Genomic DNA, 112,494 nt, shown 5'->3' on the forward strand with positions numbered 1-112,494 from the left:
TCGCAGCCGCCGGCGACGACGAGGTCCTCCGTGCCCGACATGATCGAGCTTGCGGCCATGTTGACGGCGGTGATGCCGGAGCCGCAGAAGCGGTCGAGCGTTACGGCACTCGCGCGCACGTCGTAGCCGGCGTCCAGCGCCGACATGCGGCCGAGATCGCCGCCTTGCGTTGCGACCTGCGCGCTGCAGCCCCAGATGACGTCGTCGACGTCGGCGGTGTCGATGCCGGTGCGCGTCGCGAGCGCGCGCAGCACGGTTGCTCCCAGCTGCTGCGGATGAATGCCCGAGAGCGCCCCCTTGCCGGCCTTGCCAACGCCCCGCGGGGTCCGGCAGGCATCGATGATGAGTGCGTCGATCATTGGCATTATCCTCTTGTTGAACGGTTGGAAGCGTTTTGAATCAGCGGGCGAAGGGAGTCAATGCGCGCTGGCGGAACCGCCTCACCCCGCCCTCTCAACGCGAGCCAAGCTCGTCGCCCTTCCGCAAGAGCGGGGCGAGGGAGAGCAATCAAACCCCCGCTGCGTTCTTCGCGATCACGTTGCGATAGAAGCTGGCGCTGAGTTTCGGCGTACGCACCTGCGTATCGAAATTGACGTGGTAGAGCCCAAAGCGCTTGTTGAGCCCAAATACCCATTCGAAATTGTCCATCAGGCTCCAGAGGAAATAGCCGCGCACCGGCACGCCTTCGGCGGTGGCGCGCTGGAGCTGGGCCAGGTAGTTGCGCAAATACATGATGCGGTCGGTGTCGTAGATCTTGCCGTCGGGCGTCACGACGTCGTCGCCGGAGGTGCCGTTCTCGCTGATATAAATCGCGTCCGTTTTCCAGATCTTTGCCGCCAGCTTGGGCACCCAGTAGATCGTCTCGGGGCCGACGCGCAGCCAGTCCGAATTCATGTGCGGGAAGGATTTCGGGATCGGCAGCGGCATGAAGCCCGCGCCCTGGTCGGAGGCCACCACATAGTTCTGCGGCGCGTAGATGTTGAGGCCGAGGAAATCGACCGGCGAGGAGATGATCTTCAGCTCCGCATCCGTGTATTTCGGCGCGTCGCGCCCGGCGAAATTCAGGAAGGCGTCGGTGTACTGGCCCGTCATGATGACGTTGAGATAGCCGGCGTTCATTTCGCGCAGCGCGATCTCTGCGGCGCGGACGTTCTCCGGCGTGTCGATCGCGGGGGCACAGGCATCGATGTTCTCCGCCGGCCCCACCCTGGTGCCACGGCGGCCATGGGCGCGTACCGCCTGCACCGCAAGCCCGTGCGCGAGCGCGCTGTTGTGCCTGATCTGGTTGACCTCGGCTTGTGGCAGCGTCACGCCGGGCGCGTCGATGCCGATGCCGTAGCCGAAATAGACGAAGCGACCGCTCTCGTTCAGTGTGAATACGTTCTTGACGCGATCGGTCAGGTGCTCGGCGACATAGGCCGCGTAATCACCGAAGATCTTGCAGGTCTCCGTCGACCGCCAGCCGCCAAACCGGTCCTGGAGCGATTGCGGCAGGTCCCAATGATAGAGCGTCAGCCACGGCTCGATGCCGTTCTTGAGGAGTTCGTCGACCAGGCGGTTGTAGAAATCGAGTCCCTTCGGGTTGGGCTTGCCGTCGCCGTCCGGAAACAGCCGCGGCCAGGCCACCGAGAAGCGATAGGCCTTGCAGCCGAGCTCCCTGATGAGCGCGATGTCCTCCTTGTAGCGGTGATAGTGCTCGTTGGCGCGGTCGCCGGTCGAGCCATCCTCGATCTTGCCGGGGATGCGGACGAACTTGTCCCAGATCGAGGCCCCTCGCCCGTCCTCGTTGACCGCGCCCTCGACCTGATAGGACGAGGTCGCCGTGCCCCAGACGAAGCCCGCGGGGAAACCGTCCACGTTTCGCGGCGGCGATGCGGGCTTGGCGTCCGCGACCTCGAGAGGATTGGCGATTCCGGCTGCGGACAATCCCGCCAGCGTGGCGAACTGGCGACGCGAGACCTTGTCCGACATTGATCGTGCTCCGGGGTGATGCTCTTTCGGTGGCACCATGGCGAATCGCGGGTCGTTTGAGAAGCGGGCGAGCCGAGGGCCGAGGATGCAGGATTGCGGAATGCGACAAAGTTGTCCGAAAGGGGCTAGGGCGATCGTCGGCAGAGCTACCCCAAAGCCGAAATACCAGCCCCACCGTCATTCGAATTCCAGCCCAATCCGGCAAGGAAGTTGTCAGTTCCCTCGATACGAGGGCCCGTAGGCTCACAGAATGCCATATACCGCTCGGAAATTACGACCAAACTTCGCAAATATGGCGTATGCTGCAGCCATCGCCGCTCCGCTCTGGGCGATTGTCTGTCTGCACCGGTCAAGCAAGAGAACGACTGACTTATGACGCGGTTTGACCGCATCAGACTGTGGTAACCTCTTCCGCTTGACCAAGCGCCTGTCCTGCCAGGGATACAATGACTGACCCGCGTCAGAGCCACCGTGAATTCGAGGTAGATATATGTCGTATGCCTACAAGCTGAATGAAGACGTTCGCCACCAGCCCCAAGGCCCACAAGGACGTGCCGCAACTGAGCCACCGATGATTTACACCATCGTCCAGCATATGCCCATCGAGTCCGATGGACGTCTCCGATACCGCATCAAGTGCAAGTCGGAGAAAATCGAGCGAGTCGTCACGGAAGATCAGCTTTCGTATTCGCAGTGATCGCTTGATGACGGCGGGAATCCAGCGCGGATGAATTGGCTCGGTGTTGCCATGACCAACGACGGGACCGTTCTCGTTGCTTGGCGAGCCTGGATTGCGGAATGTCTGCCTGGGTCGGGAGCAGACATGAGGTCCTTCCGCCGCGGTGGCGCGCGGGCTTCCGCGATCAGCGCGAGCGCTTCGGCAACTTTGGCAGCTTGTCGGGATTGAACGGCGGCATCTGCCCGGTTCGTTCAGGTGCGGGCGCCTGCTGTTCCGTCAGAATCAGCGTACCCTGGAGGATCATTCCCGGCGCTTGCGCTGCCGTCGCCGTGTAGGTCGCCACCTTGCCCGGGCAGTTTCCCTCGATGTCCAGCGTGAGCTCATCGTCGACGCCGAACACGGTTGCGCGTCCGTCGGTATGGCGCTTCGTCGACACGGTGGCGGTGAAGCGATCGCCGTCGACCTTGCAAGAGCCGTGATAGGTCATCAGGCTGTCGCAGCCCCAGATCTGTCCGTCTGCGATATGGACGATCCCGGTCCCCTGATCGAGCGGCGTCTTGTACCAGGCGGCGTAGGTGCCGTACTTCAACATGGGAGCAGTCTCCCCTGGTATTTCCTCGCGCATATCGACACGATCAGCGCTAACAAAGCGTTAATCGCGCGGCCCGAGCCAATCCGGGCTATTCCTGCGCAGCTCGGCCTCCAGGTCTTCAATGATGCTGTGAAGCAGACAGGCGGCAAGTGGATCGGTCACTTCGCGCTCCAAATGCCGGTACCGCGCGATCTGGAATTCCTGCTCTCTCAACTGGTGCTCTGTCATCGGACGGGCCCTCCGACGAACCGACGCAGAGACAGCCGAACAGTTTCGTTACAATTTTAGGATCATTCGCTATGGTTTCCAATCGGTAAAAACAACGCGACGCCAAGCTTCGCCGGCGGGCGGGATCATCGGAGATGTCAAAAGGTCGATACGCTGACACGCACCGCTGTCACGGCACGTCGCCGCCGCTGCGACTTCCACCGATGCTGTGCGGCTTATTGAGGAAGAACTCCCGGTTACCGAGAGCCGCCTCCGCGTACTGATCAATCGCAACCTGGATGGCCTCGATGTGCATGCGGCACCAACCCTCGAGGCAGGACAGGCGCCGCGCATGATGAAGCGCCTTCAGAAATTCCGGCGGCTCCTGCATGTCGGAGAAGTAGGTCGGCCTCTCCCCCTTCATGCTCGTGCCATCTTTCGCGGCGGAACAAGGCTGCGCTTCTCAACCCCGACGCGCGATGGCATCGGCCGACGGCGGGGAACGAACAGGCTGGCGACGACGATCGGGTCGGTGTCTCCGAGCGCGGCCCGCTCCTGAACGAGCCCGCTCATTACCGTGCGCATCTTCATGACTTCGCCTGCGACGAAGCTGCAGTCCTCGTCCCTGTTGATCTGCTCATGCATGATCGCCTCGGCCTCACGCATGCTGACGCGTAACGCCCTGATGATCCTGCGGATTTCGTTGATGCGGTTGTCCATGGCTCGCTCCCTTGGCTGGACGAGCAGCATAAGAACAAAACATGAACAATGAGTCAATCGGCTTGAGGTAGAGCAGAGCCGGCGTGACACGCCATGCCGGGCGGCGCCAACCCGGGCTTACCGAGCCAAGATCAGAACGTCACCCGCATCCCCGCATAGAACGCACGCGGCCTTGCCGGACTGAGCGAGCGCGGGTCGGTGAACTCGGCACCGCCATTGGTGAAGTTGGGCACGGCTTCGCGGTCGAAGAACTGTCCGTAGGTCGCGTAGCGCCTGTCGAAGATATTGTCGATCTTGCCGTAGAGCTGGACGTTCTTGGTCACCTGGTAGGACGTGTGCAAGTTGAACACGGTGTAGGACGGCAGCTTCGTATATTGGTTGGACTCGTCGCCGACCAGATATTGGCTGGAGACGAACAGCGCGTTGCCGCCAACCTTCCACACGTCGGTGACGGCATAGTCGATGCCGACCTTGACGCGATGGCGCGGGATCGCGGGGAGCTGGTTGCCGGGTAGCACCTGAATGGTCTCGGTGACAGTATCCCTGAACGGGCTTTCGGAACCGAGCGCGAAAGCGTCGAGATAGCGTGCGTCGACGAAAGCGTAGCTCGCCTGAAACTGAAGCGTGGGCGACTTGATGTTGACCTCAGCTTCGAGCCCCTGACGCCTGGTACGGCCGACGTTGGAGAAATAGCCGAAGCCGGTGCGGCCGACTGCGGGAACGGCGACGATGTCGTCGTAATTGGTGGCGCGGAAGCCGCCGATTTTCCAGCCGAGCGTGCCGATGTTCAGCTCCCTGCTGCCGCGCAGGCCCGCTTCCACGGTCTTGGACACGACCTGCTTCAATGGCGGATCGGAGACGAGAAACGCGGCAATCAGACAGGGACGGGCTGGATCCGAGCAGCCGAGCTCGAGCGGCGTCGGAACGCGGTTGGCCTCGGAATAGCCGGCGTAGGCCGTCAGCTCCGGCGTGATCTTGTAGGTGCCGCCGATTACCGGATTGAAGCGGGTGAAGGTGTGATCGCCGTTGAGATCGGTCCCGAGCTGATCCTCCAGCGTGATGCGCGCGACGTTGAACCGGCCGCCGCCGGTGACGGCGAAGGCGTCCGTGATATTGAACGTGTCCATTGCGTAGAGGCCGTTATATTGATTGACGGTCCGCAGCGAGACAGGGCCGGCAACGGTATCAGGTACGCCAGTCGGCCCCAGGAAGAGGCCGCCGCCGCTGACGACGTAGCTTTCTCCGATCGTGCCGATTTCGGCGGTGGCGTTATAGCGCGTGACACTGGCGTCATAGGTCGCGCCCATCACGAAGCGGTTGTCGTGGCCGAACAGCTGGTCGGTGTTGGTGGCCTGCCCCGACACGCCGAAGGTGGTCGAACGTATCGAGCTCCGGTCGATCTCGCCGAGGATGGTCCCGGACGCGAAAGGATTGGCAAGCGGCAGGCCGTTCACGCCGTTTGCCGGTGTGGCGCCGTCGCCGAAGCAAAGAAGCCCAGCGAGCCCCGGGTCAGTGCATTCCTGCGCGTCGGTCGGATTGCCGTCGACGAGCTTCTGCTCGTACCTGCGCACATGCGCGGTGCCTTCGAGTGTCCAGGTCGGCGTCGCATCGACCTTGCCCGTCAGGTTGAGATAGCCGACGCGGTTGGAAGTGGTCTGCGGGGTCGTGTAGGTCGCGCCCCAATATTTGTCGAGCAGCTCGGCGGGAACGGTGGCGTTGGCGCCGAAATCGTTCTTGGCGACGCCCATGTTGGCGTGGAATTCGCTGTCGCCCGCCTTGTAACCGACGTCGCCGTAGAAGCGCCGCACGTCCGATTGGGAGAAATTGCGGAAGCCGTTGTCGTGCAGGCCTTCGAGCGCGGCATAGACGCCGTAGTTCTTGTCGACCGTCTTGCCCCATTGCGCCGAGCCCTGAATGCGGCCGAACGAGCCGCCCATGAGATCAAGCTCCGCGCCCTGATAGGTAAAACCGTCCTTCATTTGCAAATTGATCGCGCCGCCCAGCGCGTTGAGGCCGAAGGCGGGATTGTTGGTCACGAGCGTCACCGACCGGATCGCCGCGGTCGGGATCAGGTCCCAGTTGACGGCGTCGGAGAAGGCCTCGTTGATGCGAACCCCGTTCTGATACACAGCGAGGCCTTGCGGCGTGCCCGTCACCGGCGAGGCAACGAAGCCGCGGAATTCGACATCCGGCTGAAATGGATTGCCGGTAACCTCGCTGATGTTGACGCCGGCGATGTTGTCGCGAAGCGCGTCGGTGATGTTCAGCGAGCCGGTGCGCTTGATCTGGCTGGCGTCGACGGCGTTGATCGCCGAGGGGACCTTGTCGACGTCAAGACCTCTGCCGGTACCCGGCGCGGTCGGATAGACGTAGAGGCGCGTCTTGGGGCTGGCGGATGACGGCGCTCCGATGTGCGCGACCGGACGCGATGACGCGGTGCGCCGCGCCGTTGACCGCGGCGGCGCCGTCACCTCGACCGGCGGCAGGTTCTGGACGTTGGTTTCCTCGTCCTGCGCGGCCCCCGCGGGGATCGCGAAGACGGAGAGCAGCCCGGTCGAAACCAAGGCGATCAACAAACGACGATTGAACCCAAGAGGCTTGAACCCAATAGGCTTGAACCGAAAACGCTTGAACCAAACACGATCGCCCATCCCAGCCTTCCCATCCGTGACCACCGACTGTTTTGATCTTCCCCCGGTTGGTCGAGACGAGTGTAATCGGCAGGAATGCGTGCGCCAGCCACAAAAGGTCGGGCCGTATCGCACCAAATTTCCCGACCAAATCGGGAATTTTTCCCGACGCGATCAGGCCGCTGCCGTCGGGACCAGGGCCTCTACGGTCAGACCACCGTCACCCGAGACGACGTTGAGCGTGCCGCCCAGCGCGAGAATCCGCTCGCGCATGCCGACGAGCCCGAAGCCGAGCTTTTGGCCGGGCTCCATGCCGCGGCCATTGTCGCTGACCCGCACCCGGGCACAGCTGCGGCCGTCGCTTGCCGCCTCCGCCACCGGCTCGATGACGACGTTAACCGAGGTCGCGCCGGCGTGGCGGAACACGTTGGTGAGCGCCTCCTGCACGATGCGGTAGATGGTGAGGTCGGCGGTCTCCCCGGTGACGCCAAGCGCCGGCGAGATCACGGTCTCGATGGTGACATCGGGATGCGACTCCCGCCACAGCCGCGACAGCGATTCCAGCGCCTGGCGCAGGCCGAACTCGGCCAGGCCGACTGGCCGGAGGCGCTCCAGCACGCGGCGATTGAACTGCTGAAGCGCGTTGATCTGCTCCAGCATGGCACTGCCGTGTTTTCGCACGGCCTCCGCATTCGGGGCGCGTCCGTCCGCCTGCTTCGCCAGCGCGCTGGCATGCGCGCGTAGCGAGAACAAGTATGGCCCGAACTCGTCATGGAGCTCGCGCGCGATCTCCTTGCGCTCGACGTCCTGGAGCGACACCGTTCGCTCGGCGAGGCGCCGCTTGTCCTCGATGGCGTCACTGAGCGTTGCCGCAAGATGGTTGAGCTTGGTGCAGATCGCGGCGAGTTCCGGCGCGCCGCCCGGCGCGACGCGCGCCTGATAACGCCCGTCTTCGAGCTCGGCCATCACGTCCGCAAGGGATTGGAGCGGCGCCAATGCCCGGCCGATCACATTCATCATCACCAGGAACAGCGCCAGCGCGATCACCGAGCCGACCTCGAGCTGGGTCACGATGGCGTCCCAGATCTCGGCGATCTCGTCATCGGGATGGGAGGTGATCAGCAGCGAACCCGGCTTGCCATGGATCGAGACGGGCACGCTCACCGCGGTCTGCTCGGGATGAACCAGGCTGACGAACCAGGCCGGCGGCGCGCGGGTGTCGTCATCGGCGTCGGTCCGGGGCTGCGTCAGCGGACGGCCGGCTTCGTCCCGAAGCGCGATGCTGACATGGCGCAGGCGGCTGAGGTCGCGTGCGATCTGGTTCAGCCTGGCATCCGGATCGGGCGCCTCGTTGAGATCCGCAACGATCATCTCGATGAATTCGCGCGCGAGCCGGATCACGCTCTGGTCCTCGGCCTGCACGCGCGGCCCGGCTTCCGCGACCTGGCGGCCGATATTGACGGCGAGTCCCAGCGCCAGCAGCAGCGCCAGCAGCAGGTTGATGCGCCCGCGCAAGGATAGATTTTGCCACATTGGTATCGCCCGTGCCCCCGCGAAGGATTGGCCTGCCCCTTGTCCGATAACGTTGACAGAGGCGAAGCGCCCGATATCTAATCGAAAGCGTACAGCAATCCCGGCCGGGCGCGAAACAGGCCAAGACGCTGTCGCGAGGAACGCCTATGCGCATTTTGATCGTCGACGATCATCCCATCGTCGCCTCCGGCTGCCGTGCCGTGCTGGCGGACGAGGGCGAGATCGAGATTTTGGAGGCCGCCGACGCCGAAGACGGCGAGTGCGTCTTCATCGTCGAGCGCCCCGACCTCTCGATCATCGACATCAACCTGCCGACCGTGTCCGGCTTCGAGCTCGCGCGCCGCATCCTCGAGCGCGCGCCCGAGGCCCGGATCATCATGTTCAGCATGAACGACGACCCTGCTTTTGCCGCGCGGGCGATCGAGTGCGGCGCCAAGGGCTATGTCTCCAAGACCGGTGACCCCGACGATCTCGTCGAGGCGATTCGCACCGTCGGCGGCGGCGGCACCTATCTGCCGAGCGCGATCGCGCGCAGCATCGCCTTTGCGGGACCCGCGCTGGCGCAAAGCCCGCTGTCGAAGCTGAACGCGCGCGAGATGGAGATTTTGCGGCTGCTCAGCGCCGGAAAGAGCCTATCCGAGATCGCCTGGCTGGTGCAGTCGTCCTACAAGACTGTCGCCAACACCTCGTCCATCATGCGCCAGAAGCTCGGGGTGAAAACCTCTGTCGAGCTGGTGCGGCTGGCGATCGACAGCGGCGTGGCCTGACGGCCGCCGCGAATTCGGTCACACAAGCGTTGCAATCCTGATGTGGTTTGATGCCACGGAGCATAACGGCATGACGATCCAGACTGTCTCGACCAATACATCCTATGGCGGCGTGCAGGGCGTGTATCGCCATGCCAGCCAGGCGACCGGAACCGACATGACGTTCTCGGTCTATGTTCCCCCGCACGCACAGGGCGCCAAGCTGCCTGTGGTCTGGTATCTCTCCGGCCTCACCTGCACGCACGCCAACGTCACCGAGAAGGGCGAATTCCGCAAAGCCTGCGCCGAGCTCGGCTTGATCTTCGTCGCGCCCGACACCAGCCCGCGAGGCCCCGACGTGCCCGGCGATGCCAATAATGCCTATGATTTCGGTCTTGGCGCCGGCTTCTATGTCGACGCGACGGAAGCGCCGTTTTCAAGCAATTATCGCATGTGGAGCTACGTCACCGACGAACTGCCGAAACTCGTGGCGGAAAATTTTCCGGTCGATGCGAAGCGCCAATCGGTGATGGGCCATTCGATGGGCGGCCATGGCGCGCTGACGGTCGCGCTGCGCAACCCGCACCGTTTTCGCGCGGCCAGCGCCTTTGCGCCGATCGTCGCGCCGTCGCTCGTGCCCTGGGGCATCAAGGCGTTGACCGGCTATCTCGGGCCGAACAAGGACATTTGGCGCAGCCACGACACGGTGGCGCTGATCGAGGACGGCGCGAAGTTTTCAGGCTTCCTCGTCGACGTCGGCGAGGCCGATAACTTTTTGAAAGAGCAGCTTCGTCCTGAATTGCTGCAGGCGGCCTGTGCCAAGGCCAACATTCCGCTGACGCTGCGGCGGCAGGCGGGCTACGACCACAGCTATTACTTCATCTCGACCTTCATGGGCGATCACCTGCACTGGCATGCGGAGCGATTGAAGGGGTAAATATCTCCCTCACGGCTTGCCGTAGTTCGGCGCCAGCAAGCGGTTGCGGATCAGATAGCTCATCGTGCGCGTCCAGGATTCATCGGTGTTGCCGCGCATATCGGCGCTGGCGGCCGTGATCATGTTGCCGGTCTTCACGTCGCGCAGGTAGATGTTCAGATTGATGATCAGGTTCGAGACCTTCTGCACCATGCCAGTGATTTCCAAATCGGCACCCAGCTGCCCGGCAAGCTTGAGGTCGCAGCCGCCGCAGGCCTGCAGATTGGCGTGACGGGCCGCATCCCGGACCGGCGCAATATCGATCAGCTGGAACCTGCCTGACTCAACCAGTGCCTTGCGCAACTGCTCGCTGATGAGGTCGAGCCGCGCTTCCTCGGGCTTGGAGCCGTAGAACTCGCCAGGCAGGCTGGTGTCGATCAGTTCGAAATCGAACACCGCGAGTTTCGGCGGATCGGCGAATGCGGCCGAGCCCGTCAACAGCAAAGCGGCGAAACATATCAGCGCTCGCATGATCGTGATTCCCGGCGTGGCGGCGTGAGGACGAAATGCGGGGTTGCATGCCCTGACAAATCGGTCATGCTTTAGCAGAGACAATTCTCCATCGGCGGTCAAGCCGGGGAGAACATCTGGAGGAAACATGATCCGATGGTTGGTCGGCCTGATCTGCCTGGGTTTTGCTGCGACGAGTGCGCTCGCAGCCGACCCTGTCATGATCGGCGTCGGCTATCTCGGAATCGCCGGCACCAGATCAACGCTGTCGCTGGTCGAGCAGCCCGCGGAGAATGACGGCGTCGCCGGCGCACGCCTGGCCATCGAGGACAACAACACTACCGGCAAATTCCTCAACCAGCGATTTGCGCTGGAGGAGCGTCGTATCAAGGAGGGCGAAGATGCCGTGCAGGCCGCGACAGAGCTCGCCGCACGCAACGGCTTCATCATCGCCGACCTGCCGGCCGACACGCTGCTGAAGGTCGCCGACGCCCTGCGCGAGCGCGGCACGTTGCTGTTCAACGCCGGCGCGATCGACGAGCGGCTGCGCGAGGCCGATTGCCGTGCCAACGTCATCCACACCGCGCCGACGCGCGCAATGCTGGCCGATGCGCTCGGTCAGTATCTGGTGTGGAAGCAATGGAAGCGCTGGCTGCTCGTGGTTGGCTCGCATGACGAGGACAGACTGTTCGCCGATGCGCTCCGGCGCACCGCGACGCGGTTCGGCGCCAAGATCGTGCAGGAGCGCAGCTTCGAAGACAAAGGCGGCGCGCGCCGCACGGACTCCGGCGTGACGCTGATCCAGCGGCAGATGCCGGTGTTCACGCAACAAGCTCCGGCCTATGATGTACTGGTCGCCGCTGACGAGAGCGAGGTGTTCGGCGCCTACCTGCCCTATCGCACCTGGGATCCACGGCCTGTCGCGGGCTCGGCCGGCCTCGTGCCGCGGAGCTGGGACGCTGCGCAGGACCAGTGGGGCGCGATCCAGATGCAGAACCGCTTCGTCAAGCTCAACGCGCGGCGGATGACTGCGCTCGACATGCAGGCGTGGACCGCCGTGCGCATGATCGGAGAGGCCACGTCGCGCACCAATTCCGGCGAGGTCAAGAAGGTCACCGATTTCATCAAGGGCCCGGAGTTCTCGGTCGCCGCCTTCAAGGGCACGAAGCTGACCTTGCGCGACTGGAACCTGCAGCTGCGCCAGCCGATCCTGCTGGTCGATGGCCGCATGGTGGTGTCGGTGTCGCCGCAAGAAGGTTTCCTGCACCAGGTCTCCGAGCTCGACACGCTCGGCTATGACCGCCCGGAGAGCAAATGCAAGCTGAAGTGAGGACATTAAAGTGAGGACTTGGACGTTCCGCGCGTGGCGTGTTGGGTTGCTGTCCGGATTGGCGCTGGCGGCAGCGCCGGCGCATGCGTTCATCGCCTATGTCTCGAACGAGAAGAGCAACACGGTGTCGGTGATCGATACCGAAAGCTGGACGGTGACCAAGACCATCAAGGTCGGCCAGCGCCCGCGTGGCATCGACTTCACGCGCGACGGAAAGTTCGTGATGGTCGCGGTCGGCGACGACGACACGATCCAGATGATCGACGCGAAGACGCAAACCGTGGTGGACAGCCTGCCCTCCGGTCCCGACCCTGAATTGTTCGCCCAGGATGCCGCCGGCAAGGTCCTCTATGTCGCCAACGAGAACGACAACACAGTGACCGTGATCGACCTCGAGAAGCGCGCTCGCCTTGGCGACATCCAGGTCGGCGTCGAGCCCGAGGGCATGACCATCAGCCCGGACGGCAAGACGCTGATCAACACGTCCGAGACCACCAACATGGCGCATTTCATCGACACGTCGTCGCGCCAGATCGTCGCCAACGTGCTGGTCGACGCGCGACCGCGCTTTGCCGAATTCAAGCACGACGCTTCCGAATTGTGGGTGTCCTCGGAGATCGGCGGCACCGTCTCGATCATCGACCCCGGAAAGCACGAGGTGACCGGCAAGATCAATTTCGAGATTCCGGGGTTGAGGAAAGAGGCGATCCAGCCCGTTGGCATCGGCATGACCCGGGACGACAAGACCGCCTTCATCGCGCTCGGTCCCGCCAATCGCGTCGCCGTGGTCGATACCGCCTCGCGCAAGGTGACGAAATATCTGCTGGTGGGACAGCGGGTCTGGCACATGGCATTCACCCCGGACGAAAAATTTCTGCTCACCACCAATGGCGTCTCGAACGACGTCTCCGTCATCGACGTCGCCGCGCAAAAGGTGATCAAGACCATTCAAGTGGGCGAACTGCCCTGGGGTATCACGATCGCGCCATGACCAGCCCTGTTCCCATCGCCGAACAACGCGAAACACCAAGGCCCGATCCGGCGACCGTGCCCGCGCTATCGATCGACGACGTCAGCCACGCCTATGGACCGCGCCGCGCGCTGATGGACGTGTCCTTCAACGTGCAGCCCGCGAGCTTCACGGCCCTGCTTGGCCTCAACGGGGCGGGCAAGAGCACGCTGTTCTCGCTGATCACGCGCCTGTTCGGCATCCAGTCCGGCCGCGTCGGCATTTTCGGCCATGACATCAGCAAGAGTCCCGGCGAGGCGCTGCGGTTGCTCGGCGTCGTGTTCCAGCCGCGCACGCTCGATCTCGATCTGTCGCTGACGCAGAACCTGCTCTATCACGCCGCACTCCACGGCATCAGCCGCCGCGAAGCCGGCGCTCGAGCCGCCGAGCTGCTCGGTCGCATCGGGCTTACCGAGCGCGCCGGCAGCAAGGTGCGCGATCTCTCGGGCGGGCAGATGCGGCGGCTGGAGATCGCCCGGGCGCTGCTGCACCGGCCGCGCCTGCTCTTGCTGGACGAGCCGACCGTCGGCCTCGACGTCAAGGCGCGCGCCGACATCATCAGCCATGTGCGCCAGCTCGTGAGCGAGCAAGGCATCGGCGTACTCTGGGCCACGCATCTGTTCGACGAAATCATGGCCGGTGACGATCTCGTGGTGCTGCATCAGGGCAAGGTGCTGGCGCAGGGACCGATGAGCCGCGTCGTCGCGGAAGCCGGCGCGCAGGACGTCAACACCGCCTTCATGCGCCTGACCGGCGCGCAGACCCTGCCGGGCGGCGGCGCATGAGCAGCATCACCACGCGCGAGGCGCAGCGCGGCTTCTCGGCCGCCGAATACATGACCTGCCTCACGGGCATTGTCTGGCGCGAGGGACTGCGCTTCCTGCACCAGCGCGAGCGGTTCGTCTCGGCGCTGGTGCGGCCGCTGGTCTGGCTGTTCATCTTCGCCGCCGGTTTCCGCCAGGTGCTCGGCATCTCCATCATCCCGCCCTACGAGACCTACATCCTCTACGAGGTCTTCATCGCGCCGGGGCTGATGGCCATGATCCAGCTCTTCAACGGCATGCAGTCCTCGCTCTCGATGGTCTATGACCGTGAGATGGGGAACATGCGCACGCTGCTGGTGAGCCCACTGCCGCGCGGCTACCTGTTGTTCTGCAAGCTGCTCGCGGGCACCGCGGTGTCGCTGCTCCAGGTCTACGCGTTCCTGCTGATAGCCTGGTTCTGGGACATCACCCCTCCCCTATCGGGCTATCTCACCGTGCTGCCGGCCCTGATCCTGTCCGGACTGATGCTGGGCTCGCTGGGCATGCTGATCTCCTCCGGCATCAAGCAGCTGGAGAACTTTGCCGGCGTGATGAATTTTGTCATTTTCCCGATGTTCTTCGCTTCATCGGCACTCTACCCGCTCTGGCGGGTGCAGGAGGGCAGCCCATATCTCTACTATGTTTGCGAGGCCAATCCGTTCACCCATGCGGTCGAGCTGATCCGCTTCGCGCTGTACGGACAGATCAACTGGATCTCGCTGGCGGTGGTCGCGACCTGCACAATCGTCTTCATGATCGGCGCGATTCTGGCCTATGATCCCTCGCGCGGGCTGGCGCGACGGGGGCCTGCGGGAGGCGAAGGATGACGGTTCGGGTTCTGGCCATGGCCGCTCTGATGCTCGCAGCCGCGAGCACGGCGGCACGCGCGGCCGATCCGCGCTATCCGGATTGGCCCTGCACGCAGGCCAAAGTGCCGGAAATTTCGCTCGCCGCCGTATGGGCCGGTCCTCCGCTCGACGACGTGCAGAACAAATGGAAGGACGACGCCAAGGTCAGCGCGCTGGTCGCCAAACTGTCGGCACGCAAGACGCCGCTGGACGAGGGCGAGAAGTTGGTGAAGGAGTTTTTGGCGGGCTCCGCGGCCGACAAGACCACGAACGCAAAACTGCTGTTCGCAGGCCTGTTCGACACGCTCAACGCTCAGCGCTCGCAGGTCATGAGCGGGCTGGAACGCGTCAGCCGCAAGCAGCGCGAAGCCGCCGACAAGATCCGCGAGGAGAGCGTCCAGCTTCAGGCGCTCCAAGGCGCCACGCCGCGCGACGAGGCTAAGGTCGATGCGCTCAGCAACGAGCTGATCTGGAAGACTCGCATTTTCGAGGACCGCCACAAGGTGGTGCGATTCGTCTGCGAGGTTCCCACCACCATCGACCAGCGGCTGTTTGCGCTTGGACGCGTGATCCAGCAGGAAATGGAATAGAGTCAGCCTCATTGACCGCTTGCGGCCGGTTCCCGCGCCTCCATGGCGATCATTAACCTGCCGCCGTGCTATATGCCGGAACCAAATCGGTCTAGGATGTCTTGTCGACGGGTAATCCAAGGCATCGGGAGGCCTCGATGGGAACCACGAAATTCATCCTCGCAGGCGCTGCAGCCATCAGCATGCTCGCAAGCAGCGCATTCGCTGACGATCTGACCGGAATGGTCACCCGGATAGATCGGCTCAACAGCACGATTTCGATCCAGCAGACGCAGAAGGGCACAGTCGGCGGCAGCGCAGGCGGCGCCGGCGCGCTCCAGGAGTATAAGGCCAAGGATGCCGCGATGCTCGACGCCGTCCACGCCGGCGACAGGGTGAGCTACTCTGCGACCGACAATAACGGGACGGGCACGCTGACGAAGTTGCAGAAGCAGTAAGCTTTTCCTCGCCTCTTCCCACGTGCGACAGGGCGTCATGGCCGGGCTTGTCCCGGCCATCCACGCACAGCCACGAGGCACCAAGAACGTGGATGCCCGGGCAAGCCCAGGCATGACGATCTCTTGCCTATTGCTCCGGCCGCGGCTCGGGCTGCGCCTCCTCAGTAGGAAGCTTTGCACGCTCCCAGCCGTCGGTGCCATCGGGATACCAGGCGATGTTGGAGTAGCCATACGCGAGCGCGCGCTTGGCGGCGTTCCAGGACATCCAGCAATCGGCCAGGCAATAGATCACGAGCAGCGCGTTCTTATCGCCGTGTGATGCACGCGCCAGGCCGCGCTGGAAATAGTCGTCCATGGCGGGCGGCAGCGTGCCGTAGCCGGTATCCGGCAGCCAGATGCTGCCCGGAATATTTTTGCGCGGCGCCTCGCGCCAAACGGTACCCGCGGGAAGGTTTTTCGGCTTCGGCGCGCGCGGCAGCACGTCGATGAAGGCGCCGCTCTTCGCGCGCCAAATCGCCTCGGCTTCTGACGTCGACAGCACGCGCGCGCCGCCGAGCGTCGGCGGCACGGGCGCGCGGTAGTTGTCGGTGCGATAGCCTTCGGGCTCGAACGGCTCCTGCTGCTGCGCAACGACCGGCGCCACCAGCACGGCGCCGACCAGCGCAGCCGCAAGGTGCCGCCTCATGGCGTCTGCCTCATGGTGCCTTCTTGGTCGTCTCCGCGCCAAGCGGCCGATCGTTCTCGTCCAGCAGCGGCACGCCGAAATCGAGCAGGATCTTGTTGATCTCGCCCTGGTTCTCCTGGATCAGCTTGTTGAGCTGCCGCTTCCAGTTCTGGTCGGCGCCACGCACGCCCATGCCGATGCGATAGACCAGTTTTGGCCCGGTGGTTTCCTTCACCAGCGGCGTGACATGAAGCGACCCCGCCTTCTTCGCGTAGAACCCTGCCATCGGTCCCCACAGCACGCCGGCGTCGATCTTGCCCGCCGTGAGATCATCGATCATTGCCTGCGCCGAATTGTCGTAGCGCGTGTCGATCATGAGCGGATAGGGCTTTGCATCACCCATCAGTCCCGCAATGGCCATGTTGGTCGCAGGCGGCGTGCCGGCGACGATGCCGACATGCTTGCCCTTGAGCCTGGCATCCTCCAGCGTGTCGACCTCCTCCAGCCCGCTACCTGCTTTCGCGACCAAGGCATAGCTCGTGCGGTAGTAGGGATTGGTGCCTTGCACGAGGTCATCGCCTTGGGGGAAGCCCATGATGACGTCGCAGCGATGCGAGCCGAGCGTCATGCGCACGAAGCCGGTGGCTTGCGGAAAAAAGACATAGTCGAGCTTCTTCTGGAGCTTGTCCGCAAACAGCTCGGCAAGCTTGTTCTCGAACCCCTCGCCCTTCTCATTCGAGAACGGCAGATTGCGCGGGTCGGAACAGACGCGTAGCACCTTGGGGTCGACCAGTTCGAACGAGAGGTCACCCGTCTCGTTGGTCTGCGCTATGGCGACGTCGCCGAACGCGCAAGACGCAACCAGGATACTCAGTGAAAGCAACCAGCGACGATGTCGTCCGGCCTCCGTCATCGCGCTTCCTCCTAGGCTTGTTTGAATGCTAGCCATGCAACGCATGACGCGCCATGTTTTGCCAGACTTTGTGCTGGCTTTCTTTGTTGCAGTGCAATGCGCGCAACCTTTGAACTGAGGCTGAAAAGTGTCTCGCATCGCTCTCGTGATCGCAGCCTTGTCCCTGGTAACAGCGACGCTAGCATGCGCCGCAGCGGCCGAATTGCCTGTGAGCGAAGTCGCGCCGGGAATCTTCGTACACTCCGGGACCATCGCCCTGATGACCCGCGAGAACGAGGGCGACATCGCCAATGTCGGCTTCATCGTGGGCGAAGATGCGGTGGCCGTGATTGATACCGGCGGTAGCGTTCGCGAGGGCGAGGCGCTGCTGGCGGCGGTGCGGGCCCGCACCAGCAAGCCGATCCGCTACGTCATCAATACCCACGGCCATCCCGACCATGTTTTCGGCAATGCGGCTTTCGTCGCCGGGGACACCATTTTCGTCGGTCACAGCCGATTGCCGCGGGCGCTCGCTGCCCGTGGGCCGTACTATCTCGACAATTTTAGGCGCATCATGGGCGACGAATTGATATCTCCCGTGAAAATCGTGCCGCCCACAATGCTCGTCACGGACACCCTGATGCTCGATCTCGGTGCGCGCCGCCTCAACCTGCGGGCTTGGCCGGCCGGGCACAGCGACAATGACCTGACCGTGTTCGATGAGATGACGAAGACGCTGTTCACTGGCGACCTCATCTTCCTCCGCCATATTCCGGTGATGGACGGCAGCATTCGCGGCTGGCTTCGCATCCTCGCGGAACTCGAGAGCATTCCGGCGCAGCGCGTCGTTCCCGGTCACGGACCTGTGAGTGAATGGCCTGCCGCGCTGACCGATGAACGGCGCTATCTGACGGCACTGCTGGCGGACATCCGGGCGTCGAACAAGAAGGGCGAGCCGATCCGAACCGCTGCAGACAGGGCCGCCGCCTCGGAACGGCCGCACTGGGAGCTGTTCGACGACTACAACGCCCGCAACGCAACCGCAGCATTTTCGGAAATTGAATGGGAGTAGCGGACGCGCTACGATGCGTGAAACGTTGCTTCGTCCGCGGGACCATGACCATGACGGGATGCACGCGCCGACTGCCTCTGATCGCCCTGCTCCTCGGCATTGCATTCGCCGTGCCGGCGCAGGCGGAAGAGGCTTACGATCCCTGGCCGGGCCTGGTGCAGGACATCTTCAGCAGCCGTCCGATGAATGACGGCGGCAATGTCATTGGAATCGAGATGCCGTATCGTGCCGAAGACGCGGCCATCGTGCCGGTGACCCTGCGCAGCAAGCTCTCGCCCGGCGATGCCCGCCGCATCCGTTCGATCACGCTGGTGATCGATCGTAATCCCGCGCCGATGGCGGCGAAGTTCGAGCTCGGACCGGATGCCAACGTCACTGAAATCTCGACCCGCGTGCGCGTCAACAATTACACCGACGTTCATGCGGTGGCCGAGCTCAGCGATGGCCAGCTCTATGTCTCGAAAGTCTACGTGAAGGCCTCCGGCGGCTGCTCGGCACCAGCAGGGAAGAATGCCGAGGAGGCCCAGAACCGGCTCGGCCAGATGCGCTACCGCCAATTCGCGCGCGAGGAGGCCCCGGCGAGCCGCATGCGGGAAGCGCAGATCATGATCGGCCATCCCAACAATTCCGGCCTGCAGATGGACCAGGTCACACAGCTCTACATTCCCGCCTTCTTCATCAACCAGCTCAAGCTGACGCAGGACGACAGCCCCGTGCTGTCGATGGAAGGCGGCATCTCGATCTCGGAAGATCCAAATCTGCGCTTCACCTATGTATCCAACGGCGCCAGGCGTTTTCGCGCGGAAGCCAAGGACACGGACGGACACGTGTTCCGGAACGAGTGGGACGTGGAGAAGCCGGGGACGTGAGGCTCCCGGTCGTCATGGCCGGGCTTGTCCCGGCCATCCACGATCTTAGGTGCCGCCAAGACGTGGATGCCCGGGGACAAGCCCGGGCATGACGAATACGGTGGTCGTACAACCAAGCGGTCAGAAACACCTCACCTCGGCTTCCGCCTGGGCACGCCTCAAATCATTCACGGCCGAGTTCGCCTGCTCCGAGGTGCGGAACTGGACGCCGAGATTGCCGCGGACCTGGGACATGCTGAGCGCGGTTTCTGCGGTAACGTAGCGCTCATAGGACACGATCGAGGCCACCACGTCGATCGAGCAGGAACATTGTTCGATCGCCTGCCGGCTCTCGCCATTCGCCTTCATGCAGCCATAGACATACTCGGCACGCGCCGACGTCGGATAATCATTGGCCTGTTCAGCCTGCGCGGCGAGCGCGGTCGCAGCCCACACCGCCAATGCGGCGACAATCGGTCGTAGCTGTCCGGCCAGATTCATGAGCGTCCTCCCGCTGGTTGCGACGGAAGCTATGCTATGCGTATTGTCCTGAAAAGCACTTCTGTCAGAGGAAACGGCTCACAACGTGATGAGAACATTTGGTGGATCATTGGCGCTCGCGGTGGCGCTGGCGCTGACGCTAACCGGGCCCGGCCGCGCCGCGGATACGATTCGCCTTGCGGTGCAGAAGACCGGAACATTCTCCTGGGAGCTGGCCGCGATCCGCGCCAACGGCCTCGACAAGGAGGCCGACCTGTCGCTCGACGTCGCCGAGCTTGCGAGCCCCGAGGCCGGCAAGATCGCGCTGCGCGCCGGCAATGCCGACATCATCCTCTCCGACTGGCTGTGGGTGTCTCGCGAGCGCACGCTTGGCGCCAAGCTCACCTTCTATCCCTATTCCAGCGCGCTCGGCGCGGTGATGGTGCCGGCCTCCTCGCCGATCAAGTCGCTCGCCGACTTGAAGGGCCGCAAGCTCGCCGTCGGCGGCGGTCCCATCGACAAGAGCTGGCTGCTGCTCCAGGCGCGCATGAAGCAGGACGGCATCGACCTGAAATCGGAGGCGACCATCGTCTATGGTGCTCCGCCTCTGCTCGCCGCCAAGGCGCTCGACGGCGAGATGGATGCGAGCCTCAATTTCTGGAATTTCTGCGCACAGCTGGAGGCCAAGGGTTTTAGACGCCTTGCCGGTATCGAGGACATATTGCCGAAACTCGGCGCCAAGGGCGCGGTCTCCGCGGTCGGCTATGTCTTCGACGAAACCTGGGCGGCAAGTCATCGCGATGCGGTGGCGCGCTTCATCGCGATGACCCGCAAGGCCAAGCAGCTGCTGGTGACCTCCGATGCCGCCTGGGACAAGATCGCACCGCTCACCGGCACGAGCGATGCCACCCTGCTCAAGACTTATCGCGAGCGCTATCGCGACGGCATTCCGCGCCGGAGCATCGATGACGAAGAAAGGGACGCGCGCGTGCTCTACCGCGTGCTGGCCGAGACCGGCGGCCGCGACCTCGTCGGCCCGGCTGCCGAGCTCGATCCCGGCACGTTCTTTCACGCAGTTGCCGGGGAGTGAGGTGCTGCGTCTTCTGTCGTTTGCCCTGTTGCTCGCGATCTGGTGGATCGCCGCCCTCTTCGTCGGCGCCGCGAAGCTGCCCTCCCCGCCCGCCGTGCTCGACGTCGTCGTCGCGGAAGCATCGAGCGGCGCGCTGTTCCTGCATCTCGGCGCAACGCTTGCCCGCGTAAGCCTCGCCTTCGTGCTGGCGATGTCGCTCGGCAGCGCCATCGGCTATCTGATGGGACGGGTGAAGCTCGCCGACCGGCTCGGCGATCCCTGGCTAATCCTGCTCCTGAACCTGCCCGCGCTGGTCGTGATCGTGCTGGCCTATATCTGGGCCGGGCTCACCGAAGCCGCAGCGATCGCGGCGATCGCCATCAACAAGTTGCCGACCGCCATCGTCACCCTGCGCGAGGGCGCGCGCGCGCTCGACCGCTCGCTCGACGAGATGGCGAGCGTGTTCGCGATGCCGCGCTGGCGCGCTTTCCGCCACGTCGTGCTGCCGCAACTGGCGCCCTATATCGCAGCCTCAGCCCGCTCCGGATTGTCGCTGGTGTGGAAGATCGTGCTGGTCGCCGAACTCCTGGGGCGACCCAACGGCGTCGGCTTCGAGATCGGCGTCGCCTTCCAGCTGTTCGACACGCCGCGGCTGCTGGCCTATTCGCTAACCTTCGCCGCCGTCGTGCTCGTGATCGAGACCGCGCTGGTGCAACCGTTCGAAGCCCGCGCAACACGATGGCGACCCCGTGCGGCTTGAGGTCGATATCACAGGCAAGAGGTTCAAGAGTGCCGCGGGCGGGACGCAGGAGGTGCTCGCGCCGGTCAGCTTCGCGCTTCAATCCGGCGAGGTCGGCGTGCTGATCGGACCGTCCGGCTGCGGCAAGAGCACGATGCTGCGCATTATCCTCGGCCTCGACCGCGATTTCGAGGGACGCGTCTCGCGCCCGCCGGAAGCGCGGATCGGTATGGTTTTCCAGGAGCCGCGGCTGCTGCCATGGCGCTCGGTCGAGCAGAATGTGCGGCTTGCGGCACCCGATGTCACCGACGCCAAGCTCGCCGAGCTGTTCAGGATCCTGGAGCTGGACGCGCATCGCAGTCATTTTCCAGGCGAGCTGTCGCTTGGCCTCGCCCGGCGCGTCGCGCTCGCTCGCGCCTTTGCCGTCGAGCCTGACCTGCTCGTGCTCGACGAGCCCCTCGCCTCGCTCGACGACGCACTCGCCGGCCGTTTGCGCGACGAGATCGCGACGCTGGTGGCGCGCCGTCCGGTGATGACGTTGCTCGTCACCCACAGTCTGGATGACGCGATCCGGCTCGGCGACCGCCTGTTCTTGCTGTCGCCGCGACCGGCGCGCATCGTGCGCGAGGTGCCGATTGCCATCCCGCGCGCGGAGCGCAGCGAGGCCGAACTCGGCAAGATCAGGGCCGAGCTCGCGGCGTTGCAGCTTGAATCGCAATGAGAACTCATGGTCAATTGGACCAACGACATCTTCGCGGGAGGGTCATCATGCGGCGTACGCTGATTGCGATCGGCATCCTGTTGGTTGCGATGCCGGGCGCGGCGCTCGCCCAGGCCAAGGGCAAGGGTATCCGGCTCTGGAATCTGACGACGGAGGCGATCTCCGGCTTCCAGCTCTCCCCGGCCGGGAAGACCGAGTGGGGGCCGAACCAGTGCCTGAACGACAAAGACAAGGAGGTCGACCACGACGAGCGGCTGCGCATCACCGGCGTCGAGCCCGGCCGCTACGACGCCAGGGTCAGCTATCCCAATGCGCGGCAATGCATCGTGCGCGACATCGAGATCAAGGCGGATGCGGTGTTCTCGATCGCCGACAAGGATCTGAAGGACTGCAGCAAGTAACGGGGGCTGCGTTACGAGCGTTATCCCCTCATGGTGAGGAGCGCGGAACGCGCGTCACGAACCATGCAGGCCCGTCTGTCGCCCTGCGGCCATCCTTCGAGACGCTTGCTTCGCAAGCTCCTCAGGATGAGGACCTAAGCCAGTCGCGACCGGCAACGCAGCTCAGGGCTTTACGCCTTGTCGTTCGGATGCGGATATTCGCAGCGCCACCGCACCGCCTGCCACTTCGGATGGTCACCAATCCATTGCGCGATATAGGGCGGCGCAGCCATCGCGCATTGCGTCGGCGACCCCGCATAGTTGAACACCAGATGTTGCTCCTCGCAGGTCGCTGGCGAGAGCAACGCACACACAGTCACCACCAGGTCGATCGGATTCATGCCGGGATCCTCGCAGAGGCGATGAAGTTAGCACAAAAGATTACGTTCCGATGAGCGGGAAGTTTCAATCCGGCCGCCCGAAATAAAGCGGGAATTGCCTGTCAACTCTCCCCGAGCGCTAGAAATTAACTCCAAAGACCAGCCTTGCCTGGTGGCGCTCGAAATTGACGAGGTCGAGATTGCCGCCCGATCCGGCCGGCCGGCCCCATGCCTGCATGCTCCAGCTCATGGTCAGGCGCGAGCGCTCGGAAAGCTGGAAATAAGCGGTCGGACCGACGAAGAGCGCCTGTCCTGCGAACTCGCCGAGGCCGATGCCTTCGTACTGCCGGAAGTAGCGCACCTCGCCGCCGAGCAGCACATCGGGCCGCACGCGCACCAGGCCGGCGAAGGCCGCGCCGATGGTCGAACTCTTTTCGGACAGTCCCGCCATTTCGAAACGCGCCCATTCGGGTTGATAGATCAGGTTGAGCGCCCCGATGGCGAAGTTCGGGATCAGCTCGCGATCGAAGGCGAGCGTGAAATCGGTACCGTACATCCGCCCTTTTGCTCCAGAAGTCTCGTCGATGCGGTCGCCATGGAGTTCGGCGGCGACGGTCAACCCGAATGGCGCGCGCTCGCGATCGAGCAGGCGATAGCGCAGGTCGAGCGAAGCGCCCTGAAAATTGAACTGGCGGCGGTCGCCGATGTCGGGGACGCCGGTGATGTCGTGCAGGGTGGCAGTGCCGCCGACCTCGATGCGAAAGTTCGGCAGCGGCACGATCTCGATCTCGACCTCCTGCGAGAGGGCGCGATAGGTCCCGCCTCCTTTGCCGAATCGGCCTGTCGTCTGAGTCTGGAATTCGCGCTCGCCGGGATTGCCGACATCGGTACCGATCATGAAGCCGAAGATGTGTTCGGTATCGAAGCCCTCTTCGGCGCGGACGCATGCCGGCGCGAGCGCGACGGTGCAGGCGGCTATGGTCCAGAATGTAAGGGCTCTCGCGCGCATCCCCGACACTACCACGGCTTCGACGGTGGTTGCCATCGAAGCCGCGGCAGGTCGTCAGTCTTACTTGTGGTCTTACTTGCGCAAAGCGCAGGCGTACATGTTGATTTCCATGCCGACCGGCACTTCCACGATCTTCGGAGCTTTCCAGGCCATTCGGGGACTCCCAAGGGATTGAGCGCGACATCGCGCCGGCGAAAACCTAGGGCTGCGTCAGCCACAGCGCAAGTCTGGAATCGCACCGTTGACACAGCGAACTGTCGCATCGCGCTTGCAAATTTCTCTCTCGGGCAACTCGCCTTCGCTCCCAGTCAAGCGGCGCGGTTCTCACCGCAACAAGCGCAGCAGCGCGCGACCGGCGCGCGAGTTCAGCTCCTTCGCATCCAGCGTTCCATCCTTGTCGGGATTCGCCGCGTTGAAGCGCTGCTCCACCACCGAGAGATATTCGTCGAGCGTGAGAGTCCCGTCGCGATCGGGATCGGCGGCGGCGAGTTCTTTCGCTGTTAACCGTCCGCGCAATTCGCGGGCGTCGAGCGTGCCGTCGTGATCGGGATCGAGCTTGGCGAACAACGCCGCCGCCGCCTTCTTCACCTCGGCAAGATCGAGGGTGCCGTCATTGTCGGTATCGAACGTCTTGACCGCGTTGCCGGAGGCCGACCATGCCGGACCGGACAGCAGTGCAATCGTGAGCGCAAGTGCAACAGAGCGACGCGATATCATGAAAACCTCCCTCACCAAGAGCTCCGATTCGAACCGGATCGAAACGACATAAGTCCACAAGCGAGCCTCGGTTCAAGTCCCGAATTGCAGCCTGCGCACCGCACAACTTGCAGAACCCGTCGGCGCGACCGCTGCCGTGGCGCACGCGCTCTGCTCCATGCCGCGGAATTTCTTCAGCGCCTGCGCACAAGTGAGAGTTGCTTTGTCAGGTCTCCGTCAGGTGACGGCATCCCGCGCCGCCTACCATATCGGCATCGCAATTACGACTTTCGTATTGACGCGTTTTGCATTCGGGCGGAGTGTTGCTGTCGCAGCGTCAATAGGCGCGCATATTGGGAGGGACGGATGAAACGCTTTGCGATGGCCGCGAGCCTCGTCATGCTTGCATCGACTTGTGCAAGTGCACAAACCAGCGAGCAGCTGGTCAAAGGCGCGACCGATACATCGAACGTTCTCAACTACGGGATGGGCTACAATCTTCAGCGTTTCTCGACGCTGAACCAGATCAACAAGGACAGCGTCAAGAACCTTGTCCCGGTCTGGAACTACTCTTTCAACGACGATCGCAGCGAGGAATCGCAGCCGCTGGTGTACCAGGGCGTGATCTACGTGACGTCGCACAACGCGACCATGGCGGTCGACGCCAAGACCGGCAAGCAGATCTGGAAATCCAAGGTCGAGTATCCTGCCGAAACGCCGCGCATCGTCTGCTGCGGCATCATCAATCGCGGCGCAGCACTCTATGAGGGCAAGGTGTTCCGCACCACGCTGGACGCCAACGTGATCGCGCTCGACGCCAAGGACGGCCAAGAGCTGTGGCGACAGAAGGCGGCCGATATCAAGGAAGGCTATTCGATGACGGTGGCGCCGCTGGTCGCCGACGGCGTCGTGATCACCGGCATCTCCGGCGCCGAGTTCGGCACCCGCGGCTTCATCGACGGCTGGGATCCCGCAACGGGCAAGCACCTGTGGCGCACCCATTCGATCCCCTCTCCGGATGAGCCCGGCGGCGACACCTGGAAGGGCGATACCTGGAAGCTCGGCGGTGGCTCGACCTGGATTACGGGCTCCTATGATCCCGAGCTGAACACGGTTTACTGGGGTATCGGCAATCCCGGACCGTTCAACTCGGCGGTACGCCCGGGCGACAACCTCTACACCTGCTCCGTGCTGGCGATGGATCCCAAGACCGGCAAGATCAAGTGGCACTACCAGTTCTCGCCCAACAATCCGTTCGACTATGACAGCGTGGCCGAGATGGTCCTCGCCGATATGAACGTCGAGGGCAAGCCGACCAAGGTGTTGATGGACGCCAACCGCAACGGCTTCTTCTACGTGCTCGACCGCACCAACGGAAAGCTGCTCGCGGCCAATCCTTACGTGAAGGTCAACTGGGCGACGGGAATCGACATGAAGACCGGACGTCCCATCGAGACCGACGTCTCGAAGGATGCGCGTGAGGGCAAGAAGGTGACCGTCTATCCGTCGATCCTCGGCGGCAAGAACTGGGAGCCGATGTCGTTCAATCCGCAGACCGGCCTCGCCTACGCCAACACGCTCGCCTTCGGCGGCAGGTACAAGACCGAACCCGCCACCTTCAAGCAGGGTGAATGGTATCTCGGCATGGACCTCACCGATCTCTGGGAATGGGGTGACGGCCCGCGCGGTCATCTGAAGGCGATCGATCCCATGACCGGCAAGGCGAAGTGGGAAGCACCCAGCGACATCCCGCGCTTCTCCGGCGTGCTGTCGACCGCGGGCGGTGTCGTGTTCTCGGGCGCGCTGACCGGCGAGTTCGAGGCCTTCGATGCCGATACCGGCAAGAAGCTCTGGCAGTTCCAGACCGGCTCGGGCATCGAGGGACAACCGGTGACCTGGCAGCAGGACGGCGTGCAGTATGTCGCCGTGACGAGCGGCTATGGCGGCGTCTACTCGCTGTTCTCCGGCGACGAACGGCTGGCCAAAGTCCCGCCCGGCGGCTCACTTTGGGTTTTTGCGGTCAAGCAATAACCACGGCACGATGCTGAGAAAGCTATCTCACAAGACGGTGGCGATCCTCGCCGCCGTCGCGGTGCTGACGGTCGCGCTTGCGGCGACCGTTCGTGCCGCGGATGATTCAACCGGCAATCCCGTGCAGGCACAGATCGACCACGGCAAGTCGACCTATGCCGAGAAATGCTCGCACTGCCACGGCCCCAACATGATGAACCCCGGCACCATCACGCCGGACCTGCGCGCCTTCCCCGACGACAAGACGCGCTTCGTCACCACCGTGAAGAACGGCAAGAACAACAAGATGCCGCCCTGGGCTGACATTCTCAGCGACGAGGAGATCGGGAATCTCTGGGCCTTCATCTCGAGCCGGAGAAAACCATGAGGCGCTGGCTGGCCGTTTGGAGCATTGCCGCGATTCTCGCGGCGGCGGCCGCAGCTGCACGCGCGGCCGACGATCCGCTCAAGATTTGTCTCGACGAGGTCAGGCCGCCGCTCTCCGTGCATCACAAGGGCAAGCCCGGCTCGGGTTTCGACGTGCTGCTGGCGCAGGCGATCGCCGACCGGCTCGGACGGCCGCTGACGATCCAGTGGTTCGAGAGCAAGCTGGACGAGGATTCGAGCCCGCAGCTCGAGGCCAATGCGCTGCTGTCCGATGGGCGTTGCTCGCTCGTCGGCGGCTACGCGCTGACGACGGACTCCCTCGTCAAGCCCGGCATGAAAACGGCGCGCTTGCCGGATTTTGCCGGCGCCACGCGCGACGACCGGCGCCGCCGCGTCGCGCTCGGCGTGCTCGCGCCGAGCCAGCCCTATGTCTACTCGCCGATGACGGTCGTGCTCGGGCCGAAGGCGCGGGGTCGCAACATCGGCGATATCGGAGATCTCGCCGGCCTGCGCCTCGTCATCGAGAGCGGCTCGCTCGGCGATGCGATCCTCATGACCTTCGACAAGGGGCGCCTGATCGACGACATCACGCATCTCGTCCCCGGCCGCGATGATCTCCTCGGCGCACTTGCCCGTGGCGATTATGACGCGACGCTGATCGACCTCGGCCGCTTCGACGCCCATCGCGCCGCGCACCCCGACACGGCGATCACCGCGTCCGGCTATTACTATCCGATCGGGGCCAATCGCGGCTATGTCGGGCTGGCCAGCGATCCCGCACTGCTCGACGCCGTCAACAAGGCGCTGACCGGGCTTGCTGCCGAGGGCAAGATCGCCGAATTCGGCACACAGGCGGGGCTGAGCTATCTGCCGCCGCGGGAGCCTGCGATCCTTGGCGACGTCTGGTTGAAGATCATTCAGCGCTAGTGGACAGCTGGCGCACCCAGCGCGGCCCTTCGAATGCGCCAATCTGTCTCGCCAGCCACCCATGGCAGAGGCGACCCGATGCAGTACCGTCGGCGACAACCCGGGAGAGAATCATGTCCGCAAAACTCGATCGCCGCCGCTTCATCGCCGCCGGCACCACCACACTCGCGATGCCTTTCGTCTCGCGTGGCGCCTCGGCGCAGGCTGCGTGGCCATCGCGGCAGATCCGCATGATTTGCAGCTATCCCGCCGGCGGACAGACCGATCTGCTCGCGCGCGCCTATGGTGAATTCATTGCCAAGCAGGTCGGAAAGACCGTCGTCGTCGAGAACAAGCCCGGTGCCGCCGGCGCGATCGGGACGGCGGAGGTCGCCCGCGCAGAGCCCGACGGCCACACAATCCTGTGCTCGATCTCGACCACCTACATCATGAACCGGGTGGTGATGAAGACTCCCGGCTACGACATGGACAAGGATTTGACGCTGGTCAGCGTCATTCCGGGCGCCGGCCTGTTGCTGGTGGCGAACCCGAAAACCGGCGTCAAGACGCTGGAGGATTTCGTCGCCTTTGCGCGCAAGAGCGGCAAAGTCAACTTCGGCACCTATAGCGCGGGCTCGGCCCCGCATATGACGGTCCACGAGCTCAACAAGCAGTATGGCCTTGCCATCGAGCCGATCCACTATCGCGGCGAAGCCCCGATGTGGACGGGCATGCTGGAAGGTACGCTCGATGTGGCCATGGGCAGCTACACCGCAGCGCAATCGGTCTTGCAAAGCGATCGCGGCACCGTGTTCGCGGTGCATTCGAAGAAGGTCGACGCCATCCCTGATATCAAGACCCTCCCCGAGCAGGGCGCGACGTCGAAATTCTTCACCGTCAGCGGCTTCTCCGGTTGGGCCGTGCCGAAAGCGACACCGCAGCCGGTCGTCGACCGCCTGGCGGAGCTTTGCGTCGCTGCCAACAGCGATCCGAAGGTGAAGGAGGTTCTCAACACGTTCGTGCTCGAACCCGCGATCGGCTTCAAGGAAACCAACGCCCTGTATCAGCGCGAGCTGCCGATCTGGATCGAGAGCGCGCGATCGCTCGGCCTCGAACCCGCCTGAACCGCGAGGCATGACGCCCTTCGCAGCGCGGCGTCCGACCAAAGCCTAGTGCCGGAAGCGCATTTTCCCGCTATGATTGTGCGACGCTGGCGGGAAGGTCTCGCCGGCGCGGACGAGAAAGGCCGATCCCATGACACCGGATGGCGTTGCCGTAGCCGTCATGATCATCCTACTCTTTCCGATGGGCTATTTCACCCTGGCGTCTCCGGCCTTCCTGCTGGTGAAGCTGGATATCCAGCCCGTCGCCCAGCTTTTGCGCGGAATGTTCAATGCGCATTTTCTGGTGATGCGCGTTGCCGGAATCATCGGAGCGGTCGCTTTCCTGCTCGACGGTCGTCTGGTCGCAGCGATGGGCGTTGGCCTCCTTGCAGCCTTGGCGATCTATGGGCGCCGCTGGTTCATGCAACAGATGGACGAACAGCTCAGCGCCAGGGACGCCGGCGATGCCGAGGCCCCGCGCCGGCTACGCCGACTGCATTGGAGTGGAATGCTGGGCAACGCGGTGTTGCTCGTCGCTCTCCTGACCAGCATTCCCTACATCGCCATATCGGCATGAGAGACATCGCGGGCGCGTGACGGTCAACCGTCGCGTCGACTCCGAACCTGGCGTTTGCCTAGTGCTCGTCCGCCGCAACCGCGCCCTGTTGCGCCTTGTGGATCGAGGACGGCACTACGCCGAAATATTTCCGGAACACCCGGCTGAAATGCGATGAGCTGGAGAAGCCCCAGGAGAACGCGACGTCGGTAATGGTCTTGCCGGCGTGGGCCTCGAGCTCCTGGCGGCAATTCTGAAGACGCGCCTGCCAGATGTAGTCGCTCACCGTGGTGCCGCGCTCCGAGAACAGCATGTGCAGATAACGCTTGGAGCAGCCCAGTTCGCCGGAGATCTGGTCGATGCACAGATCCGGATCGCGCAAATGCTCGCGGATGAAGAATTGCGCGCGCACATAGGTCGCTTCGGGTCCGACGCGATCGAGCATCGTGTCGGCCTCGCGCAGCGGCAGCAGCAAGAGGTCGATCAGCGAATCGGCGACGCCGACCGCACTGTTCGCCGACAGCTTGGCCGCCTCGTCGAAGGTCGCATGGACGAAATCATGGGCGATGCGCCCCGTCCCCGTGCGTGAGGTCAATTTGCAGGCGGGCATTCGCTGCGACGGGAATCCACGGTCGCGCAGCAGCGCCTTCGGCACGATCACCACGTCATGGCGCGTGAAAGCGGGACTGATGATCGAATGCGGACAGGAGACGTCATAGGCGATGATGTCGCCCGGGTTCAGCTCGATGTGGCGGCCTTCCTGCTCGAAATAGGACACGCCGTAAGTCTGGAAGTGGATCTTGATATACGGGTGTTCATTGGCCTTGGCGCGCGCCAGCGTGTGCGCGATGCGATGTTGGCTGACCTCGATCTGGCAGAGCTTCAGACGCGAGACGCTGGTGTAGTCGATGCGGCCTTCGAGCGAAGACGCTTCCAGCGGATCTACGTCGAAATGCCCACACAGGCTGGTCAGCCCGTCGATCCAGCTTTGGATCTGACGTTTCGGCGTCATGCCCGTCGTCGAGAGCGTGTGAATCGTGTCGGACATTAATCCAGCCACTGGTTTGATCCGGAGATTTGACGCGAATCGCGAGCCGCGCTGCCGGAGCCCTGAACCGTGATTGCGTGACGTTTACCTCGATTTTGAGCGATCTTCTAGAACGAGCGCCATCGTTCCATTGCCACCCTTGTAAGTTAATCCTCCGCCTTAGTTGCAGCGCCGTCAAGCGGAACCTGAGCGGTGAAGGCGCTGCCAAAGCGTTGCGGAAGCCGCTGAATTCGCTACTGCAAAATCAAAAACTTCCGACCCGTGCGCTGTCAAGCAAACCAGCTTCTCTCTTGGGCAAGTTTCCCGATGACGAAGTCGTTAGGGATTGTATCAGGAACAACAAGAACGGGCCGCTCCGCACGTGGACCCGTGGCTCTCATCAGGAGGAGGAAACACCACAGCATCGTTTCTGGTCCAATCGTGACCGCCCTGCACGAGCAGACGCCGGACGAAAAGCCCGGCGATTAAGCAATGCTTCGGAAACAATAAACGAGACCAATGGAGGAATGACTATGCGCAAGGTACTACTCGCGGCCTATCTTGGCTCCGCGGCGGCTCTCGCCGTCGGCAGCGCGTCGGCCAACGACGAAGTGCTCAAGATGTCGCAGAACCCGAAAGACTGGGTGATGCCGACCGGCGACTACGCCAACACCCGCTATTCCAAGCTGAACCAGATCAACGCACAAAACGTAGGCAAGCTCCAGGTCGCCTGGACCTTCTCGACCGGCGTGCTGCGCGGCCACGAAGGCGGCCCGCTGATCATCGGCAACATGATGTACGTCCACACGCCGTTCCCAAACAAGGTCTACGCTATTGACCTTTCCAATGAGAACAAGATCGTCTGGAAGTACGAGCCGAAGCAGGATCCGAACGTAATCCCAGTGATGTGCTGCGACACGGTCAACCGCGGCCTGGCCTATGGCGACGGCAAGATCTTCCTGCATCAGGCCGACACCACGCTCGTCGCGCTCGATGCCAAGAGCGGTCAGGTGGCATGGACCGCGAAGAACGGCGACGCCAGCAAGGGCGAGACCGGTACTTCGGCCCCCATGGTCGTCAAGGACAAGGTGCTGATCGGCATCTCCGGCGGCGAGTTCGGTGTTCAAGCCCATATGACCGCCTACGACATCAAGACGGGCAAGCTGGCTTGGCGCGGCTACTCTGAAGGACCGGACGATCAGATCCTGGTCGACGCAGAGAAGACCACCGCACTCGGCAAGCCGGTCGGCAAGGACTCGAGCCTGAAGACCTGGCAAGGCGATCAGTGGAAGATCGGCGGCGGCGCCACCTGGGGCTGGATCTCCTACGACCCCGAGCTGAACCTCGTCTATTACGGGTCGGGCAATCCCTCGACCTGGAATCCGAAGCAGCGTCCCGGCGACAACAAATGGTCGATGACGATCTGGGCTCGCAACCCTGACACCGGCCAGGCCAAGTGGGTTTATCAGATGACGCCCCACGACGAGTGGGACTATGACGGCGTCAACGAGATGATCCTCTCGGACCAGGCCATCAACGGCCAGCCGCGCAAGCTGCTGACGCATTTCGATCGTAACGGCCTCGGCTACACGCTCGATCGCGCCACCGGTGAGCTTCTGGTCGCCGAAAAGTACGATCCGAAGGTGAACTGGACCTCCGGCGTCGACATGGACAAGAACTCGCCGACCTACGGCCGCCCGAAGGTGCTCGATGCAGCTTCGACCGACAAGGCGGGCGAGGACCACAACGTGAAGGGCATCTGCCCGGCCGCGCTCGGCACCAAGGACGAGCAGCCGGCAGCCTACTCGCCGGACACGCAGCTGTTCTACGTTCCGACCAACCACGTCTGCATGGACTACGAACCGTTCAAGGTGAGCTACACCGCGGGTCAGCCCTACGTGGGCGCAACGCTCTCGATGTATCCGCCACAGGGTGAAACCCACATGGGCAACTTCATCGCCTGGGACGGCAAGACCGGCAAGATCGTCTGGTCGAACAAGGAGCAGTTCTCGGTCTGGTCGGGTGCGCTCGCAACCGCGGGCAACGTGGTGTTCTACGGAACGCTCGAAGGCTACCTGAAGGCAGTCGACGCCAAGACCGGCAAGGAGCTCTACAAGTTCAAGACTCCCTCCGGCATCATCGGCAACGTCACCACCTATGAGAACGGCGGCAAGCAGTATGTCGCAGTGCTCTCCGGCGTGGGCGGCTGGGCCGGCATCGGTCTGGCGGCAGGCCTGACCGATCCGACCGCCGGTCTCGGCGCCGTCGGTGGCTACGCGGCGCTCAGCAACTACACGGCACTCGGCGGTACGCTGACCGTGTTCTCGCTGCCCAACTAGGCCTCTCAGCATCGCTCCGGCGCGTGGATCAACTCCACGCGCCGGCTCGTCTCACCGAATGCCTTCCGAGGAAAATCTCTTGCGTAAAATCTGCTCTGCCATTGCTGCGATGTTCTTGGTCGCGTCCGGGGGAATTGCCGTCGCTGACGGATCAGGTGACCCGACTGCCGTCAAGCAGAACGAAACCGGCGAATGGTCCGACAAGGAAGGCAACCCAACCTACAAGATCACCGACGGATCCGTCGACTGGTACACCTATTCCGGATACCGCCGCTATCACTCGGATTGCCATGTGTGTCACGGCCCGGACGGCATGGGCTCGACCTACGCCCCGGCGTTGAAGGATTCGCTGAAGACGATGAGCTATGCCGATTTTCTCGGCGTCGTCGCCTCCGGCCGCAAGAACATCTCGACTGCTGCAGAGAACGTGATGCCGGCCTTCGGCGATAACCCGAACGTCGCCTGCTACATGGACGATCTCTACGTCTACCTGCGCGCCCGCTCCAACGAGGCCTGGGGCCGCACAAGACCCGGCAAGCACGAGGACAAGAACGACGCCTATACCAAGAACGAAGATTCGTGCATGGGCAAGAAATGAACGTGCGGAGCCCGACCAGGACCTGGATCTGGGCGCCCTGCTGGAATTTAAGGAGCTTAAGATGAAGACACGTGCCGCCGTCGCTTTCGAAGCCAAGAAGCCGCTCGAGATCGTCGAAGTCGATCTGGAAGGACCAAAGGTCGGCGAAGTCCTGGTCGAGATCAAGGCGACGGGCATCTGCCATACCGACGCCTACACGCTCGACGGCTTCGACAGCGAGGGAATTTTCCCGTCGATCCTGGGCCATGAGGGCGCGGGCATCATCCGCGAGATCGGTGCTGGCGTGACCTCGGTGAAGCCGGGCGACCATGTCATCCCGCTCTACACGCCGGAATGCCGGCAATGCAAAAGCTGCCTCAGCCAGAAGACCAACCTCTGCACCGCGATCCGCGCGACGCAGGGCAAAGGCGTGATGCCCGATGGTACCAGCCGATTCTCCTACAAAGGCAAGCCGATCTACCACTACATGGGCTGCTCGACCTTCTCGAACTTCACCGTGCTGCCGGAGATCGCGGTCGCCAAGATCCGCGAGGACGCGCCGTTCGACAAGAGCTGCTACATCGGCTGCGGCGTCACCACGGGCGTCGGCGCCGTCGTTAACACCGCCAAGGTCGAGCCGGGCTCCAACGTGGTCGTGTTCGGCCTCGGCGGCATCGGCCTGAACGTGATCCAGGGCGCCAAGATGGCTGGCGCGGACAAGATCATCGGCGTCGACATCAACGACTCCAAGGAGGAATGGGGACGCCGGTTCGGCATGACCGACTTCGTCAATCCCAAGAAGATCACCGGCGACATCGTCCCGCATCTCGTGACCCTGACCGACGGCGGCGCCGACTATACCTTCGACTGCACCGGCAACACCACAGTGATGCGCCAGGCGCTGGAAGCCTGCCATCGCGGCTGGGGCACCTCGATCATCATCGGCGTTGCCGAATCCGGCAAGGAGATCGCGACCCGCCCGTTCCAGCTCGTCACCGGGCGAAACTGGCGCGGCACCGCCTTCGGCGGCGCGCGGGGCCGCACCGACGTGCCGAAGATCGTCGACTGGTACATGAACGGAAAGATCCAGATCGACCCGATGATTACCCACACGCTCAAGCTCGAAGACATCAACAAAGGCTTCGACCTGATGCATGAGGGCAAGTCCATCCGTTCAGTCGTCGTGTTCTAGTTCGAAAAGCGTCACCCCAAGGAGGATCGACCCATGACTGTTGCACTCCATCCCTCGATCGATAACGGCATCAAACAGGGCAGCGGCAGCTTCGCCGGCGGCACGCTCGCATGCAAATGCAAGGACCATCAGGTCAAGGTCGCCGTCAAGGGCGACGTCGCGCATAATCACGCCTGTGGCTGCACCAAGTGCTGGAAACCGCAGGGGGCGAATTTCTCCGTCGTCGCCGTGGTACCCCGCCAGAACGTCACCGTGCTCGAGAACGGCGACAAGCTCCAGATCGTCGATCCATCGGCGACGATCCAGCGCTACGCCTGCAAGGCCTGCGGCACGCACATGTACGGCCGCATCGAGAACAAGGATCACCCGTTCTACGGCCTCGACTTCATCCACCCCGAACTGTTCCAGGAGCAGGGTTCGCAGGCGCCGCAATTCGCCGCCTTCGTCTCGTCGGTGATCGAATCGGGCGTGAAGCCGGAGCAGATGGGCGGAATACGGGCTCGGTTCAAGGAGCTTGGACTTGAGCCCTATGACTGCCTGTCACCGGCGCTGATGGACGCGATCGCGACCCACGTGGCGAAAGCCAAGGCCGCTTAAGCAAAGGCCGCCTGAGCAAAGGTCGCCTGACGTTTGCTGCGCCCCGTCCGCTCGCGTTCCACCACACCCAGCGAGCGGACGGAGCCGGCCCGGGACAATCGCGGCGATGCCGCCGCTTTTCAACTGCACTTGTGTGGGGACCGTCAACTCCCTCAGTCCTGGTCTCTGAATGACTGCGCAGGGCCGCCGGCTTCCGGCTTGAAGTCCGCGGCCTGCGTTTCTCCCTCCCTCGACTGAGGCATCCTGCTTCGTCCGCACAGGTCTTCTGGCGGACGAAGCTCTTTTTTTAGTGCGCCCATCTCGAGAGGCGCGCGGCGCGATGGGGCGCCCTGCTTTTGACAAACCTTCGTTGCAATCTTTTCCCGTCGAGAACAGCTGATTGGAAAACACTTGGCTGTGAACGCCAGACCGAAGCGATCCTGCTACGATCGCGTCGTGACGATGCCGCGCGAAATTCAATAATCAAGAACACGACGGGAGGTATCGAGCACATCCGGACATGACATTGGCATTCCTCTGAGTCCTGCCGGGATCTGCCCGCGCGGGAGGACGGCTGGAACGCGACGCCGCGCAGCGGGCGTTCCACCGACCGGCATCTGGAAAATCTGAAATCGGCAAGCTTATGAAGAGCGAGGGACGATCATGATCAAGGTGAAGATCAATGGCCAGGAACAGAGCTGGGACGGCGACCCGGATCTCCCGCTACTCTGGTTCCTGCGCGACGAGGCCGGGCTGACCGGCACCAAGTTCGGCTGTGGCCAGGCCCTGTGCGGCGCCTGCACCGTTATCGTCGACAAGGAAGCCGTGCGCGCCTGCATCACGTCGATCAACGACGTCGCCGGCCGCGAGATCACGACGATCGAGGGACTGCATCCGAACGGCGATCACCCGGTGCAGAAGGCCTGGCGTCAGGTCAACGTACCCCAGTGCGGCTTCTGCCAGGCGGGCCAGATCATGCAGGCGGCTGCGCTGCTGATGGACAACCCGAAGCCGTCGCACGACCAGATCCGCGAGGCGATGTCCGGCAACATCTGCCGCTGCGGCTGCTACCAGCGCATCGAGAATGCGGTCCATCTCGCATCGACGGGAGTGTGACATGAATTTCATCGACAACCCGAAGAAGCTTCGTGGCTTCGAGAAGAACATCAAGGTCGAGAAGGTTTCGCGCCGCAGCATCCTGAAGGGGCTCGGCATCACCGGCGGCTTTGTGCTCGCGGCGCCCGTGATGTCGCGCCAGGCGTTCGCCTACGAGACCGGCGCCGGCAAGATGCCGCACGGCGTCGTGGTCGATCCGCGCGTATTCGTCGCGGTCGCGCCCGACGGCACCGTCACCATCCTCGCCCACCGCGCCGAGATGGGAACGGGCGTGCGCACCAGCCTGCCGCTGATCGTGGCCGAGGAGATGGAAGCCGACTGGTCACGGGTCAAGGTGGAACAGGCCCATGGCGACGAGGTCAAGTTCGGCAACCAGGACACCGACGGCTCGCGCAGCACGCGGCATTATCTGATGCCGATGCGCCAGATCGGTGCCTCCGCCCGTACCATGCTTGAGCAGGCCGCCGCGAAACGCTGGGGTGTGCCGGCAACCGAGGTCAAGGCCGTCAATCACGAAGTCGTCCACAGCGCGACGAGCCGCAAGCTCGGGTTCGGCGCGCTCGCAGCCGACGCTGCCAAGGAGTCGGTCCCGAGCATCGAAGGGCTCAAGCTGAAGGACCCCAAGGACTTCCGCTATCTCGGCAAGGGCCAGATCGGCATCGTCGATCTCCATGACATCACCACCGGCAAAGCGCGTTACGGCGCCGACGTGCGGCTGCCTGGCATGAAGTATGCCGTGATCGCGCGCCCGCCGGTGACCGGCGGCAAGTTGGTCTCGTTCGATCCGGACGCGGCGTTGAAGGTCCCGGGCGTGGAGAAGGTGATGGAGGTGCGCGGCTGGCCGTGGCCGTCGAAATTCCAGCCGCTCGGCGGCGTTGCCGTGATCGCGCGCAATACCGGCGCGGCGATCAAGGGTCGCGACGCGCTGAAGCTGACCTGGGACGATGGCGCCAACGGCAAATACGATTCCGTCGCCTACCGCAAGGAGCTCGAGGAGGCCTCGCGCAAGCCGGGCCTTGTGGTGCGCCAGGAAGGCGATGCCGAGGCTGCTCTGAAGGGCGCCGACAAGGTCGTCGTCGGCGAATATTATCTGCCGCATCTTGCTCATGTCAGCATGGAGCCGCCGGTGGCGGTCGCCGACGTCAAGGGTGACAAGGCGGAGATCTGGGCGCCGGTGCAAAGCCCGGGCGGTACGCGCGAGGACGTCGCGAAGACGCTCGGCATTCCCGAGGGCAATGTCACGGTCAACGTCACGCTGCTCGGCGGCGGTTTCGGCCGCAAGTCGAAATGCGACTTTGCGCTCGAGGCCGCGTTGCTGTCGAAGGAGCTCGGCGTACCCGTCAAGGTGCAGTGGACGCGCGAGGACGACGTCCGCCACGATTTCCTGCACACGGTCTCCGTGGAACGGATCGAGGCGGGGCTCGACAAGAGCGGCAAGGTGATCGCTTGGCGCCATCGCAGCGTGGCCCCGAGCATCGCCTCGACGTTCGCGGCGGGTGCAAAGCATGAGGCGCCCTTCGAGCTCGGCATGGGCCTCGTCGACATGCCGTTCGAGATCGCTAACATCTCCTGCGAGAACCCGGAAGCCGCGGCGTTCACCCGCATCGGCTGGTTCCGCTCGGTCTCGAACATCCCGCGCGCCTTCGCGGTCCAGTCGATGGTGGGCGAGATCGCCCATGCGACCGGCCGCGACCAGAAGGAGACGCTGCTCGCGCTGATCGGGAGCCCGCGCATCGTCAAGCCCGCCGTGAAGGACATGTGGAACTACGGCGAGCCCTTGGACAGCTATCCGATCGACACCGCGCGCCTGCGCAAGGTGGTCGAGCTGGTCGCCGAGAAGGGCGAATGGGGCCGTCAAGTGCCGAAGGGCCATGGCCTCGGCATCGCCGTGCACCGCAGCTTCGTCAGCTATATCGCGACCATCGTCGAGGTGGCCGTCGACGACAAGGGCAAGCTGGCGGTGCCGCGGGTGGACACCGCCATCGACTGCGGCACCTATGTCAACCCCGAGCGCATCGCCTCCCAGATCGAGGGCGCGGCGATCATGGGGCTCAGTCTCGCCAAATACGGCGAGATCACCTTCAAGGACGGCAAGGTGCAGCAGAAGAACTTCGACGACTTCCAGGTCCTCAGGATCGACGAATCCCCTGCGGTGACCAACGTCTACATCGTGCCGCCAGGACCCGACACGCCGCCGAGCGGCGTGGGCGAGCCTGGCGTCCCGCCATTCGCGCCGGCGCTGATGAACGCCATCTTCGCCGCGACCGGAAAGCGCATCCGCAGCCTTCCGCTCGGCAAGCAATTGGAAGCGTAAAGGCGGGAACACAAGGCGGCCTCGCGCCGTTTGCATCGATCTGACAGGAGCAGATCGATGACCCATATCCCAAAGGCGCTCGCAGTCTCGTTGCTGTCGAGCGCCTTTCTTTTGACGGCCACTGGCGCATACGCCCAGAGCAACACCACGCCGCCGACAACGGCGACGCGCCCCAGCACGCCGGACCAGAACTCGCTGCCCAACGCCAATGCCACGCCGCCCTCGACCACCCAGACTACCGGACAGCACAATCCCGATCCCAAGGCTCGCGAGATGAACCAGAAGGAAAAGGACAAGGTCGAGCGCGAGGGGAAGTAGCGATCTGAGCATCGGCGTTTTGACATCGCGAATATCGGCTCTACTTCTTCGCCGAAGCGCATCGATGTGCCCTCTTTCCTTGCGGGAGAGGGCAGCGACGCCAGTTGCCACGATCACGCGTGGGTGGGGGGTATGCCTGCGCGGGTCCGCACATTGAGACGCGCGGATAGAACCCCTCATCCGGCGCTTCGCGCCACCTTCTCCCGCAGGGGAAGAAGGGACAACGCCCACGCAAAATGCGGCGGACGTTACCGTCCGCCGCATTTGCCCCCTGACACTCCGCTTCTTTCGATCCGCCAGCGGGGCCTATTTCTTCAGCGCGAACACCCAGATCACGCCGCCCTGCGGCACGTTGGCTTCGATGCCGATATTGTTGGTCACGAGGGCATCCTGGATGCGCTGCGCATCCACGCCCCATCCCGACTGGATCGCGATGTATTGCGTACCGTCGATCTCATAGGACACCGGCATGCCCATGATACCGGAATTGGTCTTCTGCTCCCACAGCAGCTCGCCACTCTTGGCGTTGAAGGCGCGGAAGTTGCGGTCGTTGGTGCCGCCCACGAAGACGAGATCGCCCGCGGTCGCCGTCACCGATCCGAACAGCTGCGATTTCGGGAAGTTGTGTTGCCACATCTTCTTGCCCGTAACGGGGTCCCAGGCCTGGAGCTCGCCGAAATGATCCGCCCCGGGCTTCGTCTTCAGCCCGATGTCCTCCGGCTTGGTGCCGAGCCAGAGTTCGCCGGGCTTGAGCGGAACCTTCTCGCCGGTGAACCCGCCGCAGAAATTCTCGTTGGCGGGCACGTAGACGAGGCCGGTCTTCTGGCTGTAGGCCGCCGAGGGCCAATCCTTGCCGCCCCACAGCGACGGACAGAACTCCACGCGCTTGCCGACCATCGGCTTGTGCGCGGGATCGACGATCGGCCTGCCACTCTCGGCGTCGATGCCCTTCCAGACGTCGGTGGAGACGAACGGCCAACCGGCGACGTAGTTGATCTTGGTCGGCGTGCGCTCGAGTATCCAGAAGATCGCATCGCGTCCCGGATGGACCAGACTCTTGATGTTGCGACCGTCGCGTTGCAGGTCGATCAACATCGGCGCTTCGACCTCATCCCAATCCCAGGAATCGTTCTGGTGATACTGATGATAGGTCTTGATCTTGCCGGTGTTCGGATCGAGCGCGAGCACCGACGAGGTATAGAGATTGTCGCCCGGATGCATCTCGCCGGGCCAGGGCGCGGCGTTGCCTACGCCCCAATAGATCGTCTTGGTGTCCTTGTCGTAATTGCCGGTCATCCAGGCCGAGCCGCCGCCGTTCTTCCAGTCCTCGCCCTGCCAGGTGTCGTGGCCGGGTTCGCCTTCGCCCGGAATCGTATAGGTCCGCCAGAGCTCCTTGCCGTCCTTGGCGTCATAGGCGGCGACATAGCCGCGCACGCCGAACTCGCCGCCGGAGCCGCCCACGATGACCTTGCCGTCGACGATCAGCGGCATCAGGGTCATGTACTGGCCCTTCTTGTAATCCTGAACCTTGGTGTCCCACACCACCTTGCCGGTCTTGGCGTCGAGCGCGACGACATGGTCGTCGGTAGTGGCCAGATAGAGCTTGTCCTCCCAGAGGCCGACGCCGCGACTGGTCGGATGCAACTGGAACAGGTCGTCGGGGAGCTGCCGCTTGTAGCGCCAATATTCGTCGCCGGTCTTGGCGTTCAGCGCGATCACCTGGCCCATCGGGGTCGCCACGAACATCACGCCGTTGTTGACGATCGGCGGCGCCTCGTGACCTTCGACCACGCCGGTCGCGAAAGTCCAGACCGGGGTGAGGTTCTTCACATTCGAGGTGTTGATCTGGTCGAGTGGGCTGTAGCCCTGCCCGTCATAGGTCCGCCGGTAAAGCATCCAGTTGGCGGGCTCCGGGTTTTCCAACCGCTGCGCGGTAACCGGCGCGTAGTTCTCGATCGGGCCTGACATGGCGGCGGTCGATGCAAGACACGTGAAGGCGACAAAGCCGGACAGTAACCATTGCTTCCTGGTCATGGACGTTCCCCTTTTATATCCGTTTGAATTCTTGTTTTGAATTCTTGTCGTTCGTCCCGTCGTCCGCCCATCGGCGGATGCGGCCTCTCGTGACGCGGGCACAACCCGCACGCCCATCATCCCGGCTGCGCGCCACCTACCTTTCCGATGAAGTTCCCGGCGACGCTGAGCGAGCCGTCAGCCAGCGCCAGCGGCAGCGCAGCGAGCCGTCGCGGCGCCGGCCCGAACACGACCTGCGCGCCCGCGCGAGGATCGTATTCGGAGTTGTGGCACATGCATTTGAGCACTTCCTTGTCGCCGACATCGCTCTTCACCCAGGCCGTGACAGGACAGCCGGCATGCGAGCAGATTGCCGAATAGGCGAGGATGCCGTCGACAGCGCGCGCTTTCGTCTGCTCGTCGAGCTCGGTGGGGTCAAGGCGGATGATCAGAATCTCATTGAGGCGCGAGGCGCTGCGCACGACCGATGTCTTCGGATCTTTCGGCCAGGCATGCACCGGCGGTCCGCCGGCCGACAGAGCGGCCGCGGTGACGGGCTTTCCCTCCTGATCGCCTTCGGAGAACACGAGCAGATCGCCCTTCTGAGGCCGTTCGTCGGAGCCGGGCGCATCCTCGCCCGCGTGGACCTGCGTGGAACAGGCGAGGCACGCCGTGGTGGCCAGCGCATTCATCAACAGCGCCCGCCGGGTTTGCTCCGTGCAGGCGTCAGCGTCGGATTCCGCTGTGTTGTCGGAGGATGAAGAGGATGTGTTGAACGATGCACGCGACATGCCCGCAAGCAGGCGCTGGAACTCTGCCGAAAAAAAGGCAAAGATTTTTTCCCGCAGTGCATCACATGGTTATGCTCGCACTGATTGAACGAGAACACGCGCATTTACGCGCATTTTTCTAATTGCAACGTCACGCTACGCGACCGGCATGATGATTTTGCAGATCAGATCAATGCTGCCGGTATTGGTGCAATGCGCCGACGCTCGGCGCCATCGTAGCGCCATCAGCGCGGCTGCGCATTTCTCAGGCAGGCGTTTTGTGTTCTAGGAGCGGAGCACGTGACGCGGCGCAGCGATGCGTCCGGCCAACGTTGCCGACGCCATCTCAAAACTGTCGGCGATGCGGCGCGCCCTGTCGATGAAGAGCGCGGCTGCCGGCGGCGGGCAGACCTCGCGTGCCGTCTGTTCGAACAAATCGAGCCAGCGGTCGAAATGATCCCCGATCAGGTTCAGTGGCATATGCGCCCGCATCGGTGAACCATGGTAGCGGCCGCTCATCAGCACGACCGACGACCAGAAATCCCGGAGCTTGGCCAGATGCTCGTCCCAATTCTGCACGTTCGCGAACACCGGCCCCAGCAGCTCATCCTCGCGGATGCGCCCGTAGAAGCGGGTCACGAGTTCCCCGATCATCTCTTCGGTGATCCCCGTGCGCTCGATTGCATCCTGGGTCAGCAAATTCCGCCGCGCGGTCGCAGCCTCGCGCTCGGCCTTCAGTCGATCCGACATGTCCCTTGTTATCCGTTCCGTTGTTCCCGCACGGCGCCCGTTCGACATTGTCGGGCCGATTGCGCGCGGCGTCTTTGTCGCAGCGCAAATCGCGGGGTCTGGCGGCGAGCACACTCAACGCCCGCCGCCCGCGCCGTTGTCAGGCGCTGTAGGTATAAAAGCCCTGCCCCGTCTTGCGGCCGAGATGGCCGGCATCGACCATTTCCTTGAGCAAGGGGGCCGGACGGTATTTGGGGTCGTTGAAGCCTTTGTAAAAGACCTCCATCACCGACAACATGGTGTCGAGCCCGACGAGATCGGCGAGCGCCAACGGGCCGATCGGATGGTTGCAGCCGAGCTTCATGCCGGCATCGATCTCTTCCGCCGTCGCAATCCCCTCCTGCAGCGCGAAGATCGCCTCGTTGATCATCGGACAAAGGATGCGGTTGACGGCAAAGCCCGGGCTGTTCTTGGCCGTGATCGCCACCTTGCCGACGCGCTTGGCCAAATCGAGCGCCTTGGCGTGGGTGTCGTCGGAGGTCTGCAAGCCGCGGATGAGCTCCAGCAGCGCCATAACTGGAACCGGATTGAAGAAGTGCATGCCGATGAATCGGTCGGGACGGTCGGTCGCCGCGGCGAGCTTCGTGATCGAGATCGACGAGGTGTTCGTGGCGAGCAGCGTGCGTGGCGACAGCGTCGCACAGAGATCCTTCAGGATCTTGACCTTGAGTTCCTCGTTCTCGGTCGCGGCCTCGATGACGAGATCGCAATCGACGAGCTTGGCGCGGTCGGTGGTGCCGGTGATGCGCTTGAGCGTGGCGTCGCGATCGCCCGCCGACATCTTCTCCTTCTTGACCAGGCGCTCGAGGCTGCCGCCAACCGTCGAAATCCCGCGGTTCACCGCCGCATCGGAAATATCGACCATCACGACCGAAAGCCCGGCCGCGGCACAGATCTGCGCGATGCCGTTCCCCATGGTGCCTGCCCCGATGATGCCAACGCTTTGGATCATTGCCTCAAATCCTTCATCCTTGCGGACGTGCCATGCCGGCCCGCCCCTTTGTTCCTGCATCAGGGTCTAGCACCGCCCCCGGGCGGGTGCGACCTGATCCTGTCCCTTCCTTAAAGCATCCAAGGCGGGAATAAAGCCGCCTTTCGGCCGCCACACGGCATGATTTGACGCCCCCGGCTGTTTGGCCCGGCCTATCCGCGGCATCCGTCTCCGTGAGCGCCGAGCGTTCGGGAGCACCGGGCTTGAGGTGGGCACAGCTCAACCGAGACGAAGCACCTTGCCCGGATTCATGATGTTCTTGGGATCGAGCGCCCGCTTGATCGTGCGCATGATGTCGAGCTCGGTCCGGGAACGGTAGTGCTGGAGCTCGTCGAGCTTTTCGATGCCGATGCCATGTTCCGCCGAGATCGAGCCGCCCATGAAGGTGACGAGGTCGTTGACGGCCCGTGTGATCGCCGCGGAATATTGGGAGAGCGTATCGCGGTCCATGCCCTTCGGGCCCATGAAGGAGAAGTGCACATTGCCGTCTCCGATGTGGCCGAGCGGATAGGGGCGGATCGCCGGCAGGATTGCGAGTACGGCCTCGAGACCGCTGTCGATGAACTCGGGAATCCTGGAGACCGCGACCGACACGTCGTAGCTCAAGCCCGGACCTTCGGTGCGCGATGCCTCGGCCACGCTCTCGCGAATCCGCCACATGTTGCGCGACTGCGCTTCGGTTTGCGCGATCACCGCATCCAGCACCCGGCCCGTCTCGAGTTGGTCGGCCAAGAACTGCTCCATCCTGTCCGACATGCCCGTGCCTCCGTCCTGCCGTGGCCGTGCCGATGACCATTCGAGAAGGAGATACCATTCCGTCTCAGCCTTGAGGGGATCCTGGGTGCCGGGAATGTGGCGCAGCACCATGTCGGTGCACGCACGGCTGATGAGCTCACAGGAGCCGACATTGTCATCGGAAGCGGCATGCGCCTCCGACAGAAGGTCGATGGCTGCCTTGGGATCGCGAATTGCGAGCCATGCCGTGCACACGTCTTTCGGCGCCGGCCAGAGTTTCAGCACCGCCTTGGTGATGATGCCGAGCGTCCCTTCGGCGCCCATGAACAGATGCTTGAGGTCATAGCCGGTGTTGTCCTTCTTGAGTGCGCGCAGGCCGTCCCAGATATCGCCGTTAGCCAGCACGACCTCGAGACCCAACACCAGATTTCGCGCATTGCCATAACGCAGCACCTGCACGCCGCCGGCATTGGTGGACAGATTACCTCCGATCATGCACGAGCCCTGAGCACCGAGGCTGAGCGGAAAGAGGCGGTCGTGGCGCGCGGCTGTGTCCTGAAGCGTCTCGAGGATGCAGCCCGCCTCCACAGTCATAGCATAGCCGACGGGATCGATATTCAGCACCTGGTTCATGCGACCAAGCGACAGCACGATGCCGCGGTGCATGGGCCACGGCGTGGCACCGCCCATCAGGCCGGTGTTGCCACCTTGCGGAACGATGGCAATGCCGTTGTCGTAGCAGAGCTTGACGACAGCGGAGACTTCCGCGGTGATGGCCGGACGCACGATCGCCGCGGCCTGCCCCGCCAGCGTGCCGCGCCAGTCGGTCACGAAGGGCAGCTTGTCCTGCTCGTCCACGATCAGGCCTTTGTCGCCGACGATGGCCCGCAAGCGGTCGAGAACGGCTGACGTCACCGGCGCGCTCGGAATCGAGGGGGCGGTGGGAAGGGCTGCACCCGGCATGTGTTCCTCTCTTTTCGGCCGTTGCGCGCCTTGGGGCGCGCCGGCCTTCGTTCTTTTTCATTCTGGGCGGTGGTGCAATGACCCTAGCATAGGGGTCGCGCTTGCGGGAACGTCTCCGGCAGTAAGCCTCGTGCGGATTTGCCTGCAATGCTGAACGCAGGCGCACTTCCACCGGGCTCCCGCATACCCTACTGTGCCCCGATCAAATTCGGATTGGAGCTCATGAGCCGTTTCTGGAGTCCAGTCGTCCACACGCTTTCGCCCTATGTCCCCGGCGAGCAGACCAAGCAGGACGGCATCGTCAAGCTCAATACCAACGAGAATCCCTACCCGCCCTCGCCGCGCGTGCTGGCGGCGATCGCATCGGCCGCGGAGCGGCTGCGCCTTTATCCCGATCCGCGCGCAACGCGCCTGCGCGAGGCCATCGCGGCCCATTGCGATGTGGCGCCCGAGCAAGTGTTCGTCGGCAACGGCTCCGACGAGGTGCTGGCCCACACCTTCCAGGCACTTCTGAAGCACGAACCACCGCTTCTATTCCCCGACGTCACCTACAGCTTCTACCCTGTCTATTGCGGCCTCTATGGAATAACGCATGACGAGGTGCCGCTCGATGCTGCGATGAGGATCGATATCTCCGACTACAGGCGACCATCGAGCGCCATCCTGCTCTGCAATCCGAACGCTCCAACCGGCATCGCCCTTCAGCGCGACGCCATCGCATGGCTGCTCGCCGAACAGCCGGACCGGCTGGTGGTGGTGGACGAGGCCTATGTCGATTTCGGCGCCGAGAGCGCCGTGCCGCTGGTTGCACGCCACGACAATCTGCTGGTTATCCAGACTTTCTCGAAGTCGCGCTCGCTCGCTGGCCTGCGGGTTGGTTTTGCCATCGGCCAACGACCGCTGATCGAAGCGCTGGAACGGGTGAAGGACAGCTTCAACTCCTATCCGCTCGATTGCCTCGCGATCGCCGGCGCCGTCGCCGCGATCGAGGACGACGGCTGGTTCCGAGACACCCGTGCCCGTATCATCGCAAGCCGCGAAACCTTGGCCCGCGATCTCAGACAACTCGGCTTCGATGTGCTGCCGTCGCTCGCCAACTTCGTTTTCGCGCGCCATCGAAGCCGGAGCGGAGCAGATCTCGCGGCAGCGCTTCGCCAGCGTGGCGTTCTGGTCCGGCATTTCGGAAAGCCGCGCATCGAGGACTTTCTGCGCATCACGATCGGAACGGAGGCCGAGTGTGCCCGGCTCGTTGAAGTGCTGCGCGGCTTGATCTGAGCCCCGACCGTCCCCGCATCGGGCAAAAGATGAGGCCGAACGCCACCTCGTACCCATGCCGCGCAAGGCTTTGATTTCCGGTCAAATTCGGGTTACCAAACCGCTCCGCCGCTGCCTTGCACGACGCTGCCCTCAGGGAAATATACGTGAATCACCCCCGCAGTCCCGAAATCGGCGCACCCGAGGCATCGTGGCGGGCGCCGAAGCTCGGGCACGGATGAACGACTTCGCGCGATCCATCGGCGCCGCATTCACACTGATCGGCGAGGCCGACGCAGAGCTTTTGGGCATCGTCGGGCTGTCGGTGCGCGTCAGCCTGACTGCCAGCATCCTCGCGCTTCTGATCGGGGCGCCGTTCGGGGCGCTGCTTGCGATCACCCGGTTCCGTGGGCGGCAGGTCATCATCGTCCTGACCAATGCCTTGCTTGGCCTTCCGCCGGTCGTGGTCGGGCTCGCGCTCTATCTTCTGCTGTCGCGCTCGGGCCCGCTCGGGGCCGCCGGCCTGTTGTTCACGCCGGCGGCCATGGTGGTCGCGCAGACGCTGCTCGCCACACCGATCGTGGTCGCACTGGTGCACCGGCCGGCGAGCCTGCTGTGGGCGGAGTATGGCGACCTCGCACGGATCGACGGGCTGTCAACGCTACGCAGCATCGGCTTGCTGTTCGCGCTGGGCCGGACCTCGCTGCTGACGGCCTTTCTCGCAGCCTTCGGGCGCGCGATCGCCGAGGTCGGCGCCATCCTCATCGTCGGTGGCAATATTCGCGGTTTCACGCGCACGATGACGACCGCGATCGCGCTGGAGACCAGCAAGGGCGACCTGCCGCTGGCGCTCGGGCTCGGGCTGATCCTGCTCGCACTCAGCGTCGCAGTGTCGACCGTCGCCTTCCTGCTAGTGGGACGCGTTGGGGAAAAATAGCTGCTCGCCCCCGACCTTGTAGCCCGCGATGGCCTCCTGCCCCCCAGGAGAGATCAGCCAGTCGACGAAGGCCTGCCCGTCCCGCGCCTTCACGTTCGAATGCTTGGCCGGATTGACCAGCATGACGCCGTACTGGTTGAACAGCCGCTTGTCGCCTTCGGTGAGGACGGCAAGGTCGCCGCGGTTCTTGAATGACAACCAGGTGCCGCGGTCCGACAGCAGATAGGCGTTCGACGACGACGCCATGTTCAGTGCTGGACCCATGCCCTGGCCAATCTCGCGATACCAGCCGTCCTTGGCGGCACCGAGGTCGATGCCTGCCTCCTTCCACAGCCGCAGTTCGGCCGCGTGCGTGCCGGACTTGTCGCCGCGCGAGATGAACGGCGCCTTCACGGCCGCGATCTTGCGCAGCGCCTCGGCCACATCCTTGCCGCCGGCGATCTTGGCGGGATCGCTCTTCGGCCCGACAATGACGAAGTCGTTGTACATGACGTCGAAGCGCTTCACGCCCTCGCCTTCGGACATGAACTTGTCTTCGGCAGGCCTGTCATGGACGAACACGACATCTGCATCGCCGCGCCGCCCGATGTCGAGCGCCTGACCCGTACCGACGGCAACGACCTTCACGTCAACGTCTCTGGCCTTCGAGAACAGCGGCAGCAAGTAACCGAACAGCCCCGACTGTTCCGTCGACGTCGTCGAGGCCACAGTAATGGTGCGCTCCTGTGCGAACGCGATGGTGGACCAGAGCAGAACCGCTCCGAGAGTCATTATCCTTTTCATGCCTCGTCCTTACACAAGATGCTCGATGTTCCAAACTTTACCGTCGATAGAGCTGTACAGGGAACCTCGACAGCGCCGCAATGCGCTTGGTCATGAGCCTCGCGGCGCTCCTAAGTGAGGAACGTCCGCTCCGCGCGCAAGTTGTCGTCAAGGCAACCCAGGAGGAAACCAGATGAAGAAGATCATTTTGGCATCCGCGTGCATCATGGCGCTGGCGACCGGCGGCGCCTTTGCGCAGACACAACCCGCCCCAGGCGCATCCGGCCAGGGCGACGTTGGCCCTTCGTCGCGGGGCCCCGCGACCAAGGGCATGACAACCGGCGCGTCGTCGAACATGCAGAACGAGGCCGCCGACAGCAAGGGCAAGCAGACCCCGTCGGCCGGCGGCAGCAACACCAATAACATGGGCAGCCAGGCCGGCGGCGGCGCTGGCTCCGGCTCCGGCGCCGGAAAGTAGGCCGGTATCGATCGAAAATCCTGGAGAGGGGCGATCGTCCCCTCTCCAGAACCTTTGTGCCGTCAAAGCTTGTCGATGTCATGTGCGAAGGTGTTGGTGTCGAACGAAGCGTATTGGCGGGGCTGCACCTTGGTTACAGTCACGCCGGCTAAATCGCAGCCGCGCGCCCTGAAGGCGTGGATGTTCTGCAATTGGTCCTACCTACATTGACATCAGTGTGACAGCCGGGGATTTTTACATTGCTGGCGAATCAGCGATGGCCTCAAGCCGAGTACCTCTTGGACAACTCCCAGTGCTTTCGAGACTGATATCGTTGCTGCGCCGCATCGCCGCGGTGAAATGGGCGTTCACCCGGCTTCGCCCCGCGCCGCACGGTGGCAGCATCGACGTCACGCCTGACGCAGTAGACGCCTCACCCGCCATTGTTGCAGAAATTGCAGATACGGCTCCGGCTCTCGACACCAGCATCAACGCGGATACGTCGCACTGCGACGTCCCGGTCGCGGCTTCAGCCGCCGAAGACAACACCTCCAGCCCTGTCATCGCGGAGAGCCCGTCGGAAACGCCAGCCGATGTCAGCGGCAGCGACGATTCATCCCAGGAGACGCCGACGGAAGTCGAGCCGATCGTCGTGGAAGTTTCGGTCGCGACTATCGACGTCGTGCGCGAAGCGGTCGACGTCCCCGAACTCATCATCAACAGCGATCCAACTTCCGAACTTTCGGCCGACGTTGAGCCCGTTGTGGCGGAGAAGGCCTCTTCTGTCGATGTCGAGGTCGTCACGGTTGACGCCATCGCTCTGGTCGTCGACGTGGATACTTCCTCGACTCTCGACGACACGTGTGTCGCGTTCGCCGATCGCGACATCTCGCCGGAGCATGTCCCTGAGGATAGCATCGAGAGCGATCCTTCCCCCGGCGCCGCGGAAGACTCCACCGAGACGCTCGGCGTCGTCACAACTATCGAGCCAGCTCCGGCCCTCGTGTCTCCGGCTCCGGAGATCCCGTATGCACCGAAAGCTCGCGTGAGAGCCGCAGAGCCCGCCGACCGCGCCGCGCTAATCCGGCAGCGCTGGGCGGAGACCGGGATCAGGATGTGGAATCCCCGCCTCCACGGCGCCGATGATGCCACGCTGAACATCCAGGGCAGCGTCGGGCTGCTGCCGCCCGCGCCCGGCGAGACGATGCCGCGCTACGACAAGCTGGAATTCCGGATGCTCGGCGGACAGATCGTCTGCGAAGGCGTGATTGTCGAAGCCCCCGCGCATGCAAGCCAGCGCAGTTTTACACGGCTCGCCGAGCCGGGGAAACCCGATCCGGTCCGCGAATTAATGCGGGAACGCCAGGCCGCTCTCGCCTGACCCTTTATTCCAGTGACGAGCAGCCCATATGCTAGGCTAACGCCCTGAATTTGGGAGATCGCATGCCCGCAAGATCGTTGCGACTGGTCGTGATTGTCGTCCTCTGCGTCTCGCAAGGAGCCTTCGCCGCATCCAGTAAACGCCATGCGCCCACGACCGATCAGGCCTCACCCTACAAGGCCGACCGCCTCTCCTTTTCGCGCGGAGAGACGATCCTCAACACGCCCGGCCAGACCACCGTGCTGACGCGAGAGGTCCTCGACGACAAGAACGCGACGAGCCTCAAGGACGCCATGCGCTCGACCGCCGGCGTGACGATCGGGCGCTAGGCTACTTTCGCTCAGGGGATAGGATAGCCCTTCCAGACCCACTCCAGCGCCGACGGCAGCGTCTGCGCGATCGTGGGACGGTCGACGTGCTTGGCGTTGCGGACGAACAGAAACTGATAGTGGTAGCCCTTCTCCGCGAGCACCTTGGCCATCAGCGCGTTGGAGAGGGTCCAGTCGTGCATGCCATCGGGAATGGTGGGGTTCGGATAGAACAGGTCCTGGTCGCCGCCGAAGAACCAGAACCGGATCGGCTTGGTCGGCGCGGCGACGATCAGCGGCAGGCCGGGCGGCTCGGCCGGCGTGAGCACGCCCGCCTTGGAGATGAGATGGGGTGTGGCTGGCCCCGTCCATGCGCTGTGATACTCCCAGGCACCGCCGCGCAGCGACGGGTCGTGCGGCCATTGCTGGTTGACCATGGTCGGCGAGAACGCCAGCACGCGGTGATAGAGATCCGGATAGAACCACGCCATGGTGAAGGCGGCCACACCGCTCGAACTCAGCCCCATGGTCGCACGCCCATCGGGATTTCTGGTCAGCTTGACATCGGCGTTCTTTTCGACCAGCGGCAGCACTTCACGCTCGACGAACTGCGCGTAGGCACCTGACACCGCGTCATATTCGCGGCCACGCTGACTGCCCTGCGCGTCCTGCCCGCCATTGCCGATCTGAATCGCGATCATCGGCGGCACGCGGCGCTGCGCGATCAGATTGTCGAGCGTGACGGCGAGGTCCTTGTAGGCGTTGGAGCCGCCGTCGCCGACCACGATGAACGGCGCCTCGCTGCCGCGCACATATTGCGCCGGCACATAGACGTCGATGGTGCGCGACCAGACGCCGGGATGGCTGGTGGTGACGATCATGTGCGACTTGTCGTCCGGCGCCGTGACGGTCGTCATGATCGAGGAATTGGTGCAGCCGGCGGCGTCATCGCGGATCAGGCCAGGATTGTAGATGGTGCTCTCCTTCGACGACAGCGTGAAGGACTTTGTCGTCCCACGCGGCACGCCCTCCTTCGCGATCGTCTCCGGCGCAGGATTGTGGGTGGGACCGATGATGAAATTGCCCTCGGCACCCGGTGGCGGCAGCGTTCCGTCAGGAAGCTCTGTGGCGCGTGGATAATTGGGATTGGATGGATCGCGCGTCGGAGGCGCCGTCTTGAAGTCAAGACCCGTCGTATCAATGAAGAACGGGCCCGCCTTGTCGGTGGTGTTGGCCCCAGGCGGCACGGCCATGTTCTGGGTGACGCAGGCCGGCTGCGAGAAGGCAATCGAAGTGAAGGAGACGACGGAAATCAGCGTCCCCGCAAGGACGGAGAATGATTTGGTCATTTCAGCTCCCGATACCGACGAGTCTTTCTGGCTCGCCTTGGCGCAAAGTATGACGAGCCGACTGTGCGCGGTCAAACCTCAGCCGGCCGCGTTGCGGCTATGGCCGCCATGCTCAAAACGGGCAGGCACGGTTACTCCAGGCCGGCTGGGATGCGACTTCATCCAGGGCTACTACTTCGCAAAGCCCATGCACGGCGACGCGATCGACGAGTATCTCGCAAAGGAACGCCAGCGCCTCGGCAGCGCCGAAGCCAGGGTCGTGGCCTAAGTCGCGCCTAGCGCAGGCTCGGCAGGTCGAGCCCTTTGTCGCGGGCGCAGTCGATCGCGGTGTCGTAGCCCGCGTCGGCGTGGCGCATGACGCCGCTGGCAGGGTCGTTCCAGAGCACGCGCGCGATCCGCTTCGCCGCTTCCGGCGTACCGTCGGCGACGATCACCATGCCGGCATGCTGGGAATAGCCGATGCCGACGCCGCCACCGTGATGCAGCGACACCCAGGTCGCGCCGCTGGCGCAATTGAGCAGGGCGTTGAGCAAGGGCCAGTCGGACACAGCGTCCGACCCGTCCTTCATCGCTTCGGTTTCGCGGTTGGGGCTCGCCACTGAACCGCTGTCGAGATGATCGCGGCCAATCACGATGGGTGCCTTCAATTCGCCGCGCGCCACCATCTCATTGAAGGCAAGGCCCAGGCGATCGCGATCGCCGAGCCCGACCCAGCAGATCCGCGCCGGCAGGCCCTGGAACTTGATGCGCTCCCTGGCCATGTCGAGCCAATTGTGCAGATGCTTGTCGTCAGGCATCAGCTCCTTGACCTTGGCGTCGGTCTTGAAGATGTCCTCGGGATCGCCCGACAGCGCGGCCCAGCGGAACGGCCCGACGCCGCGGCAGAACAAGGGACGGATATAGGCGGGAACGAAGCCGGGAAAATCGAAGGCATTCTTCAGGCCCATGTCCTGCGCCATCTGGCGAATATTGTTGCCATAGTCGAGGGTCGGAATGCCCAGTGCATGGAAATCCAGCATGGCCTGGACGTGCTCAACCATCGAGGTCTTCGAGGCGCGCTCCACGGCCTTGGGGTCGGCAGCGCGCTTGGCTTCCCACTCGGCGAGCGTCCAGCCCTTCGGCAAATAGCCGTTGATCGGATCGTGCGCGCTGGTCTGATCGGTGACGATGTCGGGCCTGACGCCACGGCGGACCAGCTCGGGAAAAATCTCCGCGGCATTGCCGAGCAGGCCGACCGAGACCGCCTTCTTCGTCTTCGCTGCGTCGGCCATGATCGCAAGCGCCTCGTCCAGCGTTGCGGCCTGGCGATCGAGATACCCGGTGCGCAGACGCATCTCGATGCGGCTCGGCTGGCATTCGACCGCCAGCATCGAGGCCCCGGCCATGGTCGCAGCCAGCGGCTGCGCGCCGCCCATGCCGCCGAGACCGGCCGTCAGAATCCATTTGCCGGCGAGGCTGCCGCCATAGTGGCGGCGGCCAACTTCAACGAAGGTTTCGTAGGTGCCCTGCACGATGCCCTGGCTGCCGATATAGATCCAGGAACCCGCCGTCATCTGGCCGTACATCATCAGGCCCTTGCGATCGAGCTCGTTGAAATGATCGAGCGTCGCCCAGTGCGGCACGATGTTGGAATTCGCGATCAGGACGCGCGGCGCGTCGGCATGAGTGCGGAACACGCCAACCGGCTTGCCGGACTGGACCAGCAGCGTCTGGTCGTCCTCGAGCTCGCGCAGCGAAGCAACGATCCGGTCAAAGCTCTCCCAGTCGCGCGCGGCGCGGCCGATGCCGCCATAGACGACGAGCTCGCTCGGACGTTCTGCAACGTCGGGATCGAGATTGTTCATGAGCATGCGCAAGGGAGCTTCGGTCAACCAGCTCTTGGCGCTGATTTCGCTGCCGCGGGGCGCGCGGATGGTGCGGTCGTTGTCCAGTCGGCGGTTCATGCGGAACACCTCGTCAGGCAAGTGTCGGAAACGGGTCAGTTGACAGTACGGCGAGCGCCGCAGCCGGCAGCGCGTCGGCTTCGACCAGCGCTGCAGCCCTGGCGAGATCGCCGGCCATGTAGCGGTCGGCGCCGAGCTGCGGCACCTGCTCGCGCAGTGCGGCGATGACGGCGGCGAGCGGCGCGCTGGTCGCATGCGGCGCGCGCAGCGTGATGCCTTGGGCGGCGACCAGCAGCTCAATGCCCAGGATGGTGGCGAGATTGTCCGCCATGTCAGACAGGCGCCGTGCAGCATGCGCGGCCATCGAGACATGGTCTTCCTGGTTGGCGCTGGTCGGCGTCGAATCGATCGAGCACACGGCCGCGCGCTGCTTGTTCTCGGCATAGAGTGCGGCCGCCGTCACCTCGGCGATCATGAAGCCGGAATTGATACCGGGATCGGGAGTGAGGAACGGCGGCAGGCCGAAATTGAGCGCGGGATCGACCAGCGTCGCGATGCGCCGCTCGCTGATCGCACCGATTTCCGACAGCGCCAGCGCGATGGTATCCGCGGCAAAAGCCACCGGTTCGGCATGGAAGTTGCCGCCGGAGACGATCTCGCCGGTCTCGACCAGGACAAGCGGATTATCGGTGACGGCATTGGCCTCGATAATCAGCGTCCGCGCCGCCTGCAGGATCAGGTCGAGCGCCGCGCCTGCGACCTGCGGCTGGCAGCGCAGGCAATAGGGGTCCTGCACGCGCTCGTCGCCTTCGAGATGCGACAGGCGGATGTCGCTGCCGTCGAGCAGCGCCATCAAGGTTGCCGCGGCCGCGATCTGTCCCGAATGGCCGCGCAGCGCCTGGATTTCGGGGCGGAACGGCGCCGTCGAAGCCATCGCGGCATCGACCGACAGCGCGCCGGTGACGAGCGCGGCGCGGGCCAGGCGAAATGCGCGCAGCACGCCGGAGACGGCGTAGGCAGTGGAGAATTGCGTGCCGTTGATCAGCGCGAGCCCTTCCTTGGGACTGAGCGTCAGTGGCGGTAGGCCGGCTGCGGCGAGCGCGTCGCTGCCTGATACGCTCTTGCCGTCGACGAACGCCTGTCCTTCGCCGATCATCACAGCGGTCATATGCGCGAGCGGCGCGAGATCGCCAGAAGCACCGACCGAACCCTGCTGCGGCACCAGCGGTGAGACGCGCCGCGCCAGCATGGCCTGCAGCTGCTCGATCACCTCGCGGCGCACGCCGGAAGCACCGCGCCCGAGCGAGATGATCTTCAGCGCCATCATCAGCCGGACAATCGGCTCGGGCGTCGCCGCACCGACGCCGCAGCAATGCGAGACGATGAGATTGCGCTGGAGCAGCGCGGTCTGGTCAGGTGGAATCCGCTTCGACGCCAGCTTCCCGAAGCCGGTGTTGATCCCGTACACGGGGACGTCGGCTCGCGCAGCCCTTGCAACGATCCCCGCGGCCGCGTCGACGCGCGGCCAGAACGAGGGATCGAGAACGACAGATGCGCCTTCGAGCACGCGCGCGAGATCGTCGAGGCTAACCGTTCCCGGCTTGACGACGATCGCTGTGCTCTCCTCCATCACTGTCCCCTCCACACCCGGCGGTGAAGCGGATTGAAGCCGATACGGTACACCAGCTCGGCGGGGCGATCGATGTCCCAGATCGCAAGGTCGCACCATTTGCCGGCCTCTAACGTGCCGGTATCATTGAGCACGCCGAGCGCTCGCGCGCCTTCGCGGGTGACACCCACAAGGCACTCGGCCACATTCATCCGGAACAGCGTCGCGCCCATGTTCATGGCGAGCAGCAGCGAGGTCAGCGGCGAGCTGCCCGGATTGCAGTCGGTCGCGAGCGCCATGGCAACGCCGTGCTTGCGGAACGCCTCGACCGGCGGTTTTTGCGTCTCGCGGATGAAGTAGAAGGCGCCGGGCAGAAGCACGGCCACCGTTCCGGCCTTCGCTATCGCCGCTGCACCGGCTTCGTCGGTGTGCTCGAGGTGATCGGCCGAGAGCGCCGAGAATTTTGCGGCGAGCGCAGCCCCGCCGAGGTTCGAGAGCTGGTCAGCATGCAGCTTAACCGGAAGTCCGAGCCGCCTCGCCGTCTCGAACACCCGCCCCGTCTGCTCGCCGGAAAATGCGATCCCCTCCATGAAGGCATCGACGGCATCGGCGAGGCCCGCCTTCGCGACCGCCGGCAACATCTCCCTGCAGACGAGATCGATGTAGCGATCCTTGTCGCCATCGGCCTCTGGCGGCAGCGCATGCGCGCCGAGAAACGACGTGCGGATCGCGACCGGCCGCTGACGGCCCAGGCTTCGCGCGGCGGCCAGCTGCCGCATCTCGGTCTCGGTGTCCAAGCCGTAGCCGGACTTGATCTCGACCGTGGTGGCACCCTCGGCAATCAGCGCATCGAGCCGCGGCAGCGCGTGTGCTACGAGCTCGGCCTCGCTTGCCTTGCGCGTCGCGGCCACTGTCGAGACGATACCGCCGCCGGCGCGCGCGATCTCTTCGTAGCTCGCGCCCTTCAGGCGCAGCTCGAACTCATGGGCGCGGTTACCGCCATAGACCAGATGGGTGTGACAGTCGACGAGACCGGGCGTGATCCAGCGCCCTCCGCAATCGATCCGGTCGGCTGCATCGGCGCTCGCCGGAAAATCGGTCTGCGAACCCGCATAAGCGATACGGCCGCCGCGCGCGGCGATCACGCCGTGCTCGATCTCACCGAGATCGGGACCATCGGCCCGCATCGTGGCGAGCCGGGCGTTATGCCAGATCCGGTCGAAGCGTTCTGCCATGCAACTGTCCCTTCGCGTGGGATGCTTGACTTATATGTCTAGACATATAATCGTGTCGCGGTTCTGTCCAGCCGGCATGGAAACATGACACGACTGCATTTCGCCTCCGCGCTCCTGCCCTCGGGCTGGGCCAATGACGTGCAGGTGGTGATCACCGCCGGCGCGATCGCCGAGGTGACGCCGGGCATGGCGCCGGTCTCCGGCGATGAACGCCACGACATCGCGTTTCCGGGACTTGCGAGCCTGCACAGCCACGCTTTCCAGCGCGGCATGGCGGGTCTCGCGGAACTGCGCGGCGATAGCACCGACACCTTCTGGACCTGGCGCGAGACGATGTACCGCTTCGCGCTGGCGATGACGCCTGACGACGTCGCAGCGGTCGCGACACTGCTTTATGTCGAGATGTTGGAGCAGGGTTTTACCCGCGTCGGCGAATTCCATTATCTGCATCATGATCGCGACGGCTCGCCCTACGCCGACATCGGCGAAATGGCCGCACGCATCGCGCAGGCCGCCGAAGCTTCGGGTATTGCGCTGACGCTGCTGCCGAGTTTTTATGCGCATGGCTCATTTGGGGGCGCAGCACCGCATGCCGGCCAGCGCCGCTTCATCTGTACGGTTGATCAATTTTCCGCACTGATGGCTGCCTCGCGCAAGGCGATTGAACGACTGCCGGGCGCGAATATCGGCATCGCGCCGCACAGTTTGCGCGCGGTGACGCCGGCCGAGCTTGCACCGATCATTCCACTCGCGGAGGGCGGCCCGGTGCACATTCATGCCGCCGAGCAGGTGAAGGAAGTCGAGGATTGCCTGGCGTGGTCCGGACGACGTCCGGTGCAATGGTTGCTGGAGCACGCACCCGTCGATCAACGCTGGTGCCTCATTCACGCCACCCACACCACGGACGAGGAAGTCCGCGCCTTCGCTAGGACCGGTGCGGTCGCCGGCCTCTGCCCCATCACCGAGGCAAGCCTTGGTGATGGCATTTTCCCGGCGCGCGAATTCGTCGGTGCCGGCGGTGCCTTTGGCGTCGGCACGGATTCCAATGTGCTGGTCGGCGTCGCCGACGAGCTGCGTCAGCTCGAATATGGCCAACGGCTCAAGCACCGTGAACGCAACGTGCTCTCTGCCGGCGCAGGCCGCTCGACGGGACGCGCCCTGTTCGATCATGCGCTTGCAGGCGGTGCGCGGGCACTAGCCCAGATGTCAGTCGGTCTGACGCCAGGTGCACGCGCCGACATCGTCACGCTCGACATCACGCATCCCTCGCTGGCGGGGCGCGCGCGCGATGCCGCCATCGACGGCTGGATCTTCGCTGGGGGCAACGGCGCGATCGATTGCGTCTGGGCCGGCGGCGACAAGGTCGTCGAAGGCGGGCGGCACAGACTGCGCCAGGCCGCGCGCGAACACTTCAACGCATCGGTGCGGAGGCTCGTCGCATGAGCCTCGCCACAGATGCCGGCGACAAGCCGACGCTCTACAAGCGGATCCGCGCCGATATCGAGAAGCGCATTCTGACCGGCGAGTGGCCGCCCGGGCATCGCATCCCGTTCGAGCACGAACTGGTGGCGCGTTACGGCTGCTCGCGCATGACCGTGAACAAGGCGCTGTCGGAGCTCGCGCAAGCCGACCTGATCGAGCGGCGGCGACGTGCCGGCTCCTTCGTGCGACGCCCGCAACATCAATCCGCCGTGCTCAAGATCGCCGACATGCGCGCCGAGATCACCGCGCTCGGGCGCGCTTACGGCTACGAGCTGATCGGCCGCAAGCTCCGCGCCGCAACGGCTGCCGACCGCGACCGCCTCGGCGTCAAGAAGGCCGGCAAGGTCGTCGCGATCACCTGCCGCCACAGCGCCGACAACGTGCCGTTCGCCGTCGAGGACCGGCTGATCGATCTCGCGTCGGTGCCGGATGCGGCGGCCGCGGATTTTTCGCGTGAGCCGCCCGGCTCGTGGCTGCTTCACCATGTGCCATGGACAGAGGCCGAGCATACGATCAGCGCTATCGTTGCGGACGATCGCACGGCCGAAGCGCTCGACATCGCCGTCGGCGCGCCCTGCCTCGTGATCGACCGCTATACCTGGCGCAGCGCGCGCACGATCACCGCCGTGCGGCTGCTCTATCCCGGTGACTCTCACCGCCTTGTCGCCCGATTCAAGGGAGGCTGAGAGGACGATGTCGGCACAAATCGTGCAAAGCTTCGGGCAACGGTCCGCGAGGACCGACCAAGATCAACAGGACGTCAATCCATCGATCGGCAAGAGGACGACAATCATGCGTAGTTCGAAAGTATTTGCGGCAGTCATTGCACTTGCGGTCTCCACCCCCGTGCTCGCCGACGACGTCAAGGTCGGCGTCGGCATTTCCGGATGGACCGGGTTCGCGCCGCTGACGCTGGCGAAGGAAGCCGGCATTTTCAAGAAGAACGGCCTCGACGTCACCATCAAGAAGATTCCGCAGAAGGATCGCCATCTCGCGATCGCGTCCGGCGACGTCCAGTGCGCGGCGACCACCGTGGAGACCTGGATCTCCTGGAACGCCAACGGCGTCGCGACCAAGCAGATCTTCCAGCTCGACAAGAGCTACGGCGCCGACGGCATGGCCGTGCGCAACGAGCTTGCCGCGATCAAGGATCTGAAGGGCAAGACGGTTGCTGCTTCCGCGCCCGGTACCTCGCCCTATTTCGCGCTGGCCTGGATGCTCAAGAAGAACGGCTTGTCGGTGAAGGACGTCACTGTCGTGAACCTCGAGCCGGCGGCGGCGGCACAGGCCTTTGTCTCCGGCCAGAACGATGCCGCGATGACCTATGAGCCGTATCTGTCGACGGTTCGTGCCGCCCCCGACAAGGGCAAGATCATCGCGACCACGCTCGACTATCCGATGGTCATGGACACGTTCGGCTGCACGCCGAAATTCCTCACCGAGAACCCGAAGGCCGCCAAGGCGCTCGCCGACAGCTATTTCGAGGCCCTCGACATGATCGCCAAGGACCAGGCCAAGGCCTACGAGATCATGGGTGCCGACGTGAAGCAGAGCGGCGAGGCGTTCGGCAACTCGGCAAAATATCTGCGCTGGCAGGACAAGGCCGCGAACCAGAAATTCTTCGCCGGCGATTTCCTGACCTTCAACAAGGAGGCCGCCGACCTCCTGCTCGAGATCGGGATCATCAAGGCCGCGCCGAAGGTCGAGGATCTCTTCGACGCCAGCTATATCAAGTAAATCTCCCAGGAGCCGCCGGCCCCGTCTCGCCGCGGGGCCGGCAAACTTGTTCACCGCCCGGATAGACAGTTTGATGCGTCCCCTCGATCCCGTGACGTCAAGGCAGCGCGTGGCTTACGGCCTTGCGTTCTTCGTGGTGTTCGTAGCCCTCTGGTCCTGGGCGACCTTCGGCGGCCATGTGTCGAAGGTGTTCCTCGCCAACCCGCTGACCATGGTGCAGGAAGGCGTCGATCTGATCATCAAACAGGGCTTCCTGTTCGACATCGGCATGACGATCTGGCGCGTCGTCGGCGGCTTCGTGCTGGCCGCAATCATCGCGGTGCCGTTCGGCGTGCTGATGGGCGCGTACAAGCCGGTCGAGGCCTTCCTCGAACCGTTCGTTTCCTTTGCGCGCTATTTGCCGGCCTCCGCCTTCATTCCCCTCCTGATCCTGTGGGCAGGCATCGGCGAGCTGCAGAAGCTGCTCGTCATCTTCATCGGCTCGGTGTTCCAGATCATCCTGATGATCGCGGTGACCGTCGGCACCACGCGGCGCGACCTGGTCGAGGCGGCCTATACGCTGGGAGCCAGCGACCGCGGCATCATCCGCCGCGTGCTGTTGCCCTCTTCCGCGCCGGAGATCGCCGAGATCCTGCGGCTGGTGCTGGGCTGGGCCTGGACCTATGTCATCGTCGCCGAACTGATCGGCTCCTCCTCCGGCATCGGCCACATGATCACCGACAGCCAGGCGCTGCTCAACACCGGCCAGATCATCTTCGGCATCATCGTGATCGGGCTGATCGGCCTCGTCTCGGACTTCCTGTTCAAGGCGTTCAACGCGTGGCTGTTTCCCTGGAGGCTCGCATGACGATCCTCAAGATCGAACAGGTCTCGCGAACTTTTCCCGCGCGCCACGGCAACGCGCCAACGAGGGCGCTGGAGCCGACCGACCTTGTGATCGGCAACAACGACTTCGTCACCATCCTCGGCCCTTCCGGCTGCGGCAAGTCCACGCTGCTTCGCATCGTCGCCGGCCTCGATCGCCCGACCGGCGGACGTGTGGTGCTCGACGGACGCGAGGTGACTGGCCCGGGCGCCGACCGCGGCATGGTGTTCCAGTCCTACACGCTGTTTCCCTGGCTGACGGTGCGCGAGAACATCGCCTTCGGCCTTCGCGAGCGCGGCGTGCCCGAGGTGGAGCGAAACAAGGTCGCCGATGCCTTCATCCGCCAGGTCGGTTTGTCCGGCTTTGAGAACCATTGGCCAAAGCAGCTCTCCGGCGGCATGCAGCAGCGCACCGCGATCGCGCGCGCGCTCGCCAATGATCCCAAGATCCTGCTGCTCGACGAGCCCTTCGGCGCGCTCGACAACCAGACGAGAGCCCTGATGCAGGAAATGCTGCTCGGGATCTGGGAGCGCGACCAGAAGACCGTGCTGTTCGTGACCCACGACATCGAGGAAGCGATCTTCCTCGGCAGCCGCGTCATCGTCATGAGCGCGCGTCCCGGCCGCATCAAGGCCGAGATCAATGTGGACCTGCCGCATCCGCGCTCCTACAAGATCAAGACCACGCCCGAATTTGTGCAGTTGAAGGAACGGCTGGTCGAGGAGATCCGCACCGAGGCGTTGAAGGTTGCCGAGCATGCCTAACACCTTTTCACGCGCAAACGGCGAGCGCGTTCTCGCCGATCTCAATGCGCTCCGTGCCATTGGCGCGTACAAGACCGGCGTGCACAAGCCGACCTTCTCCGAGCCGCACAAGCTTTCGCTGGATTGGCTGGTGCAGAAGCTGCCCGACGCAGGCCTCTCCGCCGCGATCGACGGCATCGGCAATGTCTTTGGCACCAGCGCAAAGTCGGGACCCAAGCTGCTCGCGGGATCGCACCTCGAAAGCCAGAACTACGCCGGCTGGCTCGACGGCCCGCTCGGGGTCGTCTACGCGCTCGAAGCGGCCCGCGTGCTCAATGCCGATCCCTCGCTCGAAGGCGCGGTCGAGGTTGCCGCCTGGTGCGACGAGGAAGGACACTTTGGACACTTTCTCGGTTCGCGCTCCTATGTCGGCCAATTGACCGAGACCGACATCGATGCCGCACGCGACCGCACCAGCGGCCGCACCATGCGGGCCGCACTTGCCGACATGGGGCTCGCAGGACGACCACGCATCGCCGCCGAGCCGGGCCGGCACGTCGGATATCTGGAAGCCCATATCGAGCAGGGCGACACGCTCGAAAGCGGTCGCCTTGCGATCGGCGTCGTCACCTCCATCGTCGGCATCTGGCAATACCAGATCAATTTCGTCGGTGAACAGAATCACGCCGGCACGACCCGCATGGCTGCACGGAAGGATGCCGGGCTGGCGCTGGCAAAGTTCTGCGTCGCGATCGACAAGCGTTTCCCCGAGAGCTGCGGCCTGCGCACGGTCTGGACCACCGGCCGCATCACGCTCGATCCGGGCGCACCGAGCATCATTCCGGGTGCGGCCGAAATGCTGTTCCAGATCCGCGACGACGATCCTTCCGTCGTCGCACGGCTGGAAGAACTGCTGCGGAGCATGGCGGACGAGGTCAGCGCGAACGGCCCCTGCACCGTCACCGTGGACAAACTGCGCACCGGTGCGCCGGCCATGATGAACGCGGGCATCCAGGACGCGATCGAAGCCGCGAGCAAGGCCCTGGCCGGCGGACGGTCCATCCGCATGCCCAGCGGCGCCGGCCACGACGCGCAGATGCTGGCGACAATCATGCCCGCGGGCATGCTGTTCGTACCGTCGATCGGCGGCATCAGTCATCACTGGACCGAGAACACCGCCGACGTCGACATCGTCACCGGCGCCCAGGTGTTTGTCGACGCTTGCCAGCGGATACTCGGCGGCTAGAACGATTACAGACACAGCTTCGCATCCTCGCGGCGTGTTTCGCCCGAGCTTTGCTTCGTCGCTTCACCCTCTTGTCCAAGAGGGCGCAGGGAAGGCCGGGTGCCGGCTGGCACCCGCGGTCCGCTGCGCGAAAAGCACACGCAGAAAAACCGCACAGCAGCATACAGGTGTAGCCAATCACTCGGCCTTCCCTGCGCGATGGTTGGACGGCTTATGCCGTGCTCTCCCGGGAGCCGAGTTCTCTTTGGCCTCCCTCGCCCCAACGAAAGTCACCGGCACCGCGCCGGTTGACGCAGATGCCGCATTCGCCAGAGCTTGACCGTAGCAACGACGGCCAGGACCACACGGTTTTGCCGTACGCACGGCCCGCCATTTCGCCGCAGTATTCCCAGCCCTGTCGACCGAGCCGGAAACTTACAGACGAGACGAAGCCTAGCAGCGCCGCTCGTCGGAACGAAGCCTTGGGCTCACGGAGAGCAATCCGCCCTGCCCACACCTCTCGCACCCGAACGCTGCCGCGTCCACCGCAAGCCCGGCTCGCGAACATGACGACCACAAGATCGCCCCTCAAGGATGAGCCGGGATGGCCAACACATACGCCGTTTCCGAATTTCGGTAAAGCGGAATATTTTCATCAGTGCGGCTTGACACCGGTGCGGGTCGGGCTGTCAAGGTGTTTCGCCCGACGGCGCAGCCCACCGGCGCGCCGAGATGCCGGTGACGAGCCAAAAGGCCTGGTGTCCGCTTGCGGCCGCCCGGGGGCCGCCTGCGACAATCCGAGTCCGCCGCGGACATAAAGACGCGACAATTGCGGGGCTTGTCGATTGCCCCTGCCCTGATTCCCCCTTCCCGGAGTTCCCATGTCTTCTGCCGACAGGCCAGCGACACGCCTTGCGACCAGACTTGCCTTCCTCGTCGCGGGTTTCGGCATGGCGTGTTGGGCACCACTGGTGCCGTTCGCGAAGGCGCGGCTCGCCGTCGACGACGGCATCCTCGGACTGCTCCTGCTCAGCCTCGGCATCGGCTCGGTCGTCGCGATGCTTCTGACCGGCGTGCTGAGTGCGCGCTATGGCAGCAAGCCGATCATCATGGCGGGCGGGATCGGTCTTGCCCTGGTCCTGCCTCTGCTGACAATCGCGAACTCGCCCGCGATGCTGGCGCTGGCACTCCTCGCATTCGGCGCCGCGCTCGGCTCCATCGATGTCGCCATGAACATCCACGCGGTTGAGGTGGAGCGCGCCGCGGGACGTCCGCTGATGTCCGGCTTCCACGCGCTGTTCAGTATCGGCGGCTTCGCCGGGGCCGCGCTCATGACCGCACTGCTCTCGCTGCAACTCGGCGCGCTCGCTTGCACGCTGATCTGCTCCGTCCTGATGCTGATCGCGATGCTTGGGGCCTGGCCGCGGCTGCTTCGCTCCGTGCAGGTGCAGGAAGGACCGCTGTTCGTGCTGCCGCATGGCGCCGTGCTCCTGCTCGCGCTGCTTTGCGCCATCACCTTCCTCGTCGAAGGCGCGATGCTCGATTGGGGCGCGTTGCTCGTCATCGGCGCGGGTCTCGTTTCCGAAGCGCAAGGCGGGATCGGCTACATCGTGTTCTCGGTCGCGATGACGATTGGGCGGCTCGGCGGCGACGCCGTCGTCGCGCGCATCGGAGACCGCACGACATTGTTCTGGGGCAGCCTGATTGCGATCGCGGGTTTCGTGGTCCTGCTCACCGCTCCCGTCGTGGCGGTCGCCATAGGCGGCTTCCTACTCATCGGCCTCGGCGCATCCAACCTCGTGCCGGTGCTGTTCCGCCGAGCGGCGAGGCAGAAGGTGATGCCAACGGGCCTCGCCGTCGCGGCGATCACGACCGCCGGCTACGCCGGCGTTCTCGTGGGCCCCGCCGGTGTCGGCTTCATCGCACGTCTTGGCGGATTGCCGGTGGCGTTCTGGCTCCTGACCGCGCTGATGGGCCTCGTCACGCTGACGGCGCGCATTGTCACGCGCGCCGATGCCTGAGCGGCTTCACAAATTGATCAGCCCGATCGATTTGATCAGGGGCGCGAGGCTTGCGGATGTGGCCTCGACGATGCGCTGGAATTTGTCCGGGCTTGAATCGTTGTCCGGCTCCATGCCCTGGGCGCGATAGCTCGCCAGAAGCGCCCTATCGGCCATGGCGAGCCGCGTCGCCTGCGCGATCCGGTCGATGATCGCATCGTCGGTGTCCTTGGGTGCGAACAGACCGAACCATCCCTCATACCGGATGCCGGGCATGCCGGATTCGACGGCGGTCGGGATCTCCGGCGCGCCGCTCAGCCGCGTTTCGGTGGTGACCGCAAGCAGCCTGACTCTTCCCGCTTGGGCCAGCTGCTGCAATTGAACGGACATGACGGCAATGACGAGCGATATCTGGCCGCTGACGAGGTCGTTGGTCGCCTGCGCGATGCCGCGATAGGGCACGTGGACGATGTCCAGCGCGCCGGCCTGCTGCTTGAAGGATTCGCCGACCAGATGGTTTCCGGTGGCGATCCCCGGCGTGCCATAGGACAGCTTTCCTGGATTGGCTTTCGCATAGGTGATCAACTCGCGCAGGTTTGCGGCAGGCACCGAAGGATTGACGGCGAAAACCAGCGCGCTGTTGATCAGCCGGTAGATGGCGCGGAAATCGCCAACGGAATATCCGGGATTTGCCGCCGTCATGGGAATGATGACCTGCGTGCTGCCGTTGCCGAGCAGCAGCGAATAGCCGTCGGGCTCCTCGCGCGCGACCGCCGCGGTCCCGATGGCGCCGCCCGCGCCGCCGATATATTCGACGAAGGTCGGCCCGAGCAGCGACGGCATCCTGTCCACCCAGGGGCGCGCGATCTGGTCACCCGATCCGCCGGCTCCGTAGGGAATCACCAGGCGAATGGGACGAGACGGATAGTCGGCGGCTTGTCCGCTGCGGGGAAGCGCGGCGAGCGCCGCTGCGCCCGACAACGCGTGCACCAATTGTCGCCGCGTGAAAGAGGCCATGCTGGAAATTCCGGAAGTCGGCAGTCAATGTGGTGGCGGGACCGGCTCCCGGACCATGCCATCGCAGCAATCCGGCATCACAGTCAATGCTCCATCCGGCCGTGCCCCGGCGTCATCGCATTGTCATGTCGGCCTAACTCTTTATTTCACAAGCATTATTTCGGCGAGCCATCCGTCCGCGCAGGGCTGTCAGCCCTGCCCACTGCTTTCGACCGGTTTACTGTACGCCTCGTTCTGTTAGATCAGAAAGTAATACCTTTTGACTCCCTTCGAGGGGGCGATGGCGCGTGCCAGATCGTAGCGAAGATTCGGCCATTTCCTTTGGGCCATTTCGACTGTTTCCGAAGTCCCGGCTCCTGGAGAAGGAGGGCTCGCCGCTTCATGTCGGCGGCCGCGCGCTCGACATTCTCATCTTCCTTGCCGGACGCCCCGGAGAAGTGGTCGACAAGAGAGAGCTGGTCAAGCGCATCTGGGCCGGCGTCAATGTCGACGAGGGTAGCCTGCGCTTCCATGTCGCAGCGCTACGCAAGGCGCTCGGCGACACCGGCAAGTCGGCGCGTTACGTCGTCAACGTGCCCGGCCGCGGCTATTGCTTTGTCGCCTCGTTCGCTCAAGCAGCTCCTCCGGCCGCCCCGCTCCCGGCCGAAACCGCCCCTCCCCGCTCCTTGCCCGCTCAGCTCACCAGGATGGTCGGCCGGGAAGGTGTCATCGAGAAGATCTCGAACGGACTTTCGCTCTATCGCTTCATGACCGTCGTCGGCCCGGGCGGCATCGGCAAGACCTCGGTCGCCGTCACCGTCGGGCATCGCCGCTCCCAGGATTTCGGCGGGCGAGTCTTCTTTGTCGATTTCGGTCCGCTGAGGGATGCCAGTCACATCGCGACCACCATTGCTTCGGCGCTCGGACTGACCATCAGCGCGGAGGATCCGACGCCGGCCCTGCTGACGTTTCTGAAGACCGACCCGGCCCTGCTGATCTTCGACGGTTGCGAACATGTGCTGGATCATTTGGCGCCGCTGGTCGAGCGCATCGTTCGCGAAGCACCGCAGCTTCGTGTTCTCGCAACCAGCCGCGAGTCGTTCCGGAGCGAAGGCGAGCGAATTTTCCGGCTGTTCCCGCTGGACTGTCCGCCCGAGCGCGAAGGGCTTGCTGTCGACGAGGTCCTTGCCTACCCTGCGGCTCAGCTCTTTGTGGAGCGCATTGCGCAGAGCTCGGGCCCGTTCCAGCTCAGCGCGGAAGAGGCCCCCCTCGTCGCGAGCATCTGCCGGCGCCTCGACGGCATCGCGCTGGCAATCGAGCTCGCGGCGGGCCGCGTCAATGCTTACGGCATCGCCGGCACGGCATCCCTGCTCGACAGCCGCTTTTCGCTGCAATGGCGCGGCCGACGCACCGCCGTGCCGCGGCACCAGACACTCGCTGCGGCGCTCGACTGGAGCTACGACCTTCTGCCTGCCGCGGAGAGCGCAACGCTGCGACGCCTGTCGGTCTTCGCCGGGCCTTTCGCGCCGGAGGCGGCTGCGGCGGTCGCGTCGGGTGACGGCCTCAACGCCTCCGAGACCCTCGAAGCAATCGACAGCCTGGTGACCAAGTCTCTGATTTCGCCGTCCGGCTCGCGGACGCTGCGCTATCGGCTGCTCGACACCACGCGCACCTATGCATACGGAAAACTCAACGAGCTCGGCGAAGCCGGGCAGTTCGCGCGGCGTCATGCCGAGCATTTTCGCGATTTATTCCAGCGCGCGGAGGCCGATATTTCGACGCCGCTGCCCGAATGGCTGAGCATGTATGGCGCGGAGCTGGACAATGTGCGCGCGGCGTTGGACTGGGCCTTCGGGCCCGACGGCGAGCCGAAACTCGGGATCGCGCTGACGTCGGCCGCAGTCACGCTGTGGGTGCGTCTTTCGCTGTTCGCGGAATGCCGTGAGCGCAGCAGAACGGCGCTCGCGGCGCTCGGAGACACCGCCGACGACGACCGCATCCGCATGCAGCTGCTGTCGGCGCTCGGATGGTCGCTGATGTATGGCGAGGGCCGCGCGCGCGAGGCGCGGCCGATCCTCGAGACGACCCTCGAGCTGGCTGACAGGCTCGACGACAAGGATTTCCGGCTGCGCGCGCTCTGGGGCTTGTGCATCGACCAGTTCAATAACGGACAGTTCGGCAAGGCCCGTGCGCTCGCCGATCGCTTTGCGAACGCAGCCGCGAACTCGCCCGACAGGACCGATGTCATGCTGGGCGACCGGCTGATGGCCGTCGCGCTGCATTATCTCGGGGATCAGAACGAGGCTCGGCTGCGCATCGACCGGGTCAATGCATCGTTGCATGTGTTGGCGGAGAAGCCGAAAATCTTCCCGCTCGATCTGAGAATATCGACGCAATATTTTCGAGCTCGCATCCTGTGGCTTCAGGGTCTGGCCGATCAGGCTCAGGCCCTCACCGCCAGAAACATCGAGGAAGGCCGCGCCAACGGCCACGCGCTGACATTCTGCAGCGTGCTCGGACAAGCCGCCTGCCCGATCGCCTTCTGGTCCGGCGATTTCGACGCCGCCGAGCGTCACGGCATCGAGCTGCTCGAACACACCGAGCGCCACGCCATCCGGCTGTGGGGCCTGTGGGCACGGGCCTTCAACGCCGCAGTCATGGTCAGGCGCGGCGACGTCACGACCGGCCTGCCGCTGCTGCGCGAGGAGCTCAATCGCGCCGGCGATGCGCGCTTCCTGCCGCGCTTTCTGCCCTTGCTCGGCGAGCTCGCCGCGTGTTCCGGAGAGGCCGACCAGGTCGATCGCGGGCTCGACGTGATCGAGGATGTCCTGACCCGCTGCAACGACCGGCAGGAGCTCTGGTATCTGCCGGAGCTGATCCGCATCAAGGGAGAGTTGATGCTCAGGAACGCCCGGCATTCAGAGGATGCCGAGGCGCGCTTTCGCGAGGCCATGGACATTGCCGTCCAGCAAGGCGCGCTTTTCTGGGAGCTGCGAAGCGCGGTCAGCCTGGCGCGGTACATGATCGGGGCCGGCCAGAGCGCGGAGGCCTTGGCAATTCTGCAACGCGCATGCGGGCCGTTCACCGAGGGCGCCGGCATTGCCGAGATCCGCAGCGCCCACGATCTGATCGAGCAGCTCCGGGCTTGACGAGTCGGCTGACCGGCGCCGATTCATCCGGCCCGCGGAATGAATCCGGGCACGCCGGTCTCGACGACCGTGTTGAACCTGATGTTTGTCGTAATCTGGTCCCTCATCTCTCGCATGGCGTCTTCGGGGCAAGGCCGAAATATCGAAGTTTTCCTGGATGCGCCGGGAATTGGTCGAAGTCGTCAGGAAAGCGGTGCCGCGCTGGACCGCCCACGCCAGCGCAATTTGAGCCGGCGTCCTGTGCAAGCGCTCCGCGATGGCAGTGATCACCGGATCGGCTAGCACGTTCGGCTTCATGGCGTGTCCCAGCGCTGCAAACGCCTGCAAGACAATCCCGTGCTCTCGACAGAAGTCGAGCAGGTCCCATTCGGGAAGATACGGATGCGATTCGACTTGCACCATGGCGGGCCTGATCCGCGCGATCGAAACGATCTCGCGCAGCTTGTCCAGGGTGATGTCCGACAGACCGATCGACTTGCAGTGCCCCTCGTCGACGAGGCGCTCCAGCGCCCCCCATGTCTCCGCCAGCGTAACCCCTGAATCATAGATGACCCGACCGTGCTCATCCCTCGGGTCCTGCTCGTCGCCGGGTTGAAAGGCAAAGGGCGTATGGATGATGTAGCAATCGATCTCGTCGAGTTGCAGCCGCCGGCGACTGCCGTCGAAGGCAGGCCTGACCCGTTCCGGCCGATGATTGGTGTTCCATAGCTTCGTCGTAACGAACAGGTCCTTGCGCTGAAGCGTCCCCGCCTTGAATGCCTCCCGCAGCGCATCGCCGACCGCCTCTTCGTTGCGATAGCGCTCCGCGCAATCAAGATGTCGAAATCCGGCCTCCAATGCAGCCTTGGTGGCCCGCCTGGTCACGAGCGGATCCGGAATGAGCGTGCCAAATCCCACCGCGGGAATCGTCCCGGATTGATGAGTTAGAATTCTCGTATAACGAAGCGAATCCGACGTTGTCATGCTGATGCTCCTTTGTTTGCCCTCAGCTCCCTCAAAAGTAAGGGACGAGGTATTCGAAATTGACGATGCGATGTCATTCCACGACTCCAGGCGTTAACCGGTAGGCCGCGGCTTACGGAGAAAAAACACGAGCGGAATCATGACGAGCATGGCGAACATCAGGATCTCGAACTGGTCGATGACCGCGACGGTCGCCGCCTGACGCGTGACCATGCCGTTGAGGGCCGCAAGACCCGGCTTGCCGACCGAGCCCCCGACGTAAGCGGCGACACGATAGGGCGTGAGGTTCTTTGCGAGTGCGACATGCACAGCCTGCGTGTTGGCGTAGAAGAAGAGCTGGACGACCGCGATGCCAATGGTGCTGCCATAGAGGCGCGACAGGTTGATCAGCGCGCTGCCTTCCGGGCGGAGCTTCGGATCGAGCGTGCCGAACGCGGCCCTGGCGAGCGCGGGCAGCAACATGCCGAGACCCGCTCCCTGGAGCAGGCCGGCCTCGACGACCGGCCGCCAATCCATCGCCGGTGAATAGCCAAGCATCAGCCAGTTGGCATAGACCACCAGCGTCATTCCACCCACGAGGAACGGCCGGTAGTCGATCTGCGCCGGGACCAGGCTCGTCAGCACCAGCGCCCCCACCAGCGCGACGCCGCGAGGAACGGTCATGTATCCGGTGGTGTCGACGGGGTAGTTGAGCAATTCCTCCAGCATCGGGGACGTCAAGGCCAGGGTCGGCAGCAGCACGAAGCCAAGCGCGAAGGAGATGACCGTCGAGAGCACGAGATTGCGGTCCCTGAACAGCGCCGTGCGGAGAAAGTGCTCCTTTGTCGTCATGACGTGCACGATGAAGAGATAGAAGCCGAGCACGGAGGCGCCCGCCTCGATCCAGATTTCCGTCGAGGCGAACCATTCGAGGCGCTCCCCGCGGTCGAGCAACATCTGCAACCCGATCATGCCGACGGAGAACGTCGTCAGACCGAAGAAGTCGAAGGACCGGCTCCGCTCCGCCCGCTTCTCGCGGAGCAGCTGAGCCATCGTCAGGAAAATGAAGCCCGTCATCGGCAGGCTGAAATAGAAGATCGAGGGCCAGCCGTAATATTCGCTGAGCCAGCCGCCAATGGCCGGGCCACTGCTGATGCCGAGTAGGGAGCAGACGGTCCACGCCAGGCTCATGCGCGCATGTCGCACCGGCGATGTCGCCTCGAGCAGGATCGCCAGCGAGAGCGGTGCCAGCGGTCCGCTCGCCGCGCCCTGGAGGATTCGCGCCAGCACGAACTGAATCGACGTCGTCGCCAGCGCGTCGAGCGCGAGACCCAACACGAAGATCGTGACGGCGGCCTGATAGACCACCTTCCGACCGTAGCGTCCCGCCAGCCATTGCGTGATCGACATGGTCACGGCGCTCGCCGCGATATACGAGGAAAACACCCAACCGACCTCGTCATTGGCCATCGAGAGCGTCGCCTGAATATGAGGTAGCGCCGCGTTCGGTATCGAGATGTTGACGGCCTGCATGTAGGCCGCCATGAGGGCGGCCGCGGCGATCGCGTGATGACCGCCGGGCGCCGTGGACGATGGGAGGGGCGTACTCATTTGCCCTCCATCGCAAGCGCCGGTTGGAGCAGATGCGCCCAGCTGCGGCGATGGCCTGTATCGACCCGCGCCGTCACGCTGATGCCTGAGAACAGCGGCCGGTTTGGATTGAGATCGTCGAGTTCCAAGCGCACCGGCAATCGCTGGACGACCTTGACCCAATTTCCCGTCGCATTCTCGGGCGGCAGGAGCGAGAAGTCCGAGCCGGTCCCCGGACTCATGCTGACGATGTGTGCCTTGAACTTGCGATCGGGATAGGCATCGACGTCGATCGTCGCCTCCTGGCCAGGGCGCATATGAGTGAGACCGGTCTCGCGAAAATTCGCCTCGACCCAGACGTGCCGGCTCGACAGCAACGAGAACGTCGGTGCCCCGGCATTGACGAAGCCGCCGATCTGGAGATCGTCGACCTTGGTCACGATGCCGTCGTCCGGCGCCGTCACGGTGGCGTAGGAGAGATCCAGCCGCGCACGGTCGAATTGTGCCTTGGCTGCGCGGACTGCCGGATGGCGATCGACATCACCCTCAAGGTCGCCGTTGAGTGCGACGATCGTGGTGGCGATCTGCTGCTCGACCGACGCCACGCGCTGGCGAGCGACCTTGAGATCCGTCTCGGCCCGTTCATAGACCGCGCGTGGCGTGAAGTCGGAGGCAACCAGCATCCTCTTGCGGTCGAATTCGTGCTCGTCGAACGTAGCCGTCTCTTTGGCAGACTGCAGCTCCGCCTGCTGCTGACGGTGGGTCGCCTTGAGGGATTCGATCTGGAGCCGCGCACTGCCGAGGCGCGCCTCGGCCTGGTCGACGGCAATTTGATAAGGCTCCGGGTCGATGCGAAACAGCACCTGCCCCCGCCGGACGCGCTCGTTGTCACGCACGGCTATCTCGACCGCCTGGCCGGAAACGCGCGCGTTGATGGTCACCTTAGCGGCACGCACAAAGGCGTCGTCGGTCGAGACATATTGCTCCTGCGCCAGATAGATGAATGCGCCGACCACGGCCACCGCCATCGGCAGCGCAAGCATCAGCGGCCGTCGCAGCCGCTTGCCGAGCCCTGCCCCAAACCATTGGGCGGCTGCCTCGCTCGGGCGGAAGCTGTTGCGAACGCCGAGCCCGCCGGCGATTGGCGCGAAATCGAAACGCATCGGAAAATCCTCGGGTTCAATCTATTTATTAACGATCGTTACAAATATTGTACTCCGACGCGGCGATCAAGTCCGCGACCTTGATTTTCATAACGATCCATACAAATATGCGTGTGGAACATGGCAACCGGGGTTCTGACGATATGGCACGGAAAAAGAGCGAAACGAGCCCGGCGCGCCGGGGTCGCCCACCGGCCTACGACGCAGAGACGGCCTTGAAGCGGGCAACGGAAACGTTCTGGAGGACCGGCTATTCCGGTACCTCCCTGGACAAGGTCGCTGCCGCGACCGGGATGAGTCCGCCGAGCCTCTACGCGGTGTTCGGCAACAAGCATGCGCTCTATCTCGAGGCGCTCGCGCGGTATTGGGAGATCAGCCTTGCCGCGACGCGTGAGGCTCTCGCCGGGGACCATTCCTTGGACGAAGCGCTGATGCTGGCCTATGACGCGGCGCTGTCGATCTACTTTTCCGGCAAGGGAGCCGCACGCGGCTGCTTCGTGGTGGGGACGGCGGTGACCGAAGTCGCAGAAGATGCCGCGATCCGGAGCAGCGTTGCGGCGGGACTGCGCATGATAGATGCCGATTTCGAAGCCCGCTTCCGCCTCGCGCAGGACAAGGGCGAGCTGAAGCGCGACGCCGATCCGGCGGCGCTTGCCATTCTCGCTTCAGCCACGATGCACACCATCGCCATTCGCGCCCGTGCCGGCGCCCGCCGCCCGGAGCTGAGGGAGATGGCCCGAAAAGCGGTCGATGTGATCTGCGGATGCCGGCGATGATCTCGCGGATTTCAGCCATGGCTCTCCCCGGCAATAGCGACGACCAGCTTTAGCCTGCCGCGGCAGCCCCGCGCCGCGGCAACTTCCAGTCGGGGCGGATGAAGTGGCAGGTGTACCCGTCCGGATAGCGTTCGAGATAATCCTGATGCTCCGGCTCGGCTTCCCAGAACTCGCCCGCGGGCGCGACCTCGGTCACGACCTTGCCAGGCCAGAGACCGGACGCCTCAACGTCTGCAATCGTGTCCTTGGCGATCCGCTTCTGCTCGTCGCTGGTATAGAAGATTGCCGAGCGATAGCTCGTGCCCAAATCATTGCCCTGGCGGTTGAGCGTGGTCGGATCGTGGATCTGGAAGAAGAACTCCAGCATGGTCCGAAAGCTGGTCTTGGCGGGATCGAAGGTGATCTCGATCGCTTCGGCATGACCTTCATGGTTGCGGTAGGTGGCATTCTTCACCGCGCCGCCGGTATAGCCGACGCGGGTGGAGACCACGCCCGGTTGCTTGCGGATCAGATCCTGCATGCCCCAGAAGCAGCCTCCGGCCAAAATTGCGCGTTCCGTTGTCATATCTCCACTCCCAATTGATCGGTCTGTCCGTTCTGAACCCGTCGCATCCTATGCTTTCGGCGGCCCAGTCGAAAGCCGGGCATTTGCCCATCCGGTTCCTCTCGTGGAGGCCAAAGCTTCGACGACCTCAGCTTCCCCAAGCAGAACCAGATGGACATAAATTGAGCGCGCCTTACGTCAGCTTCGCGTCGAGCGTGATTGCGGCGTTGAGCACCTTCGACACCGGACAGTTCTTCTCGGCCTCGCCCGCGATCTTGGCGAAACCAGCGTCGTCGAGGTTCGGCACCTTGGCACGTAGCGTCAGCGCCGATTTGCTGATCTTGAAGCCTTTGCCTTCCGGCTCGAGGCTGACCGCAGCTTCAGTCGTGAGCTCGTCCGGCGTGAAGCCGGCGAGTTGCAGGCCGAAGGCCAGCGCCATAGTGAAGCAGCCGGCATGGGCCGCAGCGATCAATTCCTCGGGATTGGTGCCCTTCTCGTTCTCAAAGCGGGTCTTGAACGAATAAGGCGTCGCGGCGAGCACGCCGGATTCGCTCGATAACTGACCAGTGCCATCGCGACCGGTGCCTTTCCAGACTGCTGTTGCCTTGCGGATCATCTCAATTCTCCTGGTTGACTTTTTTTAGCACCGGCACTCGGTACGGTACGAAAGCGACATTGGCACGACCGCCTGTCGCCGTTCCAACCGGCCGAGCGCCGCAGCAGTTCCGCTAGCTACCGATCTGTCCGACATGGAAGCCGAGCCGGTTCTCGACATCACCGGCGCGGTGGAAGCCGCGCGACATCAGCGCCTTGATGCGGCTCTGGCTTGCCGGGCGGCTGAGCGAGGCCAGGAACGCGTCCCATTCCGGCTTGATCTCGATATCCGGTGGCAGGCTCGCAACGTCGACGAGGCGCTTGGTCTCGGCAATCGCCTCCTTGTCGAAGGACGCGATGCGCATGGCCAGCGCCTCGACGAAGCCATCGAGCTCGGCATCCGGCAACGAGCGGTTCACATAGCCGTAACGTTCGGCGAGATCGCCGTGGATATCGTCGGCGCCAAGCAGAACCTCGAGCGCGCGGCCGCGGCCCATCAGACGCGGCAACCGCGCCATCGGGCCGCCGCCGGGCACGAGGCCCGCACCGACCTCCCATTGCGACAGGACCGCCTTTTCGCGGCTGGCAAAGCGCATATCACTTGCCAGCGCCAGTTCGCTGCCGACGCCGGTCGCACGGCCCCTAATCGAGGCAATCGAAACCACCGGCGCGCGGCTGAGACGCACCAGCATGTCGGGCAGTGCCTGCAGGCCCGTCGGCCCCGGCGGGATACGAAGCGAATCCTCCAGCGGCGCGAGGAAGTCGTAATGCGTGATGAAGAAGCCTTCGACGGCGCTGTCGAACACCACGACCTTCACCTCAGGATCGGTCTCGATCGCCTTGACGACGTCATCAAGAAGCGGAAGCTGCTTGGGGCCGAAGATATTGACTGGGGGCATGTCGAAGGTGACACGCCAATACGACGGCAGCCGACGTTCCAGGCGGATTTGGTCGGTCGTGAAGGTGCGTTCGGGGCGGTTCATGATTGGATTCCTGGTCTGTGGGGAAAGAAGGGAACGCGCGGAAGTGCGCGTCCCCGCAGGTCTCAGATCGACTGACGCAGCGGTCGGAAGGCGGTGCGCATTTCCGCGCAGAACAACGCGGGCTGCTCCCAGGCGGCGAAATGGCCGCCCTTGTCGAGACGGTTGTAGTGCATCAGCCTCGGATAGGCCTTCTCGGTCCAGCTGCGCGGCGCAGCGTAGATCTCGTCCGGGAAGACGCTGACGGCGACCGGGATCTTGATGTGCTTGGGCTCGAAGAACACCAGCTTGTTCTCCCAGTACAGCCGCGCCGACGACACCGCGGTGTTGGTGAGCCAGTAGAGCGCGATGTTGTCGACCACGTCGTCGCGCGACAGCCCTTCCGTCTTGCCGTCGAACACCCGGGCGATCATTGCGGCGCTGCGCGCATCATGGTCGAGCATCCAGGACGCGAGGCCCGCCGGCGAATCCACCAGGCCATAGAGTGTCTGCGGCCGGTTGGACATCTCGATCGCGTAGCCGAGACCGTGCTTGTAGAAGTCATCGAGCTGATCGTAAGCGTAGCGCTCGTCGGCCGAGAGGTTCGACGGCCGCGATCCGCCGGGCTGAAGCGCCTTGGCGATGTCGTCAGGAACGGTCGCGGGCATGTTGGTGTGGATGCCGAGCAGTTCCGCCGGCGCGATCACTGCCATCTGCTCCGTCACGGCATTGCCCCAATCGCCGCCTTGCGCGACATAGCGGTTGTAGCCGAGCCGCTTCATCAGCACGATCCAGGCACGCGCGACGCGCTGGGGATCCCAGCCCAGCTCCGCCGGCTTGCCGGAGAAACCGTGGCCTGGGAGCGAAGGGATCACGAGATCAAAAGCGTCCGCCGCCGTCGCGCCGTGTGCGGCGGGATCGGTGAGCGGGCCGACGATCTTCATCTGCTCGATGATCGAACCGGGCCAGCCATGCGTGACGATCATCGGCAAGGCATTCTCGTGCCTGGAGCGGACGTGAATGAAATGGATGTCGACGCCGTCGATCTCGGTGACGAATTGCGGCAAGGCATTCAGCCGCGCCTCCATCTTGCGCCAGTCGTAGTCGTTCTGCCAGTAGCTCACGAGCTGCTGCACCGTCGTCAGTTGCACGCCCTGCGATTGATCGGCAACGATCTCACGATCAGGCCAGCGCGTCGCGGCGAGACGGCGACGGAGATCGAGCAGATCCTGCTCGGGCACGCTGACGTGGAACGGGCGGACCGCCCCGCTCACGCCGGCCTTCGCAGAATGCAGCGGCAGCAGGCTCGACACGCTTGCCGCGACCGCGGTCATCGCGGCTTGACTCAACAGTTGACGGCGGTCTGGATTGAGAATGTCGGTACGTGCTTGCGTGGTCATGTTCGATCTCCCTAGCTTTGGTCGGTGACGCTGACCGAATTCGACATCAACGCCTCGGTTCGCCATGCCGAGAGATTGGCGCAGGCCCTGGCAATTTGCTCGTTATGGGTTGTTAGAGCGCGTTAGCCGTTGCGAGCCGCGCGACACCGAGGAGAGCGATCGTCTACTCGCGACGCGCGCCGCCAAAACAACACGGCGCGCGATGAGCTCAGTCATCGCGCGCCGTGTCGGCTTGCATCAGTCGAAGAATCCGTGCTGTCCAGCTCAGGATGGCAGCGGCTGGCCCGCCTGTTCGCGGACGATGTAATCGGCGTACCAATCGGCCCAGTTCTCGTCGTGCCCGCCGGTCCGCTTTTCGTGCTCGCCATGGGCCGCCGCCGCGCGGCGCAGTGCTGCGGCCAGCGCAGCCTGCGAAGCGAATGTCGTGCCGTCGCCCGCGATCCGTCCCGGCAATCGCGTCGTGACCTCCTGGAACAACCAGCCATTGCCGTCGGGATCGCTGAACGACGCATATGAGCCGTAGCTGCCGCGCTTCGGGTCAGCACCGCTCACCCGAACGCTGCCGGAGAGATAAGGCTCGTCGGTCCCCGCGTGAACATCGCCGGCACCGTGGAATGGAGCGCTGACCTCGACGCCGCGGTCGAGCAGATCCGTTCGCGCCGCCTCCAGATCGGAGACGATCAGGTACAAGCCTCGCGCCGAGCCCGGCGCTGCCGCCGTCACGTTCCTGCCGAAGATCACCGAGCAGGCCGAACCCGGCGGCGTGAACTGGATCACGCGCCAGTCATCGCCGGAGGCAAAATCGGCGTCCAGTCGCCAACCGAGACGCGCGTAGAAGGCCTTGGCGCGATCGACATCGGACACCGGGATCACGATCACCTCGAGCCGCTGATCGACGCTAGGCGATGTCGAAGGCGTCTTCGTATAGTTGTTGGAAGACTTGTTGGAAGGCTTATTGGAAAGCTTGGCCGCGGCGTCGCGGTCGATTTCGGTAGTGGCCATGTCGAACTCCCTGGGTTGGATCTAAGGCGAGCTTCAAGCAGCTGTGATCGGCATCACGATGGTTACGCGTGTGCCGTCCTCTCCCGCCTCGCCCTGCAGCCGGGCGTGAATGCTGCGTGCGAGTCCTTCGAGAATCCGGCTGCCGGTGCCCTGAAGCGGCCCGGTCGCGCCGATCCCGTTGTCTATTACCGTGCAGAACCAGGCGCCGTCGCGATTGGCCATCTCGATGCGGATCAGTGCGTCATTCCTGTTCGGGAAGGCATGCTTGGCCGCATTCGTTACCAGTTCCGTCAGCATCAGCGCGAGCCGATGGCATTGCGACGCCGGCAGCGTGCCGCTTTCAATTGCAGCCTCGCAGCGGATGCCCGCCGGCTCCAGCACGGCCTCGGAAATCGCTCCGCACAGATTTTCGAAGAAGGCCGCCACCGGGATCGCCGTATGGTCGTCATTGTCGGACAAGAGTTGATAGAGCCTGCCGAAGGCGACAATGCGCCGCTCGAGCCGGTCCGCTGCAAGCGATACGTCCCTGGGTACCCGTTCGGGTGAAATCGCGGCGGACTGACGCACCCAGTATCGTTAGCGTGTTCTTCATCCGATGGTGGGATTCCCGCAGCACGAGCTCCCAGTCACGCGACTGATCGTCTAAACTGGCCACAAATTGAGATCGAACGACGTCGTCATTCGGCCGAGCATTGATACCGGACATCGTAGCCTCCCCGTTGGAATTAGCGTCAAACTCGGAACGGATACTGGATGCAGTTCGCGCGCATTGCTCGTTAGACGTTGCAAGATTCTGTTATGATGGAGGTCTGACGACCGGGAAAAAGCACGCTGCCGGGTTGTCCCGATCGCTTCGCAAGATGCTCGCGTTTGAGTACAATTTGCGACGGATTGCCGCGCGCGACGGCCAATTGCCGGCACCCTCCACGCGATTTCGCCACTTTCGACCAGTTTACTCAGGGTTCCCTTCTGCTAGATCAAAGTGCAGAGTTCAGCTCTCACTGGAATGATTGGCCCGTGCCGGACACTAACGACCAGGATTCGGCCATTGCTTTCGGGCCATTCCGGCTGTTTGCAAAGACGCGGCTGCTCGAGAAGGACGGCGCCCCGGTTCACCTCGGCGGCCGTGCGCTCGACATCCTCGTTTTTCTCGCCGAGCGCGCCGGCGAGGTCGTGGACAAGCGTGAGTTGATCCGGCGGGTCTGGGCCGACGTGAATGTGGACGAAGGCAGCCTGCGCTTTCACATCACGACGCTGCGCAAGGCCTTGGGCGATCCGGGCGAAGGGTCCCGCTACGTCGTCAACGTCCCCGGACGAGGTTATTGCTTCACGGCGGCGCTGCTCCGGGCTGCCCCTTCGGAGAACCGGACCAGCCTGCCCGTTGCTTCGCCGCGCTCGTTGCCCTCGCCGCTGGCAAAGATGATCGGGCGGGACGATGCGGTCCAGAGAATTTCCGCCGAGCTCGTTTTGCATCGCTTCGTCACGATCGTCGGTCCCGGCGGGATCGGCAAGACCTCGGTCGCACTGGCCGTGGCGCATGGCGAGCTCCCGGCCTTCGACGGCCAGGTGTGTTTTGTCGATTTCGGCGCACTGAGGGAGACCCGGCTCGTCGCGGGAACGATCGCGGCCGCGCTGGGCCTGACAGTCAATTCCGACGATCCGGTGCCGGGGTTGCTGACGTTCCTGCGCAACCGGCGGATGCTGATGGTCTTCGACAGTTGCGAGCACATCCTCGACGATCTCGCCCCTCTGGCGGAGCGCATCGTCCGGGAAGCGGGTGAGCTGCATATTCTCGCAACCAGCCGCGAATCCTTCCGCGCCGAAGGTGAGCGTGTCCATCGGCTGTTTCCACTGGATTGCCCGCCACAGCGCGACGGACTCGGCATCGCCGACATCCTTGCCTATCCCGCAACTCAGCTCTTCGTGGAACGCATTGCAGAGAGCCTGAGCGAATTCGAGCTCAGCGAGGAGGATGCGCCGCTTGTGGCCGACATCTGCCGTCGATTGGACGGCATCGCCCTCGCGATCGAGCTCGCGGCCGGGCGTGTGAACGCCTATGGCATTGCCGGCACCGCCTCGCTGCTCGACAGCCGTTTCTCCCTGCTATGGCGCGGCCGGCGCACCGCTGTCCCGCGACACCACACCCTGAGTGCGGCGCTCGCCTGGAGCTATGATTTGCTGCCGGCAACCGAAAGCGCAACGCTGCGCGGATTGTCGGCCTTCGTCGGGCCGTTCACGCTGGAAGCCGCGCTTGCGGTCGCATCCTGTCAGAGCATCGGCGAGGCAGAAGCCGCCGAGGCGATCTCCAACCTGCTTTCCAAATCGCTGATCGCGACCTCGCCTGCGGAGCGGCGGCTGCGCTATCGCCTGCTGGATACGACGCGTGCCTTCGTCGCGGAGAAGCTCGTCGAGAACGGCGAAGCTGACCGCGTCGCACGTGCCCACGCCGAATATTTCCGCGATTTCCTGCGTGACATCGCCCTCAAATCCACGGGCATGCAGAGCGCCGGAGGCTTTCTTCCCTATGCCGACCACCTGCCCAATGTCCGGGCCGCGCTGACCTGGAGCTTTTCGGACGGCGGGGACCGAGCGATCGGCGTGGATCTGGCGGCGTCGGCGGCGCAATTCTTTCTCGAGCTGACATTGCTGACCGAATGCTACCGCTGGACCCAGCAGGCGCTGGCGTCCCTCGACGCGAGCGCGGTGGATGGTCGCAATGAAATGATCTTGCAGGCCGCGCTCGGCGTCTCCGCGATGTTCACGCAGGGCAATACCGAAGCGGTCCGCTCGGCATTCACGCGCAGTCTCCAGCTTGCCCGGGAGCTCCAGGATCTGCACTGGCAGCTCTGGTTGCTGCGCGGATTACACATCTATCTCACCAGGGTCGGAGATTTTCACGGAGCACTCGGAACCGGGGAACAGGGCGAGAGCGTCGCGCGGAAGCTGAACGATCCCGCCAGCACGCTGAACGTCGAATGGATGCTGGGCGTCGCCCATCATTTGATCGGCAACCAGGACAAGGCGGTGCAGCTCTGCGAGAGCGCGATGTTGCATAATCCCGGCTCGCAGCGGCTGAATATCGGCCATCTCGGCTATGACGACCGCATCGTCGCACTGGTGGCGCTGGCACGCGGGCTTTGGCTCACCGGCCGGCCCGATCGTGCGATCGAGGCGTCGAGATACACCGTTCGCGAAGCCGAGCTGCTCGAACAGCCGCTCACTCTCGGTATTTCCTTGATCTGGACCATCTACGTGTTCCTCTGGGTCGGCGACTTGGCCAATGCGGAAATCCTGATCGAGCGGCTGATCGATCATTCCGCGCGGCACTTCCTCGGGCCCTATCACGCGGTCGGCATCGGCCAGAAGGGTGAGCTGCTGCTTCGCCGCGGCGACGTCGCCGCCGGCATCGAGCACCTCCGCCGCAGCCAGGCGACGCTGTACGCGACGCGACACCGGATCATGACGACGGTGTTTGCGACCGCCCTCGCGGAGGGACTCGCCTCGCAGAACCAGGCCGACGAAGCCTTGCTGACCATCAACGATGCCATCGCAGAGATCCCCGATCATGGCGAATCCTTCGACATGCCGGAGATGCTCAGGGTCAAGGGCGACATCCTCGCCCGGTCGGGCAATGCCGCGGAGGCCGAAAGCTGCTTCCTGGACTCGCTCGATCTGTCACGCCGCCAAAGCGCGCTCGGCTGGGAGCTGCGGGGGGCAATTAGTCTCGGCCGGGTTTGGCGCGGGGCCGGAAAAGCCGCCGACGCACGCGCCCTGCTCGCCCCCCTCGTCGCGCGGTACCAGGAGGGCCTGCAGACCCGTGATCTCGTCGCCGCCAGGGAGCTCCTTGCGGCGCTGAATTGAGAGTATCTTCAATGAGATACCGCAAGGCTATCCGCTCGCAACTCCTAACAAATTCTAACACGCCAAGCCGCATCCGCCCCGCCATGGTGGTGGCACTTCATGGTGGATATGGCGGGACATGGCGCTTCTTGACGATGTAATTGATGCCAGCGGCGGAATGGCCCGCTGGAATAGCTTGAGCCGGTTCACGCTTCACCTCTCCGTCGCGGGAACGCTGTTCTCCAGCACCGGACATGCCAGCGAATTCAAGGACGTGACGGCGGAGGGCTCGACCCGCACGCAATCGGTCCGCTTCACCGGCATCACCGGAGGCGAACACTCCGGCTCGTTTCAGCCGGACGCGATCACGATCGAAAGCCTCGAAGGTGAGATTCTGCGGACCTGGCGCAATCCGAGTCTTGCGTTCACCGAGGCCGGTTCGCCCGCGCTCGCGGGCGAGCTGCATCTCGTCTTCTTCTGCGGCGTCGCGATCTGGAATTATCTGACCAATCCATTCCTGCTCGCCCATCCCGATGTCTTGGTGGAGGAGCTGCCGCCGTGGCAGGAGAATAACGAGTCATGGCGGCGGCTGCGGGCGCAATTCCCACCGAGCCTGATCACGCTCGCGCCCGAACAGATCTTCTATTTCGACGAGAACGCATTGCAACGGCGGACCGATCACGATCTGTTCGGAATGAAAGTCGCGCATTACTCCTGGGCCCATGACAGCTTCGGCGGCATCGTGGTGCCGACGCTCCGACGCGCGCAGACGCTGCGGCCCGACGGAACCGTGGTCGCCAAGCCCGTGCTGATGGATGTCGAGATCTTTGACGCCGTCTTCGAGTAGCGGCCCGCGCGATATCTCCAACTCTCAACGTCTAACAATACATAACGAGCCAACAGTCGGCCTTGAGCGCAGATTGGGTTCGCGAGCAACGAACGACGTGACGTGCTCGAACGAGACCCAGCTCGGCGCATCTCCACCGCAATGGAGCGCGTCATCGCAGCAAACGCTCAAGGAGAACGGTCATGAAAATATTGATGGTCATCACCTCGCACGACCAGCTCGGCAACACCGGGCGCAAGACGGGGTTCTGGCTCGAGGAGCTCGCCGCCCCCTATTTCATCTTCAGGGATTCCGGGGCCGAGATCACCCTCGCCTCGCCGAAAGGCGGCCGTCCGCCGCTTGACCCCAAGAGCAACGAGCGCGAATTCCGCACCGACCTGACGCTACGCTTCGAGGCCGACGTCGCCGCCGAAGCCCAACTCGACAAGACGGTTCGCCTCCACAGCGTCAAGCAGGAAGATTTCGACACCGTCTTCTATCCCGGCGGTCACGGCCCGATGTGGGACCTTGCCGAGGACAAGGACTCGGTCAAGCTCATCGAATCCTTCCTTGCCGCCGGCAAGACAGTCGCCGTCGTCTGCCATTCGACTGGTGCGCTGCGCCACGTCAAGACGCCCGACGGCAAGCCCCTGGTTCAGGGCAAGGAGGTGACCGGTTTCACCAATGGTGAAGAGGAGGACGTCGGCCTCACCAAGGTGGTGCCTTTCCTGGTCGAAGACGAAATGCTGAAGCTTGGCGCCGTCTTCTCGAAGACGGCAAACTGGGGCGTTCACGTCGTCACCGACGGCCTCTTGATCACGGGCCAGAACCCGCACTCCTCGGGTCCGGCCGCGCAGGCCCTGCTCGCCGCCCTGAAGGGCGAGCCGCTGGCGCGCGCGTCGTAAAGCCCAGATGCGGCACATCGCGAGAGGCGCCCGCGATGGTGCCTCTCGACGCCGCCGTCACAAGCGGATGTCCCGTACTTGCGACACATCTTCTTCACATGCCGGATTCGGAGCGATGACATGAACATCCCAGCCACTCTTGCCCTCTCGGCCGCTTTGGCCTGCGCGACCGTGCAGGCCTCGGCACAGGATCTGCGATCGAGCCGGCGCTCGATCAGCTATCACAAGACCGATATCCGGGGTCTCGAGATTTTCTACCGCGAGGCTGGGCCCACCGACGCTCCGACGGTGCTGCTGCTCCACGGATTTCCCTCGTCGTCGCGGATGTGGGAGCCGCTGATGCCGCTGCTCGCCGACAAATATCATCTCATCGCGCCGGACTATCCCGGCTTCGGCAACAGCAGCGCTCCGCCGCCATGCGACTTCACCTATACGTTCGGCAACATCGCCGCCGTGATCGGCGAGCTCACAACGAAGCTCGGCCTCACCGACTACGTCCTGTTCATGCAGGACTACGGAGGTCCTGTCGGCTTCCGCATGGCGCTGGCGCATCCCGAACGCGTCCGCGGTGTCATCGTCCAGAACGCGGTTTCGCACGAGCAGGGGCTGAGCCCGCTCTGGAATGCGCGCAGGAAGTACTGGGCCGACCCGGCGCACGAGCTCGAGGCGCTCAAGGCCAACTTTACGTCCCTGGAGGCGACGCGTCAGCGGCATCTCGGCTCCAGTCCGCGTCCCGAGCGCTATGACCCCGACACCTGGATCGACGAATACGCGTTCCTGACGCGTCCCGGCCAGGCCGAGATTCAGACCACGCTGTTCCTGGATTACCGGACCAACGTCGCCTCCTATCCGAAATGGCAGGCTTGGTTGCGCCAGACGCGGCCACCGACGCTGGTGGTCTGGGGCGAATACGATCCGTCATTCGCCGTCGCAGGCGCGACGGCCTATCGCGACGACGTGCCGGATGCCGAGGTTCACATTCTCGAAGCCGGCCACTTCGCGCTGGATGAAGCCACCGACGAGATCGCTTTGCTTGTCCGCGACTTCCTGGGGCGGCTGGCTGGACACAAGGGTTGAGCGCTGATGGACGCGCTCAGCAGCGAGAAGAGACGGTCGTATCGACTGTTCAGGCCCCCGGCTCGTTCAGCATGCGCCGTGCTGCAATGAGATCGGCGGTCTCGAACCCTTCGGAGAACCGGGCATAGGTTTGAGCGAGCTGTTCGAGCGGATTTTGCACATGCTGCCGGGTTCGAAGCCGCGCCAGCGACATCTCGGCTCGCAGCCGCCACGATAGCGCGCCCTGCTGTTCGGCGAGCGAGATCGAGGCGACAAGATCGGCCTCGGCCGCGTCGGGATTGCCGCCCTGGACCTCCAGCTCTCCCCGCAGACGGAGCAGCTCGGGCATGTCGAACGCGCCGCCTTCCCGCTCGACCCGCAGAATGGTTTCGTGAAGAACCTGAATGCCTTCCGTCAATTGTCCCAAGCTGACCAGGCCCAGAGACAGATCCGCGGCGAACGCCGAGGCATAGAGTTCGTAGCGGTCGGCATGCAGGCGTGGAAGCGCACTCCGCATCAGGTCGACGCCGCCGGCCGCCTCGCCCCGAGCGATCATGCTCTGCGCCCGAAAACCCGCCGCGACGGCTTCGTAAGGCACGAGCCCGTGCATGCTCGCATGCGCGGTCAGACGACCGGTCATGGCCTCGACCGACGACCAGTCGCCGAGCCAGCCGAATACCGAAGCGGACCAGCATAATGCTATACAATGCATGACCACGTCATGCGGCGCCGAAGCGCCGACCAGCGGCCGGATGCATTCGAGCGCACGATCGGGAAAGCCGCGCAGCCATAGCACGCGCGCGAGCGGAATTTGCGGTGTGCGTGAATAGGCGAAATGCCCGGGTTGGGTCCCGCGGAGCGCAGCGTCGTCTCGCAGGCCCTGGTCGAGATGAGCCTGCGCCGCGGCCTGGTCTCCGGCGAGGTGATATGACACGCCGAGCAGCGCTTTGCTCCCGGCGATGCCCGCGGTATCACCGATGACGCGGGCAATCCGCTCGGCGTGAAGCGCAGTCGGCACCAGATGCCGATAGCGACCGGTCCGGCGGTAGAACATGTTGAGCCGGGACAACAGCCTGAATGTGTTGGCGTGATCGGAAAGCGCTTCCGCTATTTCCAGCCCGCGCCTGAGCGCCGCTTCCGCCTGCTCGCTGTTGCGCTCGGTGAACATCAAGGCGTGACCGAGCGTCGACTGAAGTTCGAGCTCCCATGCGCCGCCCCGGTCGGCCTCGTCGAGCATTGCGAGGGCGCGATTGGACCAGATTCGCGCCTCGTTCAGCAAATTGAGTTCGACGAACAGCCTTGTGCAGCTGCCGGCGAGCGGCACGCGCAAGCCGGCGCCCTCGTCGTTGGCATAAGCCCATTGCAGCGCAGCACGGGCATCGGCGAGCAGGCTCGCGCGTTCCTGCAAACGTGACGCATGATCGCTGCCCTCCTTATTCTTCATGCCCGCCTCGAGCGTGCATTGAACATAGAGAGCGTGACGGCGCGCGATCCCGGCCAGCTGTCCGCCGTCGGCCAGTTTCTGCAGGGCATAGGCACGCGTTGCGTCGAGCAGACGATAGCGCCGCGATGCGCCGTCCGGCTGGACGGAAACCAGCGACTTCACCACGAGTTGCTCCAGGGCCTCGACGACGCGGTCCTCCGGCATCTCCGCCCCGGCCGCGACCGCTATCACGCCCTTCAAACTGAAGTGACCTGCGAAGACGCCAAGGCGCTGAAACACGACCCGCTCGCTCTCGCCGATCAGACCGAAACTCCAGTCGAGCGTAGCGCCGAGCGTCTGCTGCCGCGGCGGCGCCGTTCGCCGCCCGCGCCATTCGAGCTGCAGCCGATTGTCGAGCAGCGCCGCCATCTCGCGCAGTCCATACAGACCGACACGCGCGGCAGCCAGCTCGATCGCCAGCGCGATGCCGTCGAGCTTGCCGCAAATCCGGGCCAGGACTTCGGCATCCTCGTCGGTGATGTCGTCGCGATGCCCGGCCGCGACGGCGCGATCGACGAACAGGCGCACAGCGGGATAAGCCAGCACCTCGCCGGCACTAAGGCGGGTGCCCTGCGGCGGACCAGGGAGCGAAACGAGCTCGAAAATCTGCTCGCCTTCCACCAGCAGCGACTCGCGGCTGGTTGCGAGGATGACGATGCCGGGCGCCTCCCGGTAGATGTTTTCTGCAAGACGCGCGACCTCCTCGATGACGTGCTCGCAGCTGTCGAGGATGAGAAGAAGCCGCCGGCCGCGGAGGAAATTGACGATGCTGCCCGAGGGATCATCGTGGTGCACGACGAGGCCCAACGCGGCTGCAACCGTGCTCGCGACCAGGGCCGCGTCCTTGAGCGGACCGAATTCAAGGAAATGGACGTTGCCGTCGAAGCTATCGCACATCTCGTGCGCGAGCGCGGTCGCAACGGTGGTCTTTCCGATGCCGCCCGGCCCTCGCAGCGTGACGAAGCGATCGCGGAGCAAGCGCGCCGCCAACTCGGCCACGGCGTCCTCCCGCCCGACCATCCGGTCCAATCGGCGCGGCAGCGACGGTGGCGGCGCGGCCCTTTCAGGCACACGCGACGCCGGTGCAGCCACCTCCGCGCGCCCGCCACGCCGCACGGGCGCGACAAAGCAATAGCCCCGCCCCGGGATGTTGGTGATGTAGCGGGCACCATCCTTTCCGTCGCCGAGCACCTTGCGCAGCTCCGCAATATGGACGCGCAGGCTGATCTCCTCGACGGAGAGTCCGGACCACGCATAGGCCAGAATTTCGGCCTTCGGGACCACTTCGCCGGCGCGACTGACCAGTAGGCGCAAAATATCCATCGCACGGCTGCCGAGCCTGACCGGCAAGCCATCCTTCTCCAGCAGCCGCGACCGCAGCGAAAATGGCCCGAACGCGACGGCATCGAAATCTGGGATCGCCGCGGCGTCGCGGCCGCGGGGGCCCTGTCCTGCCGAGAGCTCGATCACTTCTGACTCATCTTGACGCCCGCTCCAGCGAAATGCGGCGCGACTATACCCGGCGCCGGTGCGAGGTCCAGCGAGGGCAACCCACAGAACTCACACCTCCACATCGATCTCCACGCCATGACCGGTGCTCTCCTGAGTCGTGTCGGGGATACGCAAATGTCTGATAAACTGTACAAAAACGACGCTTCCTGAGACGGGATGCCGCACCTGATGCGCTCCCACAAAAACTAACACATCCTAATCACCACTAACGAGCTTGCAGGTCAGCTCACGCCTATCCTCTCACCATGGAAAACGTGGGCTTTGCGCGTTTGCTGGTTGCAAACAGCGGAGAACGCCCGGAGAGGACGAACGATGTTGACCAATTTGCAGGCAGGTGATGCCTGGATTGAATTTCCGGGCACCTCGGGGGATTGCGAGTTCCCCCGGGCAACACACGCGATCATTCGGGAGCGTCAATGGCGTCAGATCGATCCGCGCACGGGAGCGGCCGCCGAGGACATCGCGATCTCGCGATGGGAAGACCCGCGGAGCACCTCGTCGCACCAAGCGACGACGCCTGAGGATCGCTATTTCGTCGGCATCGCCCTCAAGACCACGCGCGCGAAACTGACCCGGGATCGCCAGGTCATTTTCGACGGGACCATGCCCGCGGGCACACTGTATCTCACCGCGCCGTCAAAGCCCCTCGCCGTGCAATTCCAGTCGCCATGCGCCTTCTTGCACTTTTACATCTCCGCGGATCAATTTCCGGCACAATTTTCCGGGACCGAAGGATTGAATGATCTCGTATTGTTGCGCGATCCGCTCGCGGCCGAGCTTGCCAAGGCGCTGATCGAACTTGGCGACGCCGCGGACCACGAGTTTACGCGCTGCATCGGCCAGACCCTTGCGATGCATCTCGCGCGCCTGGAATTGCCGCGCGCCAGGGTCAATGCCTTGCCGAAATGGCGGTTGCGGCGGGTCGAGCAATATATCGCCGATCATTTCCACCGCTGCATCAGCCTGTCCGAACTCGCCAACGTCGCCGGCCTGTCCAGAATGCACTTTGCGGCGCAATTCCGCGCCGCGACCGGTTATCGCCCCCGGGAGTATCTGCTCAATCACCGGATCGAGCAGGCCAAGACGTTGCTGGCGACCACCGAGCGGCCGCTGGCCGAGATCGCACTCGCCGTCGGCTTCAGCACGCAGGCGCATTTTTCGACTGTCTTCAAGCGCATCACCGATCAATCCCCAGCACGCTGGCGCCTCGCCAGCAAGGGCGAACGGCGAGAGGTGCAAGCACTCCCGCCGCGTCGTCCTGCTACGGAGAGGGACTGGATCAGCGCAGCCGCGTAAGCATTCGCTCGCGCCCTCATCCTCCCGGGCCTGCGAGCCACTCGGGGCCGTCCCTGCACCCACACAGGACGGCCCCTTTTTTTCTACACCGGGTCGAAAGCCCGGATCGGCGGCAGATTGCCGGTGAACTTCTCGACCTCGACTGTCGTGAGCTGACCGGTGCAGCCTTGCGCAAAGGACGAGGTGCCGACGTCGCGGGTGAGCACGTTCGGATTGCCGTGCACGCAGAGCGGCGCGTCGTCTTCGGGGTCCATCGGGTCGTACCAGGCGCCGGTCGGGAGCTGGACCACGCCGGGCGCGATGCCGTCGGTGACGTGGACCGCGGCGAGACAGGCGCCGCGCGCGTTGAACAGCCGGATGATGTCGCCGTGCTTGATCCCGCGTGCGTCAGCGTCCCGTGGGTTCATGCGCGCGACCTCGCGGCCGCGATGTTTGCTTTGAAGCGAATGTCCGCCGAAATCGAGCTGGCTATGCAGACGCGTCACCGGCTGGTTGGCGACCAGGAAGCACGGCGCCCCCGGCTTGGGCGTGTCGGACTTCTCCAGCCAGACCGGATGGCCCGGGCAATCCGCATCACCATGACCTGCGATCTTGGCAGAGAATATTTCGATGCGACCGCTCGGCGTGGGCAAAGCATGATTGACGGGATCGTCGCGGAAGCGGCGCAGCCGGCCACCGTCGTCGGGCTGCTGCGGCACCACCAGGCTGCCGCGCCGCCAGAACTCTTCGAAGCTCGGCGCTTCCAGGCCGCGCGCTTCGAGCGAGGCGCGGGTCGGCTCATAAAGATGTTCCAGCCACTGACGTGACGTCCGCCCCTCGGTGAAGGGCTCGCGCGCACCGAGACGGCCGGCGAGATCGGCGAAGATCTCGTAGTCGTCGCGCGCAAGGCCGAACGGCTCGGCGATCCGGTGCATCGCGACCATCAGGGGATCGTTGCTGGAATAGCCGATGTCTTCGCGTTCGAGCGTCATCGTCGAGGGCAGCACGATGTCGGCATGCCGGGCCGTGGCAGTCCATGCGAGCTCGTGCACGACCAGCGTGTCGACTTTCGCAAACGCCTTGCGCAGGCGGTTGATGTCCTGGTGGTGATGGAAGGGATTGCCGCCGGCCCAGTAGACGAGGCGGATATCCGGATAGGTGCGCGTCTCGCCATTGTAGCGATAGGTGCTGCCGGGATTGAGCAGCATGTCGGCGATGCGCGCCACTGGAATGAAATCGCGGACAGCGTTGCGGCCCTGCCCCAATGTCGGCCCCGGCACGTCGTTGACCCGGCGGCCGTAATAGCCGATCGCCCCCAACGAATAGGCGTAGCCGCCGCCGGAGAGGCCGATCTGGCCGAGCGCTGCCGCCAGCACCATGCCCATCCACACCGGCTGCTCGCCATGCTCGGCGCGCTGGAGCGAATGAGACACGGTGATGAGCGCACGCTTGCCGGCGAGCCGGCGCGCAAGTGCGCGGATTGTGTCGGTGTCGACGCCGCAGATCGCGGCGGCCCATTCGGCGTGCTTGGGTTGGCCGTCGCTCTCGCCGGTGAGATAGCGCAGGAAGACCGGCCAGCCCTCGGTGTAGCGATCGAGGAAGGCCTGATCGTGCAGGTTCTCCGCGACCAGCGTATGAACGATGCCGAGCATCAGCGCGGTGTCGGTCCCGGGCACGCACGTCATCCATTCGGCGCCGACCTCGACTGGTAGGTCTTCGCGCAATGGGCTGACCAGGATGAACTCGCAGCCGCGGCGACGCGCAGCTTCCATCGCGCCGCGCTCGACATGCTTGCTGATCGAGCCGCCGGCGACCATCGAGTTCTTCAGCGCCATGCCGCCGAACGCCAGCACGATGTCGGTATCAGCCGCGATCTGCTCCCAGGTGACGTTGCGCTTGGTGATATCCTCGTAACCGCAGAGGATCTGCGGCAGCAGCACCGAGGACGCGCCGGAGGAATAGGAGTTCACCGAGCGCACATAGCCGCCCAAGGCGATGTTGAGGAAGCGATGCACCTGGCTCTGGGCATGGTGGAAGCGGCCCGCGCTCGACCAGCCATAGGAGCCGCCGAACACCGAGCCGGGGCCGCGCGTGTCGCGGATGCGTGCCAGCTCGTCGCCGAGCAGATCGAGCGCCTTCTCCCAGCTGACGGAGACGAATTCGTCGCGACCGCGGCGATCGTCCGGACCGGGACCGCGTTCGAGCCAGCCGCGGCGGATCGCCGGTTGGGTGATGCGCGCCTGATGGCGCAGCGCGCCGGGAAAATTGCCGATGATGCCGTTCGGATCGGGATCGCCCGTATAGGCCCTCACCTCGAGCCCGGCCTCGCCTTGACGTGCCGAGAACACGCCCCAATGCGAGGTGTGCGGCTTGAAGCCGTCGGACAGGTCGAGGCCGGGGTCGGGGAAGCCAATCGTATCGTCCATCGTCGCATTCCTTGTTCCGGTCGCGGCACGGTCCCGGCCGCACCGATGTCATCCGCGTCGCAGTATAGCGATCCGCGCTTCGATGTCGTCGGGTCAGGGCCGGCGAAAATGCCGGGCGCTCGTGCAAGGACAGATTGGCGAACGTTCGCAGGAACGACCGGCGGTGATTTTCGACCAATTTGTGCTTTTGTTTTCAGCGCTTTAGTCGGTTTCATTTAGAGCCGCGCGGTCCGTCTTTCAGTAAGACTTGGCGCTGAGATCTCTTGCAACGACACTGATATTGAAATGTGCGATATGCCGCCCGTCACACACAACATCGGTCCCCATCATGATCCAGCGCGTCTTGCCGTACGAAGGTCTGCTCCACGAAGTGGTCGAGCATCATGGCGTGCTTTACATCGGTGGCATCGTCCCCGAGGACGCGACCCTCGACATGTCGGGCCAGGCAAACGACGTCCTCGGGCAGTTGGTGCAGTTGCTCAAGACCCTCGGATCCGATCTGAGCAACGTCTTGCAGGTGACCATCTACATGACCAGCCTCAAGGAGAAGGCAGAGTTCAATGCGGCCTGGAAGGCGCACTTTGCAGAGGCTCATCTGCCGGCGCGCGCCGCAATCGGCGTGGCCGATCTCGGTCCCGGCGTCAAACTCGAGATCACAGCCGTCGCCGCTCGACAATAGTGGCATGCCAGGGCGCCGCAAAGAACCTCACACCAAACCCATTGTGTTCTCGGCAAGATCCACCTCAGATTAGCGCCGCTCGTGAAGGATAACCGCCACGAGCGACGTTACTGTCAGCACGATTCCTAGCCCGACGGCCGGATCGCTGGCGACAATCGCCGCGAGAGAGGCACCGCATGCAGCGCCCGCCATTTGCGAGAATCCGAACAGGGCTGCGGCGATACCGGCCTTGCTGCCAAACGGCGACAGCGCTGCCGCGCTCGACAGCGGGCTCACCACTCCGACGCCGAACAGAAAGACGGAAGCCGCTAACAGAAATGGCAGCAGCGCGCCGTTCGTGAGCAGCACCGCGCAAAGCAGCCCGACGCCTCCGAGGACGGTTAATCCCAAACCGACCGACGTCGCACGGCAGGAACCAACCCGCGCCGATAGCCTAGGCGCCAGCATGCCGGCCGCAGAGACCAAGAAGACGACTCCCGCAAATAGCTGACCAAGTGTGATTGGCGAGAATCCAAACGATTCGAGCAGCACCCGCGGCGCGCTGGAGAAAATCGCGAATAGACCGGCCATCACCAGTCCAGCGGTTCTAGCAGGCGCAACGAACCGGCGATCCCGAACAAGCTCCAGATAGGAGCCGGCAATTTTGAGCGGGTTCAGAGAACGACGCGCGCCGTCATTGGTTTCGCCGACGAAGGTCGCATAGGCCAAAGCCGTGCAGAGCGCGAAGGCCGCGACAAAGGCAAATTCCGAGCGCCAGCCAAAGAATAGATCGAGCGCACTCCCCAGCAGCGGTGAAAAGCCTGGGGCGGCCGCGGTTGCCATTGTGATCGAGGCCATGACCTTTGCAAGTGCCTGGCCATCGAACAGATCCCGGGCGATCGCACGTGAAAGCACCGAAGCCGCACATGCGCCGCAAGCCTGCATCGATCGGCCGATCAGCAGGCTCGATAGATCGCGCGCGAAAGCGCACCAGATCGTACCGGCGATGAAAATTCCGAGCCCTATCAGAATCGGCATGCGTCTCCCGAACCGGTCCGACAGCGGGCCGGCAATCAATTGCCCTATGGCGAAAATCGCCAGAAAGATCGTGAAGGCCGACGTGACCGCCGCGCTGGATACATGCAAATCGGCCGCGATTACCGGCAGCGAAGGCAAGAAGATGTTGGTCGCAAGGATGCCTGTCGCCGCCAGGGCACAAATCACTATTCTGCGCGCCGCCGCCCCTGCTTGACGTCCGTGCCCCGCCGCAGAAACCGTGCCCTCGACTTCAATGGACATGCTGCGCTCCCAAGTCCTGTCCAGATGCGGCGAGGCAGGGACGCCTGATCACCTACCCCACTGCATGCTGGCCGGACGCATGCCATCCTGAACAACCACTGCTTGGGTGTCGTCCTGCGAATGTGCGAGGAGCGCGCAAATATTTGCTGCTTCTGGGTGCTGCAATGAGCGCCCTCTCTCCTATCCCGCCAGGGGCGTCGTATAGCCTGCAACCAGCTTGACGAGATCCGCCTGGCGCGCGGTGCCTGTTTTTTCAAACAACCGGCTGACATGCGTCCTAACCGTGCTATCGGCGACCCCGAACGCCATAGCGACCTCAGGAACGCCACCGACCTCGACGATGGCCAGCAACACGCGGAGTTCGGTCGGCGTCAGCTTGAACGCGCTACCGATGGCTCCGGGAACAGAAGCAACCGCCAGCGACGCCTTGCGAACGAACAAGGCCGCCGTGGCGGTGTAAACAATACCAGCACGCCGTCGCGCGCCTGACGTGAGGGGCAATGCATGGGCCACATAGCGGTCGCCCTCCCTGCCGGTCAGCGGCAACGCGATGCCCCTTATACCAAGTGCGGCATCGCCCTGCCCCGCGGTGGCGAAGACATCTCGCAGGGTGCGGTCGACGTGAGGATCGCTGGCGACCAGCCGCCCGCCCACGGAACTCAGAATATCACGAGCGTCGAGAATGGCATTGCCGGCCGTATTGGCGTGAATGAGACGTCCACCGGGATCGACGAGATACATGCCAGCACCGAGCCCGTCCAACGTGTCAACGAACGTCGCGAGTTCAGCGGCCTTGAACTCGAACATCTTGCCGATCACGACGGCACGCCTGACATGCGGCGCGATCAGCCTCATTTGCCGGCGCGCGTGCTTGTCGACGATCCCATTTCGCCGGTGGCGGAAGACCCCGAAAATAGCTGTGCTGACCGTGGTCCTGTCGACAACCGCGCTGACAAAATCGACAAGCCCCTGGGGCTCGGCCCACTGCCGGTATAGTTCACTCTGGGTGAGTGCTGCGAAAGACATCAAATCTGTCGTCGCGATCGGCTGCTCGAGGTCACCGAGAAAGTGCCCCTCCGCGGAGGAATAAATCTGCCGAAAGAGTTCGACCCGCAACGGCACGTCAAATCCAAAGCGATGGGGCACCGTGGCGTGCTGGACACCGAGGTCCTTGCAGAACAGCCCGCCTGCTGCGCCGCCAACGAATTGCACGATGCTGACGATGGCGTCCTCCCAACGAGAGGGATCGATGGCGGCATCGTAGATGACGCTGATCAGATCGCTCAGTTGCTGCTGATCATCTGAATTGCCTCTCGACGATTCCGAGACCGACCGCGGATGTGAAACCCTATTCATTCGAAGACGCGCCCCCGGTGTGAGGATAGCTGTGAGACAACTTTAAGCTTTTCCGCTGATAGCGAGCCGGTATCGCGCTCAAATCATTTTGATCGTGTCCTTCCGGAGCCGCGGGGAATATCGGCCATCCTTCAAATGGAGGATGGTCACTGCGATCGGTGATCCTCTTGGCCGGACGCTTCAGGTTGGAAATGAGTTGATCAGAACGCGATGCGCACGCCGCCCTGGCCGTGTCGATCCGGCTGCGACCGGACGCCGCGCCGCTTGAATCCACCCCTGCTTGCGGACTGATTGGCCTGTCTTGACGAGCGTCTCGGGTCAGACGTCGGCGTCCTGGGACGCGGCGAAGCTTCGGCGTGAAAACGGGACGAGCATGGCCGCGTGACGGCGGTAGCGGCGGTACCGGTCGCCGAACTGGTCGATCAGATCGTGCTCTTCCAACTGAATGCCGATCAGGATGTAGGCGGTGACGCCAAGCGAATAGAGCAGATGACCGACCGTCATCGCAGGCGTGGCCCAGACTGCGAGCAGGATGCCGAGATAGATCGGATGGCGGACATACCGGTAGAGAAACGGCGTGCGGAATTTGGCTTCGGAGGGTTGTTTACCGAACAGGCGCATGAACACCTGGCTGAGGCCGAACAACTCGAAATGATTGAGAAAAAACGTGCTGGCCACCAGCACGACCCAACCCAGCCAGAAGACGGCGTCGATCGCCCCCGCCGCGATCGGGTGGTTCACGGTCCAGACCGGCGTGGGGATCGGCTGCCACTGCCAGTACAGCAACAGCAGCGCAAAGCTGGCGAACAGCACGTAGGTGCTGCGCTCGACCGAAGCCGGCACGATCCGCGTCCACCAGCGCTTGAAGCCCTGACGCGCCATCACGCTGTGCTGGATCGCGAACACTCCGATTAGCAGCACATCGATGACAATGCTTGGCAGAACCGGACCAATGGCCCCGGAATCGATAGACTTTGGAACGACCAGATTCCCGGTGAAGCCAATGAGATAGAGCAACGCGATCAGCGTCACACCGTAAGCGGCAGTCCCGTAGAGGACCGCAATCAGACCTGCCATCAATCTTCTCCCAGAGAGTTCAAGTTTTTTTGCATCGATGGTCCGATCGGCAGCGGCGGCGAAGGTGCTTACAGTGAAGATATTTCGAGCGGCGACCGGCGCGGGTACCTCACCGCCCGGCCGCGGCGGTAATCCCGGATTCTGCGCGGTGACCATCCAAGAGCTCGAATTCATCATCACGCCTTCAGGCGGACGAATTGTTTCAACTCGTCCTTCAAGGCCGCCACCAGCGTATCAAACAGACGAGCACCCTTCGGGCCGGCTTCCCGATAAACCTCCCCCGCGGGACCGATCGCGAGCTGAAACGCGACCGCTTCGTCGAGATCTCGCCCGACCAGGACTTCGGCATCGATCCGTTCGAACCTGATGTCGCCGTAGCCGGCAATCATCAGTTGCCGGGTCACGGCCTCGGGATCGGTCATGGAAAACGGTCCGGGGCCGCAGGTTGCGGCGTCTTCCCTGATGGGAGGCAGGTAGCGAAGCAGAACCTCCTTCGACAGTGTAAGCCACGGATTGTCCGCCCGTTCGCGCCAGACGACCATCGTCATCAGTCCACCCGGCTTGAGCGCAAATCGCATGTTGCTCAAGCCAGCCGTTGGGTTTTCGAAGAACTGGGTTCCAAAGCGAGAGAAGCAAAAATCATGTACCGGCTCGAACGGATGGGTCTGAACATCCGCTTCGAGAAAGCTGAGATTGGTCACCCCTGCCTCCTTCGCATCTGCGCGGCCGACGTCGAGGAAGGCATTGCAGCAATCGAGGCCGAGGACGGATCCGGTCGGTCCGACGCGCCGCGCAAGTTCAATTGCGGTGTCGCCCCAGCCACATCCCACATCCAGGGCCCTGTCGCCGGCTCTGATCGGCAGCGACGGGAATACTTTAGCGCTATGCAGGTGAAGGCCGCCGGCGAGGATGTGCCGCCACGCATTGAATTTCGGAGCCAGTACCGCGTTCCAGAAATCGATATACGGCGTGACGGTTGCGGTAGCCTGCGCGATGCTCATGATCGAGATATCCGTCTGCTGGGTTGCCATCCAGAACCCCGTCGTGGCGTCCCGCTTTTCCATTCTTCCGCAACCGGTTCCGCGTCCGCCTGACCGTCTGGACAGCGTCTCAAGGAAACGTGGAGGAATCGGTTGCTTGGCAGTTCATTCATGAGCCCCGTATAAGCGCGGGGACCGCCACGGTGAATGATCGCCCAGCCGGATCAGTTGACCGATCGTCCAAATCTGAGATTAGCCTAATGATCGATCCGCTATCTGAAGTGCTTCGATCGGTTCGCCTGACCGGCGGCATTTTTCTGGATGCGCGGTTCACCGCGCCGTGGAGCGTCCATACGCAGATCGTCGCTGAGGACTGCGTGACCTTCGCGGTCAAGCCCTCGCTGCTGATCGCTTACCACTTCGTCATCGCCGGAAAATTTCTGCTCAGCGTCGACGGCGAACCTACAGTCGAGGTGCGGGCCGGCGAGATCGTACTGCTGCCGAGAAACGATGTTCATACACTCGCCAGCGACGCGGGTCTGGTACCGACAAACGCGCGTCATCTCATTCAGCCGTCACCGGATGGGGGGCTTGCAAAAATTATGCACGGCGGAGGCGGTGAGCCGGCGCAAATCGTGTGCGGTTTTCTCGGCAGCGAGGAAACCTATAATCCGTTGATCGCGGCCCTGCCAAGAGTGCTGAAGCTCGACATTCGCGAGGGGGTCGCACGCGACTGGATCGAGGCTTCAGTGCGATATGCAGCCGGCGAACTGACGGCCGGCAGGTTCGCCTCGTCAAACCTGATGTCTCGGCTTTCCGAACTGCTGTTCGTAGAGGCGATGCGCCAGTATTCCGTGACATACACCGATCAAGATGGAGGATGGCTGAAGGGGATTGCCGATCCGCAAATCGGACGCGCGCTCGCCTCCATTCATCATAACGTCGGGCTGCCGTGGTCCGCGGAGTCCCTTGCGAGAGAAGTCTCGATGTCGCGGAGCGCCTTCGTCGACCGCTTCACAACCCTGATCGGGGTGCCACCAATCCGGTATCTGACCATCTGGCGGCTTCAGGCAGCCAAGGTGAGCCTACGAGAAACACGCAAGCCGATCGACCAAATCGCAGAGGAAGTGGGTTACGGATCCGGAGAAGCATTCAGCCGGGCGTTCAGGCGTGAATTCGGCCTGGCGCCTGCGCGATGGCGGCAACGCTGACAACGCAATTGATTGCGCACGCGTCAAGTTTCAGAACCTGCCTCCATAGGGGGACGATCAGGAAATGATGCGTCGCCGTCGCGGCGAGAGCCGTAGCGGGTCAAAACCGGCCCTGGACGGTCGGAATCGCACCTCTTGTCTATCTCGCACAGCGGAGCATGTGACCAGCTGATAGGCACGTTCCAGTGCCCTCGGCGTGGACCTGGAGCACGGGCACGCGTCACGCACGCCGATTTCAGTGCGCACAAACCCGCGATATCGGCGATGGGTCGAGATCGGCGAAGGCACGCACATGGTCCTGCTGGAGAAGAACCGGTTGCAGGCCTTCGACGCGATCAATCAGTTTCTCTCGGAACAGTATGAGCATGACTAGCGCGATCATCGCGGATCCCGGCGCGAGAACACAGATGCTGCGGCTGATGCTCCCCCGATCGAACTGGGAACAACCATCTTGAGCGCTGCTCGCGCTTCCGGTTCCCGAATCGTCTAATCCGTGAGGACGATCGTCTGCGCCGTCAGCTGTTCCGGAACCGCTTGACTGTTCAGGGGCTATCCGCGGATCGCCGAGGCCACGCCGAACCGGGAGAAGCACCTCGTCATCGACGCAGACGTGATGCCCGGGCGCCGATGGTGCCGCCTACTTGTTGTTTCCTGGCGCTCGCTGGGCAGACAAACAATCACCCGTATGGAGTGAAACTATCAAAGTTTAATGCGCTCTGTCGTTCTCATCGATCAGATTGGGGACGGGTTCTGAGTTATTAGGCGACCAATGCAGGCAGGATTTGCGTTCTCCAAGCTCGCCGACCGGTTGGCGAGCCTCACTCCCGTAACGGCCGACGATCTCCACCTGCTCGCGGACATGGCAAGCACAATCGCGCATCTCGGTTCGCGTCAGGCCGTTTTGCGGCATGGCGATGATGCCACCCAGTGCTGCCTGCTCCTTCAGGGATATCTGTCGTGGCAGGATGCAGAGAGTGCGGACGGGCAGATCACGTCAATCCATGTTCCCGGTGACATCGCCGATCTGCACACGCTTTATCGTCCTCGCGTTGACGGCAACCTGATCGCGCTCGGCCCTGCCATCGTCGCTCTCGTGCCACACCGCTTCTTTCACGATTTGTCCGCGCGTTCGCCCGCGATGTCTCGCGCATTGCTGCTGATGCTGCTCACCACACACGCCATTCAGCGCAACTGGACAGTGAACCTGGGTAGCCGTGATGCATTGACGCGCGTGGCGCATCTGCTGTGCGAGATCACCACCCGGCTGCAAAGCGTCGGCTTGGCGAGAGATTTCAGGCTGCCGTCACCCTTCACCCAATCGGACCTTGCGGCAGCATGCAGCATCTCCCCGGTCCACGCCAACCGCACGATTCAGGAACTGCGACGATGCAATCTCCTGCAATGGCAGGGTAAGACGGTAACGATCACGGACTGGCAGGGACTCGTGCGGCTCGCAAGATTCGATCCGACTTACCTGGGCATTTCGTCCAGCCGCGACGATGCGTCGTCCTCGCGTCTCAGGCCACTTACGGCGGACCTTGCGCTCGCTTGAGCTCCTTTCGGACGACACCTTGGAGACTTGCGGAACGTGCAATCAGAGCCTCCCGCGCCTCTCCGAGGACATCATCCCAATTGCCCGGTGTCCTCTGATGAAACAGCCGCAGGCTCGGATACCAAAGGGAATGGGCCTCGGATGACGGCCAGCGCCAGTCGCAATCCGCATGCAACAACACCCACGCGTCACAGCCGAGCGCTCCCGCGAGATGGGCGACCATGGTGTCAACGCAAATGAGGAGATCGAGCCGCTGGAGGAGATGACCGAGAACCGTAACGTCAGGCGTGCTGACGTCTCTCGCGCCGATCTCGGCCAGTTCGCACGTTCGGGCCCCCCGTTGCAGTGAGCAGAGCGTCACGCCGGGAACGGCAAGATGTCCCAACAGGGATGGCGGAACGGTCCTCCGCTTGTCCCAATTGCCGACTTCCCAAACCAGGCCCACGGCAAGGCCCCTGAGTTCGAGACCTCGGTCTTGCGGGAGCGCTGGTTCGATCTTGGTCGGCAACGACAGGTAAGGTGCGCGCATTTCGACCTGCTCTCGCCTCGCCCTTATGGCATGCGGCACCTCCATAATCTCGATATCGACCTCGAAGTCGACCTCAGGTGCACCATCATGGAGCGCGAAGGCCCGATCGACGCCAGCCGCTCGCTCGACCAGCGGCAGAAGCTCGCCCTGGCACCAGACCGTGACGCGGCGCGCGACGTCACGAAGCGGCCGCATGAAGCGCAGGAACTGGATGGTATCGCCGAGTCCGTGGTAGCAGCGGACCAGCACATCCTTGCCCCTCAGTTCCTCACCCCGCCAGATCCGCTGCAGGTGACGCGGCCCGGTGTGCTTGGGTGGATACGCAAGCATTGCCAGATCGCGGTCATTGATCGTCCAGGCGCGTTCGAAATCGCCTGCCCGCATCGCCTCGGTCCAGCTGCCCGACACGTGGTGATCCAACTAGCGCCGCACGAATTTGTGAAAGCGGCTCGGCTTACCGTCCTTGGTCTGGTCCTGATGGAGGAAGGCAATGCCGGCCTCGTCGAACTTGGCGAAGAATTCGTCCCAGCTGATCCGGTCGAGACCTTCATCGGGCGGATCGAAATCGATGCGCAGGATACCGGCGTGTCCGTCCTCCTCCGTAGCCTTGACCGTCGCAGGCTTTCCGCCGCGCTCCTCCGCCCATTTCCGGATCACATCATGGCTGTTGGTCTGCTGGGCTTCGCTGGTTTGTGATTTGGATGACATGTGACACCTCGATTGCTGACAAGGAGCGAGCGACGGATCGGCCCTCGCGTCGGACTGTTTCGCCGTGAACGCCGGGCGCGAGCATTTGTTCTTTCGTAGGCCGGACTCTCTCAAAGCATCATCTTCTTCATCTTCATCATGGAAGCTTTTCGTTCCCACCAACCTGCCCGGGATTCTATCCCAGGTTAAGCACGCGAGATTTTTTCGGCCGGAATCCGGCGTGAGGCGGACATAGTGCCGTGAGTTCAGGAACGAACATACGTTCCCCACGTTCGCCGACGTACTTACGTCAACACTGCATCTCTTCAACACTGCATGCCTTAACGCTGCACGTCTTCCGGAGGGCCTCGATCCATGCATTCTCGTCTTCAGGACAGGCGGCGCGTGCGCGTCGGCATCGTCGGTGTCGGCAATTGTGCGAGCTCCTTCGTTCAAGGGCTCTCCTATTACCGGGACGCCAAATCGAATGAGCCGGTGCCTGGGCTCATGAACGCCGATCTCGGCGGCTACCACATCAGCGACATTCAGGTCGCGTCAGCCTTCGACGTCCATGCCGGCAAGGTCGGACGCGACGTGGCCGAGGCGATCTTCGCAACGCCGAACAACACGCACCGCTTCTCCGACGTCGCGCCCACCGGCGTCATGGTCCAACGCGGCCCTGTCATGGACGGCGTCGGCCATTATCTCAAGGACGACGTGCCGATTGCGGATGTCCCGGAAGCCGACGTCTCCGAAGTGCTCGCGACCTCGCGCACGGACGTGCTTGTGTCCTATCTTCCCGTCGGCTCGCAGCGTGCGAGCGAATTTTACGCCGCGCGCGCGATCGAGGCCGGCTGCGGTTACGTCAATTGCATCCCGGTCTTCATTGCCTCGAATCCCGACTGGCGGCGGCGTTTCGAGGATGCAGGCCTGCCGATCGTCGGCGACGACATCAAGAGCCAGGTTGGCGCCACCATTCTGCACCGTGTGCTCGCCAATCTCTTCCGCGAACGCGGCGTGCGGCTGGACAGAACCTACCAGCTCAACGTCGGCGGCAACACCGATTTCAAGAACATGCTCGAGCGCGAGCGGCTGACATCAAAGAAGATCTCCAAAACCCAGGCCGTAACCAGCCAGTTCGACGTGCCCATGGATGCCGACAATATCCATGTCGGCCCGAGCGACCATGTGCCGTGGCTGACCGACCGCAAGCTGGCCTTTATCCGCCTGGAGGGCACCACGTTCGGCGGTGTTCCCTTGAGCGCGGAAGTCAAGCTCGAAGTCTGGGACTCCCCGAACTCGGCGGGTGTCGTGATCGACGCGGTCCGCTGCGCCAAGCTCGCCATGGACCGCGGGCAGGCCGGCGCGCTGACGGGCCCATCGAGCTATTTCATGAAGTCGCCGCCTCAGCAGTTCACGGACGAAGAGGCCGGACGGCGAACGCGCGCCTTCATCGACGACAAGGCGTACACCTGATGGCGAAGATCATTCATCTGATCCGCCACGGGCATCATGCCCTGCTCGGCCGCACGCTCTGTGGCCGGATGAAGGGCGTGGAGCTCGATGATCTCGGCTGCGAGGAAATCGCGCGATGCGCCGATACCTTCAGGCCGCCGCCGAGCATGGTTCAGTCGAGCCCGCAGCGGCGCTGCATGCAGTCGGCCTGCATCCTGGCGGCGCGCTTCGGCTTGCCGGTCGAGATCGTGCCGGCACTCGACGAGCTTGACTACGGCGAATGGACCGGACTGTCCTTCGAGGCACTCGCCCGGGATCCCCGCTGGTTGCACTGGAACGAACAACGCGGAACGAACCGCCCGCCGGGCGGCGAAAGCATGCGGTCGCTTCAGAAGCGCGTCGTCGCCCATCTGGAGCAGCTGCGCAACGATCATGGTAGCGGCACCGTCGTCGTCGCCGTCAGCCATGCCGAACCGATCCGCGCGGCGCTGCTGCACTATTCCCGGAAAGAGCTCGACGACTTCCTCTCGATCGAGATCGACCCCGGCAGCGTCAGCACCCTCAGCGTGGACAATCGCGGACTCAAGATCACCGGGATCAATCAGCGGGTGCCAGCGTGAAGATCGTCATTTTCGGCCTGACAATTTCCTCGTCCTGGGGCAACGGTCACGCCACCCTGTGGCGAGGGCTTTGCAAGCATCTCGCGCGAGCCGGCCACAGCGTCGTCTTTTTCGAGCGCGACGTGCCCTACTACGCGGGCGCGCGGGATTTGCACGAACTGCCCGGCGGGCAATTGCGACTGTTCTGGAACTGGGACGATGTGCTGCCTTTGGCGCGGAGCGAAATCCGTGATGCAGATGTCGCGATCATAACGTCCTATTGTCCCGACGCGATCGCCGCGACAGAGCTTGTCCTGTCCGAGGGTCGTGCGGTGCCCGTGTTCTATGACCTCGACACGCCGGTCACGCTGGCGAAGCTGATGGCCGGCGAGGCCGTTCCCTATATCGGGCCGCGCGGCCTGCGGGATTTCGCCCTGGTCCTGAGCTTCACCGGCGGTTCCCGCATCTGCAACGAATTTCGCGACAGGCTCGGCGCCTGCAACGTCCGCCCGCTCTACGGACACGTCGATACGGACATCCATCGGCCGGTGCCGTCGCAGCCGCATTACCGTGCGGATCTGTCCTATCTCGGCACATATTCGCAGGATCGCCAGCGCGCGCTCGAGGCTCTGTTCGTCGAACCCGCACGTAACAGGCAGGATCTGCGCTTCCTGATCGGGGGTGCACAATACCCGGAAGATTTTCCCTGGTCGCCAAACATCTACTTCGTGCAGCACTTGCCGCCGTCGGAGCACGCGTCGTTCTTTGCGTCGTCCCGGCTGACACTCAACGTCACGCGGCGGGCCATGGCGGAGATGGGCTGGTGCCCCTCCGGCCGCCTGTTCGAAGCCGCTGCCTGCAAGGCCCCGCTGCTCAGCGACGACTGGCCGGGACTCGATGAATTCTTTGTACCTGGGCAGGAGATCCTGATCGCATGCGATGCGAAGGACACGCTTGCTGCGTTGACGATGGCCGACGCCGAGCTTCAGCACATTGCCGGGCGCGCCTATGAACGGACCATGGATCAGCACACATCCGACAAGCGCGCAGCCGAACTGATTTGGCTGCTCGAGCAGACGGCATCGCTCGGCGCGCGCCGACAGCAACCCGAGGAGGCCTGATCATGTGGGGCATCGTTCCGGCCGCGGGCCGCGGCAGCCGCATCCAGCCGCTCGCCTTCTCCAAGGAGTTGCTTCCGGTCGGAAGCCAACGGGACGACGGCATCGACCGTCCGTGCGCCGTCTCCGAATATCTGCTGGAGCGGCTGATCCTTGGGGGCGCCGACAAGATCTGCTTCGTGATCTCCCCCGGCAAATCGGACATCCTCGAATATTTCGGCGATCATTATGGCAGCGCCCAGCTCGCCTATGTCGTGCAGCCCGATGCGTTGGGACTGTGCGATGCCGTGTTCAGGGCGGGCACGGTCGTTGGCCACGACGAAGACGTCCTGGTCGGACTTCCGGATACCGTATGGTTCCCAAAGGCGGCCCTGCAGACGTTGCCGGCCGCCGACCTGTCGTTTCTGCTGTTTCCGGTCGAACATCCCGAGTTCTTCGATGCCGTCGTGCTCGACGGCGATCGCGTGACGGAGATCCAGGTCAAGCAGCCGGATGCGGCGTCAAAATGGATATGGGGCGCCTTCAAAATGTCCGGCAACGGATTTCGCGAGCTCCAGTCGCTGTGGACAAAGCGCGACCGCCGCGATGAATATTTCGGGACGCTCGTCAATGCCTACATCGCGGGCGGCGGCCAGGGTCTCGGCGTCAAGGCCGGCGAATCCTATGTCGACGTCGGCACCATCGACGGCTACCGGACGGCAATGGCGTTGCTCGCGGAAAGCTCCGCCGGGAACGGACGCTCTCGACTGCTGGCCGGCGGTTCGCCGGAGGCAATCCGCCCTGCCTCCGCAATGAACAATGGAGTGACCGCATGAGCAGAGGCGCCCTCTCCCGCGAGGAAATCCGCCAGCGCGTCGATGCGCTCGGGCCATGGTTTCACAATCTGGACCTGAACGGCGTGCCGACAGCGCCTTCACACTTTCTCGGCGACTATCCCAACGTGAAATGGCGCCGCTTTTCCGGGATCATTCCCGACCGCCTCGAAGGCAAGACCGTGCTCGATATCGGCTGCAATGCCGGTTTCTACGCCATGGAGATGAAGCGGCGCGGCGCCGAGCGCGTCCTCGGCCTGGACACCGACGACGAATATCTCGCGCAAGCCCGCTTCGCGGCCGAGGTGAACGGGCTCAGGATCGAATTCCGCAAGATGTCAGCCTACGATGTCGGCCAGCTGCGCGAAAAATTTGATCTCGTGATCTTCATGGGCGTGCTCTACCACCTGCGGCACCCTCTGCTGGCACTCGACCTGATCCACGAGCACGTGGCTGGCGATCTCCTGCTGTTCCAGTCGATGCAGCGCGGCGACAGCCGCGTGGATTCCCTCGACAAGAACTACGACTTCTGGACCACCGATCAGTTCGATTCCCCGGGCTATCCAAAGCTGCACTTCATCGAGAACAAATATGCCGACGACCCCACCAATTGGTGGGTGCCGAACCGCGCCTGCGCCGAAGCCATGCTGCGCAGCGCCGGCTTTGCGATCGCGGCGCATCCGGAAGAGGAAGTCTATCTCTGCAAACGGGTGACAAGGCCGCAGGCGGAAGGTCCGGTTTATCCGTTGCGGGAGACTGGCCGATGATCGAAGCCGCCAAGATCTGGAACGAGCCCAACAACAAGTCGCACTGGGACATCCTGATCGATCCGGATTGGACCATGTTCGCGAGCCTGGCGCTCGCTGCCGGAAAGGCGATCCGCAGCGCGCATCCTACACTCCCACGTGTGCTTGGCGGCATATCGCCGATCGATCCGTCCTTCATGCGCAACATGCAGGCGCGCGGCGTGCTCGATCATGTCGATGCCGTAGCCGTGCACGGCTTTCCGCTGGACTGGAACCTGTGGCAGATCGCGGAATGGCCGGCCAAGATCGACGAGATCAAGGCGGTCACCTCGCTGCCGGTCTGGGTCACGGAGGTGGGAGTCTCGTCTTTCGGCGCCGAGGAGGTGCAGGCTTGGGGCCTGACCCGAACGGCGGAGTTGTTGATCGGCCGCGCTCCGCGCATTCACTGGTACAGCCTCTACGATCTGCCTTCGAGTTGGGAGGCCACGACCCGGCACAAGGAGGCTGAAGGTTCATCCTACTACAGGCATTTTCACATGGGCCTGCTACGCGAGGACGGAACGTCGAAAGCCTCGGCGGACCTGTTCGCCCAATATGCACCTGCGATGGGCCTGTGCCAGTGGTTTCACTTCGAGGACCACCGCCTCGACGACGCCGTGCGCTGGATGCGCCGGCTGGGCGTGCAGCATCTCAGGACTGGCCTGTCCTGGGCCGACAGCTTCCGTCCCAATGCGCTCGACTGGTTCGATCGGCAGATGGACGCGCTGGCCGAGTTTCAGGTCACGGTGACGTTCTGCTTCACCCCGGAACATCGGGGTATCGAGCCTCATCACACCAGCCCGCCGCTCGACGTGAACGAGTTCGCCGATTTCTGCGCGCAGATGGTCGAACGCTATTGCGCGAAAACGGGGCTCGCGCCGTCCGCAGCGTCTTCGCGCCCGGCCATCTCGGAGCCGACATGCGTGCCGTGATCCTGGTGATGGACTCCGTCGGGATCGGCGCCGCGCCCGATGCCATCAATTACGGCGACGAGGGTGCCGATACCGTCGGCCACATTGCCGAGATGTGCATGGCCGGCAATGCCGACGGACCGCACCGGGAGGGGCCGCTTCAGCTTCCCAATCTGGTTGCGCTCGGCCTTGGCCAGGCTTGCTGTCTCGCCACCGGGCGCGTGCCGCCGGGGCTCGATGGCCCAACTGAGCATGCGCGATTTGGCTGCGCGAGCGAGATCTCCAAAGGCAAGGACACGCCCTCGGGCCATTGGGAGATCGCCGGCGTGCCGGTGCCATTCGACTGGGGCTATTTTCCAAGAACCAAGCCATGCTTCGCGCGCGACCTGACGGAGAGCCTGTGCGAACAGGCTCGAGTGCCCGGCATCCTCGGGAACTGTCACGCCTCCGGCACGGAGATCATCGCCGAATTCGGCGAGCGTCACATCAGAACGGGCGAACCGATCTGCTATACATCGGCCGACAGCGTGTTTCAGATCGCAGCGCACGAGGAGACGTTCGGTCTCGAACCCCTCTATGAGGTCTGCCGCGTTGCACGCCGACTGGTCGACCCCCTCAACATCGGGCGCGTCATCGCACGCCCCTTCATCGGCACGTCGGCAGGTGACTTCAAGCGAACAGCGCACAGGAAGGACTTCTCCGTCCCGCCGCCGGAGCGAACGATCCTCGATCTTGCCGAGAGCGCAGGCCGTGACATCGTAACGATCGGCAAGATCGACGACATCTTCGCCCATCGCGGCACCGGGAGGAACCTGCGCGGCGATGGCAACCAAGCGCTGTTCGATGCCACGTTTGATGGGCTGGCCTCTCTCGCGGAGGGCGGGATGTTGTTCGCCAATTTCATCGATTTCGACACGCTGTACGGCCATCGCCGAGATGTGGCAGGCTATGCAGCGGCGCTCGAAGCCTTCGATGCGCGAGTTCCGGATCTTTTGAACCGCCTGCGCGAGGATGATCTCCTGATCATCACGGCCGATCATGGTTGCGATCCGACCTGGAGCGGTACCGATCACACGCGGGAACAAGTGCCGGTTTTGGCGTGGAGCGCGCGGTTAACTTCTCCGATCGGCAAGCGCGCCGGATTTGCGGACATCGGCGCGACGGTCGCGAGCCATCTCGAGCTGCAGGCGCCGGGTCACGGCGTGTATTTTTAGCCCGCTGCACCGCGCAGATTCACCTGGGTTATTGATCCAGGTTAGAGAAATTTTCGTTTGTAGGTTTCGCAGGAACGAACATTCCTTGCACCGCTTCTAATTCCAAATGTGACTGGCGCGCCGGTCGCTCGACCAGAACAGCAGCGCGCTTTCATTCTCATCACGGATTGATCCCGCAGGATCGATCTCACGGCGGCACGGAGCGGTGAATGACGCGAGTATTGATCACTGGAGGTGCGGGATTCATCGGATCGCATGCCGCGGACGCGCTGCTCGCGGCCGGCTACGAAGTCCGCCTGCTCGACAATCTCTCGCCGCAGGTCCACGGAGGCAACCGCCAGCGTCCCGCCTATCTTGCCAAAGACGCGGAGCTCGTCGTCGGTGACGTCACCGACGCTCTCGCGGTCGATCATGCGTTGCGCGGCACCGACATGGTCCTGCATCTCGCATCAGCAGTCGGCGTCGGCCAGAGCATGTATGACATCGAACCCTACGTCAGAACCAACGAGCTCGGTACCGCCGTGCTGTTGCAGGCACTATCCAAGCGCCCGGTCGCGCGGCTCGTGGTGGCCTCGTCCATGAGTATTTACGGCGAGGGCCTTTACCGGAGCGCCGATCAGAGCGTGGTCGCCTGCGAGGAGCGGGCGGTCGAGCAGCTTCGCCGCGGCGATTGGGAGCTGCGCGATGCCGCTGGCAACCCGCTCGATCCCGTCCCTACGCCGGAGACAAAGCAGCCTTCGCTGAGCTCAATCTATGCGCTCAACAAATATGCGCAGGAGCGCATGTGCCTGATCACAGGCAAGGCGTATGGCATTCCGACGGTGGCGCTACGCTTCTTCAATGCGTTCGGGCCACGTCAGGCCCTGTCCAATCCGTATACCGGCGTACTGGCCATCTTCGCCGCCCGGCTGCTCAACGGCCGTCCTCCCCTCGTGTTCGAGGATGGCCGGCAGCGCCGCGACTTCGTCCATGTCCATGACGTCGCCCGCGCCTGCCGGATGGCGCTGGAGGCGGAGCATGCGCAGGACGTCTTCAACGTCGGCTCGGGTCAGAGTCGCACCATTCTGGCGGTCGCGGAGCATCTGGCCGAAGTCATGGGGCGCCGCGACATTGCACCCGAGCTGACGCGGAAATATCGCGCCGGGGACATCCGGCACTGCTTCGCCGACATGGAAAAATCCCGCGACGTGCTCGGCTTCGAGCCTCGCGTCGCATTCAAGGACGGGCTCGAAGAGCTGGCGGAATATCTCGCCGACCAGATCGCTGACGATCAGGCGGAGCGAGCCACCAGGGAGCTGCAGCAACGAGGATTGGTCGCGTGATGAGTGAACGAGACAACAGACCCGTCCTGATCACCGGCGGATGCGGGTTTATCGGCTGCAACCTCGCCGACCGCCTCGCGGAGCGCGGCGAGCCGGTGCTGATCCTGGATAATCTCGCCCGCGCCGGCGTACGGGAGAACGCGCAGTGGCTGAAGTCCCGCCATGGCGAGCGGGTCACGATCACCGTGGCCGACATTCGCGAGCCGATCCCGGTGATCGACGCCGTACGCGAAGCCCGCGCCGTGCTGCACTTGGCCGCCCAGGTCGCCGTCACCGACAGCGTGAGCGATCCGGTCGCCGATTTCGAGATCAACGCGCGTGGCACATTGAACGTGCTCGAAGCCGTGCGGCTTCAAAACAGCACCGCGCCGATCGTGTTCGCCTCGACCAACAAGGTCTACGGACGCCTGATCGACGATGGCGACATCGCGCTCACCGGCCGCCGCTACACGCCGACAAGCGGGCTGCTCGCCGCCGGCATCTCGGAAAATGCGCCGCTCGACTTCTACAGCCCCTATGGATGCTCCAAGGGAACGGCGGATCAATACGTTCACGACTATGCGCGGGTCTACGGCCTCCAGACCGTGGTGATGCGGATGAGCTGTATCTATGGGCCCCGTCAATTCGGCACGGAGGATCAGGGCTGGATTGCGCATTTCCTGCTGAGCGCCATCCGCGGCAAAGAGCTGACGATCTATGGCGACGGCCATCAGGTCCGCGATGCGCTTCACGTCTCCGACGCGGCCTCGGCCTGGCTCGCCGTGCTCGATGGCATCGCGCTCGCCCGTGGACGCGTATTCAACCTCGGCGGCGGTCCGGCGAACGCGATCAGTCTTCTGGAATTGATCGAGCGCATCACCGATCTGACCGGCCGCAAGGTGGCCTATCGCTTTGCCGATTGGAGGCCCGGCGATCAGCCCTGGTATGTCACCGACACGCGCGCGCTCTCCAGCGCGCTCAGCTGGGCACCTCAGATTTCATTCGCAGACGGACTCCGATCCCTTCACACCTGGCTGGACGGCCGGTTCGGATCGTCACAAGACAACCGCGAGGCGCTCGCATGACGCGTGTTGCCCTCATCAACCCAAACTGGGACTTTGGCGGCAGCATCTATTTTGGCTGCCGATCGCCTCACCTTCCGCTCGAACTGGGGATCTCCGAGCACTACCTGAAGGCGGCCGGGCACAAGACGCTGCTGCTCGACGCCCACATGTTTGACCTTTCTCTCACCGAGATCGAAGCCGAGCTGCGCGCGTTCGGCCCCGACCAGATCGTCATCACGACAGCGCCGACCTATCTGTTCTGGCGCTGCGCCCCTCCCGAGCTCCGCGTTCCGCAGGAGCTTGCGATGGCGGTGCGCGACTTGGCTCCGATCCTCATCGCGGTGGGCCCCCATGGCTCGACCGTGCCAAGGGCGGCGCTTCGAAAGCTCGGCACCGACATCGTCGTGATGGGCGAGTGCGAGGCGTCCTTGCTGCGTCTAGCCAATGGCGAACGGGACTTTCCGGGCTTGTGCTTTGCCGATGGCGCATCGCTCCGCGTCAATGGCGGCCCGCAGGCCGTCGCGTTCAAGGATCAGCCGCCGCTCGACTGGCCGGAGGAGATGATCCGGCGACACCACCATCACCATCACCGCTTCGAAGCCGAGCCGCAGGCGCCAGGCGCCGAGGTCGAATCATCCAGGGGATGTCCGTACAACTGCACGTTCTGCGCCAAGGAGAACTTTCGCAACGCCTACCGCAAGCGGCCCCCCCTTATCGTTTTCGAAGAGATCGACGGTCTGCGCCGTCATGGCATCGAATATGTCTATTTCATCGACGAGATTTTCCTTCCGAACGCGGAGCTGCTGGAAGGGCTGACCACACGCGGACTGAAGTTCGGGGTGCAGACCCGCATCGACCTCTGGAAGCCGGACATGCTGGCTCTGCTCGGCCGCGCCGGCTGCGTCTCGATTGAAGCCGGCATCGAAAGCCTCACCGTCGAAGGGCGCGCCGCGCTCGCCAAGAACTGCAAGATGACGACCGACCAGCTTGCCGAACGGCTGGTCGAAGCGCGCCGTCACGTTCCCTTCGTGCAGGCTAATTTGATCGAAGTCCCCGAGGACGATGACCCCATCGTGCAGCGCTGGCGCCGCACAATGCGGGATGCCGGCATCTGGGCCAACGATCCGGTCCCGCTGTATCCCTATCCGGGCTCGCCGGATTATCGAAAGCTGTGGGGCGAGCCCGACGATTTGGCCTGGGAGCGCGCACACCGGCACTATCTCGCGATGTTCGACCAGTTCAGCGACGTGCAGAACGATCGCCCGGTCCCGCTCGAGGCTCTCGAACTGCAGGTGGCATCATGAGCCGCAGCTCGCAGCTCAGAATCCTGATGACGACCGATACTGTCGGTGGCGTCTGGACCTATTCGTCATCTCTGGCTTCGTCCCTTGCCGCGAAGGGCGCCGACGTCACCCTGGTGACGATGGGCCCGTGCGTGCGGGCCGGCCAGCTTGAGATGCTGCGTGGCTCGCGGGTCCGCCTGATCGAAACGGACCTTGCGCTCGAATGGCAAGACCCGGAAGGACAAGATCTGGCCCAGGCCAGGCGCGTCCTTGCGAAGCTCGAAGCCGGAATCCGGCCTGACGTCATTCACCTCAACAGTTTTCGCGAGGTGACCTTCGCCTGGCGCGCTCCGGTGGTGGTCGTCGCGCATTCCTGCGTCAACTCTTGGGGGCTCGCCTGCCGCGATACGAGCTGGCTCGGCGAACCGAAATGGCGCCGCTACACCGAACGGGTGACGGCCGCACTCGACACGGCACAGGCCTGGGTTTGTCCCAGCCAGTCCTTCCACGATGACATTGCGGAAATTTATCGGCCTCGCTCGCGCGGCATCGTGATCTGGAATGGAATTGGCCCTCAGGGCTTTGCGGGACGGAAGCAAGACGTGATCTTTGCGGCGGGCCGGATCTGGGACCGCGCCAAGAACATCGAGGTCCTGGCGGCTGCAGCGCCTGGGCTGGACTGGCCCGTTCAGGTCGCGGGCCCGGCGGATGAGTGCCCTTCTCCTTCCGTCACCTGGCTCGGGCATTTGCCTCACGAAACCATGCGCGCGCACTTGCAGCACGCCGCCATCTTCGCCAGCCCCGCGCTCTATGAGCCGTTCGGCCTCTCCGTTCTGGAAGCCGCGGCGGCGGGATGTGCCCTCGTCCTGTCAGACATTTCGACCTTCAGGGAATTATGGAGCGGGGCCGCGCTCTTCGTCGATCCCACCGACAGCAAGGCGCTGCATCGAGCGCTCGCAGGTCTGTGCACCGACGATCGCGAGCGGGTGCGGCTGCAACGTGCCGCCTTTGAGCATTCCCTGACCTACTCGCTGACCCGAACCACGAGCGCCTATCTCAGCCTCTACGAGGAGCTGCTTGCCGTCCATCACGCGCCCGCCCCCATGGAGGTACGCGCATGAAATGCGTTCTGTTCTACCACACCTTCACCTCCTGCTGGAACAACGGCAATGCCCATTTCCTGCGTGGTTATGCCCGCGAACTTCACGCGCTCGGTCATGAGGTCGTCGTGTTCGAGCCGATCGACGGCTGGAGCCGATTGAATGCGATCCGCGAGGGTGGCAGCCAGACGATGGAGGATATTCCAAGGCTGTTTCCCGGCATCGGCATCCGCCGCTACGACGCCTCCCTTGATCTCGATGAGGCGTTGCACGGCGCCGATCTCGTCATCGTCCACGAATGGAATTCGCCTGATCTGATCGCAGACATCGGATCGAGACGGGCTCACGGCGCGCCCTTCACGTTGCTGTTCCACGACACCCATCATCGCGCCGTCAGCGCACCGGACGAACTCGCGCAGTTCGACCTCGACGGCTTCGACGGTGTGCTCGCCTTCGGCGAGGTCCTTCGCCAAATATATCTGAAGCTCGGCTGGGCGGACCGAGCCTTCACCTGGCACGAGGCGGCCGACATCGCCCTGTATCATCCGCTGCCGCATATCGAGCGCACCGACGATGTCGTCTGGATCGGCAATTGGGGCGACGGCGAACGCAGCGCCGAGCTCAACGAATTTCTGGTCGAACCCGTGGCCGAGCTGAAGCTGCGCGCGGGCGTCTATGGCGTCCG

The 112,494-nt window shown here is 63.8% G+C and carries 105 protein-coding genes and 2 pseudogenes (2 of these 107 running past the window's edge); 62 read left to right on the plus strand and 45 right to left on the minus strand.

Going from position 1 to position 112,494, the window contains the following annotated elements; genetic code table 11:
• From IVB19_RS26605 to IVB19_RS26640, 8 genes are all read right to left on the minus strand, one after another.
• Positions 1 to 359, minus strand: the 5' end (the start) of a protein-coding gene (locus IVB19_RS26605) for an acetyl-CoA C-acetyltransferase (protein ID WP_247335377.1). The gene continues 874 nt to the left of window position 1, outside the view; the window shows 359 of its 1,233 coding nt (coding positions 1–359); it begins with the start codon at positions 357 to 359; its stop codon lies beyond the left edge, outside the window.
• A gap of 148 nt (positions 360 to 507) precedes the next feature.
• Positions 508 to 1,971, minus strand: coding sequence for a GH1 family beta-glucosidase (locus tag IVB19_RS26610; RefSeq protein WP_085361044.1), 1,464 nt, complete (start codon positions 1,969 to 1,971; stop codon positions 508 to 510).
• An 863-nt stretch (positions 1,972 to 2,834) separates the two neighbouring features.
• On the minus strand, positions 2,835 to 3,242 hold the full coding sequence (locus IVB19_RS26615) for a hypothetical protein (protein ID WP_247820097.1): 408 nt from the start codon (positions 3,240 to 3,242) through the stop codon (positions 2,835 to 2,837).
• A gap of 60 nt (positions 3,243 to 3,302) precedes the next feature.
• Positions 3,303 to 3,470, minus strand: a complete 168-nt coding sequence (locus tag IVB19_RS26620; RefSeq protein WP_162847266.1) for a hypothetical protein — start codon at positions 3,468 to 3,470, stop codon at positions 3,303 to 3,305.
• A gap of 169 nt (positions 3,471 to 3,639) precedes the next feature.
• Positions 3,640 to 3,873 carry a hypothetical protein gene (locus tag IVB19_RS26625; RefSeq protein ID WP_018460276.1) on the minus strand — a complete coding sequence of 78 codons (234 nt, stop codon included), beginning with the start codon at positions 3,871 to 3,873 and terminating at the stop codon, positions 3,640 to 3,642.
• The gene (locus IVB19_RS26630) at positions 3,870 to 4,169 is read right to left on the minus strand and encodes a hypothetical protein (protein ID WP_085384859.1); all 300 of its coding nucleotides are present in this window, start codon (positions 4,167 to 4,169) and stop codon (positions 3,870 to 3,872) included. Before IVB19_RS26630 ends, IVB19_RS26625 begins: the two co-directional genes overlap by 4 nt.
• 131 nt (positions 4,170 to 4,300) lie before the next feature.
• On the minus strand, positions 4,301 to 6,820 hold the full coding sequence (locus IVB19_RS26635; protein WP_018460278.1) for a TonB-dependent receptor: 2,520 nt from the start codon (positions 6,818 to 6,820) through the stop codon (positions 4,301 to 4,303).
• A gap of 153 nt (positions 6,821 to 6,973) precedes the next feature.
• Positions 6,974 to 8,332: a histidine kinase gene (locus IVB19_RS26640; protein ID WP_026233990.1), complete on the minus strand. Its 1,359-nt coding sequence runs from the start codon at positions 8,330 to 8,332 to the stop codon at positions 6,974 to 6,976.
• A 146-nt stretch (positions 8,333 to 8,478) separates the two neighbouring features.
• Here IVB19_RS26640 and IVB19_RS26645 point away from each other — a divergent pair, with 146 nt between their 5' ends.
• Positions 8,479 to 9,099, plus strand: coding sequence for a response regulator (locus tag IVB19_RS26645; RefSeq protein ID WP_018460280.1), 621 nt, complete (start codon positions 8,479 to 8,481; stop codon positions 9,097 to 9,099).
• A gap of 70 nt (positions 9,100 to 9,169) precedes the next feature.
• A complete protein-coding gene (gene fghA, locus IVB19_RS26650) occupies positions 9,170 to 10,015 on the plus strand; it encodes an S-formylglutathione hydrolase (RefSeq protein ID WP_018460281.1) in 846 nt (281 codons plus the stop codon).
• Between the two features lie 9 nt (positions 10,016 to 10,024).
• On the opposite strand, the gene IVB19_RS26655 is transcribed toward fghA, so the two are convergent.
• Positions 10,025 to 10,525, minus strand: a complete 501-nt coding sequence (locus tag IVB19_RS26655; protein WP_018460282.1) for a DUF3280 domain-containing protein — start codon at positions 10,523 to 10,525, stop codon at positions 10,025 to 10,027.
• A gap of 127 nt (positions 10,526 to 10,652) precedes the next feature.
• Between IVB19_RS26655 and pedA1 the strand changes: the two genes are divergently transcribed.
• The 6 genes from pedA1 (at position 10,653) to IVB19_RS26685 (ending at position 15,521) form a co-directional block, all read left to right on the plus strand.
• Complete coding sequence (gene pedA1, locus IVB19_RS26660) at positions 10,653 to 11,834, plus strand: lanthanide ABC transporter ABC transporter substrate-binding protein PedA1 (RefSeq protein WP_018460283.1); 1,182 nt, start codon at positions 10,653 to 10,655, stop codon at positions 11,832 to 11,834.
• Positions 11,835 to 11,844: 10 nt separating this feature from the next.
• Positions 11,845 to 12,825: a YVTN family beta-propeller repeat protein gene (locus IVB19_RS26665; protein WP_026233991.1), complete on the plus strand. Its 981-nt coding sequence runs from the start codon at positions 11,845 to 11,847 to the stop codon at positions 12,823 to 12,825.
• Positions 12,822 to 13,628 (plus strand): lanthanide ABC transporter ATP-binding protein PedB/LutE, encoded by an 807-nt coding sequence (gene pedB / locus IVB19_RS26670; RefSeq protein ID WP_018460285.1) that lies wholly within the window; start codon positions 12,822 to 12,824, stop codon positions 13,626 to 13,628. The genes IVB19_RS26665 and pedB overlap by 4 nt, the downstream gene beginning before the upstream one ends.
• Positions 13,625 to 14,473, plus strand: coding sequence for a lanthanide ABC transporter permease protein PedC (gene pedC, locus IVB19_RS26675; RefSeq protein ID WP_018460286.1), 849 nt, complete (start codon positions 13,625 to 13,627; stop codon positions 14,471 to 14,473). Before pedB ends, pedC begins: the two co-directional genes overlap by 4 nt.
• On the plus strand, positions 14,470 to 15,084 hold the full coding sequence (locus tag IVB19_RS26680; protein WP_026233992.1) for a hypothetical protein: 615 nt from the start codon (positions 14,470 to 14,472) through the stop codon (positions 15,082 to 15,084). The genes pedC and IVB19_RS26680 overlap by 4 nt, the downstream gene beginning before the upstream one ends.
• Positions 15,085 to 15,221: 137 nt before the next feature.
• Positions 15,222 to 15,521, plus strand: a complete 300-nt coding sequence (locus IVB19_RS26685; protein ID WP_007601401.1) for a copper-binding protein — start codon at positions 15,222 to 15,224, stop codon at positions 15,519 to 15,521.
• A 127-nt stretch (positions 15,522 to 15,648) separates the two neighbouring features.
• Here the strand turns inward: IVB19_RS26685 and IVB19_RS26690 are convergent, their stop codons facing one another.
• Together IVB19_RS26690 and IVB19_RS26695 are read right to left on the minus strand one after the other, a co-directional pair.
• Complete coding sequence (locus IVB19_RS26690) at positions 15,649 to 16,206, minus strand: PQQ-dependent catabolism-associated CXXCW motif protein (RefSeq protein ID WP_018460288.1); 558 nt, start codon at positions 16,204 to 16,206, stop codon at positions 15,649 to 15,651.
• A gap of 10 nt (positions 16,207 to 16,216) precedes the next feature.
• On the minus strand, positions 16,217 to 17,098 hold the full coding sequence (locus IVB19_RS26695) for a substrate-binding domain-containing protein (protein WP_247295105.1): 882 nt from the start codon (positions 17,096 to 17,098) through the stop codon (positions 16,217 to 16,219).
• A gap of 127 nt (positions 17,099 to 17,225) precedes the next feature.
• On the opposite strand from IVB19_RS26695, the gene IVB19_RS26700 reads away from it, so the two are divergent.
• Together IVB19_RS26700 and IVB19_RS26705 are read left to right on the plus strand one after the other, a co-directional pair.
• A complete protein-coding gene (locus tag IVB19_RS26700; protein WP_026233993.1) occupies positions 17,226 to 18,149 on the plus strand; it encodes a quinoprotein relay system zinc metallohydrolase 2 in 924 nt (307 codons plus the stop codon).
• Between the two features lie 50 nt (positions 18,150 to 18,199).
• On the plus strand, positions 18,200 to 19,018 hold the full coding sequence (locus IVB19_RS26705) for a quinoprotein dehydrogenase-associated SoxYZ-like carrier (protein WP_026233994.1): 819 nt from the start codon (positions 18,200 to 18,202) through the stop codon (positions 19,016 to 19,018).
• Positions 19,019 to 19,138: 120 nt separating this feature from the next.
• Here IVB19_RS26705 and IVB19_RS26710 read toward each other — a convergent pair whose 3' ends face one another.
• A complete protein-coding gene (locus IVB19_RS26710) occupies positions 19,139 to 19,498 on the minus strand; it encodes a hypothetical protein (protein WP_018460292.1) in 360 nt (119 codons plus the stop codon).
• An 88-nt stretch (positions 19,499 to 19,586) separates the two neighbouring features.
• On the opposite strand from IVB19_RS26710, the gene IVB19_RS26715 reads away from it, so the two are divergent.
• From IVB19_RS26715 to IVB19_RS26730, 4 genes are read left to right on the plus strand one after another with little or no spacing between them, the layout of a single operon-like run.
• The gene (locus IVB19_RS26715) at positions 19,587 to 20,567 is read left to right on the plus strand and encodes an ABC transporter substrate-binding protein (protein ID WP_204513979.1); all 981 of its coding nucleotides are present in this window, start codon (positions 19,587 to 19,589) and stop codon (positions 20,565 to 20,567) included.
• A 1-nt stretch (position 20,568) separates the two neighbouring features.
• Positions 20,569 to 21,306: an ABC transporter permease gene (locus IVB19_RS26720; protein WP_018460294.1), complete on the plus strand. Its 738-nt coding sequence runs from the start codon at positions 20,569 to 20,571 to the stop codon at positions 21,304 to 21,306.
• Positions 21,296 to 22,006: an ABC transporter ATP-binding protein gene (locus tag IVB19_RS26725; RefSeq protein WP_018460295.1), complete on the plus strand. Its 711-nt coding sequence runs from the start codon at positions 21,296 to 21,298 to the stop codon at positions 22,004 to 22,006. Before IVB19_RS26720 ends, IVB19_RS26725 begins: the two co-directional genes overlap by 11 nt.
• A 47-nt stretch (positions 22,007 to 22,053) precedes the next feature.
• The gene (locus IVB19_RS26730) at positions 22,054 to 22,407 is read left to right on the plus strand and encodes a hypothetical protein (protein WP_018460296.1); all 354 of its coding nucleotides are present in this window, start codon (positions 22,054 to 22,056) and stop codon (positions 22,405 to 22,407) included.
• 170 nt (positions 22,408 to 22,577) lie between these two features.
• Here the strand turns inward: IVB19_RS26730 and IVB19_RS26735 are convergent, their stop codons facing one another.
• From IVB19_RS26735 to lanM, 4 genes are all read right to left on the minus strand, one after another.
• Complete coding sequence (locus tag IVB19_RS26735) at positions 22,578 to 22,787, minus strand: hypothetical protein (protein ID WP_018460297.1); 210 nt, start codon at positions 22,785 to 22,787, stop codon at positions 22,578 to 22,580.
• 118 nt (positions 22,788 to 22,905) lie between these two features.
• Entirely contained in the window at positions 22,906 to 23,811 is a 906-nt protein-coding gene (locus tag IVB19_RS26740) for a DUF6662 family protein (RefSeq protein ID WP_018460298.1), read from the minus strand.
• Positions 23,812 to 23,847: 36 nt separating this feature from the next.
• A complete protein-coding gene (gene pqqA / locus IVB19_RS26745) occupies positions 23,848 to 23,928 on the minus strand; it encodes a pyrroloquinoline quinone precursor peptide PqqA (protein ID WP_018460299.1) in 81 nt (26 codons plus the stop codon).
• Positions 23,929 to 24,099: 171 nt separating this feature from the next.
• Positions 24,100 to 24,492: a lanmodulin LanM gene (gene lanM, locus IVB19_RS26750; protein ID WP_026233996.1), complete on the minus strand. Its 393-nt coding sequence runs from the start codon at positions 24,490 to 24,492 to the stop codon at positions 24,100 to 24,102.
• Between the two features lie 345 nt (positions 24,493 to 24,837).
• On the opposite strand from lanM, the gene IVB19_RS26755 reads away from it, so the two are divergent.
• From IVB19_RS26755 to IVB19_RS26775, 5 genes are all read left to right on the plus strand, one after another.
• Positions 24,838 to 26,502, plus strand: coding sequence for a methanol/ethanol family PQQ-dependent dehydrogenase (locus IVB19_RS26755; protein WP_247820098.1), 1,665 nt, complete (start codon positions 24,838 to 24,840; stop codon positions 26,500 to 26,502).
• A 10-nt stretch (positions 26,503 to 26,512) separates the two neighbouring features.
• On the plus strand, positions 26,513 to 26,869 hold the full coding sequence (locus IVB19_RS26760; RefSeq protein WP_018460302.1) for a c-type cytochrome: 357 nt from the start codon (positions 26,513 to 26,515) through the stop codon (positions 26,867 to 26,869).
• Positions 26,866 to 27,795, plus strand: a complete 930-nt coding sequence (locus tag IVB19_RS26765; protein ID WP_018460303.1) for a substrate-binding periplasmic protein — start codon at positions 26,866 to 26,868, stop codon at positions 27,793 to 27,795. Before IVB19_RS26760 ends, IVB19_RS26765 begins: the two co-directional genes overlap by 4 nt.
• A 113-nt stretch (positions 27,796 to 27,908) precedes the next feature.
• On the plus strand, positions 27,909 to 28,898 hold the full coding sequence (locus IVB19_RS26770; protein ID WP_085384845.1) for a Bug family tripartite tricarboxylate transporter substrate binding protein: 990 nt from the start codon (positions 27,909 to 27,911) through the stop codon (positions 28,896 to 28,898).
• Positions 28,899 to 29,028: 130 nt separating this feature from the next.
• Positions 29,029 to 29,454 (plus strand): hypothetical protein, encoded by a 426-nt coding sequence (locus tag IVB19_RS26775; RefSeq protein WP_085350671.1) that lies wholly within the window; start codon positions 29,029 to 29,031, stop codon positions 29,452 to 29,454.
• Positions 29,455 to 29,512: 58 nt separating this feature from the next.
• Here the strand turns inward: IVB19_RS26775 and IVB19_RS26780 are convergent, their stop codons facing one another.
• Positions 29,513 to 30,481: a helix-turn-helix domain-containing protein gene (locus tag IVB19_RS26780; RefSeq protein WP_007601369.1), complete on the minus strand. Its 969-nt coding sequence runs from the start codon at positions 30,479 to 30,481 to the stop codon at positions 29,513 to 29,515.
• A 512-nt stretch (positions 30,482 to 30,993) separates the two neighbouring features.
• Here IVB19_RS26780 and xoxF5 point away from each other — a divergent pair.
• From xoxF5 to IVB19_RS26815, 7 genes are all read left to right on the plus strand, one after another.
• Positions 30,994 to 32,799, plus strand: coding sequence for a lanthanide-dependent methanol dehydrogenase XoxF5 (gene xoxF5 / locus IVB19_RS26785; RefSeq protein ID WP_018460306.1), 1,806 nt, complete (start codon positions 30,994 to 30,996; stop codon positions 32,797 to 32,799).
• 109 nt (positions 32,800 to 32,908) lie between these two features.
• A complete protein-coding gene (locus IVB19_RS26790; protein ID WP_007601366.1) occupies positions 32,909 to 33,397 on the plus strand; it encodes a c-type cytochrome, methanol metabolism-related in 489 nt (162 codons plus the stop codon).
• Between the two features lie 61 nt (positions 33,398 to 33,458).
• On the plus strand, positions 33,459 to 34,568 hold the full coding sequence (locus IVB19_RS26795) for an S-(hydroxymethyl)glutathione dehydrogenase/class III alcohol dehydrogenase (protein ID WP_018460307.1): 1,110 nt from the start codon (positions 33,459 to 33,461) through the stop codon (positions 34,566 to 34,568).
• Positions 34,569 to 34,601: 33 nt separating this feature from the next.
• Positions 34,602 to 35,165 carry an S-(hydroxymethyl)glutathione synthase gene (gene gfa / locus IVB19_RS26800; RefSeq protein ID WP_018460308.1) on the plus strand — a complete coding sequence of 188 codons (564 nt, stop codon included), beginning with the start codon at positions 34,602 to 34,604 and terminating at the stop codon, positions 35,163 to 35,165.
• Between the two features lie 642 nt (positions 35,166 to 35,807).
• Positions 35,808 to 36,260: a (2Fe-2S)-binding protein gene (locus tag IVB19_RS26805; RefSeq protein ID WP_007601363.1), complete on the plus strand. Its 453-nt coding sequence runs from the start codon at positions 35,808 to 35,810 to the stop codon at positions 36,258 to 36,260.
• A 1-nt stretch (position 36,261) separates the two neighbouring features.
• Positions 36,262 to 38,574, plus strand: a complete 2,313-nt coding sequence (locus IVB19_RS26810; RefSeq protein ID WP_247820099.1) for a xanthine dehydrogenase family protein molybdopterin-binding subunit — start codon at positions 36,262 to 36,264, stop codon at positions 38,572 to 38,574.
• A 57-nt stretch (positions 38,575 to 38,631) separates the two neighbouring features.
• On the plus strand, positions 38,632 to 38,892 hold the full coding sequence (locus IVB19_RS26815) for a hypothetical protein (protein ID WP_247820100.1): 261 nt from the start codon (positions 38,632 to 38,634) through the stop codon (positions 38,890 to 38,892).
• Positions 38,893 to 39,198: 306 nt separating this feature from the next.
• Here IVB19_RS26815 and IVB19_RS26820 read toward each other — a convergent pair whose 3' ends face one another.
• From IVB19_RS26820 to IVB19_RS26840, 5 genes are all read right to left on the minus strand, one after another.
• The gene (locus IVB19_RS26820) at positions 39,199 to 40,926 is read right to left on the minus strand and encodes a methanol/ethanol family PQQ-dependent dehydrogenase (RefSeq protein ID WP_018460311.1); all 1,728 of its coding nucleotides are present in this window, start codon (positions 40,924 to 40,926) and stop codon (positions 39,199 to 39,201) included.
• Between the two features lie 116 nt (positions 40,927 to 41,042).
• Positions 41,043 to 41,696, minus strand: a complete 654-nt coding sequence (locus IVB19_RS26825; RefSeq protein ID WP_018460312.1) for a QcrA and Rieske domain-containing protein — start codon at positions 41,694 to 41,696, stop codon at positions 41,043 to 41,045.
• A 264-nt stretch (positions 41,697 to 41,960) separates the two neighbouring features.
• Entirely contained in the window at positions 41,961 to 42,425 is a 465-nt protein-coding gene (locus IVB19_RS26830; RefSeq protein ID WP_247295107.1) for a group III truncated hemoglobin, read from the minus strand.
• A gap of 139 nt (positions 42,426 to 42,564) precedes the next feature.
• A complete protein-coding gene (locus IVB19_RS26835; protein WP_018460315.1) occupies positions 42,565 to 43,416 on the minus strand; it encodes a 3-hydroxybutyryl-CoA dehydrogenase in 852 nt (283 codons plus the stop codon).
• A 258-nt stretch (positions 43,417 to 43,674) separates the two neighbouring features.
• Positions 43,675 to 45,153 carry an FAD-binding oxidoreductase gene (locus tag IVB19_RS26840; protein ID WP_026233998.1) on the minus strand — a complete coding sequence of 493 codons (1,479 nt, stop codon included), beginning with the start codon at positions 45,151 to 45,153 and terminating at the stop codon, positions 43,675 to 43,677.
• Positions 45,154 to 45,375: 222 nt separating this feature from the next.
• Here IVB19_RS26840 and hisC point away from each other — a divergent pair, with 222 nt between their 5' ends.
• A complete protein-coding gene (hisC, locus tag IVB19_RS26845) occupies positions 45,376 to 46,428 on the plus strand; it encodes a histidinol-phosphate transaminase (RefSeq protein WP_026233999.1) in 1,053 nt (350 codons plus the stop codon).
• 217 nt (positions 46,429 to 46,645) lie between these two features.
• Positions 46,646 to 47,344, plus strand: coding sequence for an ABC transporter permease (locus IVB19_RS26850; protein WP_018460318.1), 699 nt, complete (start codon positions 46,646 to 46,648; stop codon positions 47,342 to 47,344).
• Here IVB19_RS26850 and IVB19_RS26855 read toward each other — a convergent pair.
• Positions 47,318 to 48,127, minus strand: coding sequence for an ABC transporter substrate-binding protein (locus IVB19_RS26855; RefSeq protein ID WP_026234000.1), 810 nt, complete (start codon positions 48,125 to 48,127; stop codon positions 47,318 to 47,320). The genes IVB19_RS26850 and IVB19_RS26855 overlap by 27 nt on opposite strands.
• 172 nt (positions 48,128 to 48,299) lie before the next feature.
• Between IVB19_RS26855 and IVB19_RS26860 the strand changes: the two genes are divergently transcribed.
• The 3 genes from IVB19_RS26860 (at position 48,300) to IVB19_RS26870 (ending at position 50,273) form a co-directional block, all read left to right on the plus strand.
• The gene (locus IVB19_RS26860; protein ID WP_018460320.1) at positions 48,300 to 48,584 is read left to right on the plus strand and encodes a hypothetical protein; all 285 of its coding nucleotides are present in this window, start codon (positions 48,300 to 48,302) and stop codon (positions 48,582 to 48,584) included.
• Positions 48,585 to 48,876: 292 nt separating this feature from the next.
• A complete protein-coding gene (locus tag IVB19_RS26865; RefSeq protein WP_157643161.1) occupies positions 48,877 to 49,944 on the plus strand; it encodes a hypothetical protein in 1,068 nt (355 codons plus the stop codon).
• 62 nt (positions 49,945 to 50,006) lie between these two features.
• Positions 50,007 to 50,273, plus strand: a complete 267-nt coding sequence (locus IVB19_RS26870) for a TonB-dependent receptor plug domain-containing protein (protein WP_018460323.1) — start codon at positions 50,007 to 50,009, stop codon at positions 50,271 to 50,273.
• A gap of 11 nt (positions 50,274 to 50,284) precedes the next feature.
• Here IVB19_RS26870 and IVB19_RS26875 read toward each other — a convergent pair whose 3' ends face one another.
• Positions 50,285 to 51,601 carry an alpha/beta hydrolase gene (locus tag IVB19_RS26875; protein WP_247295114.1) on the minus strand — a complete coding sequence of 439 codons (1,317 nt, stop codon included), beginning with the start codon at positions 51,599 to 51,601 and terminating at the stop codon, positions 50,285 to 50,287.
• Here IVB19_RS26875 and IVB19_RS26880 point away from each other — a divergent pair.
• Positions 51,594 to 51,869 (plus strand): hypothetical protein, encoded by a 276-nt coding sequence (locus IVB19_RS26880; protein ID WP_083926599.1) that lies wholly within the window; start codon positions 51,594 to 51,596, stop codon positions 51,867 to 51,869. The genes IVB19_RS26875 and IVB19_RS26880 overlap by 8 nt on opposite strands.
• Before the next feature lie 7 nt (positions 51,870 to 51,876).
• Here the strand turns inward: IVB19_RS26880 and hutU are convergent, their stop codons facing one another.
• The 3 genes from hutU to hutI are packed head-to-tail and all read right to left on the minus strand — an operon-like array spanning position 51,877 to position 56,328.
• Complete coding sequence (hutU, locus tag IVB19_RS26885; RefSeq protein WP_026234001.1) at positions 51,877 to 53,544, minus strand: urocanate hydratase; 1,668 nt, start codon at positions 53,542 to 53,544, stop codon at positions 51,877 to 51,879.
• Between the two features lie 13 nt (positions 53,545 to 53,557).
• A complete protein-coding gene (gene hutH, locus IVB19_RS26890; RefSeq protein ID WP_018460325.1) occupies positions 53,558 to 55,114 on the minus strand; it encodes a histidine ammonia-lyase in 1,557 nt (518 codons plus the stop codon).
• A complete protein-coding gene (gene hutI / locus IVB19_RS26895; protein ID WP_018460326.1) occupies positions 55,114 to 56,328 on the minus strand; it encodes an imidazolonepropionase in 1,215 nt (404 codons plus the stop codon). The genes hutH and hutI overlap by 1 nt, the downstream gene beginning before the upstream one ends.
• A gap of 84 nt (positions 56,329 to 56,412) precedes the next feature.
• Here hutI and IVB19_RS26900 point away from each other — a divergent pair, with 84 nt between their 5' ends.
• The 7 genes from IVB19_RS26900 to IVB19_RS26930 all read left to right on the plus strand — a co-directional run bounded on the left by IVB19_RS26900 (position 56,413) and on the right by IVB19_RS26930 (position 64,401).
• Positions 56,413 to 57,771: a formimidoylglutamate deiminase gene (locus IVB19_RS26900; protein ID WP_018460327.1), complete on the plus strand. Its 1,359-nt coding sequence runs from the start codon at positions 56,413 to 56,415 to the stop codon at positions 57,769 to 57,771.
• Positions 57,768 to 58,496 (plus strand): histidine utilization transcriptional repressor HutC, encoded by a 729-nt coding sequence (gene hutC / locus IVB19_RS26905; RefSeq protein ID WP_018460328.1) that lies wholly within the window; start codon positions 57,768 to 57,770, stop codon positions 58,494 to 58,496. Before IVB19_RS26900 ends, hutC begins: the two co-directional genes overlap by 4 nt.
• Before the next feature lie 106 nt (positions 58,497 to 58,602).
• Complete coding sequence (locus tag IVB19_RS26910; protein WP_026234003.1) at positions 58,603 to 59,547, plus strand: ABC transporter substrate-binding protein; 945 nt, start codon at positions 58,603 to 58,605, stop codon at positions 59,545 to 59,547.
• Positions 59,548 to 59,620: 73 nt separating this feature from the next.
• Positions 59,621 to 60,394 carry an ABC transporter permease gene (locus tag IVB19_RS26915; protein WP_007601313.1) on the plus strand — a complete coding sequence of 258 codons (774 nt, stop codon included), beginning with the start codon at positions 59,621 to 59,623 and terminating at the stop codon, positions 60,392 to 60,394.
• Positions 60,391 to 61,176, plus strand: coding sequence for an ABC transporter ATP-binding protein (locus tag IVB19_RS26920; RefSeq protein WP_018460330.1), 786 nt, complete (start codon positions 60,391 to 60,393; stop codon positions 61,174 to 61,176). The genes IVB19_RS26915 and IVB19_RS26920 overlap by 4 nt, the downstream gene beginning before the upstream one ends.
• The gene (locus IVB19_RS26925; protein WP_018460331.1) at positions 61,169 to 62,401 is read left to right on the plus strand and encodes a Zn-dependent hydrolase; all 1,233 of its coding nucleotides are present in this window, start codon (positions 61,169 to 61,171) and stop codon (positions 62,399 to 62,401) included. The genes IVB19_RS26920 and IVB19_RS26925 overlap by 8 nt, the downstream gene beginning before the upstream one ends.
• A gap of 860 nt (positions 62,402 to 63,261) precedes the next feature.
• A complete protein-coding gene (locus IVB19_RS26930) occupies positions 63,262 to 64,401 on the plus strand; it encodes an MFS transporter (protein ID WP_026234004.1) in 1,140 nt (379 codons plus the stop codon).
• Positions 64,402 to 64,407: 6 nt separating this feature from the next.
• Here the strand turns inward: IVB19_RS26930 and IVB19_RS26935 are convergent, their stop codons facing one another.
• Complete coding sequence (locus IVB19_RS26935; protein WP_018460333.1) at positions 64,408 to 65,397, minus strand: Bug family tripartite tricarboxylate transporter substrate binding protein; 990 nt, start codon at positions 65,395 to 65,397, stop codon at positions 64,408 to 64,410.
• 287 nt (positions 65,398 to 65,684) lie between these two features.
• On the opposite strand from IVB19_RS26935, the gene IVB19_RS26940 reads away from it, so the two are divergent.
• Entirely contained in the window at positions 65,685 to 68,525 is a 2,841-nt protein-coding gene (locus tag IVB19_RS26940; protein ID WP_247820101.1) for an ATP-binding protein, read from the plus strand.
• 23 nt (positions 68,526 to 68,548) lie between these two features.
• Here IVB19_RS26940 and IVB19_RS26945 read toward each other — a convergent pair.
• The 3 genes and pseudogenes from IVB19_RS26945 to IVB19_RS26955 all read right to left on the minus strand — a co-directional run bounded on the left by IVB19_RS26945 (position 68,549) and on the right by IVB19_RS26955 (position 72,220).
• Positions 68,549 to 69,488, minus strand: a pseudogene (locus IVB19_RS26945) (aldo/keto reductase).
• 93 nt (positions 69,489 to 69,581) lie between these two features.
• Positions 69,582 to 71,078 carry an MDR family MFS transporter gene (locus tag IVB19_RS26950; RefSeq protein WP_247820102.1) on the minus strand — a complete coding sequence of 499 codons (1,497 nt, stop codon included), beginning with the start codon at positions 71,076 to 71,078 and terminating at the stop codon, positions 69,582 to 69,584.
• A complete protein-coding gene (locus IVB19_RS26955; protein WP_247820103.1) occupies positions 71,075 to 72,220 on the minus strand; it encodes an HlyD family secretion protein in 1,146 nt (381 codons plus the stop codon). The genes IVB19_RS26950 and IVB19_RS26955 overlap by 4 nt, the downstream gene beginning before the upstream one ends.
• 47 nt (positions 72,221 to 72,267) lie before the next feature.
• On the opposite strand from IVB19_RS26955, the gene IVB19_RS26960 reads away from it, so the two are divergent.
• Positions 72,268 to 72,996 carry a TetR/AcrR family transcriptional regulator gene (locus IVB19_RS26960; protein WP_247820104.1) on the plus strand — a complete coding sequence of 243 codons (729 nt, stop codon included), beginning with the start codon at positions 72,268 to 72,270 and terminating at the stop codon, positions 72,994 to 72,996.
• Positions 72,997 to 73,045: 49 nt separating this feature from the next.
• On the opposite strand, the gene msrA is transcribed toward IVB19_RS26960, so the two are convergent.
• The 6 genes and pseudogenes from msrA to IVB19_RS26990 form a co-directional block, all read right to left on the minus strand.
• Entirely contained in the window at positions 73,046 to 73,561 is a 516-nt protein-coding gene (msrA, locus tag IVB19_RS26965; protein ID WP_026234007.1) for a peptide-methionine (S)-S-oxide reductase MsrA, read from the minus strand.
• Positions 73,562 to 73,733: 172 nt separating this feature from the next.
• A complete protein-coding gene (locus IVB19_RS26970; RefSeq protein WP_018460340.1) occupies positions 73,734 to 74,156 on the minus strand; it encodes an OsmC family protein in 423 nt (140 codons plus the stop codon).
• A 112-nt stretch (positions 74,157 to 74,268) separates the two neighbouring features.
• Complete coding sequence (locus IVB19_RS26975; protein ID WP_018460341.1) at positions 74,269 to 75,117, minus strand: enoyl-CoA hydratase/isomerase family protein; 849 nt, start codon at positions 75,115 to 75,117, stop codon at positions 74,269 to 74,271.
• A gap of 62 nt (positions 75,118 to 75,179) precedes the next feature.
• On the minus strand, positions 75,180 to 76,493 hold the full coding sequence (locus IVB19_RS26980; protein WP_247820105.1) for an epoxide hydrolase family protein: 1,314 nt from the start codon (positions 76,491 to 76,493) through the stop codon (positions 75,180 to 75,182).
• Positions 76,494 to 76,757: 264 nt separating this feature from the next.
• A complete protein-coding gene (locus IVB19_RS26985; RefSeq protein WP_247820106.1) occupies positions 76,758 to 77,495 on the minus strand; it encodes a VOC family protein in 738 nt (245 codons plus the stop codon).
• A 33-nt stretch (positions 77,496 to 77,528) separates the two neighbouring features.
• Positions 77,529 to 78,201, minus strand: a pseudogene (locus IVB19_RS26990) (sensor histidine kinase).
• Positions 78,202 to 78,512: 311 nt separating this feature from the next.
• Between IVB19_RS26990 and IVB19_RS26995 the strand changes: the two are divergent.
• The 4 genes from IVB19_RS26995 (at position 78,513) to IVB19_RS27010 (ending at position 84,143) form a co-directional block, all read left to right on the plus strand.
• Positions 78,513 to 81,356, plus strand: a complete 2,844-nt coding sequence (locus IVB19_RS26995) for an ATP-binding protein (protein ID WP_247820107.1) — start codon at positions 78,513 to 78,515, stop codon at positions 81,354 to 81,356.
• A 118-nt stretch (positions 81,357 to 81,474) separates the two neighbouring features.
• Positions 81,475 to 82,182, plus strand: a complete 708-nt coding sequence (locus tag IVB19_RS27000) for a hypothetical protein (protein ID WP_085348991.1) — start codon at positions 81,475 to 81,477, stop codon at positions 82,180 to 82,182.
• Between the two features lie 182 nt (positions 82,183 to 82,364).
• Complete coding sequence (locus IVB19_RS27005; RefSeq protein WP_247820108.1) at positions 82,365 to 83,066, plus strand: type 1 glutamine amidotransferase domain-containing protein; 702 nt, start codon at positions 82,365 to 82,367, stop codon at positions 83,064 to 83,066.
• Positions 83,067 to 83,186: 120 nt separating this feature from the next.
• Positions 83,187 to 84,143, plus strand: coding sequence for an alpha/beta fold hydrolase (locus IVB19_RS27010; protein ID WP_247820109.1), 957 nt, complete (start codon positions 83,187 to 83,189; stop codon positions 84,141 to 84,143).
• A 49-nt stretch (positions 84,144 to 84,192) separates the two neighbouring features.
• Here IVB19_RS27010 and IVB19_RS27015 read toward each other — a convergent pair whose 3' ends face one another.
• A complete protein-coding gene (locus IVB19_RS27015; RefSeq protein ID WP_247820110.1) occupies positions 84,193 to 87,075 on the minus strand; it encodes an ATP-binding protein in 2,883 nt (960 codons plus the stop codon).
• 354 nt (positions 87,076 to 87,429) lie between these two features.
• Here IVB19_RS27015 and IVB19_RS27020 point away from each other — a divergent pair, with 354 nt between their 5' ends.
• The gene (locus IVB19_RS27020) at positions 87,430 to 88,413 is read left to right on the plus strand and encodes a helix-turn-helix domain-containing protein (protein ID WP_247820111.1); all 984 of its coding nucleotides are present in this window, start codon (positions 87,430 to 87,432) and stop codon (positions 88,411 to 88,413) included.
• Positions 88,414 to 88,496: 83 nt separating this feature from the next.
• Here IVB19_RS27020 and IVB19_RS27025 read toward each other — a convergent pair whose 3' ends face one another.
• Entirely contained in the window at positions 88,497 to 90,818 is a 2,322-nt protein-coding gene (locus tag IVB19_RS27025) for a molybdopterin guanine dinucleotide-containing S/N-oxide reductase (protein ID WP_247820112.1), read from the minus strand.
• 328 nt (positions 90,819 to 91,146) lie between these two features.
• Between IVB19_RS27025 and IVB19_RS27030 the strand changes: the two genes are divergently transcribed.
• The gene (locus IVB19_RS27030; RefSeq protein WP_247820113.1) at positions 91,147 to 91,497 is read left to right on the plus strand and encodes a RidA family protein; all 351 of its coding nucleotides are present in this window, start codon (positions 91,147 to 91,149) and stop codon (positions 91,495 to 91,497) included.
• Positions 91,498 to 91,566: 69 nt separating this feature from the next.
• On the opposite strand, the gene IVB19_RS27035 is transcribed toward IVB19_RS27030, so the two are convergent.
• From IVB19_RS27035 to IVB19_RS27050, 4 genes are all read right to left on the minus strand, one after another.
• Positions 91,567 to 92,775, minus strand: coding sequence for a multidrug effflux MFS transporter (locus tag IVB19_RS27035; RefSeq protein WP_247820114.1), 1,209 nt, complete (start codon positions 92,773 to 92,775; stop codon positions 91,567 to 91,569).
• A gap of 180 nt (positions 92,776 to 92,955) precedes the next feature.
• Positions 92,956 to 94,131, minus strand: coding sequence for a helix-turn-helix transcriptional regulator (locus IVB19_RS27040; protein WP_247820115.1), 1,176 nt, complete (start codon positions 94,129 to 94,131; stop codon positions 92,956 to 92,958).
• A gap of 318 nt (positions 94,132 to 94,449) precedes the next feature.
• Positions 94,450 to 95,208, minus strand: a complete 759-nt coding sequence (mddA, locus tag IVB19_RS27045) for a methanethiol S-methyltransferase (protein ID WP_247821709.1) — start codon at positions 95,206 to 95,208, stop codon at positions 94,450 to 94,452.
• A gap of 176 nt (positions 95,209 to 95,384) precedes the next feature.
• Positions 95,385 to 96,272, minus strand: a complete 888-nt coding sequence (locus tag IVB19_RS27050) for a class I SAM-dependent methyltransferase (protein ID WP_247820116.1) — start codon at positions 96,270 to 96,272, stop codon at positions 95,385 to 95,387.
• A gap of 176 nt (positions 96,273 to 96,448) precedes the next feature.
• Between IVB19_RS27050 and IVB19_RS27055 the strand changes: the two genes are divergently transcribed.
• The 3 genes from IVB19_RS27055 to IVB19_RS27065 all read left to right on the plus strand — a co-directional run bounded on the left by IVB19_RS27055 (position 96,449) and on the right by IVB19_RS27065 (position 98,951).
• Positions 96,449 to 97,399: an AraC family transcriptional regulator gene (locus IVB19_RS27055; RefSeq protein ID WP_247820117.1), complete on the plus strand. Its 951-nt coding sequence runs from the start codon at positions 96,449 to 96,451 to the stop codon at positions 97,397 to 97,399.
• 196 nt (positions 97,400 to 97,595) lie between these two features.
• Positions 97,596 to 97,772 (plus strand): hypothetical protein, encoded by a 177-nt coding sequence (locus IVB19_RS27060; protein ID WP_247820118.1) that lies wholly within the window; start codon positions 97,596 to 97,598, stop codon positions 97,770 to 97,772.
• Positions 97,773 to 98,168: 396 nt separating this feature from the next.
• The gene (locus tag IVB19_RS27065) at positions 98,169 to 98,951 is read left to right on the plus strand and encodes a Crp/Fnr family transcriptional regulator (protein WP_247820119.1); all 783 of its coding nucleotides are present in this window, start codon (positions 98,169 to 98,171) and stop codon (positions 98,949 to 98,951) included.
• Here the strand turns inward: IVB19_RS27065 and IVB19_RS27070 are convergent.
• Positions 98,926 to 99,888 (minus strand): glycosyltransferase family protein, encoded by a 963-nt coding sequence (locus IVB19_RS27070; RefSeq protein WP_247820120.1) that lies wholly within the window; start codon positions 99,886 to 99,888, stop codon positions 98,926 to 98,928. The genes IVB19_RS27065 and IVB19_RS27070 overlap by 26 nt on opposite strands.
• A 12-nt stretch (positions 99,889 to 99,900) precedes the next feature.
• The gene (locus IVB19_RS27075; protein WP_247820121.1) at positions 99,901 to 100,188 is read right to left on the minus strand and encodes a hypothetical protein; all 288 of its coding nucleotides are present in this window, start codon (positions 100,186 to 100,188) and stop codon (positions 99,901 to 99,903) included.
• A gap of 354 nt (positions 100,189 to 100,542) precedes the next feature.
• Between IVB19_RS27075 and IVB19_RS27080 the strand changes: the two genes are divergently transcribed.
• The 12 genes from IVB19_RS27080 to IVB19_RS27135 form a co-directional block, all read left to right on the plus strand.
• A complete protein-coding gene (locus IVB19_RS27080) occupies positions 100,543 to 101,643 on the plus strand; it encodes an inositol-3-phosphate synthase (RefSeq protein ID WP_247820122.1) in 1,101 nt (366 codons plus the stop codon).
• Positions 101,643 to 102,242: a histidine phosphatase family protein gene (locus tag IVB19_RS27085; protein WP_247820123.1), complete on the plus strand. Its 600-nt coding sequence runs from the start codon at positions 101,643 to 101,645 to the stop codon at positions 102,240 to 102,242. The genes IVB19_RS27080 and IVB19_RS27085 overlap by 1 nt, the downstream gene beginning before the upstream one ends.
• Complete coding sequence (locus IVB19_RS27090; RefSeq protein WP_247820124.1) at positions 102,239 to 103,342, plus strand: CgeB family protein; 1,104 nt, start codon at positions 102,239 to 102,241, stop codon at positions 103,340 to 103,342. The genes IVB19_RS27085 and IVB19_RS27090 overlap by 4 nt, the downstream gene beginning before the upstream one ends.
• Positions 103,343 to 103,344: 2 nt before the next feature.
• A complete protein-coding gene (locus IVB19_RS27095) occupies positions 103,345 to 104,154 on the plus strand; it encodes a nucleotidyltransferase family protein (RefSeq protein WP_247820125.1) in 810 nt (269 codons plus the stop codon).
• A complete protein-coding gene (locus IVB19_RS27100) occupies positions 104,151 to 104,918 on the plus strand; it encodes a TIGR04290 family methyltransferase (RefSeq protein ID WP_247820126.1) in 768 nt (255 codons plus the stop codon). Before IVB19_RS27095 ends, IVB19_RS27100 begins: the two co-directional genes overlap by 4 nt.
• Positions 104,915 to 105,868: a glycoside hydrolase 5 family protein gene (locus tag IVB19_RS27105; RefSeq protein WP_247820127.1), complete on the plus strand. Its 954-nt coding sequence runs from the start codon at positions 104,915 to 104,917 to the stop codon at positions 105,866 to 105,868. The genes IVB19_RS27100 and IVB19_RS27105 overlap by 4 nt, the downstream gene beginning before the upstream one ends.
• Positions 105,856 to 107,061: a phosphopentomutase gene (locus tag IVB19_RS27110; RefSeq protein ID WP_247820128.1), complete on the plus strand. Its 1,206-nt coding sequence runs from the start codon at positions 105,856 to 105,858 to the stop codon at positions 107,059 to 107,061. Before IVB19_RS27105 ends, IVB19_RS27110 begins: the two co-directional genes overlap by 13 nt.
• 209 nt (positions 107,062 to 107,270) lie before the next feature.
• On the plus strand, positions 107,271 to 108,383 hold the full coding sequence (locus tag IVB19_RS27115; protein ID WP_247820129.1) for an NAD-dependent epimerase/dehydratase family protein: 1,113 nt from the start codon (positions 107,271 to 107,273) through the stop codon (positions 108,381 to 108,383).
• Positions 108,383 to 109,447: an NAD-dependent epimerase/dehydratase family protein gene (locus IVB19_RS27120; protein WP_247820130.1), complete on the plus strand. Its 1,065-nt coding sequence runs from the start codon at positions 108,383 to 108,385 to the stop codon at positions 109,445 to 109,447. Before IVB19_RS27115 ends, IVB19_RS27120 begins: the two co-directional genes overlap by 1 nt.
• On the plus strand, positions 109,444 to 110,730 hold the full coding sequence (locus IVB19_RS27125) for a TIGR04295 family B12-binding domain-containing radical SAM protein (RefSeq protein ID WP_247820131.1): 1,287 nt from the start codon (positions 109,444 to 109,446) through the stop codon (positions 110,728 to 110,730). Before IVB19_RS27120 ends, IVB19_RS27125 begins: the two co-directional genes overlap by 4 nt.
• Positions 110,727 to 111,830, plus strand: a complete 1,104-nt coding sequence (locus IVB19_RS27130) for a glycosyltransferase family 4 protein (RefSeq protein ID WP_247820132.1) — start codon at positions 110,727 to 110,729, stop codon at positions 111,828 to 111,830. Before IVB19_RS27125 ends, IVB19_RS27130 begins: the two co-directional genes overlap by 4 nt.
• Positions 111,827 to 112,494, plus strand: the 5' portion of a protein-coding gene (locus tag IVB19_RS27135) for a CgeB family protein (protein WP_247820133.1). The gene runs 463 nt beyond the window's last position; 668 of the gene's 1,131 nt are visible here — the first part of the coding sequence; the start codon lies at positions 111,827 to 111,829; its stop codon lies off the right edge, out of view. Before IVB19_RS27130 ends, IVB19_RS27135 begins: the two co-directional genes overlap by 4 nt.

The organism is Bradyrhizobium sp. 187, from assembly GCF_023101005.1.
Taxonomy (GTDB): Bacteria; Pseudomonadota; Alphaproteobacteria; order Rhizobiales; family Xanthobacteraceae; genus Bradyrhizobium; species Bradyrhizobium canariense_D.

What these genes read in the sequence shown, in the direction of transcription:
- IVB19_RS26955 (WP_247820103.1), bottom strand. Translation starts at nt 72,220, where the DNA reads ATGCGTTTCGATTTCGCGCCAATCGCCGGCGGGCTCGGCGTTCGCAAC.
- IVB19_RS26685 (WP_007601401.1), top strand. Translation starts at nt 15,222, where the DNA reads ATGGGAACCACGAAATTCATCCTCGCAGGCGCTGCAGCCATCAGCATG.
- IVB19_RS26920 (WP_018460330.1), top strand. Translation starts at nt 60,391, where the DNA reads ATGACGATCCTCAAGATCGAACAGGTCTCGCGAACTTTTCCCGCGCGC.
- IVB19_RS26795 (WP_018460307.1), top strand. Translation starts at nt 33,459, where the DNA reads ATGAAGACACGTGCCGCCGTCGCTTTCGAAGCCAAGAAGCCGCTCGAG.
- IVB19_RS26655 (WP_018460282.1), bottom strand. Translation starts at nt 10,525, where the DNA reads ATGCGAGCGCTGATATGTTTCGCCGCTTTGCTGTTGACGGGCTCGGCC.
- IVB19_RS27025 (WP_247820112.1), bottom strand. Translation starts at nt 90,818, where the DNA reads ATGGACGATACGATTGGCTTCCCCGACCCCGGCCTCGACCTGTCCGAC.
- IVB19_RS26695 (WP_247295105.1), bottom strand. Translation starts at nt 17,098, where the DNA reads ATGACGGAGGCCGGACGACATCGTCGCTGGTTGCTTTCACTGAGTATC.
- IVB19_RS26790 (WP_007601366.1), top strand. Translation starts at nt 32,909, where the DNA reads ATGTTCTTGGTCGCGTCCGGGGGAATTGCCGTCGCTGACGGATCAGGT.
- IVB19_RS27075 (WP_247820121.1), bottom strand. Translation starts at nt 100,188, where the DNA reads ATGTCATCCAAATCACAAACCAGCGAAGCCCAGCAGACCAACAGCCAT.
- IVB19_RS26815 (WP_247820100.1), top strand. Translation starts at nt 38,632, where the DNA reads ATGACCCATATCCCAAAGGCGCTCGCAGTCTCGTTGCTGTCGAGCGCC.
- gfa (WP_018460308.1), top strand. Translation starts at nt 34,602, where the DNA reads ATGACTGTTGCACTCCATCCCTCGATCGATAACGGCATCAAACAGGGC.
- IVB19_RS26900 (WP_018460327.1), top strand. Translation starts at nt 56,413, where the DNA reads ATGACACGACTGCATTTCGCCTCCGCGCTCCTGCCCTCGGGCTGGGCC.
- IVB19_RS27000 (WP_085348991.1), top strand. Translation starts at nt 81,475, where the DNA reads ATGGCGCTTCTTGACGATGTAATTGATGCCAGCGGCGGAATGGCCCGC.
- IVB19_RS26775 (WP_085350671.1), top strand. Translation starts at nt 29,029, where the DNA reads ATGACACCGGATGGCGTTGCCGTAGCCGTCATGATCATCCTACTCTTT.
- IVB19_RS27030 (WP_247820113.1), top strand. Translation starts at nt 91,147, where the DNA reads ATGATCCAGCGCGTCTTGCCGTACGAAGGTCTGCTCCACGAAGTGGTC.
- IVB19_RS26615 (WP_247820097.1), bottom strand. Translation starts at nt 3,242, where the DNA reads ATGTTGAAGTACGGCACCTACGCCGCCTGGTACAAGACGCCGCTCGAT.
- IVB19_RS27100 (WP_247820126.1), top strand. Translation starts at nt 104,151, where the DNA reads ATGAGCAGAGGCGCCCTCTCCCGCGAGGAAATCCGCCAGCGCGTCGAT.
- IVB19_RS26620 (WP_162847266.1), bottom strand. Translation starts at nt 3,470, where the DNA reads ATGACAGAGCACCAGTTGAGAGAGCAGGAATTCCAGATCGCGCGGTAC.
- IVB19_RS26980 (WP_247820105.1), bottom strand. Translation starts at nt 76,493, where the DNA reads ATGACCACGCAAGCACGTACCGACATTCTCAATCCAGACCGCCGTCAA.
- IVB19_RS26635 (WP_018460278.1), bottom strand. Translation starts at nt 6,820, where the DNA reads ATGGGCGATCGTGTTTGGTTCAAGCGTTTTCGGTTCAAGCCTATTGGG.
- IVB19_RS26640 (WP_026233990.1), bottom strand. Translation starts at nt 8,332, where the DNA reads ATGTGGCAAAATCTATCCTTGCGCGGGCGCATCAACCTGCTGCTGGCG.
- IVB19_RS26760 (WP_018460302.1), top strand. Translation starts at nt 26,513, where the DNA reads ATGCTGAGAAAGCTATCTCACAAGACGGTGGCGATCCTCGCCGCCGTC.
- IVB19_RS26715 (WP_204513979.1), top strand. Translation starts at nt 19,587, where the DNA reads ATGAGAACATTTGGTGGATCATTGGCGCTCGCGGTGGCGCTGGCGCTG.
- IVB19_RS27120 (WP_247820130.1), top strand. Translation starts at nt 108,383, where the DNA reads ATGAGTGAACGAGACAACAGACCCGTCCTGATCACCGGCGGATGCGGG.
- IVB19_RS26780 (WP_007601369.1), bottom strand. Translation starts at nt 30,481, where the DNA reads ATGTCCGACACGATTCACACGCTCTCGACGACGGGCATGACGCCGAAA.
- IVB19_RS26730 (WP_018460296.1), top strand. Translation starts at nt 22,054, where the DNA reads ATGCGGCGTACGCTGATTGCGATCGGCATCCTGTTGGTTGCGATGCCG.
- IVB19_RS26915 (WP_007601313.1), top strand. Translation starts at nt 59,621, where the DNA reads ATGCGTCCCCTCGATCCCGTGACGTCAAGGCAGCGCGTGGCTTACGGC.
- IVB19_RS27130 (WP_247820132.1), top strand. Translation starts at nt 110,727, where the DNA reads ATGAGCCGCAGCTCGCAGCTCAGAATCCTGATGACGACCGATACTGTC.
- IVB19_RS27035 (WP_247820114.1), bottom strand. Translation starts at nt 92,775, where the DNA reads ATGTCCATTGAAGTCGAGGGCACGGTTTCTGCGGCGGGGCACGGACGT.
- hutH (WP_018460325.1), bottom strand. Translation starts at nt 55,114, where the DNA reads ATGGAGGAGAGCACAGCGATCGTCGTCAAGCCGGGAACGGTTAGCCTC.
- pedC (WP_018460286.1), top strand. Translation starts at nt 13,625, where the DNA reads ATGAGCAGCATCACCACGCGCGAGGCGCAGCGCGGCTTCTCGGCCGCC.
- IVB19_RS27010 (WP_247820109.1), top strand. Translation starts at nt 83,187, where the DNA reads ATGAACATCCCAGCCACTCTTGCCCTCTCGGCCGCTTTGGCCTGCGCG.
- IVB19_RS26925 (WP_018460331.1), top strand. Translation starts at nt 61,169, where the DNA reads ATGCCTAACACCTTTTCACGCGCAAACGGCGAGCGCGTTCTCGCCGAT.
- IVB19_RS27020 (WP_247820111.1), top strand. Translation starts at nt 87,430, where the DNA reads ATGTTGACCAATTTGCAGGCAGGTGATGCCTGGATTGAATTTCCGGGC.
- IVB19_RS26820 (WP_018460311.1), bottom strand. Translation starts at nt 40,926, where the DNA reads ATGACCAGGAAGCAATGGTTACTGTCCGGCTTTGTCGCCTTCACGTGT.
- hutI (WP_018460326.1), bottom strand. Translation starts at nt 56,328, where the DNA reads ATGGCAGAACGCTTCGACCGGATCTGGCATAACGCCCGGCTCGCCACG.
- IVB19_RS27005 (WP_247820108.1), top strand. Translation starts at nt 82,365, where the DNA reads ATGAAAATATTGATGGTCATCACCTCGCACGACCAGCTCGGCAACACC.
- IVB19_RS26610 (WP_085361044.1), bottom strand. Translation starts at nt 1,971, where the DNA reads ATGTCGGACAAGGTCTCGCGTCGCCAGTTCGCCACGCTGGCGGGATTG.
- IVB19_RS26875 (WP_247295114.1), bottom strand. Translation starts at nt 51,601, where the DNA reads ATGACCAAATCATTCTCCGTCCTTGCGGGGACGCTGATTTCCGTCGTC.
- hisC (WP_026233999.1), top strand. Translation starts at nt 45,376, where the DNA reads ATGAGCCGTTTCTGGAGTCCAGTCGTCCACACGCTTTCGCCCTATGTC.
- IVB19_RS26805 (WP_007601363.1), top strand. Translation starts at nt 35,808, where the DNA reads ATGATCAAGGTGAAGATCAATGGCCAGGAACAGAGCTGGGACGGCGAC.
- IVB19_RS26735 (WP_018460297.1), bottom strand. Translation starts at nt 22,787, where the DNA reads ATGAATCCGATCGACCTGGTGGTGACTGTGTGTGCGTTGCTCTCGCCA.
- IVB19_RS27125 (WP_247820131.1), top strand. Translation starts at nt 109,444, where the DNA reads ATGACGCGTGTTGCCCTCATCAACCCAAACTGGGACTTTGGCGGCAGC.
- IVB19_RS27080 (WP_247820122.1), top strand. Translation starts at nt 100,543, where the DNA reads ATGCATTCTCGTCTTCAGGACAGGCGGCGCGTGCGCGTCGGCATCGTC.
- IVB19_RS27065 (WP_247820119.1), top strand. Translation starts at nt 98,169, where the DNA reads ATGCAGGCAGGATTTGCGTTCTCCAAGCTCGCCGACCGGTTGGCGAGC.
- pqqA (WP_018460299.1), bottom strand. Translation starts at nt 23,928, where the DNA reads ATGGCCTGGAAAGCTCCGAAGATCGTGGAAGTGCCGGTCGGCATGGAA.
- IVB19_RS27110 (WP_247820128.1), top strand. Translation starts at nt 105,856, where the DNA reads ATGCGTGCCGTGATCCTGGTGATGGACTCCGTCGGGATCGGCGCCGCG.
- msrA (WP_026234007.1), bottom strand. Translation starts at nt 73,561, where the DNA reads ATGACAACGGAACGCGCAATTTTGGCCGGAGGCTGCTTCTGGGGCATG.
- IVB19_RS26630 (WP_085384859.1), bottom strand. Translation starts at nt 4,169, where the DNA reads ATGGACAACCGCATCAACGAAATCCGCAGGATCATCAGGGCGTTACGC.
- IVB19_RS26830 (WP_247295107.1), bottom strand. Translation starts at nt 42,425, where the DNA reads ATGTCGGATCGACTGAAGGCCGAGCGCGAGGCTGCGACCGCGCGGCGG.
- IVB19_RS26710 (WP_018460292.1), bottom strand. Translation starts at nt 19,498, where the DNA reads ATGAATCTGGCCGGACAGCTACGACCGATTGTCGCCGCATTGGCGGTG.
- xoxF5 (WP_018460306.1), top strand. Translation starts at nt 30,994, where the DNA reads ATGCGCAAGGTACTACTCGCGGCCTATCTTGGCTCCGCGGCGGCTCTC.
- IVB19_RS26950 (WP_247820102.1), bottom strand. Translation starts at nt 71,078, where the DNA reads ATGAGTACGCCCCTCCCATCGTCCACGGCGCCCGGCGGTCATCACGCG.
- IVB19_RS26770 (WP_085384845.1), top strand. Translation starts at nt 27,909, where the DNA reads ATGTCCGCAAAACTCGATCGCCGCCGCTTCATCGCCGCCGGCACCACC.
- IVB19_RS26705 (WP_026233994.1), top strand. Translation starts at nt 18,200, where the DNA reads ATGACGGGATGCACGCGCCGACTGCCTCTGATCGCCCTGCTCCTCGGC.
- hutC (WP_018460328.1), top strand. Translation starts at nt 57,768, where the DNA reads ATGAGCCTCGCCACAGATGCCGGCGACAAGCCGACGCTCTACAAGCGG.
- IVB19_RS26645 (WP_018460280.1), top strand. Translation starts at nt 8,479, where the DNA reads ATGCGCATTTTGATCGTCGACGATCATCCCATCGTCGCCTCCGGCTGC.
- IVB19_RS26835 (WP_018460315.1), bottom strand. Translation starts at nt 43,416, where the DNA reads ATGATCCAAAGCGTTGGCATCATCGGGGCAGGCACCATGGGGAACGGC.
- pedA1 (WP_018460283.1), top strand. Translation starts at nt 10,653, where the DNA reads ATGATCCGATGGTTGGTCGGCCTGATCTGCCTGGGTTTTGCTGCGACG.
- IVB19_RS26765 (WP_018460303.1), top strand. Translation starts at nt 26,866, where the DNA reads ATGAGGCGCTGGCTGGCCGTTTGGAGCATTGCCGCGATTCTCGCGGCG.
- IVB19_RS27055 (WP_247820117.1), top strand. Translation starts at nt 96,449, where the DNA reads ATGATCGATCCGCTATCTGAAGTGCTTCGATCGGTTCGCCTGACCGGC.
- IVB19_RS26985 (WP_247820106.1), bottom strand. Translation starts at nt 77,495, where the DNA reads ATGGCCACTACCGAAATCGACCGCGACGCCGCGGCCAAGCTTTCCAAT.
- IVB19_RS26810 (WP_247820099.1), top strand. Translation starts at nt 36,262, where the DNA reads ATGAATTTCATCGACAACCCGAAGAAGCTTCGTGGCTTCGAGAAGAAC.
- IVB19_RS27040 (WP_247820115.1), bottom strand. Translation starts at nt 94,131, where the DNA reads ATGAATAGGGTTTCACATCCGCGGTCGGTCTCGGAATCGTCGAGAGGC.
- IVB19_RS26935 (WP_018460333.1), bottom strand. Translation starts at nt 65,397, where the DNA reads ATGGCCTCTTTCACGCGGCGACAATTGGTGCACGCGTTGTCGGGCGCA.
- IVB19_RS26825 (WP_018460312.1), bottom strand. Translation starts at nt 41,696, where the DNA reads ATGTCGCGTGCATCGTTCAACACATCCTCTTCATCCTCCGACAACACA.
- IVB19_RS26850 (WP_018460318.1), top strand. Translation starts at nt 46,646, where the DNA reads ATGAACGACTTCGCGCGATCCATCGGCGCCGCATTCACACTGATCGGC.
- IVB19_RS27095 (WP_247820125.1), top strand. Translation starts at nt 103,345, where the DNA reads ATGTGGGGCATCGTTCCGGCCGCGGGCCGCGGCAGCCGCATCCAGCCG.
- IVB19_RS26755 (WP_247820098.1), top strand. Translation starts at nt 24,838, where the DNA reads ATGAAACGCTTTGCGATGGCCGCGAGCCTCGTCATGCTTGCATCGACT.
- mddA (WP_247821709.1), bottom strand. Translation starts at nt 95,208, where the DNA reads ATGGCAGGTCTGATTGCGGTCCTCTACGGGACTGCCGCTTACGGTGTG.
- IVB19_RS26625 (WP_018460276.1), bottom strand. Translation starts at nt 3,873, where the DNA reads ATGAAGGGGGAGAGGCCGACCTACTTCTCCGACATGCAGGAGCCGCCG.
- IVB19_RS27105 (WP_247820127.1), top strand. Translation starts at nt 104,915, where the DNA reads ATGATCGAAGCCGCCAAGATCTGGAACGAGCCCAACAACAAGTCGCAC.
- pedB (WP_018460285.1), top strand. Translation starts at nt 12,822, where the DNA reads ATGACCAGCCCTGTTCCCATCGCCGAACAACGCGAAACACCAAGGCCC.
- lanM (WP_026233996.1), bottom strand. Translation starts at nt 24,492, where the DNA reads ATGATATCGCGTCGCTCTGTTGCACTTGCGCTCACGATTGCACTGCTG.
- hutU (WP_026234001.1), bottom strand. Translation starts at nt 53,544, where the DNA reads ATGAACCGCCGACTGGACAACGACCGCACCATCCGCGCGCCCCGCGGC.
- IVB19_RS27050 (WP_247820116.1), bottom strand. Translation starts at nt 96,272, where the DNA reads ATGGAAAAGCGGGACGCCACGACGGGGTTCTGGATGGCAACCCAGCAG.
- IVB19_RS26840 (WP_026233998.1), bottom strand. Translation starts at nt 45,153, where the DNA reads ATGCCGGGTGCAGCCCTTCCCACCGCCCCCTCGATTCCGAGCGCGCCG.
- fghA (WP_018460281.1), top strand. Translation starts at nt 9,170, where the DNA reads ATGACGATCCAGACTGTCTCGACCAATACATCCTATGGCGGCGTGCAG.
- IVB19_RS26870 (WP_018460323.1), top strand. Translation starts at nt 50,007, where the DNA reads ATGCCCGCAAGATCGTTGCGACTGGTCGTGATTGTCGTCCTCTGCGTC.
- IVB19_RS27115 (WP_247820129.1), top strand. Translation starts at nt 107,271, where the DNA reads ATGACGCGAGTATTGATCACTGGAGGTGCGGGATTCATCGGATCGCAT.
- IVB19_RS27085 (WP_247820123.1), top strand. Translation starts at nt 101,643, where the DNA reads ATGGCGAAGATCATTCATCTGATCCGCCACGGGCATCATGCCCTGCTC.
- IVB19_RS26855 (WP_026234000.1), bottom strand. Translation starts at nt 48,127, where the DNA reads ATGAAAAGGATAATGACTCTCGGAGCGGTTCTGCTCTGGTCCACCATC.
- IVB19_RS26930 (WP_026234004.1), top strand. Translation starts at nt 63,262, where the DNA reads ATGTCTTCTGCCGACAGGCCAGCGACACGCCTTGCGACCAGACTTGCC.
- IVB19_RS26910 (WP_026234003.1), top strand. Translation starts at nt 58,603, where the DNA reads ATGCGTAGTTCGAAAGTATTTGCGGCAGTCATTGCACTTGCGGTCTCC.
- IVB19_RS26740 (WP_018460298.1), bottom strand. Translation starts at nt 23,811, where the DNA reads ATGGCAACCACCGTCGAAGCCGTGGTAGTGTCGGGGATGCGCGCGAGA.
- IVB19_RS26975 (WP_018460341.1), bottom strand. Translation starts at nt 75,117, where the DNA reads ATGAACCGCCCCGAACGCACCTTCACGACCGACCAAATCCGCCTGGAA.
- IVB19_RS26970 (WP_018460340.1), bottom strand. Translation starts at nt 74,156, where the DNA reads ATGATCCGCAAGGCAACAGCAGTCTGGAAAGGCACCGGTCGCGATGGC.
- IVB19_RS26860 (WP_018460320.1), top strand. Translation starts at nt 48,300, where the DNA reads ATGAAGAAGATCATTTTGGCATCCGCGTGCATCATGGCGCTGGCGACC.
- IVB19_RS26680 (WP_026233992.1), top strand. Translation starts at nt 14,470, where the DNA reads ATGACGGTTCGGGTTCTGGCCATGGCCGCTCTGATGCTCGCAGCCGCG.
- IVB19_RS26690 (WP_018460288.1), bottom strand. Translation starts at nt 16,206, where the DNA reads ATGAGGCGGCACCTTGCGGCTGCGCTGGTCGGCGCCGTGCTGGTGGCG.